Annotated in this window: 93 protein-coding genes and 6 pseudogenes (1 of these 99 running past the window's edge); 58 read left to right on the top strand and 41 right to left on the bottom strand. The window is 69.7% G+C overall.

What is annotated here, in order from left to right:
• The 3 genes and pseudogenes from ACIBK6_RS23570 to ACIBK6_RS23560 form a co-directional block, all read left to right on the top strand.
• Positions 1–1,743: recombinase family protein (locus ACIBK6_RS23570; protein ID WP_399053276.1), on the top strand; the 1,743-nt coding region annotated here is incomplete at its 5' end.
• Between the two features lie 860 nt (positions 1,744–2,603).
• A complete protein-coding gene (locus tag ACIBK6_RS23565) occupies positions 2,604–3,002 on the top strand; it encodes a hypothetical protein (RefSeq protein ID WP_399053275.1) in 399 nt (132 codons plus the stop codon).
• Between the two features lie 1,076 nt (positions 3,003–4,078).
• Positions 4,079–4,275 (top strand): annotated as a pseudogene (locus tag ACIBK6_RS23560) (transposase); the annotation flags it as partial.
• 324 nt (positions 4,276–4,599) lie between these two features.
• On the opposite strand, the gene phsA reads toward ACIBK6_RS23560, so the two are convergent.
• Together phsA and ACIBK6_RS23550 are read right to left on the bottom strand one after the other, a co-directional pair.
• On the bottom strand, positions 4,600–6,495 hold the full coding sequence (phsA, locus tag ACIBK6_RS23555) for an O-aminophenol oxidase PhsA (RefSeq protein WP_399053274.1): 1,896 nt from the start codon (positions 6,493–6,495) through the stop codon (positions 4,600–4,602).
• Positions 6,496–7,126: 631 nt separating this feature from the next.
• Positions 7,127–7,990: an NAD(P)H-binding protein gene (locus ACIBK6_RS23550; RefSeq protein WP_399053273.1), complete on the bottom strand. Its 864-nt coding sequence runs from the start codon at positions 7,988–7,990 to the stop codon at positions 7,127–7,129.
• A gap of 90 nt (positions 7,991–8,080) precedes the next feature.
• Here ACIBK6_RS23550 and ACIBK6_RS23545 point away from each other — a divergent pair, with 90 nt between their 5' ends.
• Both ACIBK6_RS23545 and ACIBK6_RS23540 read left to right on the top strand, forming a co-directional pair.
• On the top strand, positions 8,081–8,815 hold the full coding sequence (locus ACIBK6_RS23545; protein ID WP_399053272.1) for a TetR/AcrR family transcriptional regulator: 735 nt from the start codon (positions 8,081–8,083) through the stop codon (positions 8,813–8,815).
• A gap of 405 nt (positions 8,816–9,220) precedes the next feature.
• Positions 9,221–9,529 (top strand): hypothetical protein, encoded by a 309-nt coding sequence (locus tag ACIBK6_RS23540; protein ID WP_399053271.1) that lies wholly within the window; start codon positions 9,221–9,223, stop codon positions 9,527–9,529.
• Between the two features lie 727 nt (positions 9,530–10,256).
• Here the strand turns inward: ACIBK6_RS23540 and ACIBK6_RS23535 are convergent.
• Entirely contained in the window at positions 10,257–11,174 is a 918-nt protein-coding gene (locus tag ACIBK6_RS23535; RefSeq protein ID WP_399053270.1) for an NADP-dependent oxidoreductase, read from the bottom strand.
• A 364-nt stretch (positions 11,175–11,538) separates the two neighbouring features.
• Here ACIBK6_RS23535 and ACIBK6_RS23530 point away from each other — a divergent pair, with 364 nt between their 5' ends.
• Positions 11,539–13,329, top strand: coding sequence for a DUF4157 domain-containing protein (locus tag ACIBK6_RS23530; protein ID WP_399053269.1), 1,791 nt, complete (start codon positions 11,539–11,541; stop codon positions 13,327–13,329).
• 324 nt (positions 13,330–13,653) lie between these two features.
• Here the strand turns inward: ACIBK6_RS23530 and ACIBK6_RS23525 are convergent, their stop codons facing one another.
• Positions 13,654–14,988, bottom strand: coding sequence for a hydrolytic protein (locus ACIBK6_RS23525; protein WP_399053268.1), 1,335 nt, complete (start codon positions 14,986–14,988; stop codon positions 13,654–13,656).
• Positions 14,989–15,286: 298 nt separating this feature from the next.
• On the opposite strand from ACIBK6_RS23525, the gene ACIBK6_RS23520 reads away from it, so the two are divergent.
• The 17 genes from ACIBK6_RS23520 to ACIBK6_RS23440 all read left to right on the top strand — a co-directional run bounded on the left by ACIBK6_RS23520 (position 15,287) and on the right by ACIBK6_RS23440 (position 35,688).
• The gene (locus ACIBK6_RS23520; RefSeq protein ID WP_399053295.1) at positions 15,287–15,958 is read left to right on the top strand and encodes a response regulator transcription factor; all 672 of its coding nucleotides are present in this window, start codon (positions 15,287–15,289) and stop codon (positions 15,956–15,958) included.
• 144 nt (positions 15,959–16,102) lie between these two features.
• Positions 16,103–19,258, top strand: coding sequence for a hypothetical protein (locus ACIBK6_RS23515; RefSeq protein WP_399053267.1), 3,156 nt, complete (start codon positions 16,103–16,105; stop codon positions 19,256–19,258).
• Complete coding sequence (locus ACIBK6_RS23510; protein WP_399053266.1) at positions 19,255–19,959, top strand: DUF4255 domain-containing protein; 705 nt, start codon at positions 19,255–19,257, stop codon at positions 19,957–19,959. Before ACIBK6_RS23515 ends, ACIBK6_RS23510 begins: the two co-directional genes overlap by 4 nt.
• Positions 19,956–22,097, top strand: coding sequence for an ATP-binding protein (locus ACIBK6_RS23505; protein ID WP_399053265.1), 2,142 nt, complete (start codon positions 19,956–19,958; stop codon positions 22,095–22,097). The genes ACIBK6_RS23510 and ACIBK6_RS23505 overlap by 4 nt, the downstream gene beginning before the upstream one ends.
• A 260-nt stretch (positions 22,098–22,357) precedes the next feature.
• Entirely contained in the window at positions 22,358–23,917 is a 1,560-nt protein-coding gene (locus ACIBK6_RS23500) for a phage tail sheath family protein (protein WP_399053264.1), read from the top strand.
• A 64-nt stretch (positions 23,918–23,981) separates the two neighbouring features.
• Positions 23,982–24,422 carry a phage tail protein gene (locus ACIBK6_RS23495; RefSeq protein WP_399053263.1) on the top strand — a complete coding sequence of 147 codons (441 nt, stop codon included), beginning with the start codon at positions 23,982–23,984 and terminating at the stop codon, positions 24,420–24,422.
• Positions 24,419–24,907: a hypothetical protein gene (locus tag ACIBK6_RS23490; RefSeq protein WP_399053262.1), complete on the top strand. Its 489-nt coding sequence runs from the start codon at positions 24,419–24,421 to the stop codon at positions 24,905–24,907. Before ACIBK6_RS23495 ends, ACIBK6_RS23490 begins: the two co-directional genes overlap by 4 nt.
• On the top strand, positions 24,904–25,062 hold the full coding sequence (locus ACIBK6_RS23485) for a DUF6760 family protein (protein ID WP_388490958.1): 159 nt from the start codon (positions 24,904–24,906) through the stop codon (positions 25,060–25,062). Before ACIBK6_RS23490 ends, ACIBK6_RS23485 begins: the two co-directional genes overlap by 4 nt.
• 2,497 nt (positions 25,063–27,559) lie before the next feature.
• The gene (locus ACIBK6_RS23480; RefSeq protein ID WP_399053261.1) at positions 27,560–28,057 is read left to right on the top strand and encodes a hypothetical protein; all 498 of its coding nucleotides are present in this window, start codon (positions 27,560–27,562) and stop codon (positions 28,055–28,057) included.
• A 19-nt stretch (positions 28,058–28,076) separates the two neighbouring features.
• Positions 28,077–28,505, top strand: a complete 429-nt coding sequence (locus ACIBK6_RS23475; protein WP_399053260.1) for a phage tail protein — start codon at positions 28,077–28,079, stop codon at positions 28,503–28,505.
• 85 nt (positions 28,506–28,590) lie between these two features.
• Positions 28,591–29,313, top strand: a complete 723-nt coding sequence (locus ACIBK6_RS23470) for a LysM peptidoglycan-binding domain-containing protein (RefSeq protein ID WP_399053259.1) — start codon at positions 28,591–28,593, stop codon at positions 29,311–29,313.
• A complete protein-coding gene (locus ACIBK6_RS23465) occupies positions 29,310–31,139 on the top strand; it encodes a VgrG-related protein (RefSeq protein WP_399053258.1) in 1,830 nt (609 codons plus the stop codon). Before ACIBK6_RS23470 ends, ACIBK6_RS23465 begins: the two co-directional genes overlap by 4 nt.
• Before the next feature lie 78 nt (positions 31,140–31,217).
• Positions 31,218–31,535 carry a PAAR domain-containing protein gene (locus ACIBK6_RS23460; RefSeq protein ID WP_399053257.1) on the top strand — a complete coding sequence of 106 codons (318 nt, stop codon included), beginning with the start codon at positions 31,218–31,220 and terminating at the stop codon, positions 31,533–31,535.
• Positions 31,532–31,966, top strand: coding sequence for a GPW/gp25 family protein (locus ACIBK6_RS23455; protein WP_399053256.1), 435 nt, complete (start codon positions 31,532–31,534; stop codon positions 31,964–31,966). The genes ACIBK6_RS23460 and ACIBK6_RS23455 overlap by 4 nt, the downstream gene beginning before the upstream one ends.
• Complete coding sequence (locus ACIBK6_RS23450) at positions 31,966–33,930, top strand: putative baseplate assembly protein (RefSeq protein ID WP_399053255.1); 1,965 nt, start codon at positions 31,966–31,968, stop codon at positions 33,928–33,930. Before ACIBK6_RS23455 ends, ACIBK6_RS23450 begins: the two co-directional genes overlap by 1 nt.
• On the top strand, positions 33,927–34,490 hold the full coding sequence (locus ACIBK6_RS23445; RefSeq protein WP_399053254.1) for a phage tail protein: 564 nt from the start codon (positions 33,927–33,929) through the stop codon (positions 34,488–34,490). Before ACIBK6_RS23450 ends, ACIBK6_RS23445 begins: the two co-directional genes overlap by 4 nt.
• A 454-nt stretch (positions 34,491–34,944) precedes the next feature.
• The gene (locus tag ACIBK6_RS23440; RefSeq protein WP_399053253.1) at positions 34,945–35,688 is read left to right on the top strand and encodes an NADase-type glycan-binding domain-containing protein; all 744 of its coding nucleotides are present in this window, start codon (positions 34,945–34,947) and stop codon (positions 35,686–35,688) included.
• 77 nt (positions 35,689–35,765) lie between these two features.
• Here the strand turns inward: ACIBK6_RS23440 and ACIBK6_RS23435 are convergent, their stop codons facing one another.
• Positions 35,766–36,365: a TetR/AcrR family transcriptional regulator gene (locus ACIBK6_RS23435; RefSeq protein ID WP_399053252.1), complete on the bottom strand. Its 600-nt coding sequence runs from the start codon at positions 36,363–36,365 to the stop codon at positions 35,766–35,768.
• A gap of 241 nt (positions 36,366–36,606) precedes the next feature.
• Between ACIBK6_RS23435 and ACIBK6_RS23430 the strand changes: the two genes are divergently transcribed.
• Positions 36,607–37,014, top strand: coding sequence for a hypothetical protein (locus ACIBK6_RS23430; RefSeq protein ID WP_399053251.1), 408 nt, complete (start codon positions 36,607–36,609; stop codon positions 37,012–37,014).
• A 132-nt stretch (positions 37,015–37,146) separates the two neighbouring features.
• Here the strand turns inward: ACIBK6_RS23430 and ACIBK6_RS23425 are convergent, their stop codons facing one another.
• The 12 genes from ACIBK6_RS23425 to ACIBK6_RS23370 all read right to left on the bottom strand — a co-directional run bounded on the left by ACIBK6_RS23425 (position 37,147) and on the right by ACIBK6_RS23370 (position 49,398).
• Positions 37,147–37,689, bottom strand: a complete 543-nt coding sequence (locus ACIBK6_RS23425; RefSeq protein WP_399053250.1) for a hypothetical protein — start codon at positions 37,687–37,689, stop codon at positions 37,147–37,149.
• A gap of 179 nt (positions 37,690–37,868) precedes the next feature.
• A complete protein-coding gene (locus ACIBK6_RS23420) occupies positions 37,869–38,960 on the bottom strand; it encodes an aminotransferase class I/II-fold pyridoxal phosphate-dependent enzyme (protein ID WP_399053249.1) in 1,092 nt (363 codons plus the stop codon).
• A gap of 20 nt (positions 38,961–38,980) precedes the next feature.
• Positions 38,981–39,499 carry a flavin reductase family protein gene (locus ACIBK6_RS23415; RefSeq protein WP_399053248.1) on the bottom strand — a complete coding sequence of 173 codons (519 nt, stop codon included), beginning with the start codon at positions 39,497–39,499 and terminating at the stop codon, positions 38,981–38,983.
• Complete coding sequence (locus tag ACIBK6_RS23410) at positions 39,496–41,088, bottom strand: tryptophan halogenase family protein (RefSeq protein WP_399053247.1); 1,593 nt, start codon at positions 41,086–41,088, stop codon at positions 39,496–39,498. Before ACIBK6_RS23410 ends, ACIBK6_RS23415 begins: the two co-directional genes overlap by 4 nt.
• 82 nt (positions 41,089–41,170) lie before the next feature.
• The gene (locus tag ACIBK6_RS23405) at positions 41,171–42,577 is read right to left on the bottom strand and encodes an FAD-binding oxidoreductase (protein ID WP_399053246.1); all 1,407 of its coding nucleotides are present in this window, start codon (positions 42,575–42,577) and stop codon (positions 41,171–41,173) included.
• Complete coding sequence (locus ACIBK6_RS23400) at positions 42,577–43,272, bottom strand: hypothetical protein (protein ID WP_399053245.1); 696 nt, start codon at positions 43,270–43,272, stop codon at positions 42,577–42,579. Before ACIBK6_RS23400 ends, ACIBK6_RS23405 begins: the two co-directional genes overlap by 1 nt.
• A gap of 64 nt (positions 43,273–43,336) precedes the next feature.
• Positions 43,337–44,089 (bottom strand): SDR family oxidoreductase, encoded by a 753-nt coding sequence (locus tag ACIBK6_RS23395; RefSeq protein WP_399053244.1) that lies wholly within the window; start codon positions 44,087–44,089, stop codon positions 43,337–43,339.
• Positions 44,086–44,757, bottom strand: a complete 672-nt coding sequence (locus ACIBK6_RS23390; protein ID WP_399053243.1) for a DUF6875 domain-containing protein — start codon at positions 44,755–44,757, stop codon at positions 44,086–44,088. Before ACIBK6_RS23390 ends, ACIBK6_RS23395 begins: the two co-directional genes overlap by 4 nt.
• A 19-nt stretch (positions 44,758–44,776) precedes the next feature.
• Positions 44,777–45,970, bottom strand: a complete 1,194-nt coding sequence (locus ACIBK6_RS23385) for a cytochrome P450 (protein WP_399053242.1) — start codon at positions 45,968–45,970, stop codon at positions 44,777–44,779.
• Positions 45,971–45,975: 5 nt separating this feature from the next.
• Positions 45,976–46,437 (bottom strand): PPC domain-containing DNA-binding protein, encoded by a 462-nt coding sequence (locus ACIBK6_RS23380; protein WP_399053241.1) that lies wholly within the window; start codon positions 46,435–46,437, stop codon positions 45,976–45,978.
• A 44-nt stretch (positions 46,438–46,481) separates the two neighbouring features.
• Positions 46,482–48,296, bottom strand: a complete 1,815-nt coding sequence (asnB, locus tag ACIBK6_RS23375; RefSeq protein WP_399053240.1) for an asparagine synthase (glutamine-hydrolyzing) — start codon at positions 48,294–48,296, stop codon at positions 46,482–46,484.
• Positions 48,297–48,921: 625 nt separating this feature from the next.
• Entirely contained in the window at positions 48,922–49,398 is a 477-nt protein-coding gene (locus ACIBK6_RS23370) for a MarR family winged helix-turn-helix transcriptional regulator (RefSeq protein ID WP_399053239.1), read from the bottom strand.
• Positions 49,399–49,518: 120 nt separating this feature from the next.
• Between ACIBK6_RS23370 and ACIBK6_RS23365 the strand changes: the two genes are divergently transcribed.
• Both ACIBK6_RS23365 and ACIBK6_RS23360 read left to right on the top strand, forming a co-directional pair.
• Positions 49,519–50,058 (top strand): hypothetical protein, encoded by a 540-nt coding sequence (locus ACIBK6_RS23365; RefSeq protein ID WP_399053238.1) that lies wholly within the window; start codon positions 49,519–49,521, stop codon positions 50,056–50,058.
• Between the two features lie 53 nt (positions 50,059–50,111).
• The gene (locus tag ACIBK6_RS23360) at positions 50,112–51,554 is read left to right on the top strand and encodes a hypothetical protein (RefSeq protein ID WP_399053237.1); all 1,443 of its coding nucleotides are present in this window, start codon (positions 50,112–50,114) and stop codon (positions 51,552–51,554) included.
• Positions 51,555–51,651: 97 nt separating this feature from the next.
• Here ACIBK6_RS23360 and ACIBK6_RS23355 read toward each other — a convergent pair whose 3' ends face one another.
• From ACIBK6_RS23355 to ACIBK6_RS23330, 6 genes are all read right to left on the bottom strand, one after another.
• Positions 51,652–52,644 (bottom strand): carbohydrate kinase, encoded by a 993-nt coding sequence (locus ACIBK6_RS23355; RefSeq protein ID WP_399053236.1) that lies wholly within the window; start codon positions 52,642–52,644, stop codon positions 51,652–51,654.
• A complete protein-coding gene (locus ACIBK6_RS23350) occupies positions 52,641–53,630 on the bottom strand; it encodes a zinc-dependent alcohol dehydrogenase family protein (protein WP_399053235.1) in 990 nt (329 codons plus the stop codon). The genes ACIBK6_RS23355 and ACIBK6_RS23350 overlap by 4 nt, the downstream gene beginning before the upstream one ends.
• 16 nt (positions 53,631–53,646) lie before the next feature.
• Positions 53,647–54,483, bottom strand: coding sequence for a carbohydrate ABC transporter permease (locus ACIBK6_RS23345; RefSeq protein WP_399053234.1), 837 nt, complete (start codon positions 54,481–54,483; stop codon positions 53,647–53,649).
• Positions 54,480–55,445, bottom strand: coding sequence for a carbohydrate ABC transporter permease (locus ACIBK6_RS23340; protein ID WP_399053233.1), 966 nt, complete (start codon positions 55,443–55,445; stop codon positions 54,480–54,482). Before ACIBK6_RS23340 ends, ACIBK6_RS23345 begins: the two co-directional genes overlap by 4 nt.
• A gap of 1 nt (position 55,446) precedes the next feature.
• Positions 55,447–56,808 carry an ABC transporter substrate-binding protein gene (locus ACIBK6_RS23335; protein WP_399053232.1) on the bottom strand — a complete coding sequence of 454 codons (1,362 nt, stop codon included), beginning with the start codon at positions 56,806–56,808 and terminating at the stop codon, positions 55,447–55,449.
• Positions 56,809–56,890: 82 nt separating this feature from the next.
• Positions 56,891–57,652 carry a DeoR/GlpR family DNA-binding transcription regulator gene (locus tag ACIBK6_RS23330; protein WP_399053231.1) on the bottom strand — a complete coding sequence of 254 codons (762 nt, stop codon included), beginning with the start codon at positions 57,650–57,652 and terminating at the stop codon, positions 56,891–56,893.
• A 650-nt stretch (positions 57,653–58,302) separates the two neighbouring features.
• Between ACIBK6_RS23330 and ACIBK6_RS23325 the strand changes: the two genes are divergently transcribed.
• From ACIBK6_RS23325 to ACIBK6_RS23310, 4 genes are all read left to right on the top strand, one after another.
• Complete coding sequence (locus tag ACIBK6_RS23325) at positions 58,303–58,851, top strand: sigma-70 family RNA polymerase sigma factor (protein WP_399053230.1); 549 nt, start codon at positions 58,303–58,305, stop codon at positions 58,849–58,851.
• Between the two features lie 359 nt (positions 58,852–59,210).
• Entirely contained in the window at positions 59,211–59,876 is a 666-nt protein-coding gene (locus ACIBK6_RS23320) for a transglycosylase SLT domain-containing protein (RefSeq protein ID WP_399053229.1), read from the top strand.
• A gap of 506 nt (positions 59,877–60,382) precedes the next feature.
• Positions 60,383–60,703, top strand: a complete 321-nt coding sequence (locus ACIBK6_RS23315; RefSeq protein WP_399053228.1) for a helix-turn-helix domain-containing protein — start codon at positions 60,383–60,385, stop codon at positions 60,701–60,703.
• A 160-nt stretch (positions 60,704–60,863) separates the two neighbouring features.
• On the top strand, positions 60,864–62,900 hold the full coding sequence (locus ACIBK6_RS23310) for a hypothetical protein (protein ID WP_399053227.1): 2,037 nt from the start codon (positions 60,864–60,866) through the stop codon (positions 62,898–62,900).
• Between the two features lie 61 nt (positions 62,901–62,961).
• Here ACIBK6_RS23310 and ACIBK6_RS23305 read toward each other — a convergent pair whose 3' ends face one another.
• From ACIBK6_RS23305 to ACIBK6_RS23295, 3 genes are all read right to left on the bottom strand, one after another.
• Positions 62,962–63,627: a hypothetical protein gene (locus ACIBK6_RS23305; RefSeq protein WP_399053226.1), complete on the bottom strand. Its 666-nt coding sequence runs from the start codon at positions 63,625–63,627 to the stop codon at positions 62,962–62,964.
• A 231-nt stretch (positions 63,628–63,858) separates the two neighbouring features.
• Entirely contained in the window at positions 63,859–64,536 is a 678-nt protein-coding gene (locus ACIBK6_RS23300) for a hypothetical protein (RefSeq protein WP_399053225.1), read from the bottom strand.
• A gap of 110 nt (positions 64,537–64,646) precedes the next feature.
• The gene (locus tag ACIBK6_RS23295) at positions 64,647–66,218 is read right to left on the bottom strand and encodes a hypothetical protein (protein ID WP_399053224.1); all 1,572 of its coding nucleotides are present in this window, start codon (positions 66,216–66,218) and stop codon (positions 64,647–64,649) included.
• 472 nt (positions 66,219–66,690) lie between these two features.
• Between ACIBK6_RS23295 and ACIBK6_RS23290 the strand changes: the two genes are divergently transcribed.
• Complete coding sequence (locus ACIBK6_RS23290) at positions 66,691–66,819, top strand: hypothetical protein (protein ID WP_399053223.1); 129 nt, start codon at positions 66,691–66,693, stop codon at positions 66,817–66,819.
• A gap of 84 nt (positions 66,820–66,903) precedes the next feature.
• Here ACIBK6_RS23290 and ACIBK6_RS23285 read toward each other — a convergent pair whose 3' ends face one another.
• A complete protein-coding gene (locus tag ACIBK6_RS23285; RefSeq protein ID WP_399053222.1) occupies positions 66,904–69,249 on the bottom strand; it encodes an FtsX-like permease family protein in 2,346 nt (781 codons plus the stop codon).
• Positions 69,246–69,989 (bottom strand): ABC transporter ATP-binding protein, encoded by a 744-nt coding sequence (locus tag ACIBK6_RS23280; protein ID WP_399053221.1) that lies wholly within the window; start codon positions 69,987–69,989, stop codon positions 69,246–69,248. The genes ACIBK6_RS23285 and ACIBK6_RS23280 overlap by 4 nt, the downstream gene beginning before the upstream one ends.
• Before the next feature lie 128 nt (positions 69,990–70,117).
• Between ACIBK6_RS23280 and ACIBK6_RS23275 the strand changes: the two genes are divergently transcribed.
• The 4 genes from ACIBK6_RS23275 (at position 70,118) to ACIBK6_RS23260 (ending at position 73,407) form a co-directional block, all read left to right on the top strand.
• Entirely contained in the window at positions 70,118–70,987 is an 870-nt protein-coding gene (locus ACIBK6_RS23275) for a sensor histidine kinase (RefSeq protein ID WP_399053220.1), read from the top strand.
• Between the two features lie 86 nt (positions 70,988–71,073).
• Positions 71,074–71,799, top strand: a complete 726-nt coding sequence (locus ACIBK6_RS23270) for a response regulator (protein ID WP_399053294.1) — start codon at positions 71,074–71,076, stop codon at positions 71,797–71,799.
• A gap of 8 nt (positions 71,800–71,807) precedes the next feature.
• Positions 71,808–72,410, top strand: coding sequence for a phosphoribosylanthranilate isomerase (locus ACIBK6_RS23265; protein WP_399053219.1), 603 nt, complete (start codon positions 71,808–71,810; stop codon positions 72,408–72,410).
• Between the two features lie 163 nt (positions 72,411–72,573).
• Complete coding sequence (locus ACIBK6_RS23260; RefSeq protein WP_399053218.1) at positions 72,574–73,407, top strand: hypothetical protein; 834 nt, start codon at positions 72,574–72,576, stop codon at positions 73,405–73,407.
• A 128-nt stretch (positions 73,408–73,535) separates the two neighbouring features.
• On the opposite strand, the gene ACIBK6_RS23255 is transcribed toward ACIBK6_RS23260, so the two are convergent.
• The 3 genes from ACIBK6_RS23255 to ACIBK6_RS23245 form a co-directional block, all read right to left on the bottom strand.
• The gene (locus ACIBK6_RS23255; protein ID WP_399053217.1) at positions 73,536–75,488 is read right to left on the bottom strand and encodes a collagenase; all 1,953 of its coding nucleotides are present in this window, start codon (positions 75,486–75,488) and stop codon (positions 73,536–73,538) included.
• Positions 75,489–75,730: 242 nt separating this feature from the next.
• Positions 75,731–76,672 (bottom strand): LysR family transcriptional regulator, encoded by a 942-nt coding sequence (locus ACIBK6_RS23250; RefSeq protein ID WP_399053216.1) that lies wholly within the window; start codon positions 76,670–76,672, stop codon positions 75,731–75,733.
• A 488-nt stretch (positions 76,673–77,160) separates the two neighbouring features.
• Positions 77,161–78,051, bottom strand: a complete 891-nt coding sequence (locus ACIBK6_RS23245; RefSeq protein WP_399053215.1) for a patatin-like phospholipase family protein — start codon at positions 78,049–78,051, stop codon at positions 77,161–77,163.
• Between the two features lie 103 nt (positions 78,052–78,154).
• Here ACIBK6_RS23245 and ACIBK6_RS23240 point away from each other — a divergent pair, with 103 nt between their 5' ends.
• Together ACIBK6_RS23240 and ACIBK6_RS23235 are read left to right on the top strand one after the other, a co-directional pair.
• Positions 78,155–78,790 carry a TetR/AcrR family transcriptional regulator gene (locus tag ACIBK6_RS23240; protein ID WP_399053214.1) on the top strand — a complete coding sequence of 212 codons (636 nt, stop codon included), beginning with the start codon at positions 78,155–78,157 and terminating at the stop codon, positions 78,788–78,790.
• A gap of 140 nt (positions 78,791–78,930) precedes the next feature.
• Entirely contained in the window at positions 78,931–79,530 is a 600-nt protein-coding gene (locus tag ACIBK6_RS23235; protein ID WP_399053293.1) for a hypothetical protein, read from the top strand.
• Positions 79,531–79,847: 317 nt separating this feature from the next.
• Here the strand turns inward: ACIBK6_RS23235 and ACIBK6_RS23230 are convergent, their stop codons facing one another.
• Positions 79,848–80,507, bottom strand: coding sequence for a class I SAM-dependent methyltransferase (locus ACIBK6_RS23230; RefSeq protein WP_399053213.1), 660 nt, complete (start codon positions 80,505–80,507; stop codon positions 79,848–79,850).
• 164 nt (positions 80,508–80,671) lie between these two features.
• Positions 80,672–81,229 carry a GNAT family N-acetyltransferase gene (locus ACIBK6_RS23225; protein ID WP_399053292.1) on the bottom strand — a complete coding sequence of 186 codons (558 nt, stop codon included), beginning with the start codon at positions 81,227–81,229 and terminating at the stop codon, positions 80,672–80,674.
• A gap of 236 nt (positions 81,230–81,465) precedes the next feature.
• Between ACIBK6_RS23225 and ACIBK6_RS23220 the strand changes: the two genes are divergently transcribed.
• A complete protein-coding gene (locus ACIBK6_RS23220) occupies positions 81,466–82,470 on the top strand; it encodes a magnesium transporter CorA family protein (RefSeq protein ID WP_399053212.1) in 1,005 nt (334 codons plus the stop codon).
• A gap of 396 nt (positions 82,471–82,866) precedes the next feature.
• Here the strand turns inward: ACIBK6_RS23220 and ACIBK6_RS23215 are convergent, their stop codons facing one another.
• On the bottom strand, positions 82,867–83,331 hold the full coding sequence (locus ACIBK6_RS23215) for a hypothetical protein (protein ID WP_399053211.1): 465 nt from the start codon (positions 83,329–83,331) through the stop codon (positions 82,867–82,869).
• A 172-nt stretch (positions 83,332–83,503) separates the two neighbouring features.
• Between ACIBK6_RS23215 and ACIBK6_RS23210 the strand changes: the two genes are divergently transcribed.
• The 6 genes and pseudogenes from ACIBK6_RS23210 to ACIBK6_RS23185 form a co-directional block, all read left to right on the top strand.
• A complete protein-coding gene (locus tag ACIBK6_RS23210; RefSeq protein WP_399053210.1) occupies positions 83,504–84,094 on the top strand; it encodes a hypothetical protein in 591 nt (196 codons plus the stop codon).
• Between the two features lie 112 nt (positions 84,095–84,206).
• Positions 84,207–84,425 carry a hypothetical protein gene (locus ACIBK6_RS23205; protein ID WP_399053209.1) on the top strand — a complete coding sequence of 73 codons (219 nt, stop codon included), beginning with the start codon at positions 84,207–84,209 and terminating at the stop codon, positions 84,423–84,425.
• A 221-nt stretch (positions 84,426–84,646) separates the two neighbouring features.
• Positions 84,647–85,474: an aminoglycoside N(3)-acetyltransferase gene (locus ACIBK6_RS23200; RefSeq protein ID WP_399053208.1), complete on the top strand. Its 828-nt coding sequence runs from the start codon at positions 84,647–84,649 to the stop codon at positions 85,472–85,474.
• A 263-nt stretch (positions 85,475–85,737) separates the two neighbouring features.
• Positions 85,738–85,935, top strand: a complete 198-nt coding sequence (locus ACIBK6_RS23195) for a hypothetical protein (protein WP_399053207.1) — start codon at positions 85,738–85,740, stop codon at positions 85,933–85,935.
• Between the two features lie 116 nt (positions 85,936–86,051).
• Positions 86,052–87,278 (top strand): cytochrome P450, encoded by a 1,227-nt coding sequence (locus ACIBK6_RS23190; protein WP_399053206.1) that lies wholly within the window; start codon positions 86,052–86,054, stop codon positions 87,276–87,278.
• Positions 87,279–87,433: 155 nt separating this feature from the next.
• Positions 87,434–87,545 (top strand): annotated as a pseudogene (locus ACIBK6_RS23185) (IS5/IS1182 family transposase); the annotation flags it as partial.
• Between the two features lie 77 nt (positions 87,546–87,622).
• On the opposite strand, the gene ACIBK6_RS23180 reads toward ACIBK6_RS23185, so the two are convergent.
• Positions 87,623–88,129: a peptidoglycan-binding protein gene (locus ACIBK6_RS23180; RefSeq protein WP_399053205.1), complete on the bottom strand. Its 507-nt coding sequence runs from the start codon at positions 88,127–88,129 to the stop codon at positions 87,623–87,625.
• 225 nt (positions 88,130–88,354) lie between these two features.
• Here ACIBK6_RS23180 and ACIBK6_RS23175 point away from each other — a divergent pair, with 225 nt between their 5' ends.
• Entirely contained in the window at positions 88,355–89,317 is a 963-nt protein-coding gene (locus ACIBK6_RS23175; protein ID WP_399053204.1) for an ArsR/SmtB family transcription factor, read from the top strand.
• A gap of 103 nt (positions 89,318–89,420) precedes the next feature.
• Here ACIBK6_RS23175 and ACIBK6_RS23170 read toward each other — a convergent pair whose 3' ends face one another.
• Positions 89,421–89,921, bottom strand: a complete 501-nt coding sequence (locus tag ACIBK6_RS23170) for a DinB family protein (RefSeq protein WP_399053291.1) — start codon at positions 89,919–89,921, stop codon at positions 89,421–89,423.
• Between the two features lie 267 nt (positions 89,922–90,188).
• Here ACIBK6_RS23170 and ACIBK6_RS23165 point away from each other — a divergent pair, with 267 nt between their 5' ends.
• From ACIBK6_RS23165 to ACIBK6_RS23150, 4 genes and pseudogenes are all read left to right on the top strand, one after another.
• Positions 90,189–90,740: a YciI family protein gene (locus ACIBK6_RS23165; protein ID WP_399053203.1), complete on the top strand. Its 552-nt coding sequence runs from the start codon at positions 90,189–90,191 to the stop codon at positions 90,738–90,740.
• A 636-nt stretch (positions 90,741–91,376) separates the two neighbouring features.
• On the top strand, positions 91,377–92,006 hold the full coding sequence (locus ACIBK6_RS23160) for an RNA polymerase sigma factor (RefSeq protein WP_399053202.1): 630 nt from the start codon (positions 91,377–91,379) through the stop codon (positions 92,004–92,006).
• Positions 92,003–93,091 carry a CU044_5270 family protein gene (locus ACIBK6_RS23155; protein WP_399053201.1) on the top strand — a complete coding sequence of 363 codons (1,089 nt, stop codon included), beginning with the start codon at positions 92,003–92,005 and terminating at the stop codon, positions 93,089–93,091. The genes ACIBK6_RS23160 and ACIBK6_RS23155 overlap by 4 nt, the downstream gene beginning before the upstream one ends.
• A gap of 82 nt (positions 93,092–93,173) precedes the next feature.
• Positions 93,174–94,052 (top strand): annotated as a pseudogene (locus ACIBK6_RS23150) (IS701 family transposase); the annotation flags it as partial.
• Positions 94,053–94,303: 251 nt separating this feature from the next.
• Here ACIBK6_RS23150 and ACIBK6_RS23145 read toward each other — a convergent pair.
• Both ACIBK6_RS23145 and ACIBK6_RS23140 read right to left on the bottom strand, forming a co-directional pair.
• Positions 94,304–94,453: pseudogene (locus ACIBK6_RS23145) on the bottom strand (transposase family protein); the annotation flags it as partial.
• Between the two features lie 197 nt (positions 94,454–94,650).
• Positions 94,651–95,028 (bottom strand): DUF6294 family protein, encoded by a 378-nt coding sequence (locus tag ACIBK6_RS23140; RefSeq protein ID WP_399053200.1) that lies wholly within the window; start codon positions 95,026–95,028, stop codon positions 94,651–94,653.
• Between the two features lie 232 nt (positions 95,029–95,260).
• On the opposite strand from ACIBK6_RS23140, the gene ACIBK6_RS23135 reads away from it, so the two are divergent.
• Together ACIBK6_RS23135 and ACIBK6_RS23130 are read left to right on the top strand one after the other, a co-directional pair.
• Positions 95,261–95,464: a hypothetical protein gene (locus ACIBK6_RS23135; protein WP_399053199.1), complete on the top strand. Its 204-nt coding sequence runs from the start codon at positions 95,261–95,263 to the stop codon at positions 95,462–95,464.
• 132 nt (positions 95,465–95,596) lie between these two features.
• Positions 95,597–96,448: a slipin family protein gene (locus ACIBK6_RS23130; RefSeq protein WP_399053198.1), complete on the top strand. Its 852-nt coding sequence runs from the start codon at positions 95,597–95,599 to the stop codon at positions 96,446–96,448.
• A 91-nt stretch (positions 96,449–96,539) separates the two neighbouring features.
• Here ACIBK6_RS23130 and kdpC read toward each other — a convergent pair whose 3' ends face one another.
• The 3 genes and pseudogenes from kdpC to ACIBK6_RS23115 all read right to left on the bottom strand — a co-directional run.
• Positions 96,540–97,172, bottom strand: a complete 633-nt coding sequence (gene kdpC / locus ACIBK6_RS23125) for a potassium-transporting ATPase subunit KdpC (protein ID WP_399053197.1) — start codon at positions 97,170–97,172, stop codon at positions 96,540–96,542.
• Between the two features lie 22 nt (positions 97,173–97,194).
• Entirely contained in the window at positions 97,195–99,321 is a 2,127-nt protein-coding gene (gene kdpB, locus ACIBK6_RS23120; protein ID WP_399053196.1) for a potassium-transporting ATPase subunit KdpB, read from the bottom strand.
• Positions 99,321–99,653: pseudogene (locus tag ACIBK6_RS23115) on the bottom strand (potassium-transporting ATPase subunit KdpA); the annotation flags it as partial. The gene kdpB and the pseudogene ACIBK6_RS23115, both read right to left, overlap by 1 nt.
• A 52-nt stretch (positions 99,654–99,705) precedes the next feature.
• Here ACIBK6_RS23115 and ACIBK6_RS23110 point away from each other — a divergent pair.
• The 7 genes and pseudogenes from ACIBK6_RS23110 to asnB (ACIBK6_RS23080) form a co-directional block, all read left to right on the top strand.
• Positions 99,706–99,810, top strand: a pseudogene (locus ACIBK6_RS23110) (thioredoxin-disulfide reductase); the annotation flags it as partial.
• Positions 99,811–100,795: 985 nt separating this feature from the next.
• Positions 100,796–102,274 (top strand): sugar transferase, encoded by a 1,479-nt coding sequence (locus tag ACIBK6_RS23105; RefSeq protein WP_399053195.1) that lies wholly within the window; start codon positions 100,796–100,798, stop codon positions 102,272–102,274.
• A 73-nt stretch (positions 102,275–102,347) separates the two neighbouring features.
• On the top strand, positions 102,348–103,664 hold the full coding sequence (locus ACIBK6_RS23100) for a nucleotide sugar dehydrogenase (protein WP_399053194.1): 1,317 nt from the start codon (positions 102,348–102,350) through the stop codon (positions 103,662–103,664).
• The gene (locus ACIBK6_RS23095) at positions 103,654–104,934 is read left to right on the top strand and encodes a glycosyltransferase family 4 protein (protein WP_399053193.1); all 1,281 of its coding nucleotides are present in this window, start codon (positions 103,654–103,656) and stop codon (positions 104,932–104,934) included. Before ACIBK6_RS23100 ends, ACIBK6_RS23095 begins: the two co-directional genes overlap by 11 nt.
• Positions 104,931–106,295 carry a Wzz/FepE/Etk N-terminal domain-containing protein gene (locus ACIBK6_RS23090; RefSeq protein ID WP_399053192.1) on the top strand — a complete coding sequence of 455 codons (1,365 nt, stop codon included), beginning with the start codon at positions 104,931–104,933 and terminating at the stop codon, positions 106,293–106,295. Before ACIBK6_RS23095 ends, ACIBK6_RS23090 begins: the two co-directional genes overlap by 4 nt.
• A complete protein-coding gene (locus ACIBK6_RS23085; protein ID WP_399053190.1) occupies positions 106,292–107,821 on the top strand; it encodes a Wzz/FepE/Etk N-terminal domain-containing protein in 1,530 nt (509 codons plus the stop codon). Before ACIBK6_RS23090 ends, ACIBK6_RS23085 begins: the two co-directional genes overlap by 4 nt.
• Before the next feature lie 3 nt (positions 107,822–107,824).
• Positions 107,825–108,255, top strand: partial view of an asparagine synthase (glutamine-hydrolyzing) gene (gene asnB / locus ACIBK6_RS23080; RefSeq protein WP_399053189.1) — the 5' portion only. The gene runs 1,504 nt beyond the window's last position; the window shows 431 of its 1,935 coding nt (coding positions 1–431); the start codon lies at positions 107,825–107,827; its stop codon lies beyond the right edge, outside the window.

Raw genomic sequence — 108,255 nt, 5'->3', positions numbered from 1 at the left:
CCGTTGCTCGGGAACGGGCACGGCGGGTGCGGAGGGCGGTCCGGGGAAACGGGCTGGCCGCAAGGCCAGTACCGCGCCCCGGGCCGACCCTACCTCCTCGGGCTCAAGGGCGCGATGTCAGAGGCCGAACTGCACCTGCTCAAAGCCCGCCTGCAGGGCGGTGTCCTGTCGAAGGCCCGACGCGGGGAACTGGTCAGCCCACTGCCTATCGGCTTCGTCTACGACAGCGCGGACAAGGTCGTACTCGACCCGGACAGCGCCGTCGTGCAGAGCATCCGGCAGGTCTTCGACGCATTCGACGCGGTCGGCTCGGCCAGCGGTGTGGTCAAGGCGTTCAACCAGGAGGGACTGCTGCTGCCCCGGCGACTGGTGTCGGGCCCGGACCGGGGAACGATCGTATGGGGACCGATCGCACACTCCCGAGTGCTGCAGATCCTGCACAACCCCCGCTATGCCGGGGCGTTCTGCTTCGGCCGTCACCGTCGGCAGATGGGCGCCAGCGGCAAGATGGGGATGCGGCTCGTGCCCCACGGCGAGTGGATATCTCTGCTACCCGGGGCCCACCCCGGATACATCACCTTCGAGAAGTACGAAGCCAACCAGGCCAAACTCACCGCCAACGCCGCTGGCCACGGGCACGAACGCCGGGCCGGCCCGCCGCGCGAAGGACCCGCGCTGCTGCAGGGCCTGGTGGTCTGCGGGATCTGCGGGCACCGCATGAGTGTGCGCTACCACCAGCGCAAGGACACGCTCCAGCCCGAGTACCGCTGCCAGGCGGCGGGCATCGAGAACGGGGCCCCAGCCTGCCAGAACGTCCATGGCGCCGGCGTCGACGCCGCGGTCGGGGATCTCCTGGTGCGGGCCCTGACCCCGCTCGCCCTGGAGGCCGCGCTCGCCGTCGCCGATGAGCTGACCGCCCGGGCCGCCGACGCCGACCGGCTGCGGGCCGCCGCGGTGGAACACGCACGCTACCGAGCTGAATTGGCCCGACGCCGCTACCTCGCGGTCGACCCGGACAACCGCCTGGTGGCCGACACCCTGGAAGGCGACTGGAACACCGCACTACGCGAACTGGCCGATGCCACCGAGACGTACGACAAGGCCGCGGCCGCGGCAGCGATCGGTCCCGACGACGCCCAGCGCGCCAGGATCACCGCGCTGGCCAGTGACTTCCCGGCATTGTGGAATGATCCGGCCACCCCCATGAGGGAACGCAAGCGCCTGGTCAGGCTGTTGGTCACCGACGTCACCCTGATCCGGGCCCAGGACATCACCGCGCACGTCAGGCTCCGCGGCGGACAACAGCACACCCTGACGGTGCCCGTTCCCCTGCCCTTCTGGCAGACCCAGCAGACCCGGCCCGGCCTCGTCACCGCCGTCGACCAACTCCTCGAAGAACACACCGACGGTCAGATCGCCGAGATCCTCACCAGCCGGGGCCACGTCAGTGGCAGCGGGCGCCCCCTGAACCGCAGGATCATCCGGAACATCCGCCTCTCCTACGATCTCCGCAGCCATGCCCAGCGCCTTGCCGACCAGGGCATGATCACCGGCCGCGAGATCGCCCGCGAACTAGACGTCCACCCGCAGACCATCGCCACATGGCGGGACGCTGGACTACTTGACTGGTGTGTCGCCAACGACAAGGGCGACTACCTCTACCACCGGCCCGGCCCCGACTTTGTCCGTCCCGCCGCGCGACGGACATCACGATCCCGGCCCGCTCCGACCCCGCACCCGTGACATCGACCGAAAGAGGCGCAGTATGAAACCAACTGTGTCGCGATCGGCCAGCCCATCGCAAGCGCCCGGTCGTAGCGCGAGAACGCTTCCTTACTGGTCAGATAGTGAGCGCAGGAGTCGGCGCCTTGCCGCTGATCAACTGTCAAACCGGCTGCGTCCGCCCGGGTTTCGATCGAGGTGGCGACCCCGCGGGCGCCGACGGTGAGTACGGCCAGGGCCTGGACGGCGGCCCAGTCCTCGGCCGCCGGATCCCCGCTGTCATGGAAGGACCATGCGGCCGAGCAGAGACTCCAACGTGCACGATGTCGATGACGATGTGGACCTTCGTCCTGCGGCGGGCGGCCTCGTCCTGGATCAGCGCCAGTTGGTGTGGGGCACGGTCGACCAGCACGACCCACGGCCGGCGGTGTCCCGGGTCGCGGGATTCGGTCTGGTCGAAAGTGCGGGCAATGATGCTGGGCCAGGTATCGGCGACCGATCCGTCCAGCCATTTGCCCTTCGCTTTCGGTCCTGGCCTCAGCACCCGGCCCCCGCCTCGGCCGCCGGGCGGGGCGATCACATCGTGCGGACGGCGTAGCGCCGGTTCGCAGTCGTAGACGCAGGCCAGCATGGACGTCCGCTTGCGGGCGGACTCCTACTCCGCATGACTCAGCAGGTCCCTGCAGCAGAGCTACACCCATGCGGCCGTAGGGGAAAGGTGCCGGGGCGGGTGGCTGGCCATCATCAGACCAGTGAGTTGAGTGTTGGACTGAATGGGCGCAATTTGTGACGCGTTCTGCAGATCCTCGTTCTAGGGGCGACAGGTTTCCCGCATAGCGCGCCTGTCACCCCTCGCTGATCCACCGAATGGGAGCACAACCGTGATCAAGCAGGTTCTCGCCGGGGCGGCCTTCGCCACCGCCGCAACGATGGCCATCGCCGCGCCCGCCTCGGCGCAAACCACGGGACCCGAGGCTCGGAACATCCCCACCAACGCGCACGAGAGCATCCGCGCCGCCCGTGTCGCTCAGGGCACGACCACGAGCGGCACCGGCACCGGCGCCAGGGACTTCGGGACCCGCAACGGTGACACTGCCATCGCGGGCGATTCGGGCGGCATCCTCAACACCTACGGCGCCCCGCTCATCAACATCGACGCACGCTGCCTGGTCCCGCTGCCCGAAGGCGAGGGCATCGGCGGACACGCCCTCGGCGGCCCCAAGGCCTCGTGCAACGTCGCACCCGTCGACCAGTACCAGGCCCCGCAGAAGCTCCTCTGACCCTTCCACCGCTGACCTTGCCCACACCCCCCTGCCGCGCAGGCTGGCCGCACGCCGGGGGTTGTGGGCACCAGCATGGGGCGGGTGGGCACGTCACCGGGGCATGGCCGTGAGTGCGGCGAAGGAGAGGCGAGAAGCCTCGGCACAGGCATCCGCGGCCTGTAGCGTCCAGCGGGAGCAGCGCACCGTCGTCCCACCCAGCACACCGAACCGATCGTCATCGACGGCCAGTTGCGATCTCTCGGTTTCGTGTCGGCACGCGACCTGCACGTATACCGCCCAACGACAGTACAGGCGCCCCCATCTCTCATCTCATGACAGTGGGAGCACGTACGGCACGTCCCGGGAACCACCCACTGACCAGCGCGCCCGGCCAACACGGGGAAAACGCCCGACTGTCACACCATCCACTGACACGAAGCCAAGAGATCGCATCCAGCAGGCGCAGACCCAGCCCGTGCACGGCTGCCGCCTGGCGGCTCGCCGCCCCTACCGGCCGGAATATGTGAAAGCTGGCCGGGTCACACGGACACTGCCTAAGTCAGCCGAGTAGGCCATGGAGTGAAAGTGAATCCCCCAACCCACTCACGGTCTCCTGTGTCTCGGCAACGGGACCCTCACCGGGTTCGGGCGAGCCCAACAGCTCATCGAGCGCATTGGTCACACTCTTGTCCTGGTTGCTGTTGCTCGTGTTCGGGCTGGGCTTGGCTGGGGCGCTCGCGGCATTGACTGCGGGGGCGCCGAGGGCGAGGAGTGCAGCCGCGCTGACGGCGACCGTAGCGATTCGTCGCATGAACGTACCTTCCTTCTTTTAAATGTGTCCAGATCTGACTACCGCTGTCCAGCCATGGAGACACGGGCGGGTCGCAAGTATCACTCGATTGGGACTGACGAAATGGTCAATCTCGGTCGAGACCAGTAGCCCGACCCGTAAGCCACTCAGCCGCAGAACAAGACCAGAAGGCAGGCAGCAGACCTATCGGACACGGCCTGGCTAGGGCCTGTGTGAGGTTGTGATCAGTTGCTGGGCTCTGTCCTCTTCGTGGGGTGAATCCGGGTAGGACAGAGCATTGGTCGTGACGCGCAGGCAACTCACCGACGCTCGGCGGAAGTTCATCGTGCCCTGCCTGCCGATCGGCAGGTTCGGCCCGTACCCCGACCGGCTGCGGGGGCAGTTCCAGGGGTGATCTGACGGTTCCGGTCGAGTGCCCAGTGGCGGGAGATGCCCGGCGAGTTCGGTCCCCGGGCCACCGTCTACGGTCGCTTCCGAGTCCGGCTTCGACAGCGCCACGCAGGCACCGGACTTCCGCACCGGCGACCCAGCGATCCTCACGCCCGGCCCCACCACCGGCCCGGCAATGCCCGCCGTGGGCTGGCTCGCCGGAGGACAGAGCAATTCGCCCCATCCCTTTCAGGGCTTCCTTGCTGACCGCTGGTTCGAACGACAGATACTGCTTGCCATTCGGGTGGCGGCACCTCCTGGCGCGGAAGGTGAACGGCTCGGGTTACCGCCTCTGAGCAGCTCGGCCCGCGCACAGGGGCGCCCCGATGAATGGAACGGCGCGCCCCAGCGCACGGAGGAAACCGCCTCCCTTGCTCAGCCGGTGTGCCCCTCGTGGCCTCCGTGTCCGCCACTGTGCTCGAACGCCATTGCCTCCTTGGGCATGACGACGAACGGTCGCATCATCCCCATGTCCTCGTGCTCCAGCAGATGGCAGTGGTACATGAACCGCCCGTACGCCCCGACGAACCGGCCCATCACGCGCAGGACTTGACCTCCGGGCACCCGGAACACGTCCTTGTACCCGTGCTCGTTCGGCGCGAGGGGTATCTGCCGCTTCGGGTCGAACGCTACGGGACTGCGCGTACCGCCCACCGTCAGGTCGAACCCGGACACGTCGTACGGGTCGCGGCCGAGGATCTGGAAGTCGGCCAGGTGTATGTGCATCGGGTGCGTGACGGGCGGGTTCACCGCGAGGTTGAGGAAGCTCCATTGTTCGTAGGCACCTTCGGCGATCGTGAAGCCGAGGCCGTCGTTGAAGGTGCGTGCGATGCGGTGGTAGGTCTTGGTCGCGCCGTCCGCGCCGCGTACCTGGATGATGCCGTCGGCCGGGAGCCGCAGGTCCCCGGTGTCCTCGACCTCGGCCATCTCCCACAGCTCCGGGTGCCCGCCGCCGCCCTTCGTGCCGGGCGGGGTCAGCACGACCAGGCGATGGCCGTGCTGAACGTCGTGCGTGATCCTGCGGAACGAACCGGACAGGACGCTCGGCAGCTCGAAGCCGTTGCCCTCGCCCGGCTCCTCCGGGTCCTCGCACGGGCCGACGCGGAACTCCATGACCTGCGGATAGCGCACGCCCCCCGCCACGTCGGGGACGCCGGGTGCCGCGTTCGGCCCCTTGTTGACGAAGCGGACGGACCTGCCCGCGAGTGCCCGGAAGTCGATGAGGAGGTCCATCCGCTCGGCCGGGGCGATCGTGAGCGCGGGCAGGTCGTGGTCGAAGTCGACGGACACGGGGCTCGGCAGGAGTCCCCCGTCGCTGCCGATCTGGCGCAGCACTCCCGGGACCGGCCGGTTGTGCTCGTCGACAAGTACGAGGTCGTAGATGCGCGCGTTGGACGCGTTGACCAGGCGGAAGCGGTACCAGGCCGGGTCCACGTCGGCGTACGGCCAGATGCGACCGTTGACCGTCGTGTACGGGCCGGTGAAGGGCAGCGTCACCGGCTTGCCGGTCTCGGCGTTCTTCGGGTCGACGATGACCGTCTTGTGCAGCAAGCGACCGTTGAGCCGGCCGTCGTCGTCCGTGGCCAGGTTCCGGTCGGCCAGCAGGAGCGGTATCTCCCGCTCACCGGAAGGGAGTTGGAGTGCGTCCTCCTCGTCGTCCCTCAGCAGGTACGTGCCGTACAGACCCGTGTGGACGTTCCACCGGGTGATGTTCATCGCGTGGTCGTGGTACCACCACTGCACCGCCCGGTGGTCGTTCGGGTACTCCGAGAGCTGGGCATCGCCGTACCCCACAGCGTTGTCCGCCCAGCCGTCGTTGCCGCCGCCGGTGCGGGCGCCGTGCAGGTGCGTCACCGTCCAGGCCGGCAGCGCCGCGACGTCCTTGCTGGGCTCCGCGCCGCCGAATCCCGGCTCGGTGGACGGTGAGGGCGCGGCCTGTGGGACCTCGACGGAGGTGACGGGATACTCGCTGCCCTCCGGGACGCGGTTGGTCCACGCGATGCGCACCCTCTGGCCGCGCCGCACCTCGATGGTGGGTCCCGGAACGAAGCCCCCATAGCCCCACATCAGAGTGGGCGGCAGCTGTGGGTGCAGCCGCACCCACGTCGGCCGTACGGCGATCTCCGTCTCCTCGCATACGTCGCCGGCGGCGGGACGCAGCACCGGCGGGACGGGTAACGGCGCGACGTACGGCGTCAGTTCACCGTCCTTCGGAGTCGATGGTGCCTCGCCGGTCAGCCGGTCCGCGATGCGTTCGATGATGTCGGTCAAGATAGAACACCCCCGTGTTCTCGTCTCTCGCACCGCCGCGTGAGTCAACGCGTGCGGTGCCCCCGTCGGGCGGCCCGGTCAACGGCCGCCCTCACATCAAAAGACTCCCGGCACACCACAAAGGTTCCCTGAATCCCTTATTCCGTATTCCGGACGAAAAGCCAGCGGTGGGGTGCTGGTGGCCGACGGTTCCGGGACCGCACGGCAGGGACGGCGACCGCGCACGTAGGCAAGCAGTACCTGGGCTCGGTCGGGAAGATCGATCGAGGTGTGGTCGCAGTGACCGGACGGACGTGCGCCGCAGCACTACGGCGTCGGGGTGCCGGCGAGTGGAGGGATGGGCCGTACCGTTGTACAGCGAGCGCACTGCGGTCAGCGAGATCGCACAGGCCGCCGTCCCCCGGCTGGACCTGCCGGCCGACCGCGAGAAGCGAGACCACCAGGCGTGCGGCAGGGCAGTCGGGCCAGGGCGGCGGCACTGGGACTTCCAGGCGCCGCCCGGTACATGATGATCACTTGCTGCTCGGCGCCGCCGACGGTGAGCGCCTGCTCTCGCGGGGAGGGCTCCCCGGCGACCGGATGCGCGAGCGCTTGAGCTCGTCGGCGACCGAGCCGGTCTCCTGGAGATGGATCACTTGCTGGACAGATGCGTGCGCAGTACCGCGTCCAGGGTGATGGGTTCGCGACCGAGCAAGGTAGCCAATGTCGGGTCGACGGCGGCGAATTCGCCGGCGCGGCTGGCGGCGAAGATGCCCAGCAGATGATCCGCCGCCTCGGCGGGAACGCCGCTGCTCACCAGCTGCCTGCGGAAGTGGGCGTCCGGTGCGGTGACCCTCGTGATCGCGTGGCCGGTGACCTCGGCGGCGATGCGGGCGATGTCGTCGAAGCCGAGCGCGTGCGCCGCTGTGAGCGGCGGCGTGGGGCCGTCGAAGCGGCCTTCGTCGGCCAGGACGGCGGCGGCCGCGTCGGCGAGGTCGCGGTGCGCGGTCCAGCTGACGGGCCCGTCGGCAGGGAGTACGACCTGGCCGGAGTCCAGGGCGTGACCGAGGAACTGCACCGTACTGGCGGCGTAGAAGCCATTGCGCAGAGAGGTGAACGGCACGCCGGAGGCGCGCAGTGCTTCCTCGGTGGCGGCGTGGTCGCGGCACGCCTGGAAGCGCGACGAGGCACTGGCGCCCATGTGGCTGGTGTAGAGGATGCGCCGGGCTCCAGCCGCGACGGCCCCGTCGATCGCGGCACGGTGCTGCCGCACGGCCTCCTCGCCCATCTTGTCGACGGAAACGATGAGCACCTGGGAGGCGCCCCCGAAGGCGTGGGCGAGGCTGGCCGCGTCGGTGAAGCTGCCCTGCCGCACCCGCACCCCCCGGTCGGCGAGAGGCTGTGCCTTCTGCGGGTCGCGGACGCTGACGCCGATCCGGTCCGCCGGCACGCGCGTCAACAACCTCTCGACGATCTGGCGCCCGAGCTGTCCGGTGGCTCCGGTCACGATGATCATGATGCCCTCCAGCGATCCGTTTCCAATGGAATCACTTGAACCGTACCATTGATAATAACGTTGGAATCGCACACGCGCTATCGTTGATTCATGCCATCACGTCCACAGAGCGGGAGCAGCGCTTCCGACGCCGCGGCCATCGGTCGCGAACAGACCCGGCAGCGGGTCATCGAGGCCGCCATCGACTTGCTGACGCGCGGGGGTCGAGACGCCGTCACCACCCGCGCCGTCGCTGATGCGGCGGGTCTGCAGCCGCCGGCCATCTACCGGCTGTTCGGCGACAAGGACGGGCTGCTCGACGCGGTGGCCGAGCACGGCTTCGCCGCGTTTCTCGCCACCAAGCACATCGAACCCGACCCGCGGGACCTCATCGCGGACCTCAGATCCGGCTGGGACGTCGCGGTCGAGTTCGGTCTGACCAATCCCGCCCTGTACACACTCATGTACAGCGAGCCCACCCGTGCCACCTCGGCAGCCTTCAAGGCGGGCATGGAGATCCTGATGGGCCGCATCCGGCGCCTCGCGGCCGGCGGCTGGCTTCGCGTCGACGAGGAACTCGCGGCCCAGATCATCCATGCCACGGCCCGCGGCGCAGTGCTCACCTGGCTGTCCCTGCCGAAGCACCGGCGCAACCCGGCCCTGTTGACCACTCTGCGGGAGTCCATGGTCACCGCCGTAACCAACCAACAGCCAGCCGTACGGGACACCGGCCCGGCCGGCGCCGCTCGCGCCCTGCGCGCCGCACTGCCCGAACAGACACCCCTCAGCAGCGCGGAGCAGCATCTGCTGAGGGAGTGGCTGGACCGCCTCGCCGCCGACGGTTGAGAGACTTGCCGAACCACCGAACGCAGCTCCGGGAACCCTGAGGTGGCTGCACCCTCCAAGGGCGCTGCGAAGCCTGGCTCGCCGCACCCGATGGGTGACCACTCTCAATCGCCAAGGCTCCCCCCGGTCATCGCAGCAGCAGGCGATCGGCGCGGCGCACCATCACGCGGCATGCGGTTTCAGGCCATTTCCAGCGGCGTCCGCCGCCTTGCATGGAAGCCCCGGCCAGGTCGGGGCGGGTGGGGTCCACCGACGGGTGCAGCGCGAACAGGCCTGGCTACCGCAGCCGTTGCAGGCGATGTCAACCGGCTGCGGTATGCCCCAACTCTCGCTGTTGCCTAGGGTCGAGCCGTCGGCGTGCCGCCAGCACGGGCACGCCGCCTGACCGAAATCGGGGAGCAGACCATGAAGAAGTTGATCGCGATCGGGGCTGTCGCAACAGCCCTGTTCGGTTCGGTGGCGGCGGGGACCGCCTCCGCAAGCGTCCCAAGCATGTCGCCCGCGGTGTCGTGTACGACGTGGCACGACGCGGCGGGCCCCGGCAGGGCAGGGCGCTTCCACGCGAACTGCGCCGGCAAGAACGTCTATGTCCAGTCGACGATCAGGTGTTCCGACGGCAGCACCCAGACCAGTGCCTGGCGCTGGGAGTACGCGAAGGCGGAATGCCCCTACGGCAAGGCCTACCGATCCGGTTCCTACCGGACCAAGGCCTGACACCACAGGTCCTGCATCCGGAAGGAACCCACAACCTGCACCTTCCGCTCAGATGCCCCAGTCTCAACGGCGGTTGCCGCTGTTGGCCTGGATCACCTCCGCCAGCCGAGACCGGCACGCGGGACAGCAGGGGTGCGGCAGCCCCGCCGGGACACTCATCCTGGCGGGGCTGTCCGGCGTCTGTGCATGCTGTACGAGGGGGCAGTCCATGACGGCCCCCGTGGTCGTGCCGGTGGTCCTTGATCTGATCACCGCCCCCGAGCCCCAGCCCGAACAGCGGGCCGCCGCGGGTGAGATCGCACAGCCGGATGATGGTCGGCGAATCCACGCGAACCACGGCCCAGGACACCCCTGCTCGGTGTGCCGCAGTCCGCGCCTGGAGCACGGTGCTCGGTCCGGAGCAGTCGAAGAAGGTCACACGCGTGACGCCAGACTGGGCGGGATGGGAACAGGCCGCACGGGCTCAAGTGCGTCGCTTCACAACTCATCCAATCTGCAGGGAAGTTCACAGGCTGCTGCCCCAACCAGGTCAGGGCTGCTCATGCCCCGGACTCCGGTCCGGGCGATCGACTCGCCATCAACTCAACTGAGCGACCATTGCCCCGTCGGCCAACGCCCTCCAACTCCCCCGAGGCCGTAAGCCACGAGCACCCTCGGACCCAACACCCGCGAGCATTGACCGCCTGCGCGAAGTGCGGGTGCTCTCGCCACGGTCGGGCCGTCACGCTCAGGGCAGCAGCACGATCTTGCCCCGGGTGTGCCCCTTCTCCAGTCCCTCGAACGCTGCTCGTACCTCGTCCAGCGGGAACACCGCGGCGATGGGCACCTCCAACTCGCCCTCCGCGACCAGCGATGCCAGCTCCGCGACGACTTCGACGCTGCCCGCCGACGCGTTGCCCTCGGTCTTCACGCCGAACTCCTGAGCAGCGGCGAAGTCGATGACCGTGTCGATCCGCGCCGGGTCCACGCCCAAGTCAAGCGCCAGCTTCACATAGCCGTCGCCGTGGGTGTCGATGAACGCGTCGATGTGATCCGCTTCCTTGCGTAGCCGATCGGCCAGACCCGCGCCGTACGCGACCGGCTTGACCCCGTGGGATGCGAGCCAGGCATGGTTGGCCGGGCCCGCGATGCCGATCACCTCGGCCCCGGCGCGCCTGGCCAGCTGCACGGCCAGGGATCCCACGCCTCCGGCAGCCGCGGACACCACCACCGTGTCGCCCGGCGTGAGCGACACCGCGCGCACGGCCGCGTACGCCGTCGTCCCGGCGACGAAGAGCGCCCCGGCCACTTCCCAGGGGACGCCCGCGGGCTTGGGCGTCAACTCCCCGGCATCCGCGATCACGTACTCGGCGTGGCTGGCCCGCCGATTCGTGAAACCGACCACCTCGTCTCCGGGAGCGAATCCCTCCGCCCCCGCGCCGACCCGTACGACGATTCCCGCGAGGTCACTGCCCTGGCCGGACGGAAAGGTGGCGGGCCAGCGGTCATGCAGGAGCCCCTCGCGGATCTTCGCTTCGCCCGGGTTGATGCCGGCGGCCTTCACCTGGACCAGCACCTCCCCTTCGGCGGGCTCGGGAAGGGGCACGTCCATCACCCGCAGGACGCCGATTCCGCCGTACTCGTCGAACCGCACTGCCTTCGACATGGTCCGCTCCTCGTGTCCGTCACAGCTTGCTTGCCCCACGGACATCAGCGGCCGCTCCCGGTGTATGCCCCCCCCTGCTCGGGTGAGTGGGAGGGAGGCACCCCGGGGACGCACAGCACGGCGCCACCAGAGCGAGTACCCCGGGCAGTCTGCAAGCGGCGCAGGGTGGCGTCCGGCCGGAGCACCGTCGCGGCGGGCGAGTCTCTTGCGGCTGCTGGGAGCTGCTTCCCGCCGTGCAAGGAAGGTGAGGTGTCCCGCCAGGGCACCCTGGACTACCCCTTCCGACTCTGGCCCGGCCCCTACCCGCACCGGCACCATGAAGGGATCGGTTCACCGTCGACGGGATCACGCAGGGAGGCGCCCCGTGCGCGTCGTACAGCAGAAGCAGGGCCCAACTGCCAAAGCGCTGCGGCGGGAGCCGCGCGCCGAGCCGGCGGACCACGCGGCAGAGCGGCCTCCCGCCGGGCTTCTGTCCCCGGCCGCCTTGTTCGACCTCCAGCGCACCGCCGGGAACGCCGCCGCGGTGCGCGCGCTGCAACGACGGGCCCGGCCCCCGCAGAACACCGACGCCTCGGCAGGTGGGCCGGTGGAGCCCTCCACGGTCCCCAAGGTTCTCGGGACCTCCGGCAAGCCGCTCACCGGGGCCGTGCGCACGGACATGGAGACCCGCCTCGGCGCGGACTTCTCCGATGTACGGGTGCACACCGGTGCCGACGCCCAGCGTTCGGCGCAGGAGCTGGGGGCGCGCGCGTACACCTCGGGCAACCACGTGGTCATCGGCGACGGAGGCGGCGACCGGCACACCCTCGCCCACGAGTTGACCCATGTGATCCAGCAGCGTCAGGGGCCCGTCGCGGGCACCGACCACGGCAACGGGCTGCGGGTCAGCGACCCCTCGGACCGCTTCGAGCGGGCCGCCGAGGACAACGCCCGCCGCGTCCTGGCCCGGCCCCTCCCGGCCGCTGTCGACGCCTCTCACGAGGCACCCGGTCATGCGGCGCACCACAGGGCGTCGGCGCAGAGGGTGGCCGCGAACCCCGTTCAGCGCTTCGTCGTCGTCCACCCCGGCGACGCCAACTACCCGAACATGGGCACGCTCGACGCCCAGGGCCAACCCGGGCCCGCCGCACCGGACTTCTTCCCCAGCCAGGAAGAGCGGCCCCGCATCGTCCAGGACCCGCGCACCGGGCCCCGGCAGGCGGACAGCTTCGTGGCGGCCGACGGCAGCCTCAACGTCGTGTACAACGGCCAGGTACCGCTGCGCCTTGCCGAGAAGATGGACCTGGCGGTGGAGCACATCGCCGACGGCCGCCAGGCCAAGACGTTCTTCGCCACATCCGATCGCATCGACAAGGCCAACGCCCAACTGCACGGCAAGGTGCGGCTCGACCAAGGTCAGGGCTATCTGACACTGCAGCGGACCAAACGGTTCCTCAACATCAAGATCATGGACCAGAACTTGACGCTGTGGCAGGTCGAACCCGTGGTGCGCAACCCCGGGCACGGCCAGGCGCCGCAGCGCGGTCTGGATGTGCGGCTCTCGCAGCGCTGCAACGAGATCGCCACTGAGGTCACCTCACGACCCGCACCGCAGTTCACCGGTGAGGATCTGTACTTCGAAGCCATCTTCAAGGTCATCGGCGAGTTGGCGGGCTCAGCCGCGGTCAACGACCTCCGGACGCGGTACGCGGCCGCCAGGAACGCGGCCATCAGAGACCAGAGCATGCTGCCGGGCCTTGCGGCCGTCATCAGCGAAATGATCCAGGGGGTCATGGCGTTCCGCGACAACCCGGCACAACTGCCCCGGCTCCAGGCCGCGTACGAGAAGTTCAAGGTCAACGAGTTCACCGCGAAGGCCGGCGTCGGCGACATCTTCATGATCAAGGGGCTGCGCCCCGACTCCACATCCGGCGGCTTGGACTTCCACTTCGCCTCCGTCGTGGCCAAGAGCGGACGCGACCACGTCACGATGGAGAACTACGCGCGGCACGAGGAAGAGGACACCCTGAGCTCGGGCGACCCTCAGTGGTACTTCCAGATGTACGGGCCCGTGGAGAAGATGCAGACCTTCCACGAGCAGTGGGGCTGGGCGAACCGCTTCACCCCGCAGAGCGGGCAGAACCGTCTCGTCCTGACGATCCTGATGCAGGGCTGATCACGAGGACGAGGCCCGGTGCACGTGCACCGGGCCTCGTTCCGTGGGACGCACGCGCACGGCAACGGTGCCGGGAGGAGTTGCGGATCCGTCAGGTCTGCGGCGGCGGGCCGGAATCAGCGCGGCGAGGCCCGGAGGCTGTCGCGGGGAACCGGTGAGCACACGCATTGAGGGGAAGACTGCATCCGTTCTCTGGTTTCTGTGTTGCGTGGGCGCCTCCTCCTCACGAATTCCGGCCGCAACCCACCATCACGATCCGGCCAATGCCCCGGATCGCCGGTCCGGTTCGGGCGACCGCGACGACCGCTTCATACGGCAGGCCCCTCATCGTCTGACATCGCTCAGCACCCCACTCACGTTCAACACCTCATCGCACCCGGATGCCTGCTTCCCGGTGGCCGGTGTGCCCGGCTTCGCGCACGTCACTTTCGCGGTCACCGTGGCATTCTCGGAGATTTCGATAGGAGTCACCCAGTGGTAGTCCTGGTTGCGGAAGGTCTCCAGAGCGATCGTGGTGATCTTGCGGTCGCCGAAGGTGATGGTCAAAACGCCTTCGTCGCCCTGGAAGTTGGCCACGACGATGTCGGTGATCCCGAAGACCTTGCCGGCCGGGACCTGGTAGACCCCGGTCTTTGTCGCGCCGCCGTCCGTCTGGACGTCGATGGTCGCCGAGCTCTGCTGGCCGCCACCGGCCGTGCCCGGCTCCGGGCTCGATCCGCTACCGCCGCCCGATCCCGTCGCGCCGCTGCCCGAGGGCTTGCCCTGACTGCCGGTTCCCGTGCCGGGCGTGCCGCCCTGCTGGGCGCTCGGGTTCGGGCTCGGTTTGCTGACGGCGTCGTTGGCGGCCTGCTTGGCGGTGCTCTGCACGGCGGGCCGCACCAGCGCGAACCACGCGATCAAGAGCGCCAGGAGCGCGGCCAGCACGGCGAGCAACCACTTCGGGAAGACCGAGAGCTGGACGAACTCGCCGTCCATGGGCGGGTGTTGACCAGCGCCGACCTGTTCACCTGACGGCCGCCCCTTCCCCTCCTCGTCGGAGGCCGTCTCCTCGGCGTGTGCCACATCCACCTGGAACGGCCAGGTGACCGGCTTGCCGAACCAGATCACCTTGCCGGTCCGCACGCGCAGGCGTACCTCGGTGGACTCCCCCGGCTCCAGGCGGGGCCGGCTCGGCGTGAAGCCGAACCGGAGTTCTTCACCTGCTTGTCGGCCGGTGAAGGCGATGCCCGCGGCAGTGTTGCCCTGGTTGCGCACCGCGACCCGGTAGCGCGCGCCGAGCCAGCCGCGCCTGCGCCGCGGCTGGAGTTCCCGCTGCAACTCCCGGAACGCCTCGACGTGGACGGTTGTCTCCGGGACCCGGACCAACTCCGGGTGCTCCGCGGGCAGTACGCGCACGCCGAGCGGAATGTCCCCGGCTCGGACTTCGGGCGAGCGGGGCGGGGCGAGGCGCACGGTCACCGTTTCGGACGTGCCGGGGTACAGCGAGACCCGGGCCGGTTCGACGGTGCTCCACGCCGCGCAGTCACCGACGGTCTCCAGCGTGTAGGCCTCGACGATGTCGCCGTCGTTGCGAACGGTCAGGGTCGTGGTCGCCTCACCGCCGGGCGTCACCGTCACCGGCGGGATTTCAATTTCGGCAGATGCAGCAGATGCGGTCACGCGGTGAACCTAAATGCGATGGCGTCCGTTGCACGAGAGGCAGGAGGGCAATGGCCGGGCAGTCACGGTGCCCCCGTCACGCACCCGGCCCCTGCCCCCACTGTCCGCACCCCGGACCCGCACGGCACGGCACTCACCACCCGCACGACGCACACCACCACACGAAGATCCGCGCCGGCCCCGGTGCGGACGGCTTTTTCCCCCCCACACACGTCTGGACTGGATCTCTAGAAACGAGTACCCATCAATGGCATCACACGACGAGCACAGCACGGTCACCATCCCGGTGCGGTCCCCCATGTCGCCCGAGCTGAGGGCGATGGTGCCCTCCGCCCCCCACACCAAACCCCGTCGCGTCTCCGTGTCCATCTACGCGCAGGACCTGATCCTGCACACCGGCGTCGTCCAACAGCTGCGCCAGCGCCCCGAGGTGGAGCTGCTCGCGGACTCCGAGGCCGACCGCGCGCAGGCCTCACTCGTCGTGGTGGACACCGTGGACGACGACGCCGTCAAACTGCTGCACCGGCTGCGCCACAACACCGCCACCCGGACCGGGCTCGTCGTCGGCTCCTTCGGACTCACAACGCTGCAGACCGTCGTGGAGTCCGGGGTCGCGGCCATTCTGCGGCGGGCGGAGGCCGACCAGGACCGGCTCGTGCAGCTGATCAAGGCCCTCGCGAACAGGGAGGGCATGCTCCCCGGCGACCTGCTCGGCAGGCTCCTCGACCACCTGGGCGGCGTGCAGGGCTCCGTGCTCGACCCGCGCGGGTTCAGCCAGTCCACCCTCACAGCGCGAGAGGCGGACATGCTCCGGCTCGTCGCGGAGGGCCTCGACACCGCCGAGATCGCGCAGAAGACATCGTACTCGGAGCGCACGGTGAAAAACGTCCTGCACGAGGTCACCACCCGTCTGCAGTTACGCAACCGTGCCCACGCGGTCGGATACGCGATGCGGCACGGGCTCATATAGCGGCCCGGTGCCGGGCGGGGCCCTCGCTCCTGCCCTAAAGCGCAAGAGCTCTTCCCCCAGGACAGGCCCCTGCGGCCTGTCCTCGGGCCCGGCCCGGCCCTGAGGGTGGTGCGCGGAGACCCTTCCCAGACTGCGAGGTGGACCGTGATCGGCACCGCTGGCCCCACCGGGCGGCATCAGCTACGCAGAATCGGTGCCGCCCTTCTGCTGCTCGCGCCGCTGCTCGTGGTGAGCGCCGCCTCCGGGCAGGGCCTCGGCGGCCGGGCCGAGGCGGCGGACGCGGCGGCGCCGAGCGCCGGGCGGGTCGCGTACGCCGGTACGGAGCACCGCAGCCTCGGCGAGGTCAGTACGACCACGTCGAGCACGCCCGTGTTCGGCGCCGGGCCGGCCCACTTTGACCAACACCCCGCCGCGCACGGCGACATGACGGTCTTCACCAGCTTGCGCGACGACGTGAAGCCGCAGGTCTACCTGCGCGACGCGACCGGCGCCGTGCGCAAGCTGACGACCGGGCGCGACGCCGCGCATCCGCGCCTCACCCCGGACGGAACGTCGGTGGTGTTCGACTCGGCGGAGCCGGGCGGCCCCGCGGGACAGACGCAGCGGGACCTGTGGCTGGTGCGCACCGACGGCTCCGGGCTGCGCAGACTCACCGACTCCCCCGCCGACGAGGCCTCGCCCACCGTGTCGCCCGACGGCACCCGCATCGCGTACACGAGCGACTCCGATCCCGTGCGCGGCTCGCAGATCTACACGCGGGCACTGGACGGCGGCACAGCGACCCTCCTCACCGGCGCCCTGGCCGGGCAGGCGACCGAGCCGGTGTGGAACCCGGTGGACGACCCCGCCCACCGTGACCTCGTCGCCTACACGTTCACCGCGAGCGGGCAGCGGAACCCGAGCCTGCGCGTCACCGACGGCAAGGGCACCGACGGCTCACTCCTCGCTGGCGCGGCCGCCAACTGGCGTACCAGGAGCGCAAGTTGGCTGCCCGATGGCAACGGTCTGCTCTTCCTCAGTCCCGATCGAGCCTGTGGCTGCGAGGGCGACTGGGACCACGTCTACCGGACCCAGGCACACGCGACGGATCCGCCGACGCTGGTCCTCAGCGAGAACCGCGCGGTCGACTCACCTACCTGGCTCGGCCCCCTCAACGGCGGCAAGGTGATCGTCGCGCGCACCTCCGCGCCCGCGGTGCACGTCGCGACGCTCCAGGACGCGCGGCAGGACGGCTCGGACCCCCGCGATCTCGGGCTGGCCATCCTCAAGGAGGACCCGGCGGCCGACACGAACACCGACCCGGCCCTCGATCCGCTCTTCAACCCCGCTGCCGGGTACGACCCTTGGGACGAGCGGCAGAACTACACTCCGGACGGACGGCGGATCGTCCTGACGCGTTTCGAGGACGTGCAGAACAGCAGGATCGAGCGGATCTGGCTCGCCGACGCCGACGGATCGCACGCCGCGCCGATGCCGATCGCGGGGCGCGGCCCGAAGGACTGGGACACCGACCCGACCTTCTCCCCGGACGGCAGGTTCCTCGCTTTCACCAGGACGTCCCCCGGCGGGGCCGGCAGTGCCTCGGGGCCCGGCCGCGTCCTGATCGCCGACACGGCGACCGGGGCGATCGTCCACGAACTCACGCCTCCCGCAGGTCAGGCGGCAGGCGGCGACGCACAGCCCACCTGGTCCTCGGACGGCACCACGATCGCGTTCACCCGCAATGCGGTGATCAACGGGGGCGGCGGCAACAAGCACATCTGGACCGTGCCGGTGAACGCCCTCGACCAGCAGAAGGACTTCAGCGCAACGATCTGCCCCGGCTCCTGTGACGTGATCGACGACAGCCCGGCGTTCTCGCCGGACGGGCGCACCCTCGCGTTCAACCGCAAGGACGGCGGCGGCCGCGTCAACGAGCGCGACGGCCTCCTCGTCGCGTCCGTCACGGGCGGCGACTGCAAGGTCGTGGCCCCCGCGGGTCTCGGCGGCACCCCGGACGCCTGCCGTCAGCCGCTGCCCGACACCTCCGTGACCGGGCCGTTCCAGCCGCGCGACGTGGCCTGGTGCGCCGACGGCAAGACGCTGGTGTTCAGCTCCCGCAGGGGGCTGGCCCCGAACGAGCCGGAGGCCCTTCAGTCGCTGGACCTGATGACCGGGGGCGTCGGCTGGCTCACCAAGACGCTGCCCGGACGGCAGAAGGAGCCGAGCGTCCAGCAGTCCGTCGACCTGGCCGTGCACGCACCCGCCAGGCTGCCGTCTCTCACAGTCGGTTCGTCCACCTCGACCACCGTCACCGTCGTCAACAACGGCCCCGCGGCTTCTCCCGGCACGGTGTTCACCGCGGCGCCGCCCTCGGGCCTGCGCATCGACGGGCTCACCAGCCCGGCCGGGACGTGTCCCGCCGGTTCCCTCCAGTGCGACCTGGGTGTCATCGCACCCGGCGCGAGCGTGCCCGTCACCGTGCGGGTGACCGGCGTGAGCACCGGCGACCAGCACATCGGCTGGTCCGTCAACGGCGCCGTCCTCGACCCCAACCCGACGGACAACGCCTCGGAGACCGTCGTGCCCGTCACCCCCGTGACACAGCCTCCGACCACACCGCCGACGACACCGCCGACGACACCGCCCACACCTCCGGCGCCGCCCCCGCCCACTGCGGGCCCCGGCGTGACCGTCACCGCGCAACCGAACCCCGGCTACGTCGGCGGCCACGTCGTGGTCACCTACACGGTCCGCAACGGCCGCAACGCTCTTGCCACCGGGCTGCGCCTCGCGCTCGGACTGCCCCCGGACATCCCCCACGGAGCGCCGCCGGCCGGCTGCGACGCCTCCCTCCAGTGCGCCCTGCCCGATCTGCCCCAGGGCGCCTCGGCCGTCGTACGCGTCGTCCTCAGCCCGCAACACGCCGAGCGCACCCAGGTCACCGGGACCCTCACCACGACGGGCACGGACGCCAACCCGAACGACAACGTCGCCCGTACGCCGCTGCGCATCCTCCAGCCGCGCATCGTCGCCGTGCCTCCCATCGGCAAACCCGGATTCGTGACCTCGGTGCGCGGCAAGGACTTCCCGCCCGGCGCGCCCGTCGCCTTCACCTGGCAGCCGGGCATCACGGCGGCGGCCGCTCCGACGCTCCCCGGCCCGGACGGGACGTTCATCGGCCAGCTCCTGATCCTCACCAAGGACCAGACGGGACCCCGCCTCATCACCGCCGCAGGTCCGGGCTTCAGCCCCGTCACGACGAAGTTCCTCGTGGTGACGGGCAGCGTGCAGCCGCCCGACGAGGTGGAGCGCCGATGATCCACGAAGTCGACGAGGGGCTGCGGCTGCTGCTCGCCGAGGCGGGCCTGGAGGACGCGGGGGTGGACCTCGTCTTCGACGCCCCGACCCGGGACTGGTCCGCGCGCCGCAACGCCCCGACGGTCAGCGTGTTCCTGTACGGCATCCGGGAGGACGCCGCGCGGCGGCGCTCCGGCACGGCCGAGGAGTACGACACCGACGGCCTGGTCGTCGCATGGCGCACACCGCCACGCTGGTTCGAGCTGACCTACCTGGTCACGGCGTGGACCAACCGCCCACAGGACGAACACCGGCTGCTCTCCCAGGTGTTGCGGCGCCTGATCGCCCAGGAGATGCTGCCCAAACGGGTGCTCACCGGCTCCCTCGCCGAACTCGGCCTCACCGTCCCCCTGTTCGCGGGGGGCGGCCCCGACGGTCCGTCGGCCCACGACGTGTGGTCGGCGCTCGGCGGTGAGCTCAAGGCCTCGATCAGCCTGACGGTCATCGCGCCGCTGTCCGGTGACAGCACACCGGCGGGGCCGCCGGTCACCGAGGGCCTCATCGTCAAGTCCGTCGCCTCGTCCGCGGGCACCGACGACGACGTACCGGGGCGGCAGTTGCGCTACGCGGGCATCCGCGACCCGGGGCCCGACGGGTTCTCGTCGCCGCGCGAGCGCAGGCCCACGCCCGCGCGGCGCCGTCGCGGAGGGCGTCAGGAATGAGCCAGGCCGTTCATGTGCTGTCCGGCACGGAGCCCTTCGGGGCCGACGACCACCTCTGGACGCGGCTGCGGCTCGTCGAGCAGCGGGTGCGCGAGGCGGTGGCCGCGCGCCGCGCCGTCGACCCCGACCCGGACGACCCGTACCGGGGCCAGTACCTCACGCCCGAGGCGGTCCAGCGGATCCTCGACGAGTCCCCCGCGTCGGGCTCCGTCACCGGTGACTGGGTCGCGCCCCCGCCCGGGTCGGTCCTGCACGAACTGGCCGCCGCGTTCGGCCTGTCCCCGCTCGATGTGGAACTGCTGCTCGTCGCGGTGGCGCCCGACCTCGACGCGCGCTTCGAGCGGCTCTACGGCTACCTCAACGACGACCTCAGCCGGCGCAGGCCCACCGTCGGCCTGGCCCTTGAGCTGTGCGGTCGGCCGGCCGCGGGCGCGGGGCGCTTCCGTCTCACGCCGTCCGCGCCGCTCGTAGCGGGCGGTCTCATAGAGATCGCTGAGCCTCAACACCCCTACCTCTCCCGGGTGTTGAGGGTGCCGGATCGGGTGACGGCGCACCTGCTCGGGGACCAGGAACCGGACGTGCGGCTGCTCGGCGTGCTCCGCGCTCAGCGCGGTCGCACGACATGCCTCGCCGAGCCGTACGACGACGACAGTCATCGCGTGGCGGCCGCCGCCCGCACCGGCAGTGGCCTGGTCCACCTGCTGGACCGGGGCGGCGACGCCGGGCGTCTCGCGGTCGACTCGCTCCTGGCTGCGGGGCGCCGTCCGCTGGTCCTCGACGTCCCCGCCCTCGTCGCGGAGACCGCCAACGCGGCCGCGGCCCACGTCCCGGCCGGCCATCTGCCGCGCGTCGTGGCCACCGAGGCCAGGCTGAGCGCTGGCGGCATCGTCCTCGGGCCGCTCGAAGCCCTCGAACCAAAACTCCCCGAACGGGCCGCTCTGCTCAGGGAGTTGTGTGCGGCGGCCGACGGAATCCCGCTCATCACGTACGGCAGAAAGGGCTGGGACCCGCTGTGGGCGGCGGAGAGCCCCGTGCGCATCACCGTGGCTCCGCCGTCACCGGAGCAGGTCACCAGGCAGTGGCGGCGGGCACTGAGCCAGGCGGCCGAGACCATCGGGGCCGCGCACCCCGCGCCGGCCGACGAGCTCGTCGGCGCGCTCGCCGCCCACCGCCTCGACTCCGGCCAGGTGCGCCGGGCCGCGACCGTCGCCACCCGGGTCGCCGCCATCGCCGGGCGCCCCGTGACGGCGGCCGACCTGCGCGACGCCGTACGGGCCCAGAACGGCGCAGGTCTTGAGCGCCTGACCCGACGGATCGAGCCCGCGGTGGACTGGGACGATCTCGTACTCCCTGCGGCCACGCGACGGCAGCTCGGTGAGCTCGCGCTGCGCGCCCGGAACCGGGAGCTGGTGCTCGGGCAGTGGCGGATGCGGCCGGGCGGCGGGCGCGGCCATGGGGTCATCGCCCTGTTCGCCGGCGAGTCGGGCACGGGCAAGACCATGTCGGCCGAGGTCATCGCCGCCGACCTCGGCATGGAGCTGTACGTTGTCGACCTGTCGACCATCGTGGACAAGTACATCGGTGAGACCGAGAAGAACCTGGAACGCATCTTCGCCGAGGCCTCCGAGGCGAACGGGGTGCTGCTCTTCGACGAGGCGGACGCGATCTTCGGCAAGCGCTCGCAGGTCAAGGACGCGCACGACCGGCACGCCAACATGGGGTCGGCATATCTGCTCCAGCGCATGGAGTCCTTCGACGGCATCGCCGTGCTCACCACCAATCTACGCGCCAACCTTGACGAGGCGTTCACACGGCGCCTGGACGTGGTCGCGGAGTTCCCGATGCCCGATGTGCGACAGCGCCGCGCCCTGTGGGACCAGTGCCTCGGCACCGAGCTGCCGCGCGACGAGGAGCTCGACCTCGACTTCTGCGCGGAGCGCTTCGAGCTGGCCGGCGGGTCGATCCGCGCCTGCACGGTCACTGCCGCGTATCTCGCGGCCGATGCGGGCCGACCGCTCGGCATGGCGCAGGTCGTGACGGCCGTCCTGCAGGAGTACCGCAAGCTCGGACGGCTCGTCCTGGAGACCGAGTTCGGGCCCTGGCTTGACGAGGCCCACCGGGAGCCGACCCGTTCCTAGAGCCGTCGGCTCTGCCCCGTGCCGACGCGCAGCTGCACCTCGGGGACAGTTGCGGCTGCCCCGTCAGGCCGTGCGAGGCCGCAGTGCGCCGGGCCGCGGGGGTGAGATCACGCACGACGCCGTCGGAGCGGCTGAAGGACGTACCCGGAAAAGGCAGTGACTCTGCCCCCGACCTGGGACTCCGAGGCCTGTCGCGCGGCGGCGCCGCCTCCCAGACTCGGAAGTGACGGAAGTGACCGCCGACGTATTAGGGAGCGAGCATGCCTTCGTACCTCACCCCGGGCGTGTACGTGGAAGAGGTGCAGTCCGGTGCGAGGCCGATCGAAGGAGTCGGCACCGCGGTCGCTGCCTTCGTCGGCTTCGCGGAGACCGGACCGTTCCATCAGCCGACCCTGGTGACCAACTGGGACCAGTACGTGCAGACGTTCGGCGGCTTCACTCCGGACACCTATCTCGCCCACTCGGTCTACGGCTACTTCGCCAACGGCGGCGGCACCGCCTATGTCGTCCGCGTCGGCGGGTCCGCCGACGGCTCCTCCCCCAACCGCGGCCCGGCGGCCGTCGAGGCGGCGCCCGAACCCGTCGCGCTCGCCGGCTTCCTCTTCGCCGCGCTGCCCGGGGCCGGTTCCGGCCTGTCCCTGGAGATCACCGACCCCGACGGGGAGAACCCGCCCGAGGACCGCTTCAGACTGCTGGTGCACCAGGGCGGCAAGGTCGCCGAGAGCTACGATCTCTCCAGCCGCAAGAACGTCAAGGGCTACGTCCTCACGCAACTGCGGGAGTCGAAGCTCATCACCGTCACCGAGCAGCGGGGCGCGACGCAGAACCGCCCGCAGAGCCAGACCGTCGCGCTCCCCTCCGTCCCGGCCCCGCCGCCCGCCACGACCTCCTCGTCCCACGGCATCGCCCGCCTCGACCCCACCGAGTACGTCGGTGACGCGACGGCCCGCACCGGGTTCTCCGGGCTCGAAGCCATCGACGAGATCACGATGGTCATCGTTCCGGACCTGATGAGCGCCCATCAGCGGGGCGACATCGACGCCGAGGGCCTCAGGACCGTGCAGCTCGCGGTGATCTCGCACTGCGAGCAGATGGGTGACCGGGTCGCCGTCCTGGACACCCCACCCGACCTCAACGCCCAGCAGGTACGCACCTGGCGCAACGACGAGGCCGGGTACGACTCCCGCTATGCCGCCCTGTACTACCCGTGGATCAGCGTGTTCGACCCCGCGACCGGCCGGAACACCACGGTGCCGCCGAGCGGTCACGTGGCCGGCGTGTGGGCGCGCAGCGACGCCGAGCGCGGCGTGCACAAGGCACCCGCCAACGAGGTCATCCGCGGCGCGGTCGACCTCGACCTCCGGATCAGCAAGGGCGAGCAGGACCTCCTCAACCCGATCGGCGTCAACTGCATCCGGGCCTTCCCCGGGCGCGGCATCCGGATCTGGGGTGCGCGCACCCTCTCCTCGGACCCGGCCTGGCGCTACCTGAATGTCCGCCGACTCTTCAACTACATCGAGGAGTCCATCCTGTTGGGCACCCAGTGGGTCGTCTTCGAGCCCAACGACGACCGTCTCTGGGCGAGCATCCGGCGCAATATCGGCGCGTTCCTCACCGAGGAGTGGCGGCGTGGCTCGCTCTTCGGCCAGAACGCGGACGAAGCCTTCTACGTCAAGTGCGACCGGCAGAACAACCCGCAGGAGTCGATCGACCTCGGCCAGGTCATCTGCGAGATCGGGGTCGCCCCCGTCAAGCCCGCCGAGTTCGTGATCTTCCGCCTCTCGCAGTTCTCCGACAGCACCAGTCTCGTCGACGAGTGAACCGCGGATCCCGGCAGCCCCGAACCCGACCGGCCGTACCCCGGATGAAAGGTGATCCACAGCAATGGCAAATGGTGACGCCCTCACTACTCACGTCTTCGGCCTGCAACTCGGCGGAATTCTGGTCGAGTTGATCCAGGAGGTCAGCGGAGTCTCCGTCGAGGAAGACGTCGTGGAGATCAAGCAGAACACCGACCGGGGCGAGAACATCATCCGCAAGCAGCCCGGGGCGAGGAAGGCCGGTGAGATCACGATCACCCGGGGACTCGACAAGAGCAGCGAGTTCACCAAGTGGATCAAGGAGACCTTGAACAAGGGCGCGATCAACTCCGCGCGCCAGAACATCACCATCGAGTACAAGGACACCGAGAAGCAGACCGTCCGCCGTGTCAACCTCAAGAACGGCTGGGTGAGCAAGTGGGAGGGCCCCTCCCTCAAGGCCGGTGAGTCCTCGGCGGCCACCGAGACCGTGACGATCCAGTTCGAGGAGATCGAGGTCGAATGAGGCGTCGCACCGTTTCGTCGGGCAGCCTGGAAGAGTTCCTGGACTCCTCGGACGCCGCGCAGGAGCCGACGCAGGCTCCCGCATCGCCGTCGCGCTCCGCATCGCGTCGCCAGAACCCCGGCACGGAATTCGAGTTCGAGCTGCCGCGCGGCTACGTCGACGAGGACGGAAACGTGCATCGGCACGGCTCGATGCGCCTCGCCACCGCGCGTGACGAGCTCCGCCCGCAGATCGACTTGCGGGTCAAGGAGAACCCGGCCTATCTGAGTGTGGTGCTGCTGAGCCAGGTCGTCACCCGGCTCGGGGACATCAAGGACGTGCACGCCGGGATAGTGGAGCAGATGTACGCCACGGACGTCGCGTTCCTCCAGGACTTCTACCGGCGCATCAACAGCGAGGGCCACACGCACGCCGCGGTGACCTGCCCGCTGTGCAGTGGTTCGTTCGAGGTGGACTTCTCGGGTGGGCGCCTGGGGGAATCGTGACGTACGCGCTCCCCCGCCTGCGGGAGGAACTCGCGTACGTGGCCTATCACTTCCACTGGCAGCGTGAGGACATCCTCGACCTCACCCACGCCGAGCGTCAGCAGTGGGTACGAGAGATTGCGCGGATCAACACCCGTGCGAACGAAGGCGGTTGATCGGATGGGGTTCTGGGACAGGTTCCGTCGCGCCACGGACCGGCCGGTCCAGGGGTCCGCCGCGGGCCGGCCTCATCGGACATCTGCCCAGGACCCTGGGCCGTCCTCCGAGCCCGGCCCGTCCCGGTCTCATCAGCCCGGCGACTGGGACGGCGGCTGGCGACAGGTCGCCCCGCCGACGGTCACGGTCGCGCGCTCGGCGCGCGGCGTCAGCGACGGACTGCGGTTCCGCTCGCAACTCGCCGTGTGGCAGAACCCCTCCTTCGGCACGGACCTCGGGCACGCGGTCGTACCGGACGCCCCCGTCGGCCTGATCCACGGGGTCACCCGCCCGTCGACCGCCCGCGGCACGGCGACCGACGGCGGGCCGCTGCTCTTGCGCGCGGTGCAGCGGCAGACCCGGCCCGACGCCGAACCCGAGCCTTCCGGCAGCCCGGACGCCGGTGGTTCTGCGGCCACGCACGTACGCCGTTCCGCCCGAGCCACCAAACCCGGGAGCACCGGGAACCCCGGGAACACGGCGACAGCGGGACGAGGCACCAGCGCGAGCCCGTCACACCTGCGGCGAGACATCGGCACAGATGCCGCACTCGCGGGCGGTGAAGGCACCACGGGTGGCGTGCGCTCGCTCCGGAGCGACATGCCCAGCGGTGCGGACACACCTGCCGTACGTCCGCAGCCCGGCACCGACGCCCTCGTACTCCCCCGACGGCAGCTCCGTACGGCCCTCTCACCCTCCGTGCGACAAGGCGCAGTTCGACATGACGGCGCCGCGCCCGCGCCTCCCGTCGAGGCCGCCGGTGCACCCTCGCCCTCGGCACCCGGAGGCGAGAGCGGGCCGACCCGGCCGCGACCGGCTGGTCCCGATCTGACCCTCGCGCTGCGCCCGGCCATGCAGTTGCGCAGGGTGCCGGCCTTCCCGCCGCAGGCTCCCGCGACGACGTCTGGCGGAGGTGCGGGAGGTGTCACGGCACACCTCGGCGACGGCGCGGGCGCGGCACCACCTTCGAGCGGCCCCGCCCAGTCACCCCGGACCACGGGGCCAGCGCCCGGTACGGCTCCCGCGACGGCGGACATCCAGCTCAGCCCAGCGCCCTCTCCCGTTCCTCCGCCCACCCCGCACGCGCGACCCGTACTGGGTGAGCCGGCGCCTGAACTACCCAGCGGGGACGGTCCGTTGACCCCCTCCGAGTCCAGCCCGACCACCGTCACCCCCGACGCCGACTCAACGGCGCCGCCCCCACCCATGCCCCTCGCGCAACACCTCACCGACCCCGCACCCACAACACCCACGTTGGGCAACCCATCCGGTGCGCCCACTCGCCCAACGCCGGACATCCAGCGCAGCCCGGCGCCCGAAGCCGCCCCTGCCCCTGCCCCTGCCCCTGAGCAGGACATGCCCGCGCGGCCCCCACTCAGTGCATCAAGGCATGAACTGCCCAACCATGCCGCTCCGTTGCGCTTCCCCGCACCCGCTCCCTGCCCCCCAGACATCCAGCGCAGCACCGCGCCCTCCCCCTCCCCAAGACCGGACGCCCCCGTACGGCGGCCCCCACTGGGTGAACCGCTGCATGACCTGCCCGCCAGCGCCAGACCATTGATCTCCTCCGAGTCCGGCCCGACCGTCACCCCCGACGCCGGGTCAACACCCCCACCGGCGCCGCTACCCCTCGCACAACACCAGGCCGTTCCCGATCCGGCCAGACCTTCATCGGCGACTCCGGCCCCCACAACAGGTCAGGCGCCCGCACCCGCGACCGACGCGCCCCCGCTGCCGCGCCCCGACACCCCTTCCAACGTGACTCACCCCCGGCCTCGCAGCGGTATCGGCACGCCGCTCCACTCTTTGCCACCGACGGCCACCGCTCCTGGTGCTCCCCTCCTGGGCAGGCGTCCCGGTCCTACGCAGCGAACCGTCACATCCGACGGCCCCGACTCGCCCGCGAGGCCCGCGAGTTCACCCGAGCGGCAGGCCGGGCATGCGGCGCTGCCCGTACGCGACGCAGCCGGCCCCGCCTCCGTGCAGCACGCGGCAGTAACGGGCGGCGCGGGCGCGGCGCGCGTCGGCAAAGCCGCGGGCGGCAGCACCCCCTTGGCCAGGGCACGTGCGACAGGCGGCTCCTTGTACGGCGCCGTGCGAGCCGCCGCACGGCCGGTGCTTCGGCGGTCGCGCGCGCTGCTGCCCGAGCGGTCGCTGAGCGTGAACACCGTGACCAGTTCGGGTTTTTCGGCGACTTCGCCCACGCCTTCTCCCGCCGCCACCCGTCCTGTCGCCGCCGCACGATGGAGCCGTGAACCAGTACCCGCGGGGCGGCAAGCGCCCGCCCGTCGGCAACCCCCGCTCCCGACGGGCCCGCCCCGCTCGCCGAAGGCGCCCCGACGCCAGGGCGAGCCCCCGCGCCAGGGTGAGGTTCGGACTTCGCACGGCGCGCCCCCGGAGGCGCAACCCGCGCTCCCGGCGGTGCAGTCCGCTGTCGCGGCGCAGGACCCTGCACCCTTGGCACAGGACGCCGCCCGTTCTCGCGCCTCGGGCACCGTCCCCTGGGTGGGTGCGCAGCGCCGGACTCCGGTCGTCCGTCCCGCACCGCCCGCGACGACGGAATCCGTGCAGCGTCTGCCGGTCGCGACGGCGCCACCGACAGCGGTCCCGCTGTCCCCGGATGCCACAGCCCCCAACGCGCCCGGCGCTTCTGACGCGCCGCTCAAAGCGGCCGCTCGCACCACTCCGGCGGCGGGGGCCGCGATCCAACGCGCCCCCGAGGACACCGAACCCACCGGTGTTTCCCCGCCCCCCGAAGCCCGCTCGCGCATCCCCGTACCGGTCAAGAAGACCTTGTCGTCCGCGGAGAAGAGCACCACGCCACCGCAACGCGGCGACGGGATCGACGTGGAGGATCTCGCCCGGCGGCTCATCGACCCGGTGGCCAGATTGTTGCGCGCGGACGTGCGCCGTGGACGAGAACGTGCCGGACGGCTGTACGACGGCCGCCGCTGAGGAGTTGGGACCCCATTAGATGACCACCGACGACATCTTCGCGACAACGCCGTTCTTCAGGCTCGCCATCGGCGGCAACGACCTCGGTACCTTCCAGACCTGCTCGGGGCTCGGCGCCCAGGTCGAGGTCGAGACGTATGCCGAGGGCGGCAACAACAGCTTCGACTGGCAACTGCCGGGCCGGCTCACCTGGTCGAACATCACGTTCACGCGCCCCGTCACCAAGGAGACCATCAAGATCGCGCGCTGGTTCGAGCAGATCGTCAAACAGGTGCAGCCCAAGGACGGCGAGATCGTCGCGCTCAAGCCGGATCGCACGCCCATCATCAGCTGGCAGGTCCTCGGCATCGTGCCGGTCCGCTGGCAGGGCCCGTCATTCGATCCTGCCGACTCGCAGGCCGCCGTCGAGACCCTGGAGATCGCACACGAGGGACTGAAGGTCTCCTGATACTTCATCAATTACTGGGCGAATCAAAGGACTTGGGTGACTTTTGCCCCTGTCGCGGTGACCGCAGACGGAAGGAGGAACCGGCATGTCCCCCGCAGTCCGTACGAGCCGTGCCCGCGCCAAGCTCACCATCATGGAGCCGCCCGCGAAGGTCGGCGCCAAGCCCGGCAGCGTCCTTGCGCTGGTCGAGCTCCAGTTCAACCCGTCGTCCCTGTCGCTGAGCAAGAACACCGAGTGGCGGCGCACTCCCTCCCGGATGGCGGGGCAGTCCGCGCTGCCCGAGTTCGTCGGCAGCGGGCCGCGTTCGCTGAGCCTGGAGGTGTTCCTCGACGGGACGGCGAAGCACGACAACTCGGTGGAGCGGGCCGTGGAGAAGCTGATGAAGGCGTGCGTGCCGACGCGGAAAAGCCTCGCGCGGAAGAAGCCCGCGAGTCCCTGGGTGCGCTTCAACTGGGGTTCCACCAAGAGCACAGCGTTCAACGGCGTGATGTCCCAACTCTCGGTCACCTACACGCTGTTCGACGCCGATGGAAAGCCCCTACGTGCGAAGTGCAGTCTCTCCATCGAGGAGGCGAGCGTCGACCCGCCGGGCCAGAACCCCACCTCGGGGGCGCGCGAGGCGCGCAGCACCCACCGGATCGTGCCGGGTGACAGTCTGCCGCTGCTCGCCTGGCGGGAGTACGGGGACGCCACGGCCTGGCGGGTGATCGCGGAGGCCAACGGCATCGACGATCCGATGGTGCTCGTGCCCGGCACCGAACTGCTCGTGCCGGCCGCGCAGAGTGCCGTACGGGAGGAGACTTCATGACCACGCCCGAGGCCCAGGGCGGCCGGTCCTTCGCCGCCGACCCGATCGTGGAGGCTCCCGCGGAGCTGCCGGCCGAGTGGATCACACAGTTGGTGAGCTGCGTGGTCGACGAGAACGTAGGGCTGCCCGACGCGACGGTCCTCACCTACCGCGACCCGGACCACGAGCTGCTCAAGGCGACGGGCATCACCATCGGCACCGCGCTGCGCATCTCGGTCGTCACCGTGCAGGGACAGGCGCGGGAGCTGCTGTTCACCGGGGAGGTGACAGCCCTCGAACTGGACAGTGACACCACGGGGTCGTTCACCGTGGTGCGCGCCTACTCCAAGGCACACCGGCTGCAGCGCGGCCGCAAGGTGGTGGCCTACCGCAACATGACGGCCGCGGCCATCGTGCGCAAGGTCGCGGCCGGGGCCGGGCTCGCCTGCGGGCGCGTCGAGGCCGCCCCGATCACGTACCAGCAGTTGTCCCAGGCCAACGTCTCGGACTGGGACTTCCTGCAGTTCCTGGCCGGTGAGAGCGGCGCGCAGGTGCGCGTCGACGACAAGGGGCTGCTCCAGTTCACGAAGCCGAGGCCCGCCGCGTCGGCGCCCGGCCCTACGACGTCGGCCACGCAGAGCCCGCTGGTCCTTGAGCACCCGCGCAACCTCCTGGCCCTGCGGGCGGTCCTGACCGGAGCCGACGGCGCGGGGAACGTCGAGGTGCGGGGCTGGGACGTCAACACGAAGACCCCGCTGGTGACCCGGCAGCCGTCCGTGATCAGTCGGACGGTGACTCCGGGGATGAAGCCGTCGGTGGTGAGCAGCGCGTTCGGCGGCTCCTCCCGGCTGACCGTCACCGACATGCCGTACCGCACCCAGGCGGAGACCGAGGCGGTCGCCGCATCCGTTGCGGCTTCGGTGAGTTCGGGGTTCGCGGAGCTGGAGGCCGTCGTCGAGGGCAACCCCATGCTGCGGGCCGGGGTGCCCGTGGCCCTGGGCAACGTCGGCCCCGCGTTCTCCGGGCGCTACACGGCCACCGCCGCCCACCACGTCTTGGAGCCGCACGGGGGCTACCGGACGACGGTGCTCGTCAGCACCTCCCCCGACCGCTCCCTCGCGGGCCTGACCACCGGCGCCAACGCGCCCTCCCGGGGGCCGCGCATGCCGGGTCTCGCGATCGGCGTGGTGTCCAACATCCGCGAGCCGGGCGGCGGCGGGCGCGGCTGGGTACGCCTCAAGTTCCCGTGGCTCGACGCGGACTACGAGACGGACTGGGTACGCACCGTGCAGTGGGGCGGCCAGGGCGGTGGCGGCGTGTTCAGCCCCGAGGTCAACGACGAGGTGCTCGTCGGCTTCGAGCAGGGGCTCCTCGACAGTCCGTACGTCATCGGCGGCCTCTACAACGGCGTGGACAAGCCGTCGCCGCACCGGGGGCCGCTGGTCGACCGATCGCGCGGCACGGTCAACCGGCGTTCCCTGGTGTCCCGTTCGGGCAACCGCGTCGAGCTGCTCGACACCCCGGGCAGGGGACCGTCCGGGGTGCGGCTCGCCAGCGGCGACGACCGGCTCGAAGTCCGGCTCGACGAGCGCCGCAACCGCATCTCCCTGACCGTGTACGGCGCGGGCGGCTCGCGACCGATGAGCTCCGTGACCCTGTCCCCCTCCGGGATCACCCTCGACGCGGGCACGGGCAAGGTGACTGTGAAGGGCGCCTCGGTCGACATCAACGCCACGACCGACGTCACCGTGGACGGCACCTCGGTGAACGTCAACGGCAAGACCGCGGTCAACGTGGACGGCGGCCTGCTCGCCGTCCTGAAGGCAGCACTCATCCGCATCAACTGACCTATCCACGACGGTTATTGACGCTCCATCATTTTCTGTCCTGCGAACGGCCATCAGCATCGGCAAGGAGAAAACACCATGCCCCCCGCAGCCCGCACGGGCGACGCCACCAACCACGGCGGCATCATCGCCACCCCGCCCCCGGGGGCGCTCGCGGTCGCCACCGTGCTCATCGGGGGCCGCCCGGCCGCCGTCACCGGCAGCCTCCACGAGTGCGTCGTCCCCCCGCACCTGGCGCTGGGTCCGGCAAACCTGGTTCTGCCCAATCCGGCCGGGCTCCTGTCCGGCGAAGTGCTCATCGGCGGGCTGCCCGCCGCACGCATGCGGGACCAGACGACCTGCGGAGCACAGATCGTGAGCGGCGCGTTCGACGTCCTCATCGGGGGGCCGATGTGAGCGAGAAGTTCATCGGGCGCGGCTGGGGATTTCCGCTGCGCGTGGGCACCACCGGCGGCATCGGCATGGTCGAGCGGGACCGGGAGATCGAGGAGGCCATCCGGCTCGTCCTCGGCACCGCGCCGGGCGAGCGGCCGATGCGGCCCGAGTTCGGGTGCGGCATCCACGACTACGTCTTCGCCCCGGGCGACGGCTCCACCGCCGGGCTCATCGCCCAGGAGGTGCACGTGGCCCTGGAGCGCTGGGAGCCGCGCATCGAAGTGAGCGACGTGGCCATCGCGTTCGACGCCGTGGACGACGGCGTCCTCTACATCGACGTGCGGTACACGGTGCGGTCCACCAACGACCGCCGCAATCTGGTCTTCCCCTTCTACACGATCCCGTCCCAGGAGGGCGCCGAGGACGGCACCTCGTACGGGGAGGCGAGCTGATGGCCCTGCCCTCACCGAATCTGGACGACCGCCGCTTCCAGCAGCTCGTCGACGAGGCCAAACGGTACGTGCAGCAGCGCGCGCCCGAATGGACCGACCACAACGTCTCGGACCCGGGCGTGACGCTGATCGAGACGTTCGCGTACATGGTCGACCAGCTTCTGTACCGTCTCAACCGGGTGCCGGAGAAGAACTATTCGGCGTTCCTCGACCTGCTCGGCATCCGGCTGTTCCCGCCGGTGGCCGCCACCGCCGAGGTCGACTTCTGGCTGTCGGCGCCGCAGCCCGAGACGGTGACACTGCGGGCCGGCGCCGAGGTCGCGACGGCGCGCAGCGAGACCGAGGAAGGGGTTGTGTTCGCCACCATCGCGGAACTGCCCATTGTGCCGAGCGAGTTGACCCGTCTGGTGACGGCGCCGGTCGGCGGGGAGCAGGCGGACCGTACGACGGCGCTGGCCGAGGGCCGTGACATCCGCTGTTTCCAGGCCGTCCCCGCGCCCGGTGACGCGATGCTGTTCGGACTGCCTGCGGTGGTGCCCCGGTGCATCGTCTCGGTGCACCTCGACAGCCGCGTCGAGGGCGTCGGCGTGGACCCGCGGCAGCCGCCGCTGGTGTGGGAGGCGTGGGACGGCGCGCGCTGGCTGCCCTGTGAGACCGGATCGGACACGACCGGCGGGCTCAACCGGCCGGGCGAGGTGATCGTGTACGTCCCTGCGGGGCACACCGCGTCGGTGGTCGCGGGCACCCGCGGGGGCTGGCTGCGCTGTCGGGTCACGGAGCCGGAACCCGGGCAGCCGTTCTACTCCGAATCGCCGACGGTCCGCGAGGCCGAGGTGTTCACCGTCGGCGGCACCGCGCCCGTGGAACACGCGGAGACCGTCACCGATGTGCCCCTCGGGACCTGCGAGGGGGTCGCGGGCCAGCAGTTCTCCGTGGCCCGGCCGCCGATCCTGCTGGACGGGGAGCCGCCAGTCGTCGAGGTGTCCTCTCATCAGGGCTGGCAGAGGTGGCGGGCCGTCGAGCACTTCGGCAACTCCTCGCCGGACGACCATCACGTGGTGATCGACGCGACCTCGGGCACCTTCGCGTTCCCGCCCGCCGTGCGCGAGCCCGACGGATCGCTGCGCACGTACGGCGCGGTGCCCGAGAAGGGCGCGCACGTGCGGGTGCTCCGTTACCGGACGGGCGGTGGGTCGGGCGGGAACGTCGCGCGCGGCGCGATCTCCGTGCTGCGCAGTTCCGTTCCGTACATCGCCCGGGTGGAGAACCGGGAGGCGGCGCGCGGCGGCGTCGACGGCGAGAGTGTCGACAACGCGAAGCTGCGGGCGCCGAACGCGCTGCGCATGCAGGAGCGGGCCGTCACCGCCGAGGACTACGAGATCGTGGCCCGGCAGGCCGCACCGTCGGTACGCCGGGTGCGCTGTGTGCCCGCCACCGCCTCCGAGGGCGGTGCGGTGCGGGTACTCGTGGTGCCTGACGCGGTCGCGGACGAGGGCGACCGGCTGCGCTTCGAGCAACTGATCCCGTCCGAGCAGGTGTTGCGGGCCATCGCGGCAGCGCTGGACGAGCGGCGCCTGGTCGGAACACGGCTCGTCGTGGAGCCGCCCGCCTACCAGGGCGTGACGGTCGTCGCCCGGCTCGTGGTGCCCGCCGGTCAGGCGGACCGGGTGCGCGAGGCCGCGCTCGCGGCACTGTTCAGCTACCTCAACCCGCTGGGCGGCGGGGCCGGCGGGGAGGGCTGGGCATTCGGCAGGCCCGTGCAGTACGGGGAGGTCTTCGGCGTGCTGCAGCGGGTCGCCGGGCGCGGTCTGGTGGAGGAGGTCAAGCTGTTCCCCGCCGACCCGATCACCGGACGCCGCGGCGCCCCGACGGAGCGGGTTGACGTCGGGGCCAACGCGCTCGTGTTCTCCTACCAGCACCAAGTCGTCGTCAACGAGGCCGACTTGGACGGTGCCGACCGATGACCAGGGCCGCGATTCCGGGGCTTGCGAGCCGCCATCCGATGGGTGGTCTGCTGCCCGCGCTGTATGCGGACGACGATCTGGCGCAGCGGTTCACCGCCGGGCTCGACACGGTCCTCGCCCCCGTCCTGTCCACGCTCGACAACCTTCCCGCCTACCTCGATCCGCGTCTCACGCCGTCGGACTTCGTCGAGTGGCTGTCGTCCTGGGTGGGCATCGACGTCGCCCCGGGATGGCCCCGGGAGCTGCGCCGCGACGTCGTCGTGCGCGCCATGGAACTGCACCGCAGGCGCGGCACCCGGCGCGGGCTCGTCGAACGTCTCCGGCTGTGCCTCGGCGTGGAGGCGGAGGTCATCGACGGCGGTGGCGCGACCTGGTCGGTGACCGCCGGTTCGGAGTTACCCGCAAGGGCCGTCGAGGAGGTCGTGGTCCGCGTGCGGCCGGGGCGGACCGGCACCGTGGACGAGGCCAAGGTGCTCGACATCGTCCGGGCGTCCTGCCCCGCCCACGTCGCCTGCCGGGTCGAGGTCCTGCCCGAATCACCCGCGCACGAGGGGAGTTGACGCCATGCGCTCTTGTCCGGCGTGCGGATCCTCAAACGGGGAGTCGGACGACTTCTGCGGCAACTGCGGCTCGTATCTGGGGTGGTCCCAGGAGAGCGGCGAGCCGGGGCCGGGCACAGGGGCATCAAGGAGTACCGCCGGTGCGTCCCCCACGGCGAACCCGCCTGCCACGGGGGGTGATTCGGTGACGCTCGCGGGAAGCGACGCGGCTGCACCGGGCAGCACGCAGGAGACCAACGGCACACAGGGCACCGCTCCGACCGCCGAGCCTCGTTCCGCCGGTTCAGCCGCCCCTGCCACTCCCCCTCGCGCCGCATCCGGCGCCCCCACCCAGTCCGTCGCGTCACCGGCGCAGCCGACGTCCGCAGCTCCCACGAGCCCTGCATCTTCGGTTCCGCCGCGGTCGCGCTCCGCCGATTCGGCCCCCATCACCGCCGTCCAGCCCGCGAAACCCGTGGCGGCGAGGCCCGTCGTGCGGCCCGCCGAGGTGCGCGAGACGGATGGTCCGCCGTGCCCGGCGTGCGGCACGCCGAACCAGCCCGGCCGCAAGTTCTGCCGGCGCTGCGCGGCGCCGCTCGATGCGCCGGAGCCGGTGGCTCCGCTGCCGTGGTGGCGCACCCGCTGGCCGTTCCGTCGCCGGGTGCGCGGCGGCTCGGGGCGGGTGTTCCGCGCGCTCGTGACGCTGGCCGTCCTGGCCGCCCTCGCCGTCGGGGCCTTGTTCCTGCTGCCCGCGGGGCGTTCCTTGTTCGAGGACACCCGGGACAAGCTCAGCGGAGCGACGGCCATCAGCCCGTCCAAGGTCACCGCGAGCGCCGAGATCCCCGGCCACCCGGCGGGAAGCGCCACGGACGGCCTCAACAACAGGTACTGGGGCGCCCCCGCGGTCGGCGACTCGCTGACGTTCACGTTCCGGGCGCCGTTCCGCCTCGTGGACCTCGTCGTGACCAGTGGAGCGTCGACGGATCCTCAGGTGTACCGCAGCGAGGCGCGGCCCATCGCTCTCGACCTCGTCACGACCACGTCGAAGGGGCAGGTGGCCCACAAGGCGATCACCCTCAACGACAGGCCCGGGCCGCAGACGATCCCGACGGGCATCAGCGACGTCGTCACCGTCCAACTCGTCGTACGCTCGGCGGCGGGGACGGGCCAGGGGCGCCATATCGCCCTGGGGGAGGTCGAGTTCTTCAAGCGCGGCTGACCAGACGTTCCGCCGAGGGCGAGATGGTGACCGGTGCCGCCGGCCCACTGACGTGGTCTTAGGTTCTCACCGAGACCTCACGACCTGCGTATCGGCGAGAAGCCCTGTCCGGTGCTCGGATCGACGAGGGAAGCGAGATCCGCGAAAGCGTCGGCAAGAAGGGTCGGATAGTCGCGGGTGTCACCCGCCAGCCATTCGAGCCTCGCCCGGGTGAGGACAGCGATACCGCACATCGCGGCCAGCGGCGCGATGTGCGGTGGCACGTCCCGATGTTCGAGCGCGGTGGTGATCGCGTCGGTCACGTGCGCGATCTTCGCGAGTTCCCGCTCTTTCAGCTCAGGTGTCGCCGAGATGACCCGGTGTCGACGCTCGCTGAGCTCTCGGTCGTGTTCGGTGAACATCGGCGCGATGGACAGGAAGGCGTCGAGCAGCGTCGGGAGGGGCGCCAGTCCCGCGGGGGCGTTCGCCACGGCATCGGCCACTGCTCTTGTCATGGCGGCTTCCCCGTCGAAGAGCACCTCGCGCTTGTCCGGGAAATGCCGGAAGTAGGTCCGCTCCGTCACGTCGGCGAGGGCGGCTACGTCCGCGGCCGTAGTCCGGTCGAATCCCCGCTCGGAGTACAGCTCCAGCGCCGCTCGTTGAAGACGGACGCGCACGTCCTTTCTGCTTCCGGCCATGTGGCCAATATACCCCCACTATCGACAGTCACTGACTTTAGAGTGTATCGTCAGTGACTGACGATCCTGGTCCGATCCGCTTGGCGGTCTCCTGCGCGTATTCGTCAGTGGCGGTTCCGGCATGACCGGCCCTGCCGTCATCGGCGAGCTCATCGCGGCCGACCACACCGTCACCGGGTTGACAGCGATCTGTCATCGCGAACTCGTATCACCATCACCACCAGAGTGAGGACGCACAGCCATGAAGTTAGCCTTCCGCACCGCACTGGCCGCCGCAGCAGCGGCCGCAGCCCTCGCGGTAGCCGTCCCCTCGGCCGCCAACGCTCAGGTTGCCCAGCCGGCGAGGGTGCCTTGTTTTGACACGCTCGCCACCCGCGTGCCGGCAAACCCGAGCCAGATCAGCGCGGCCGCGTACAACCAGGCCCGGAGCATCCTGGCACACGCCGGCAGCCAGACCGCGGCCAAGTCCCATCCCGTCCACGGGGTTAGTTCCGTACCGGTCCGGTACGGAACCAGCCTCCTGGCCTGCTCGCGGGACGAGTTCCGGCACGACGACCGGAATGCTCCGCGCAAGCAATCGGGCATGACGCCCTACCACTACATCGCCATCCACGACGCAGCGCGGACGATGGGCATCACCCGCTGGTGACATCGCCGACGGTGCACCGGCCGTGCCGTGGCCGGTGCACCGTCGGCCCCCTGACGACGTGCACAGGTGAACGCCGCACTGGACACAGCACCCCGAGAACGACGGCCGAACCTCCGGCACCTGTCGGTCGAGTCACTCCTCGAAGTACGCGTCGAGCACCGCTTCGAGTTGCTCGGTCCATTCCTTGAGGCCGGCCCGGTCGGAGGCCTCGACGTCGTGCGAGAACCGTCGGTACGCCGGCGTGTACACGACGATCTCGAAACGGCGCGACCACCGCGGCGTGCGGTGCTCGACCGCGCTGAGCTCGTCCCACCGGAAGTCGGCCTCTTCGTTGGCCAACCGCAGCCGGACTCCCCGGCGGTCCGCGACGATCGACCCCTGCCGGTCGGACACCTCGAAAACAGGCCCGCCGCCTTCCGCCTCGGATTCACCTTCGGAATCCTCTGCGTCCCCGTCAGCCCGATCCACCCCGCCAGCGGCGGCCTCCTCCCCGGCCGCCGCCTGGGGCCCGCCGCCCTCGTCCGCTTCGGCTACGACGTCATCCTCAAGGGCCTCGCCGGGCGGATGCTCCTGCCCCGGCGAGGCCGCACGCGCCGGCACAAGTCCGGGAACGTACGCGGGATCCGTCGCGGCACCGCCCAGGGGCATGTACTGGTGTTCTGATCGCTGCTCCACGTGCGCAGTATGGCCGAGCAGCCTGTGAACGCGCTCCCCCACCCACGGCTCCCCCGCCCAGGAGTTGTCGTCAAAGGGGCACGCCGCGAGGGGCAACGCCGCCCGGCTGCCCGTTACTTGATCCGCCCAGGCGGGGCGTCCCCTGCCCCCAGCACGCGGCGACACCGCGTGGAAGCCCCTCACCCGCCCGGGGGCCCGAAGTCCCGGGCCGCGGTGAGCACCCGCCGGTGCGCTTCGTCACCACCCACCGAGATCCGTACGCCTTCCCCCGGGCAGGCCCGGACCCGGACCCCGGCCCCCAGGGCTGCGGCGGCGAAGCGCTCGGCCGCCGCGCCGAGCGGGAGCCACACGAAATTGCCGTACGACCGCAGGGGCGCGAGTCCTTCGGCGCGCAGCCCTTCGCACAGTCGCGTTCGGGCGCTTCGCACCAACTCCAGCCGGGAGGCGAACTGTTGGGGGTGGTCGTGGGAGATCTGCGCGGCCTGCTCGGCGAGGCGGGTGACCGAGAACGGCAGCAGTGTCCGGCGGCCCAGGGCCGCGAGATCGGGGGCCGCGAAGGCGTAGCCGGCGCGCAGCCCCGCGAGGCCGTACGCCTTGGAGAACGTACGCAGCAGCACGGTCCGGGGCCTCGCGTGCACCAGGTCGAGGTCGCTGGTGTCCTCTTCCTCGTCGAACTCCAGGTATGCCTGGTCGAGAACGGTCACGACGTGGGGCGGGAGTGCGGCAAGGAACTCGCGCAGCTCGGTCTGCGGGATACGGCGGCCGGTGGGGTTGTGCGGGGAGCACAGGATGACCATGCGGGTGCGGGCGTCGGCCTTCGCCGCGAACGCGGGCAGGTCGTGCTCGCCGGCTGCGGTCAGCGGGACCGGGGTGCCCCGGGCGCCTGCCAGCGCGACGAGCAGCGGGTAGGCGTCGAAGCCGGGCCAGGGGTAGAGGACTTCGTCGCCGGGGCCGCACAGTGCGAGCAGGAACTGCTGCAGGACCGCGCCGCTGCCGGGGCCGACGACGACCTGCTCGGGGCCTGTGGCGAAGTGCCGGGACACGGCGTGGTGCAGGGTGCGTGCGGTGGGGTCCGGGTAGCGGTTGACGCGGTCGGCGTTGTGGCGCAGCGACTCCGCCACCGCCGGGAGCGGCGGCAGTGCGAGTTCGTTGTTGGCGAGGTCGATGACGCCGTCCGGGTGCTGGGCGGTCGGGTCGGTGGAGCGGTAGGCGGGTAGCCGGGTGAGTTCCGCGCCGCGGGCGGAGGGGTGTGGGGCACGACTCGTTGTCATGGGTGTCCTTGTCGAGTGGATCACTGGTGCGGCCATGCGGCGAAGCGGCGCAGGCCGTACAGGAGCGGCGTGCCGTCGCTCCGGCTGATGACGCCGACCTGGCCCAGGACGACGGTGTGGTCGCCGACGTCAAGGAGACCGGCGACGCGGCAGTCGGCCACGGCGATCGAATCGTCCGTGAGGTGGGGCAGGCCCGCGGGCGAGCGTCGCCAGTACACGCGCGCGAACCGGTCGGGATCGGGGCCGGCGAAGAGCTCGGCGGTGTGCTGCCCGTCGGCGTGCAGGAGGTTGACGGCGAAGCTGCCGCAGGTGTTCACCGCCGCCAGGGTGGCGCTGCCGCGGCGCAGGCAGACCAGGAGTGTGGGCGGTTCCAGGGTGACGCTGGTGAGCGAGGAGCACGTCATGCCGCGCGGTGCTCCCTCGGCGTCCACGCTGGTGACGACGGCGACGCCGGTGGGAAAGGAGCTCATCAGGTCGCGGAAGCGACGCTGGTTCGCCGCTGCGGTGATGTCCCGCCGCTGTGCGGTGGTGCCGCTCATGAGACACCGTGCAACTGGCGCAGCAGCTGGTGGGCGGAGGGCAGCGACTCCACCCAGTCGCGCTGCTTGTGTTTGATGTCGGCGAACAGCTGCTCCGCCCGCACGGAGGATTCGGGCTTGTGGGCCAGCGAGGGCAGCGGGTGGCGCGGGAGCATGCCGAGTCCGGCGAAGATGCAGTAGTAGCTGCCGTTGGTCCAGAAGTTGCGGAACTCGGCCTCGAAGTTCCCGTAGTAGGTGCCCTCGTCGCTGATCGGCAGGTTCACCGGCAGTCCGGCCCGGTAGGTCTCGACCTTGTCCTTGATGCCGTCGGCGAGTTTCAGCTCCTTGTTGGCTCGCCAGAACGGTGTGTCCGTGCGCGGCGAGAAGTAGTAGTGGGCCTGGAGGAAGTCCCTGGTGTCGTCGAACATCTCCTGGATCTCGCGGTTGAACCGGTCGACGAGCACCGGGTCGAAGGCGCGGTCGGGGAAGTGTTTGGCGAGCATGTGGATGGCCGCGTAGATGAAGTAGATGCCGCTGGACTCCAGGGGCTCGACGAAGCAGGACGCCAGGCCGACGCTGACGCAGTTGCGCACCCAGGCCCTGCGGTTGCGGCCGACGCGGAAGCGGATGTGGTTGAACGGGGTCCGCTCCGGGTCGAGGCCCCACAGCCGGGCGAAGTCGGCGGTGGCCTGGGCGCGGTCGGCGAAGCGGCTGGAGAACACGTAGCCGCTGCCGAACCGGCCGAGCATGGGGATCTTCCAGGTCCAGCCGGCGGGCATGGCGATGGAGGAGGTGTAGGGCTCGACGCCGTGCTTCTCGTCGTCGTGGGGTATGGCGGTGGCCACCGCGCTGTCGCACAGCAGGTGGTCGCTCATGTCCAGGAACGGCTCGCCCATGGCCTGGTTGATGAGCAGTCCGCGGAAGCCGGAACAGTCCACGAACAGATCGCCGTCCAGGCGCCTTCCCGACTTGGTGCACAACGCGGTGATGAACCCGCGCTCGTCGGTGAGGACTTCGGTCATCTCGTCCTCGACGTGTTCGACGGCCTGTTTGGTGACCGCGAAGGTGCGCAGGAACTTGGCGACGAGCTGGGCGTCGAAGTGCCAGGCGTAGGTGGTGGCGCGGCGCATGTCGAGCCAGCGGGGCGCCTTGTTGGCGTCCATGATCGCCGTGTCGGTGAAACAGGCCTGGTCGTACGGCTCGGTGGTCTCGCCGCGCAGCGCTTTGGCTGCCCAGTAGTGGGACAGCGGAATGTGGTCGCTGGAGGGCAGCAGGCCGAAGGGGTGGTGGAAGGTGTCCGGGTGCCCGTCGACGGTGCGTGGTCGGGGGCTGCCGTCGCCGGGGGTGCGCCAGTTGATGAACTTGACGGCCATTTTGTAGCTGGCATTGCACTCGCGCATCCACTCCTCCTCGGCGATCCCGAGGTAGTCGAAGAAGGCGCGCTGGAGGTTGGGGATGGTGGCTTCGCCGACACCGATGCGTGGGATGCCCGGTGCTTCGAGAACCGTGATCTCCACGGTGTTCTGCAGGGCCTTGCCGAGGTAGGCCGCGGTCATCCAGCCGGCGGTTCCGCCGCCGAGTATGACGACCTTCCTGATGCGGTTGTCCATGGTGCGGTGTCCTCACTCAAGGGATTCGGTGGGGTGTTGATGTGGGGCGCGGCCTGGCCGTGCGCCCGCCGCTCCAGTTCGATCAGGCCGTGAGCAGGCCGCGGGCGCGGAGGTCGGCGACGACCGCGTCGGGCAGTCCCGCGGCATCGGCCTGGGCCGGGGTGAGCGAGCCGGGGATGCTCTGCTCGAACGCGAAGAGTCCCCGGGGGTCGTAGTGGCGCTTGACCTCCACGAGCCGGGGAAGTTGGTCCCCGTAGTAGGCGTGCAGCCAATCGGTCAGGTCGCGGTCGGGGCTGTTGACATAGGCCCCGCCGGTCATGAAGGGGAGCATCTCCTCCCGGATCCCGGAGAGCCACTCCAGGTGCTCCCGGTCGGCGGCAGGGTCGCTCCAGTGGCCGAGGTACTCCACACACAGCGAGGCGCTCCGGTGCGCGAAGGCCGAGTGGCCGGGCGGGACGTCGGCCAGGACCGCGCCGCCCAGACCGTAGAACCCGGTCTTGACGCCGGGCGGGGCCTTGTCGTGCCGGCGCTCCAGGGTCCGCAGCGCCGCCGGGTCCAGCGGGTCGGCGGCGAGCGCGGGGGTGAACTTGGCGCGGACGGAGGGGACTTGTTCGGTCCAGGTGCCGATGCTGTCCCCGTACGGGAGGGTACGCAGGGACATCGTGCGGGGCGGGCAGGAGGTGGTCAACGGGCCGAGCAGAGTGGTGAGTTCATCGGCCGTGCCTTCGAACAGTCCGGTGGTCAGGGCCTTGTCGGCGGAGGAAGGGAACAGGTTGAAACGGGCGTTCACCCGCGGGTCCGCGTGCCGGATCCAGTGCTGCCAGGCATCCAGGGCGGCGATGCCGCGGTCCGCGTTCCACTCCAGGGAGAACAGCGTCACGTCGGCGATCGGGCTCAGGGCGAAGGTGTACGAGGTGACGATCCCGAAGTTCCCACCGCCCCCTCCGCGCGAGGCCCACAGCAGGTCCGCATGGTGGTGCTCGTCGACGTCGAGGACGTGGCCGTCCGCGTCGATGACCGTGAGCCCGACCAGGTGGTCGATGAGCAGACCGCGCGAGCGCACCAGCATGCCGATGCCGCCGCCGAGCACGTGGCCGCCGATGCGGATGTCGGGGCAGACGCCCGCGGGGATGGTGCCGCCGTGGGACCACAGCGCCGCGTATGCCTCGCCGAGCAGGACACCGGGGCCGAGGACGGCCCGGGTGCGGTCACTGTTGACGGCCAGGGAGGCCAGCCGCGACACGTCGATGACGAAGCCGTCGTCCAGACCACTGAAGCCTTCGCTGTTGTGACCGCCGGAGCGGATCCGGAAGGGGATGCCGTGGTCGCGGACATACACCAGGGCCGCTGCCGTCTCCTGTTCGCAGCTCGGGTAGACGATGGCCCGGGGCCGGTAGTCGAAGCGGTCGTTCCAGAGGCGGCGCGCCGTGTCGTAGCGCGCGTCGTCGGGCGTCACCACCGCGCCGATGATGTCCGGGTAGCGGGCCATCACGCGGAACCTTCGTGGCCGCGGGCGAAGAACCGGATCGGCATCTTCGTGGCCTTGACCGCTTCGTCCACGGGCGGGCGCCAGGCCGCGAAGGTGTGGGTGACACCGGTGCCCCGGCTTTCGAGATAGCAGATGACGTTCAGCGGCCAGCCCGCATTGCGGAAGAGGTATTCGTCCATGCGGCTGGGGTTCTCACTGAGGAGCTCCCTGCGCTCGTGCGGGGGCCCCACCCGGTGCCAGTCCGGATGCATATGGACCGAACCGAGCATCTCAAGCCCCTCTGCCTCGAACTTCCGCACCACTTGCAGGAGTTGACGCGAGTCGCACCAGAATCCCCGTTCGCCGTCGTCGTACTGCTTGCCGAAGCGGGGCACGATGTTCTGCCGGAACTCCTCCAGCGGTACGTCGTCGACCGCGCGGACATTGGCCGCGAAGGCGATCCGGCGCACCACGAGTGCGTCGTCCTCCAGGGTTCCGCCGAGCAGACCGAAGCTGTTGGGGCGGTGCAGGCGGGAGCCGCCGGCGGCCACCGAGGCGAGGCCCCGACGGTACTGGTCGACGGCGTCCTCGATGAATTCGGTGAAGACGTCGGCGTCCGCGACCACCGCTTCGACCGCCTCGAAGGGGCCCCCGGCCGGTTGTTCGCGGGTATCGGTGTGTGCTGTGTCTGCGTGCGCCGTACCGGTTTCGGGCATGGCGACGCTCCTCTCCGTATGCGGGTCTGTGCTTGCGGGTGTGTGAAGTGCGGCGGACCGGGGGTCAGACGATCCCGCCGTTCGCGCGGACGACCTGCCCGTTGATCCAGCCGCCGGACGGTCCGACGAGGAAGGCCACCACGTCGGCGATGTCCTCCGGGCGCCCGATCCGGCCGAGCGGGACCTGCCGGGCCAGCGCCTCGACGTCCTCGGCCGTTCTGCCGCGCAGGAAGAGTTCCGTGCCGGTCGGTCCGGGGGCGACGGCGTTGACGGTGATCCCGCTCCCGGCCAGTTCCTTGGCGAGCTGGCGGGTCAGCACCTCGACGGCGGTCTTGCTCGCGTTGTAGAGGGCCTGTCCCGGCACGCCCAGGGCGGCAGCCGAGCTGGAGAAGGTGATGACGCGTCCGCCGGGCCGCACGTCCCGGGCGGCGGCGCGCAGCAGGTGGCACGCACCCACGAGGTTGACGTCCACGACCCGGCGGATGCCCTCGTCGGCCATGTCGGCCAGGGGGCCGCGCACCCGGGCATGGGCGCCCGCGCAGCCGACGACCACATCCACGCCGCCGTACGCCTTCTCAGCGGCGGCGAACAGCGCGTCGACGGCCTCGGGTCGGCTGATGTCGCCGCGTACCGCCACGGCGCGGGCCGAAGTGCTCTTCTCGGTCTCGCGCACCAACTCCTCGGCGGCGCCGTCGTCGTGGACATACCCGAGGACGAGGTCGGCTCCGCTCTCCGCGAGACGCCGGGCCACCGCCGCGCCGATGCCGCGGGTGCCGCCAGCAATGATCACGGACTTGCGCGGGGGCAGGGTCGTCATCGTCCCGCCTCCCGGATCTCGCCGAGCGCGGCCCGGCCCCGCTCGGACCACCGTGAGTCCTCGGCGCCCGCGAAGCGCTGCTCGTAGGATTCGAGGAACGTGATGCGATCGGGCACGGGGTCGTCGGTGCGGTTAAGGAAGGGCAGATCGGAGTCGACCATGTGCCGGATGGCGAGCAGTGGGACCGGGCTGCGCAGCGGCCGGAAGCCGGGGTTGTGCAGGCCGCCCTGTTCGCTGCGCGGATGGAACTTGCCGATCATGAGGCCGGAGTCGACGAAACCGGCCTTGAGCCTGCGGTGGGTCCCGTCCACCACGACCGGCGCGTCCTCGGCGCTGACGTCGGGCAGGATCACCAGGATCGCCTTCTCCAAGGCGCCGGGACCCGATGTCGGTTCCGTCTCCAGGAAGATGGTCCGGTATGCCGCGATGGTGGTGTCGATGTCGGCCTGGGCGCGGTCGCGTGTGTGCACGACGGTGAAGCCGATCCGGTTCATCGCCAGGGCACGCGGCATGAAGGGACACACCGAGCCGGTGCGGCCGAGGTCGCTGTGTGGCCGGCACAGGAATTCCTCGCACCAGGCGGCGATGCGGCCGATGACGGGCAGGTCGCTGGTCAGGCGCGCCAGGTCGTCCGATTGGTAGAGCGGGTTCGGTGCTGCGGTGTTCATAGGGCCCCCGTCGTGAAGGTCACCAGGTGATGGGCAGGGCGGCCAGGGCATGGGTGACCATGCCGGGCTGCCATGGCACCTCGTGCGCGGGCACGGCCAGGCGCAGGCCCGGGACACCGCGCACGAGGGCGTCGAAGGCCTCCTGCAACTGGATGCGCGCGAGATGCGCGCCGATGCAGTAGTGCGGCCCCTTGCCGAAGGCCAGATGCCCCTTGGGCATCGGCCGGTGGATGTCGAACCGGTCCGGGTCGGTGAACTGCGCGTCGTCGCGGTGCGCCGAGGAGATCAGCGGCATCACGCCCTGCCCCGTGCGCACACAACCCGAGGGCAGTTCGACGTCCTCTACCGCCACGCGCAGGAAACCCACGTCGGCGGGGAAGTCGTGGCGCAGGATCTCCTCGACTGCCGCGGGGACGAGGGCAGGGTCGGCCACGAGATCCTCGTACTGGTCGCGGTGGCGCAGCAGCGTGAACGCCCCGCGGCCGATGGTGGTCATGGTGGTCTCGTGTCCGGCGAGCAGCAGGGAGCGGACGGTGTCGATGAGTTCCGCCTCGCTGAGCCGGTCGCCGCCGTCCCGTGCCTCGATCATGTCGTCGAGCAGGTCCGTGCCGGGCTCGCGGCGGTGGCGTGCGACGAGGTCGGCGACGTAGGCGTAGAACTCCTCGCGCTCACCGGAGCGTTCGGCCGCCCGCTCGGGTCCGATGGTCATGGCGGTCTCGGCCCAGCGACGGAACTGTGCGAGGTCGGCGTCGGCGACGCCGAGGATCTCCGCGATCACCCGGATCGGCAGCGGCTGCGCCAATGCCACCATCAGATCGCCGGGCGGGCCGGCCGCCACCATGGTGCCGACGAGCTCCCGCACGACGGTGCGGATGCGCGGGCGCCAGCGTTCACTGCTGCGCACGGAGAACGCACGGTTGAGGATCTGGCGCAGCCGGGTGTGGCGGGGCGGGTCGAGGTTGATCAGGGTGTCGCGGTCCTCGGACATGTCGGCGTCGGGCTGCAGCCGGGGCGAGCCGGCCCGGTTGAGGTCACGGCTGAAGCGGGGGTCGGCGAGCACGGCCTCGACATCGGCGTGGCGCACCGCGACGGCCACGACGTCGCCGCTGGGCAGCTCGGCCTCACCCAGCGGGTCGTGGGCCCGCCGCCACGCACAGCTGCGCGGTACGGCGCCCAGCGGCTCATCGGGGAACGGAAAGGCTTCGGGTGCCATGGCGCTCAGTCCTCGAAGGTCAGCAGAGGGACGTCCCACAGCTCGGGGTGCACCGGGCGGCGCATCTCGGGTGTGAGGACTTCGACGACGAGCATTTCGGTGAGGTACTGGACCTGCGCCGAAATCAGGTGGCTGGAGTACGCCAGGGCCGCCTGCTGCTTCAGGCCGACGGTGACGTGGACGTGCGGCACGATCGCGTCCTTGTCGGGGTCGTAGGAGAAGGTGCCGCAGCCCATGGCCTCGACCTTCTCCAGGTGGACAGGCAGGCGCACCGGCGCTTCGGGCGTCTCCACCCGCTGGCAGGTTCCCGCGATCTCGGTCTCGGTGAACGCGGCGAGAAACATCGGCACATAACCCTGGCGGACGTCGTTGTCCGCGCAGAAGCGGGCCAGGGTCGCCAGGAAGTCCTCACCATGGTCGAAGTTGACGCCGAATGTCCTGCCGGTCTTCAACTCGTGGGTACGCATGGGGTCACTCCCATCGGAGAGATGTTGGGAACGCACGGACGGCGTCACAGGTCGACGCGCACATCCTGGTACCGCAGCCAGGAGTTCAGGTCCAGGACCATTTCCAGGCTGATGCGGGTCAGAGTGGTCGAGGTCCCGTCGGGCGGTGTCGCGAGCAGGGCCTTGACGGCCTGCTGGTCGAGCAGCGGCAGTACCGGCGCGGTGCTGTCAGCCACGAGATCGGCGAGTGCGGCCCGCAGGGCGAGGCCGTAGGCGGGGTCCTGGGTGGCCGGGTAGGGGCTCTTGCGCCGGTCGAGCACCGACTGGGGCAGCACGTCGCGGACCGCGGCACGCAGCAGACTCTTCTCCCGCCCGTCGAACGTCTTCATCGACCAGGGGGTGTTGAAGAGGTACTCCACGAGACGGTGGTCGCAGAACGGCACCCGTACTTCCAGTCCGTGCGCCATGCTCAGGCGGTCCTTGCGGTCGAGCAGCATGGTCACGAACCGGGTCAGGTGCAGGTAGGAGACCTCCCTCATCCGCCGCTCCCCCGCGTCGGCTCCCGGCACGTGCGGTACCTCGGCCAGCGCCTCGTGGTACCGGTCGCTCTCGTAGGAGACGACGTCGAGTTGTCGGCGCAGCGCCGGGTCGAAGAGATCGTCGGGGCGCTGCCGCCCCATCATGACGACCAGCCAGGGAAACGTCGCCGCGTTCACCGCCTCGGGCAGGTGGAACCAGGCGTAGCCGCCGAACACCTCGTCGGCCGCCTCCCCGGACAGGGCGACGGTCGAGTGCTCCCGGATGGCTTGGAACAGCAGGTGGAGCGAGGTGTTCATGTCCCCGCTGAACTGCGGGTACTCCCAGGCGTGCACCACGTTGTCGCGCAGGGCCGGCTCGGCGAGTCCGGCGGTGCCCAGGACGATGTCGGTGTGGGTGGGGCGCAGATGCCGTACGACGTCCTGGACGTACGGCCCGTCGGCCGAACCGCGCATTCCGTCGTCCTCGAAGTGGTCCGCGTGGCCGTCGAAGTCGACGGCGAACGACCGGAGATCGCCGTGCCGGACCGCCAGCGCGGTGATGGCGCTGGAGTCGAGACCGCCCGACAGCAGACTGCACACCGGTACGTCCGCCACCAGCTGTCGCTCGACGATGTCCTCCAGCAACCCGCGTACCGTCGCGATGGTCGTGTCGAGGTCGTCGGTGTGATCCCGGGCCGCCAGGGTCCAGTAGCGCCGCTTCATCAGGCCGCGGCGCCCGAAGCGCACCAGTTGCCCGGGGCGGACCTCGTACAGGCCTTTGTACAGGGACCGTTCCGGGGTCTGGACGATGGTGAGGATCTCTCGCAGGCCGTCGGCGTCCACCGACCTCGGGGTCTCCGGGTGCGCCAGGACGGCCTTCGGCTCCGAGCCGAACACCAGCCCTCCGTCGGGGAGTTGGCAGTAGAAGAGCGGTTTGACGCCCATCCGGTCGCGTACCAGCAGGAGCTCCTCGGTACGCGTGTCCCAGAGCGCGAAGGCGTACATGCCGTTGAGCCGTTCGGCGACCCGGTCGCCCCACTCCAGATAGCCGCGCAGGACGACCTCGGTGTCGCTGCGCGTACGGAAGCGGTGGCCCTTCAGCTCCAACTGGGCTCGAACCTCACGGAAGTTGTATACCTCGCCGCTGTACGTCAACACGGCCCCCTCGGCCTCCATGGGCTGCCGGCCGCCTTCGATGTCGATCACGGCGAGGCGCCGGTGGCCCAGGCCGGCGTGGGGACCCAGCCATATGCCCCTGGCGTCGGGGCCGCGTGGAGTGAGGGTCTCGGTCATGGCGGACACGATGGTCCGCTCCTTGTCCAGATCTCGGTCGAAGTCGATCCAGCCTGTTATGCCGCACATACGGCTGTCCATTCGTCAGGTCCCGCGAAGCGCTCCGCCCGCTTCGGCGGAGTATTTCCTGTGCATTTCCTTTGCCTGAGGTGTCCAGGGTTGCGGAGTGCGATATTCCGACGAGGAGGCCCATCCGTGGGCATAGACAGATCCGCTCGGATGCCCTTGCATCCGACCCCCGTCGAACCGACTTCGACCCTATCAAGCAGCTCGCGAACGGAATCCGGAACGCGGACACTTCCGGCCCCCCGCTACGGGCACCGAAACAAACGAAATTCAAGCGCCCGACGGCGGGATTCGGGCATGCACAGCCGCCAGCAGGGCCGTAACCCTGCCTCGATCCCTCAAGAACCGGGCATGAGCCACGCAAAATCGGGCATCCGCCTGCGCACCGCGCATGCCTCGCACCGATTCGCGCTTGGCTCAAGAATTCCCCATGCGCGATGCCTTCCGGGATCAGAGAGAACATCGGGACTTCTGAATTTGTCACGCGCGACAATCGTGTACATCTTGTGCACACCGCTGTCGCTCGACGAATTTTCGATGACGCAAAGGGAAATGAAGCGAGAATATGGCCCATCTTTCACTGCCGACACCACGGCCGCGACCTGGCATGCCACCGCGTAGACCGCCGTCACCTCTTCCGAGCCGTCCGGGGGGTCGGGCCGGGGGCCGGGTCGGGGAATCGGCGGGGCGCTTGTTCGGCCACGAGGAGTTGGTGCAGGCGGGCGAGGGCGGCGGTGAGGGTGGCCCGCTCGTCGTCGTCCGCTGCGGCGAGGGCCTGGGTGAGGGTCTTGTCGGCACGGCCGACGCGGCGCTTGCTGCCTGCGGTGCGGACGTCGTCGGTGAGGTCGACCAGGGTCTTGCGGCCGTCGTGGGGGTCGGCCGAGGTGGTGGCCCAGCCGCGTTCGGCGAAGGACCGGACGCTGGTGGAGACGCGACTCTGGGCCAGGCCGGTGCGCTGGGCGATGTCCTTGATGGCGCTGCGTCCATTGAGGAAGAGGTCCTGCAGGACGAGGAACTCGCCGGGGGCCAGGCCGAGTTCATTGGCGCCCATGTCTTCGAGGGCGATCTCGGCGAGCCGGCGGCCGAGCTGGTACAGGTCACTCATCTCCATCCCTCCAAGATACATCTCCATCTATGCATCTCTCTCAATGCATCTTGACAGATGCATTCTACTCGATGCATCTTTGGAGATGTAGATGAGCGGTCACTCTTCCTGGAGGACACCATGAGCGTCAGCGACTACCTGCTCTACACCGGCCTGTTCGTCGCGATCCTCGCTACCCAGCTCGGCACCCGCCGCCCGGACGCCAAGCGGCTGCTGCTGCCGGTCGCGATCGTCGCGGGCGTCGGCTTCAAGTACCTGCGAGACATCCCCTCCGTGAGCACGGCCCGCCTGATCGAAGCGGCCGGGCTCACGGTGGGGCTGCTGTTCGGGCTGGCCTCGATCGCACTGATCACAGTCCGCAGGGACCCGACCGACTCCCGCCTGGTGACCGTGGCCGGCTGGCCGTACGCCGCGCTCTGGACCCTCGCCATGGTCCTGCGCCTCGGCTTCGCCTACGGCTCCACCCACTGGTTCACCCACGCCCTGGCGACGTTCTCGATCCGGCATCACGTCCCCGCGGCCACCTATGGCACCGCGTTCGTCCTCATGGTGCTCGCCATGATCACCGTGCGGACTGTGGGAGTTCTGGTCCGTGCCCGCGCCCAGCGTGCCACCGTGAACCTCGGTTCACTGCGCATCGCCCGCCGTCTCGCCCGCTGAATATCATCCCGGCCGAATCGTCATCCCGGCTCGGGCCGGGGAAGGAGCCCTCCATGCGTTCCGTGTTCGCTTCGCGAGCCGCTGCCGTCGCAGCCGTCGTTGCCCTTTCCATAGGGACGGCCTCGGCCGCCGCCTGCCCCGGAGGCGGGGTGCCGCTACCGCCGCACAACCCGTACGCGGGCCCGGACGGCACCGCGACCATGCACGCCGACACCGGCTCCTCGGACACCACCCGCCTGCCCGGCCCCGGCGCCGGCCCGCTCACCTCGCACCTGGCCGCACTCGGCGCCGCCTGCCCGACCGTGCTCGACGGCTCCGACGGCCACCCCGTCGCCCTGTGCACAACGCATGCCGGGCAGATCCCCACGGTGCACCTCCTGGACCCGGACACCGGTGACTCGATCGCCCAACTCCCGCTCACCAAAGGCTCGTTGCTCGGCGGGGTGTACGCGTATCTCGACAACCACGACCGCCTGGTGGTCATCGACGGCAACCGCACCCTGCTGCGCATCGCCCACCGCAAGCACGCGGACCGTACCTGGCAGCTGTACGTGGACCACTCGCTCTCCCTGGCAGGAGCGGTACCGGCGACGGACGCGGTGGTGGGCCTGTCCCCGGACTGGCACGGCCGGGTGTGGTTCGCCACCGCAGGCGGCGTGGTCGGCACCGCCGACGACCGCACCGCGACCGTGAAGACCCTCGCCCTGCCCGCCGGTGAGCACATCGCCAACAGCATCTCCACCGCCCCCGAGGGCACCCTCATCTCCACCACGCACGCGACGTATCTGCTCACCTCTACAGCCGACGGCACCCCGCACATCCGCTGGCGGCAGACCTACGACCGCGGCCCTGGCCGTAAGCCGGGGCAGCTGAGCTGGGGCACCGGCTCCACCCCGACCTTCTTCGGCCCGCACACCGGCACCGACTACGTCACCCTCGTCGACAACGCCGCCCCCACCGTGAACCTCCTCGTCTACCGCACCCGCGACGGCCAACAGGTGTGCAAGATCCCGGTGTTGAAAGCGGGCGGCAGCGGCAGCGAGAACTCCCCCATCGGCGCGGGCCGTTCGGTGTACGTGGCCAGTACGTACGGCTACCCCTACCCCGCGCTACCGCCGGACGCAGGTCCCAGCGTGCCGCCGTCGGCGCCCTTCACCGGCGGCATGAGCCGCGTCGACATCCGGCCCAACGGCAAGGGCTGCGACCTGAAGTGGGACACCACCGTCCGCTCCGCCGCCGTACCCCGCCTCTCCCTCGCCGACCACCGCATCCACACCGTGCTGCGCGAACCGGCCACCCCGGGCTCCACCACCCCTTCACCCCAAGACCGGTTCACCTACGCCCAGATCGACCCCGACTCCGGCAAGGTCACCCGCACCCTGCCCCTGGGAGCGGGCCCGGCCTACGACACCCTCCAGCAAGTCGGCACCATCGCACCCGGAGGCATCGTCTACGAAGGCACCATCACCGGCATCCTGCGCATCACACATAACTGACCAGCGCCCCGGCGCCCGTCGATGGTCCCCTCTCGGACCTTGTCCGGCCGCTATGAGGAGTTCATCGCGATGTACGAAACAAGCATTCCCGGTCTTCTCATGCGGCCCCGCCCCGCTCCAGCTCCGCGAGCGTCGGCGGGTCGGCGCCCTGGCGGGTGCACGTGAGCGCCGCCACCCGGGCGGCGAAGGAGAGCGCCGAGGCGAGGTGTTCCCCGAGGCGGGAGGTGAGCGTTGCGGCGTGCAGGGCGCGGCGAGCGCTCTCGGCGTCCGCCACTCCCCCGCCTCCCGAGGCCAGGAGCCCCGTACGCAGCAGGCCGCTGAGCAGTCCCGACATGAAGGCGTCACCGGCTCCCACCGTGTCGACGACTCGGTCGACCGGCCTCGACGGAAGACGGCACTCGCCCTTCCGCCAGCAGATCCACGCGCCTTCTTCTCCCAGCGTGACGACGACCAGCGACGGTCCCATGCACGCCCAACGGGCGGCCGCGCGGAAGGGGTCTCCATCCGGGTGAAGCCAGCGCAGGTCCTCCGCGCTGGCCTTGACCACGTCGCTCAGCATGACCATCCGCTCGACGCCGGGGCGTTCCCGCTCGGGGTCGGACAGGAGCGCGGGCCGCGGATTCGGGTCGTATGACACGGTCGCCGTGCCGCGGAGCTTCTCGACGGCGGCGACGACAAGGCTCGCTCCGGGGGCCAGGGAGGTCGAGAGGGAGCCCGTATGGAGGTGGGAGGGGAGACCCAGGAGCGCCGGATCGAGGGCTTGGGGAGCCGGGTCCCAACTGATGTCGAAGCCGTACGTCGCCGAGCCCTCGGCATCCAGCCGGGCGACCGCGCTGGACGTCGGGGCATCGGTCACGGAGCCCTCGGTCAACTCCACGCCTGCGCGGCGCAGATGCTCGCCGATCTCCGCTCCCGGCCCGTCCCGTCCGATACGGGTCGCGAGCCGCGCCCGGTGGCCGAGCCGGGCGAGCCCCAGGGCCACGTTGGCAGGACTGCCGCCCGGGCTGGTTCTTCGGGTGCCGGCGGGCGTCACGATGACGTCGGTGAGGGCTTCGCCGATCACCAGGAGCGGGGATGCGCCGACCGTCACGGCGCGACCAGGATCTTGCGGCCCTGCCCGGCCCCGAACCGCTGGAGCGCCGTCGCATAGTCCGTCAGGGGCAGCCGGTCACTGATGAAGACCTCGGGATCGAGCACGCCCGCCGCGAAGAGGCCGACCGCACGCTCGTAGCTGTGCAGCACGGCCATGGAGCCGGTGATGGTGATCTCCTGGTTGTAGATGCGGTACGGCTCGATCGTGGCCCGCGCCGCGTAGTCGGCGACGCCGAACTGGAGGTACGTCCCTCCCCTGGCCACCCTTCCTATGGCGTCCTGGATGGCCCGTTCGCTGCCGGTGGCGTCGATGACGACGTCCCAGCCGCGCGGCCGGTCGATCTCGTCGGCCGAGGCGACGGCGTGGGTGCAGCCCAACTCCCGTGCGGTGGCCAGCCGTTGCGGGTTGATGTCGAGCACGTCGACGGATACGGCGCCGGTGCGCTTGGCGAGTTCCAGCATCATCAGCCCCATCGTGCCGGACCCGTAGATCAGGACATGGGCAGCCATGGGGGTACGGAGCACGTCGTAGCCGCGCACCGCGCACGACAGGGGTTCGATGAGGGGCGCGTCCTCGCTCCGTATGTGGTCGGGCAGCCGTACGCAGTTCGCGGCGGGCGCGACGGCGTACTCGGCCGCCGCGCCGGAGGTGGTGACGCCGATCGCGGCGTACCGCTCGCACAGGTTGTTGCGCCCGAGGCGGCAGTAGTGGCACTCGTTGCAGTAGAGGGAGGGGTCGACCGCCACCCGGTCGCCGATGCGCAGCTCGTTCACCCGGGCGCCGGCCGCGACGACCTCCCCCGCGAATTCATGGCCGGGCACGATGGGCAGGCTGGGCGCGAACTCGCCCTGCAGGATGTGGAGATCGGTGCCGCACAGGCCGCACGCGGCTACCTGCACCACCACCTCTCCGGGGCCGGGCGCCGGATCGTCGACGGTCTCGATCGAGACGATTCCGGGGGCGCTGATGACGGCGGCTTTCACTTGGCTGCTCCCAGGTTCACTTGACTGCTCCGAGGGACAGGCCCTGGACCAGTTTGTCCTGGGCGGCGAATCCGGCGACGAGCACCGGCAGCGAGATGCAGACGGCGGCGGCGCACACCTTGGCCAGGAACAGGCCCTGGCTGGTGACGAAGCCGGTGAGGAAGACGGGTGCGGTGCCGGCCACGACGCCGGTCAGGACCCGGGCGAACAGGAGCTCGTTCCAGCTGAAGATGAAGGAGATCAGGGCGGTGGCGGCGATGCCCGGTGCGGCCACGGGGGCCACGATGCGCAGCAGGACGGTCGGCAGGCCCGCGCCGTCGATGGAGGCCGCCTCCAGGATCTCGACCGGGACCTCGGCGAGGAAGGACCGCATCATCCACACCGCGATCGGCAGGTTCATGGAGGTGTAGAGGATGACGAGGAGCCAGATGTTGTCGAGCATTCCGGCGTTCTTGGCGATCAGGTAGACGGGCAGGAGTCCGGCGACGGCGGGCAGCATCTTGGTGGAGAGGAAGAAGAACATCACGTCGGTCCACTTGCGCACCGGCTTGATGGACAGGGCGTAGGCGGCCGGAATGGCGAGCGCGAGCACCAGCAGCGTCGAAGTGACGCTCGCGGTGAGGGAGTTGATGAGGGGCGGCCAGGGACTCGTGCCCGTACCGGCGCCGAAGAACTCCCGGTAGCCCTGGAAGGTGAGGGCGGCGCCGACGCTCGGCGGGTTGGTCGCGGCGTCCGGCTCGCTGTGCAGGGAGGTGAGCACCATCCAGGCGAACGGCAGGAAGAAGAGCAGGCCGCTGGCCCAGGCGGCGATGCCCCAGATGCCGCGGCGCAGGGACGTACGGAAGACGGTCACCGTGTTTCCTCCCGGAACAGGGACGACACCGTGCGCAGGGCGAAGGTGGCGATGAGCATCGTGCAGGCGACGACGAGGACGCCTTCCGCGGACGCCTGGCCGTAGTCGTGTGCCTGGTAGAAGGTCTCGTACACGGTGTAGGGCAGGTTGGCGGTGTCCAGGCCGCCGGAGGTGAGGGTGAAGACGGCGTCGAAGTTCTGGACGACGTAGATGCTGCCGAGCAGGGCGGCGAGTTCCAGGTAGCGGCGCAGGTGGGGGAAGGTGAGGTGGCGGAAGACCTGCCAGGTGCTCGCCCCGTCGACGCGGGCGGCCTCCACGATGTCCGGGGGCCTGCTCTGGAGTCCGGCGAGCAGGATGAGCATCATGAACGGGGTCCACTGCCAGATGAGCGACACCTCCACGGCGGTGAGGGGTAGCGCGGACATCCAGTCGGGCTGGGGCGCATCGGCACTGCCGAACAGGCTCCACAGCCAGGTCAGGGTGCCGTTGATGGCGCCGTACGAGGCGTTGTACAGGGCGTGCTTCCACAGCAGGGCGGAGGCCACGGGGACGACGAGGAACGGGGCGATGAGCAGGGTGCGCACGGCGCCCCGGCCCCAGAACCGGCGATCGAGGAGCAGGGCGAGGCCCAGGCCGATGAGGAGGCTGACGAGCACCACGGCAGCGGTCAGTACGACGGTGGTGACCAGCGCCGAGCGCAGGGTGGGGTCGGTGAGCGCGGTCCGGTAGTTGGCGATGCCGCCGAAGCCCTTGGCGTCGGGTTCGAGCGCGTTCCAGCGCATGAACGAGATGAACAGCGTTCCCAGGAACGGCAGTTGGGTCACGACGATGAGGAAGACCAGCGCGGGGAGCAACGGGGCGCGGCGGGCCCAGACACCACGGCCGCGTACGGAACCACCGGCCGTCGCCCGCGCGCCCTCGGCGGAGCGGGTACGGCGGCGTGCGGTCACGGGGGCGGCCATGTCACCGGCCCCGGTGCTTGTCGGCGACCGCCTCGGCGCGCGCCTGGCCGGCCTTGAGGGCGTCGGCGACGCTGGTCCTCCCGGCGATCGCGGCGCTGATCTGCTGGGAGACCTGTGTGCCGAGGTCGGTGAACTCGGGGATGCCGACGAACTGGATGCCGGGGGCGGGCCGGGGCTGGCTGCCCGGGTCGGCCGGGTCGGCGGTGGTCAGCGCGTCCTTGGTGGCGGTGGCGAACGTCTGTGCCGCGGCGACGTACTTGGGGTTGGTGTAGGTCGAGGCCCGTTTGCCCGCAGGCACCTTGGACCAGCCGAGCTGTTCGCCGACGAGGTTCTCGTAACTCTTGCCTGAGGCCCAGGAGACGAACTTCCAGGCGTCGTCCTGGTTCTTGCTCGCCTTCTGCACGCCCCACGCCCAGGTGTAGAGCCATCCCGAGCTCTTGGTCTGCTCGACGGGGGCGGGTGCGTAGCCGACCTTGCCCGCGGCGGGCGAGCCGCTCGCCTCCAGGGCTCCGGCCGCCGAGGTGGCGTCGTACCACATGGCGACCTTTCCCTGGGTCATGTCGTTCAGGCACTCGGTGAACCCGGCCTGGGGAGCCCCGGCCTCGCCGTGCGCACGCACCAGGTTCACGTAGAAGGTGACCGCCTTGGTGAACTCGGGGCTGTCGACCTTCGCCGTCCAGTCCTTGTCGAACCAGGTGCCGCCCATGGTGTTGACGACAGTGGTGACCGGCGCCATCACCTCGCCCCAGCCCGGCTGTCCGCGCAGGCAGATGCCTTTCATCCCGGGCTGCGCTCCGTCGGCCTTGGCCGCGAGGGCGGCGACCTGCTCCCACGTCGGGTGGGCGGGCATGGTCAGGCGTTTCGCCGCGAAGACGTCCTTGCGGTACATGAGGAAGGAGGACTCGCCGTAGAAGGGCTCGGCGTATGTCCGGCCCGATGTGCTCAGGGACTCCTGGATGGCGGGCAGGATGTCGCCCTGGTCGAAGGCGCTGTCGGCCTTGGCCCGGTCGGTCAGCGGGGCGAGCCAGCCGTTCTTGGCGTAGATCGGTGTCTCGTAGTTGCTGATGGTGGCGATGTCGTACTGCCCGGCCTGGCTCGCGAAGTCCTGGCTGATCTTGTCGCGTACGTCGTTCTCGGGGAGCACCGTGAAGTTGACAGTGATGCCGGTGGACTTGGTGAAGTTGTCGGCGGTCAGTTTCTGGAGGTCCGCCATCTGCGGGTTGTTGACCATCAGCACGTTGATGGAGTGGGCGCCCGAACCCCCGCCCGCCCCGCCGGCGCCGGAGCACGCGGCGAGGAGCGCACCGCAGAGGGCCGCGGTGCCGGCGCGGGCGGTGTGCCTGCTTGTCCTCACGTGGATCATTCCTTCCTGAAACCTCTGGGCATGCCGAGCACAGCTCTGGGCGGCTCTCCTTCTCCGGTACGCCCGAACGCGGCGCCCCGTGTCAGACCCGGATGACCTGCGGGCCGAGCAGCGAGTAGCGGTGGGCTTCGGCGGTGGACAGACCGGTGTCGGTGATGATCGTTTCGAAGTCGGAGATCTCGGCGAACCGGCAGAAGCTGCTGGCGCCGAACTTGCCGTGGTGCCCCATGAAGACGCGGCGGCGGGAGACCTCCAGGGCCTTCGCCTTGACATCGGCGACGGCCGGGTCGGGCGTGGTGAGGCCGAACTCCCGTGAGATGCCGTTGGATCCGAGGTAGGCGAGGTCGATGACGAAGCCCGACAGCATCGAGCAGGCCCAGGCACCGACGGTGGCCAGGGTGCGGGCGCGGACCCGGCCGCCGAGCAGCAGCACCGTGGTGTTCGCCGACTCGGCGACGGCGACGGCCGTCGACAGCGAGGCGGTGATCACGGTCAGCGGGCGGTCGGTGGGCAGGAGCGAGGCGAGGATCTGGGGCGTGTAGCCCTCGTCGACGAACACGGTTTCCGCTCCGCCGAGCCACTTCACGCCCTCGGCGGCGATGCGGCGCTTGTTCTCCACGTGCAGGGTCACCCGCTGGGCGAGGTTGGTCTCGAATCCCGCGCTCTCCACCGGATAGGCGCCGCCGTGCGTGCGCCGCACGAGGCCGCGGCGCTCCAGCTCGCTGAGGTCCCGCCGAATGGTCTCCGGTGCCACCCCGAAGTCCGCCGCCACCACCGCGACCTCCACCCGGCCCTCCTGCCGCGCCAGGGTCAGCAGCCTGTGGTGCCGCTCTTCCGAACGCATCCCAACTACCTGCCCCTCTATGCCCGTTCGGGCATCCCGGGCCCGAATGAACCCGCCAGAGTTTTATACCGCCGCGGCGGTCACGTGGACCGGCCCGTTCCAGGCCACAGCTCGCCCGGATCTGCCCGTTTCCCCGGCAGTCCAATCGCAGGCCACCCGGCGGAAATCGGCGTTCGGGTGCCGCGCGGCTGCCCGTCGGCGGCACATCAGGCACCGAACCGGGCGGTTCGGGGGTGGCTGGATGAACCGGTTCCGGGCCCGGTCCGTAAGCCAAGCGCCGGTATCCACCGGCCGGAACTCCCTCAGGAGATGCCATGCCCGGCGCCGGCCGCCCCTGAGGTGCTCGCCGATCGCCGGTGCTGTCGCCTCCGGGCCCGGTTCGGGCAGCGGTCGAGAGCCAGCCGGGTACGAAACGGGCCTCCGCCGCGACCGTTCGGACACCGGAACCGGGCCCGCGGGCAGCGGTCGAGCACGTCGGGAGCACGTCGGCCATCAGGGAAACGGTCGGAGTCGGTCGTGATGTGTGTGTGAACGGGCCCTTCCGGTCTGCCCGTTTGGGCTTACAACATCTCCCATCGCTCCACGCGGCAGGTGGGCCCTGTCTGTTTCCGAGCGATATCCGACTGCTGGAGAGTCCGGAGGCAACGATCATGCCCGAGTTGGCGACCCGCTCCGACGCCCGTTGCATCGAACCCGACGAGGAGTTCCTGCGGGCCCTGTACGAGCGGCACGGGTCCGTGCTGCTCCGCTTCGCCACCCGGCTCCTCGGCGGCGACTGGCATCGCGCCGAGGACGTCCTCCAGGAGGCGGCGATCCGCGCCTGGCAGCACGCCGCCCAACTCGGCCCCACCGCTGATGCGTTGCGCCCCTGGCTCTTCCACGTCGTGCGCAATCTGGTCATCGACGGATACCGGGGGCGGCAGGCCCGCCCGCCGGAGGACCAGGTGCCCGACGTCACCCATCTGCCGGTGGCCGACGGGGTCGACCACGCGCTCACGAAGCGGGTGGTGGTGGACGCGATGCGCGACCTCGCGCCGCTCCAGCGCGAGGTCCTGCTGCACGTCTACTACCTCGGTCGCAGTGTCAACCAGACGGCACGCGCCCTCGGCGTACCGCCCGGAACGGTCAAATCCCGTACGCACTACGCCATGCGCGCTCTGCGGAGCGGCCTCAACAGCCGTGGCCTGACAGCTGCTTGATGCCGACTTCCTCCGGGCCCTCCGCGAAATCCAGTACCAGCCCGACGTCATCGAGGGATGCCTCACCGCAACCGGACCCACCCTGACGACATCACGCACACAGAGTCAGTAACTCCCGCTAACGCGGGGCCGGTGGAGACGTTAGGGCTGCGTTGGCGTGCACTGGAACGATGGCGCACACCCCCTCGGAGCCTCCCGGCCGCCGACACCCGGCCGGTACTCCGTCCGCCCGGCACCGCGAGCCCACAAGCTCGCAAGAGGACCCGATGCACGCCAACGAGCAAGCCCAGACCTCTGAGCGCAACGGCCCCCGCCACTCACGCGCTCAAACCCCGCGCAGCAGCGTCCGGGGGTTCGCGGTGGCATCCGCCACCGCGGTCACCGCCGTGGGCGCCGTCGTCGGCGTCGCCACCGGCAGCCTCGGCGCCGCTTCGAACGACAACGTCGAGGCGACCGCAGCCGACTCGACGCTCCTCGCCGACATACCCGCAGGACAGCAGGCCCAGGTCCAGACCGTGTCCCTGACGCGGCAGGCGGACGCGCAGGCCGCCCAGGCCGGTGCCGCGGCGAAGAAGTCCGCCGAAGAAGCCGCGCGTGTCCGAGCCGCGCAGGATGCCAAGGCCAAGAAGGACGCCGCCGACAAGGACAAGGCCGACAAGGAAGCCAAGACCCGCGACCTGGAGACCCAGGCCGCCAGCCGCTCGGTGAGCCGGAGCACTTTCCAGGTCCAGAGCTCCTACTCGATCTCGGAGATCCAGGCGATCGCCCGTCAGATCGTGCCCTCCGGCCAGTTCCAGTGTTTCAGCAACATCGTGAACAACGAGTCGAGCTGGAACTACCGGGCCAGCAACGGCACTGCCTACGGCCTCGTCCAGGCGCTGCCCGGCTCCAAGATGAGCACCACGGGCGCCGACTGGCAGACCAACCCGGCCACGCAGATCAAATGGGGCCTCACGTACATGAACGAACGCTACGGCAGCCCTTGCGGCGCCTGGTCGTTCTGGCAGGCCCACGACTCGTACTAGCTGGGTGACGGGGCTGGGGCGTCTGGTCGGGGCGACTGTCAGTGCCGGGTGCAAGGATCAACGGGTGCTTGGCGTACGGGACTTGCTCCTGTGGGCGGTGCAACCGTGCGAAGCCCTCCCGGTACAGCGCCTCGGCCAATCCCTCCTTCCCGCCGAACATCGTGTAGAGGACGTTGGCCGAGGCGCCGATCTCACCGGCGATCGGCCGGATCGTCAGCGCGGTGATCCTCTCCGGGACCAACAGACCGATCGCACAGTCGAGGACCGCCCACGCGCAGCCTCCTGCCCTGCGCGCAGGGTGTCTTGGTAAAGCGTTCTCATGGAAACACCACAGCTCACGGGTAACACGGTTACCAGCAAGGCGAATTGACGTTCCGTCCAGAACCCAGAACCCAGAAGGCGCGTGACTACTGTCACCGCTCCTCGTCGCTCGTGCTGGGCGCGGTCGTACGAGAGATGGCGTTACCGACTTCGGCTCGCCAGGGTGAACTTCCTTGAAGTCCCGGATGGAAGCGGTCGAGCTGTTCGAGCAGAAGATCAAGCCGATGGAGGTCGCACGTCGCCTGCGGGTGAGCCGCACGTCGGCCTACCTCTGGCACCAGCCGTGGCGGGACGGCGGCGCGCGGGCTCTGGCCTCCCGGGGGCCGAGCGGCTCGCGGTGCCGTCTGTCTCCGCGCCGCCTGGTGCCTCCCGGCCGATCCCCATGGAACCTTCACGGGCTGGTGCACAACCATGGCCAAACCATGGAGATGGTCACAGTCAAGTTGGGCTCCTTGTTTGGTTTGTCGCGATGTATCCGGTTGCCTGTCATGTGCGGGTCGGCATAGGAATGTGCGGCGACATCGAACGCATGTCGCAATCATCTACGAGTCGCTGCCGGTGGGCGCGAGCGGCGCGAGAGGACCAACACCCGTGTCTGGGAAGAACTTAAGAAGGATCCAGCTCTGCCCCGAGGGACCCGGAGGGCAGAGCCAGAAGGGAACCGTCTTGCCTGGTACGTCCAGAAGAAAGCTCATCCTTCGCCGGATAACCGTCGGCACCGCGGCGCTGCTGCTCCTGGGATCCGGGGTGGCGACCGCGACCGCGGCCGACGGTGGCGGCGGCTTCGTCCGCAACCTGAATCCGAACGCCGCACCGTCGACCCGGCCGGCCGCCGGGCCCGCGATGAAAGCCGTCGCCGCAGCGTCCCGGCCGGTGTCGGGCAAGAACCCCTCGGCCGGGCCGGGCAAGAAGGACACCTCCGGTGTCTGGCAGGTCACCACCCCCAGGGTCAAGCTGAGCAACACCGTGACCAACGCCGACGGCAGCACGGCCAACCTCACCTTCGAGGTCTGGACCGCCGACTCCTCGGGGAACGCCAAGACCCAGGTGAAGATCAGCGACAATCAGTACGGCGTCCTGGTGTCCGACTTCGTCAAGTCCGGTTCCACCGCCTCTGTGACCGTGGGGGCCGGAAGGCTGAAGCCTAACGTCGACTACGTCTTCCACACCTCCGCCTACGCCAAGGACAGCGGCCTGTACGAGACGTCGTGGTCGCCGTGGGCGCGGTTCCGCGTCACGATGCCCGTCGACCTGACCCTGCCCAACCCCAATGGCTCCGCGCAGAACCCGGACCAGTCCGCCCAGCCGTACACGAACTCGATGGCGCCGGCCTCCCCGTGGAAGACCGCGGCCGGCCCGAGCCGTGACCGCTCCGCCGCCCCCGGGATGTTCGGAACCCGCTGCACCGCCTCCTCGGACGGAGTGAAGGTGTGCGGCAAGGCCGAGCCCTACGACGGCCGTAACTTCACCCTCCACCGCGGCACCGGCACGCAGGCGACGGCCGCCGCGCAGTCGTCCCTGGTCAGCGGCTGCGACCCGGCCAACCCGCGGGCGGGGCTGTGGACCACGCGCTTCGAGGAGTGCTCGTCGTTCACCATGGCGTGGGAGGCTTCCCTCAACGACGTCCCCGTGGGCACCGTGAAGGCGCTGGTGGTCAACGAGCGTCAACTCGACCCGAAGTCCGGGAACATCACCGAGCGGATCAACGTCACCGACGTGGACGTTCCGGCAACCATCCCCGCGTTCACCCTGGACGCCCCGAAGATCGACTGCGAGCCCTCCGGCAACTGCGGCGTCCAGAACGTCAGCGGCTGGACGGGCGTGGCCGCATGGGTGCCCGGTGACCACCACAGCGTGACCGCGGACGCCTCCTACCTCTGGGGGCCGGACCTGACCGGACCGTCCTCCACCAAGCCGCAGGTGATGAAGCTCGGCGTCGCGGTCGCACTGCAGGGCAACCCGAAGATCCCGGGCAAGACGGTGCAGACGACCCCCGCGGTCTTCATGGACGTCGCGGGCGGCGACCTGGAGAACGGCGGAGCCTCCGACCAGATCCGCTGCGACAACACCAAGATCGTCAACAAGGTGCCGACGATCGGCTGCGTGTTCCACAACTACGTGTCGACCTACACCTTCAACGCGGCGAAGTACCCGCAGGCCTCGTCTCACGCCTGGCTGATCCAGCACAAGCTGGCCAACCACCCCGGCAGTAAGGCCGACAGCAAGCCGCTGTACTTCCTGCCCGACGGTGACATCAGCGGCAACCGGACGGTGATCTGCCCCACCGGATGGGCGGCGGCCAACGGCGACATCAGCGCCCTCAACGGCACGACGGACAAGGAGCTGAACTGCGACGAGTTCGCGTTCAACGCCACCTACAACAGCGGCGGGATGCCCTCGCTCGCGGGTGGCCTGAACCCGGTCAGCAGCGGGGACGCCTGTGTGCAGACCCTTGCGAGCAAGCAGGACGGCACCGTGCACCTGTTCAACATCGACGGCCTCGTGCCGACGTGGAAGGAGGTCTGCGGACGGTCCGCGATCTCCGGGAACGACAACAGCGGTTCGATGGCCGGGTTCGGAGCCTTCAACGCGAACCAGCGACTGCTGGACCGGGACCCGTACTGGCTGAACACGAACATGCGCGCGACGTGCTCCGCCGACAGCACGACCGTGAAGTGCACCATGACCGCGAACAACCAGTAGCACCACCTTACTCATAGGGGGCGCCGCGCCGAGTGGGCGCGGCGTCCCCGCTGCTACCGGTTCACACCGGCGAGGGCAGGTGCACCGCGGGCAGCAGCCCCAACTCGATCTCCCGACGCGGCAGCGACAGCCCGAGATGCTCGCCCACCGCCGCGAACAGCCGCTTCGCCAACTCCTCGTCCTCGTCCTCAGGGTCCTCGCAGCCGGGGAAGGTGTCCCGCACTGCCCCGGCCCGGTGCATGGCCGCGTCCAGTGCGGCGAACGTCCCGAGCCGGTCCCTGGGCGGGACCGCGGTCTCCAGCAGGCTGTCACCGGGCTCGCCGGAACTCACTTCGCCGGCTGCGTCGACGCAGCACACCCACGGGTGCTCGTGCAGGAAGCGGTCCAGGCAGACGAGTTCGTCGCCCTGCTCCACCAAGGTGTCCTGGCCCAGCCGGTCGAGGAAGACGAGGTGCCAGGTGGACCGCTCGACCTCCAGGACGTACGTCCACTCGCCGCTGCGGCCGAACATCGCCACGCTGTCGCCCAGGTTCACGCTCAGCCTGTCGAAGTCCTTGAACAGTGCGGGCCGTTCGGCCATGCCGCGGTCGGCGCCGAGGCGCACCACGAAGTCCACCGGTTCCACGCCCCGCACTGCCGTGAGGCTGATGTCCGAGAGCATCCCGTCCTTGGCGATCGCACCGCTGTACCAATGCTCGCCGATCCACGCCAAGCTGTTGTCCGTCACCCTGGCAACCCCTCTCCTAGACCTTCGCGCACACGTTAGTGACTTCGGCTGGTCAAGGTGACGTTGGACCACCGGGAGTCAGGCCGGTGCCGGCTATGAAGCCGTCGAGGGCGTCGGGCCGGTACTGGAGGCGTTTGAGCCGGTTGCGGACGAGTGCCTCGAGACTGCGGGGTGCGGCATCCCTGACGTAGACCGTAGGGGCAGCCGTTGTGGAACATGACGGAGCGTCACTTACCTGGCATCGTCGCCTATGTGTGACGAGCTTCTGGACACTCCAGCCGGGCACCGCAGTCCTGGCAAACGGCCGAGTACTTGATGGACTCCAACGCTGCCTGCCCCATCCCCACCTCCAACAGCGCGAGGTTGAACGACAATTCGAGGCGGAGGTGGCTGGCGCCACAGGGCGGTGGTGGCGCTGGTTGCCTTCAAGACCAGCTCGTGCGGCTGGTCGTCCGCCGCGGGCCACAGCTGGATCAGGTACGTCTCCACGGGCATGCCTTCGCTGCGCGCCTCCCCCTCGTCGCGGTTGGTACCAGCGACCAGCAGGGCGTACCGGCCGGCAGGAAGGTCGGCTCCCAGCGGCAACTCGGCCGGTGGGGAGGCATCTTCTCCGAGTAGCGAAGCCGGTCCTCCCGGCCAGTCAAGGGTGATGACCCCTGCGTCCTGCCAACTGCTCAGGTCCGTGGGCGGCTGGGCCGGCCATGTTTCGGCGGTGATGTGCACGGCATCGGACGAGACGCCCGTTGCGACCACGGCGACCGTGCCCTCCTCGAACGGCCGGGACTCGGCCGGGACGCCGAGCAGACCGTTGGGGGGCAGGTCCAGGCAGCCGGGTGGTGCTCCGGCGGTGGCCAGCGTGAATCGGTTGTATTCCACGATGAGGAGGCCGGTGATGCTCGTGGTGGGCACTGCGGGATGGGGCATGTGAGAGTGCCATTCGGATGCGGGCGGTGAGGAACCCGCTGCCCGGGGCGGCCAGTTGGCGCGCTGCGGGCAGCGGGCTCGTCAGTGGGACGGGCTTACTGGACCCACACCCGGAAGGGGTCGTTGTCCAGTACCCGGTTGGTCTTGTAGAAGCCGCCGAGGAACGACCCCTGATGGGAGTTGTCCGTTGCCGGGAGCATGCAGGACGACCAGCCGGTCGGGCCGGTCACGCCGGTGGGCACGGCCCAGGCAGCGTCCATCTCACACCAGTCGTCGCCGTTCGGTGTCTTCTGGATCGGTGGTGCGAACGTACGCGCTGTTCCTTGCGGGGTCGCCGACGCGGCGCCTTCGTATGTGGAGCGCATCGGGTACTCGTCACAGCTCTTGTTCGCCGGCCTCACCCAAGTGGGCGCGGACGGGCAGGCGCGGTCACCGTTACTGCGTTTCTTGGCCGAATCGGTCAGCCGGTGCAGGGGGTCGCCGGAGGGGTACTTGCCGGGCAACCCGGAGTTCTGCGCCGCCTCCACGTGCCAGCCGACCGTGGGATACAGGCCGTTCTTGTAGATCACCCACGTCGGTACGTACACCGGCACCGCGCATCCCGCACCGAGCAGCGCGCTCGGCGTCAGGCTCGGGGTGTAGTCACCCATGTCGTTGCCGTCGGTGGAGAAGGCGTTGTCGCAGCGCACCTGCGGTGGTGGCGGGACGGTGACGGTGTCCGACGGCTCGAAACCGAGAGCGGTGACGTAGTAGTTCCAGGTGGGAGCCTGGTGGGTGATCGCGCCGACCTCGTCGTGGGTCGGCTCCCAGTACGATTCACCGTCGTTGTTCTGATCGCGTTTGTAGTCGCCCGGCTTGAGCCCGGAGTCGGAGACCGGCTTGCAGTCCCCCGAACACGTGGCCCAGCCGTGAATCTGCTGAAGCCCCCAGAAGTCAAGTGTTCCGGCCCGCTCGGCGAAATACTTCGTGATACGGATCTGGTCCGCGAAGTCATCGATGTCGCCGGTCATGTAGACAAAGGAAGTCTCGAGGTGTTTGGCAGTTCCGACCACGATCGGGTCGCCGTTGGCGATCTCGATGTAGACGACCGTGACATCGCGGATCTGGCATTCGTCGGCGCGTGTGTACCACCAGCCGTTGAAGGCATGGTCGTAACACCATGACGGCAGCTGGACGTAGTCCTTGGGTGTGACGTCTTTCGCCGCGGTCCCGGTCGATTTCGCGCCCGCCAGGGACGCGGTGCGCTGTGCGTCGGTGCCTTCCGGCGCGGACCGCGCTTTGTTGATCGCCGCGTCCCGGGCGGCCCGGCTGGCGGCGGAACCGGGCGCGTTCACCTTCGTACAGGTGACGATCGTCTTGCCTGCCAGCCCGCCCGGTGCATCCGGTGGCAGAGGCTTGGCCTTCTTGCCCTTGGCCTTCAGCGACGCCGGCGAGCAGTCATCGGAGGCGATCGCCTGACCGCCAAGCTGCTGCGGCGGTGCCTTGGCAGCCGGGGCCGCAGCTGGCGGGGCCGGGGCCATCGGGTTCAACGGCGGCGCGGCCGCGGTCGCCAACGCCGCGCCAGAGGAACCGATCAGCGCCAAGGCGCCCAGCGTGGCGAGCAGCCCCAGCTTGAGCCGGTGCCGCCTGCCCGGTTTCGCCCGGGTATTTCGTGCCTGCTGTCTCACGTTCTTCCCTTCGACGGAAGGTGGAACGAGATCCGCTCGTGCTCAGAGGGCAATGGGGCCTGCACATGATCCTTCCGGAGCATCCCCCGACAGCATTCCCCCCAGCCGCGTATCTCCCCTTGCGGACAACAAGCCTGCGCACGCCTCACAGGAACCATCAAGGGGGTTCACAGAAATGGCCGAATAGGCTCACCTCCCCCTGAATACCCGCCTCCGAACTCCTGGTTCACACCCCTTGCGGACCGGCGTGGGGCGGAGACCAGGAAGACGTGCAACAGCTGAGCGTTTCCTGCGCTCTTGGGCAATGAACCTCGGGCTGCTGTCGCTCGTCGCTGCGCGGCCTCTTCATGCGGTTCCATGCGGTACAGGGCCGGGATCCCAGGTAGAGTCGGCCGCGCCCCGAAGTCGCCGCCCAGGGCTGGGACTTGTTCCGAATCCCCCGGTTGATCGAAGCGGCGGCCGGATGCTGGTCATGCCAGAACAGGAACAAGAGGCCACGCTGGGCCGGATCCGCGCATTCCTCGCGAGCAGACCGGAGACCGACCACGGCGAGTTCACCCTGCGGGTGCTGACCGGCGTGCTGCGCGTCCGGCGGCTGTGAAGCGCCACGTCGACAACGATCGATGACCGCGGGCGCCCGCCAGGGCGGCTGAAGCCCTGGCAGACGCCCGACGCCGCGCGGCCGTCACTCGTTGTGCAGGACCCGGGCGATGGTCTGCCGGGCCGCCGCGCGCGCCGGTACCACCGCGCCCAGTGCGGCGATCGCCACCCCGGCCAGCGCAAGGAGCGCCATCGATCCTGGGTGCCACACGTCCAGCATCCGGTCGGGGAAGGTGAGGTGGGCGCTGTGCTCGGTCATCGGGATCACCACACGGTACGCCGCGACTCCCAGCGGCAGCCCCAGGAGTCCACCGACCAGACCAAGCCCTGCCATGGAGACCACCAGCATCACCGTGACCTGCCGTGGCGTCATGCCGATCGACTTCAGCATCCCCAGGTCGCGCCGCCGCTCCCGGCTGCTGAGTACGACTGTGTTGAACACCCCCATCGCGGCGACCGCCGACAGCATCAGGGTCAGCACGGAAGCGGAACCGATCACCGTCATGGCCCCGGCGTTCACCGAGGTCTTCGCGTCCGGGTGGAGCCCGGGGTCGGCGGCCCGGACGGCCTTCGCATAGGCGTCGGCATCGGCCCCGGAGGTCAGCCGCACCCAGTACTGGTTGGCCTGCGCGCCCGGTGTGAGAGCGGTCACCGTCGTCCAGTCCGCGCGCATGTAGTCCGCCGGCCCCGACATGACCTCCCCGACGAGGGTGACGCGTTCCTGCCGTCCGTTCGCCGCGCCCAGCACGAAGGAGTCACCCAGCCGCAGTCCGTGCTTGGACAGGAACCCGCCGGAGGCCACCACTTCGCCGGGCGCCCGCATCCAGCGGCCCCTGGCCAGGTCGTCCTGGAGGGCCGACCGGCCCCCGCGATCGCCTTCGATCACCACGTCCTGGTTCTGCCCGGGCATCCGCACCTTGACGTAGCCCATGGCGGACACGTCCGCCGCGTACGGGAGTCCGCGCAGCAGCGCCTGGGCCGCGGCGTCGCCGTGCTGCGGGACGGTCTGCCCCATCCTGGCTTGCCCTCGCCACACGACCACCTGCGTCCGGTCGACGCCCTCGACCGCGTCACCGTAGGACACCATGGTGGCCGACAGGCCGGTGGCGAACGTCACCGTCGCCACACCGAGCAGCACCGCGGAGACGGTGAGCAGCGCCCGCCCGGGCCGTGCGAAGGGCAGGCCGAGGCCGAGGGTCACCGGGCGCGGCAGCCGCACCCCGCTGAGCCACCGCTGCACCGCCGGCCCCCGTCCGCCGCTGGGCGCGCTGCCCGCGCTGATCGCACGTGCCGCGGACATCCGGTGGGCGCGCAGCGCCGGGATCAGCGCGGCCAGCAGCACCACCGCGGGCATGCCGAGTGCTGTGGTCGCGTACACCCAGGAGGCGACGGTCGGTGTGACGTTCATGGTGCCGAGGTCCGCGCCCTGGAAGACCTGGTGCAGCAGCGGCCGAGCCACCGCCGCGCCGAGTGCCGTGCCGGCCGCCGCGCCTGCCGCCGCGGGGACGCAGACCATCACCAGGTAGACCGCGACGACCTGATTGGGCGTGAATCCCAGGGACTTGAGCACCCCGATGTGCCGGAAGCCGGACACCACGGCACCGCTCACCACGTTGGCCACGATCAGGACCGCCACCAGCAGGCCGAGGACGCCGAAGGCCATCAGGAACGGCACGAAGGCGTTGGGCTTGGACGCGATCTGCGCCTTCAGCGTCAGATACGACTGTCCGGAGACCAGCGATCCGGACGGCAGGCCGGCGGTCACCGCGGCGGTGCCCGCAGCGATCTGACGGGCCGTCATAGAATCGTCGAACCGGTAGAGCATCTGGTACGTCGCGGGGTGCAGGGCCGCGATCTGCTGCGGGGAGACCCATGCCTGCCCGGTTCCGCTCACGCTGGACGCGAGGCCGACGACGGTCAGCGGCGGCAGCCCGGGCAGCTGGATCCGCTTGCCGATCGGCGAGTGCGGACCCTCGCCCATCCCCGGTGCGTCCACCGACGCCAGGACCATCTGGCCGGGGCCGGTGACCCAGTGCCCGACGAAGAGGTCGAGGCGGTCGACCGGGCCACCGGGGTCCGGCCGCCCCACCACGGTCAGCGGGCCGGCCGCCATCCCGGGCATCTCGGCGGCCGCGTTCTGCGGGATGTCGACCACGGCCTGCGGGAACGGCCCGGCCACGGCCTGTACGCCCGGACGGTGCGCGGTCCGCGCGAGATCCGTGCCGGAGACCTTCGCCGCGTCGAAGGTGGCGACGACGTGCGCTCCCTGCGCCTGGCCGAAGAGCCGGTCGAACGGTCCGGACGCGACGTCCAGCAGACCGAGAGCGACCACGAGGGCCATGCTGGAGACGAGGACCACGACCCCGATCACGGTGGTCTGCAGCCGGCGGCGGCGCACGGCCGCGCGCGAAGCCCGCCACACCGCGCTCATGCCGACCGCTCCAGGGTCTGCTCGCCGGTGATCCGGCCGTCCGCCATGGTCACCAGGCGGCTGGCGCAGCGCGTGGCCAGCCGCTGATCGTGCGTCACCATCAGCAGTGTCTGGCCCAGTTCGTTGAGGTCGATGAGCAGGTCCATCACCTGCTCGCCCGCGTGGCTGTCCAGCGCGCCGGTCGGCTCGTCCGCAAGGAGCAGCGCGGGACGGTTCACCAGCGCGCGGGCCACCGCCACCCGCTGGCGCTCGCCGCCGCTCAGCGCGGCGGGGTAGACGTTCCTGCGGTCGGCGACGCCGAGTTCGTCCAGCAACTCCAGCGCCCGGCGCCGGGCCTGCCGGGCCGGTGTTCCGGTGAGCTGGGCGGCCAGGGCGACATTGTCGATCGCGGGCAGGTCGTCGATGAGGTTGAAGAACTGGAAGATCATGCCGATCCGGCGGCGCCGGAAGAGCGCGAGCCCGGTCTCGTTGATCCGTCCCAGGTCCTCGCCGTGCACGCGCACCGAACCGGCGCTCGGCCGGTCGAGGCCGGCGATCATGTTGAGCAGGGTGGACTTGCCGCAGCCGGACGGGCCCATGACCGCCACCGCCTCCCCGGCGCCGATCTCCAGCGACACCCCGTTCAGGGCGACGGTGTCGCCGTACTCCTTGCCCAGGCCGCTCACCCGGACGACTTCTTGGTCGCGCACGGCGGACGGGCCCGCCCCGGGGGTCGTGCCGCTGACGTTTTCGGTGGTCATGTCAGGCACGGTAGGCGGCGCGGACCGTCCGGGCGTCAGCCCCCGGAGGTAACCCGCGCCGGCAGTCATCCTGGGGATGTACGGGGTGGACCCGGAGGGGGACGCCAGTACGCCCGCCGCCTGGCACGATGGACGACGTGTGGACATCGGGGACGGGCCAACTGCTGATCGCCCTCACGACGGTGAGCCTGGCGGTGGCCGGGGTGACCGCCGTGCTGCTGGCGCGCGCTCGCCACCGCTGTCGCCGGGTGCTGGAGGACCGGGGCTGGCTGCTGGAGCGCGAGCGGGAGGCCGCCGCCCGCACGGCGGTGGCGGCCGAACGGGCCCGCATCGCCCGCGAGTTGCACGACATCGTCAGCCACAAGGTCAGCCTGATGGTCGTCCAGGCGAGCGCCGCTCGCGAGGTGCTGGTCACCCTGCCGGGCGAGGCGGAGACCGCGCTGCGGGCCGTCGAGGGTGCCGGACGCGACGCGATGACCGAACTGCGCCACCTGCTGGGCCTGTTGGCGCCGTCGCCCGACGGCGACGACGACCGGGCCGGGCAGTACGGCGAGGGAGACGTCTCCGAGCTCGCACCTCAGCCGAGCCTGAGCCAACTGGGCACCCTCGTCGACCGGATCGCCTTCGCCGGCCTCCCGGTCGAGGTGCGGATCTCCGGCGAGCCGCGCCCGCTGCCGCCAGGCATCGACGTCACCGCCTACCGGATCGTCCAGGAGGCGCTGACCAACGCGCTCAAGTACGGCGACGGTGGCCCGGCGTCCGTGACGGTGCGCCATGCCGACCACAGTCTCCGGGTCGAGGTGCTCAACAGCGGACCGAGCGTGCTGTCCGCCGACCGCGCGGGCACGAGCTCCCGCAAGCGCCGGGACGACGGGGCGGGGCGCGGCCTGATAGGTCTGCGCGAGCGCGTCGCCGTCTACGGCGGCCACTTCGACGCCCGGCGCCGCATCGGCGGCGGCTACCGCGTCCGTGCCCGCATCCCCCTGGAGCGCCCGTGACCGAATCCGCCCCCGGCCGCCGCGCCCCGAACCGGGTTCCGGACGCGCAGGACGCGGGCCGGGAAACCGGCGCCCCGCGCGTCCTCATCGCCGACGACGAGGAGCTCATCCGAACCGGCTTCCGCCTCATCCTCACCTCGCGCGGCATCGAGGTCGTCGGCGAGGCCGCGGACGGTGTGCAGGCCGTATCGGAGGCCGAACGGCTGCGCCCGGACGTCGTCCTGATGGACATCCGGATGCCCAATCTAGACGGCCTGGAAGCCGCCAAGCGCGTCCTGCGGCTGCTCCCGGGCTGCCGGGTGCTCATGCTCACCACGTTCGACCTCGACCAGTACGTCTATGCGGCGCTCGCCGCCGGTGCGAGCGGCTTCCTGCTCAAGGACGCCACCGCCGCCCACCTCGCCGCGGCCGTACGACTGGTGGACACCGGCGATGCCCTGCTCGCCCCTTCGATCACCCGCCGTCTGGTCGAGCGCTACGCGACCGCACGCGAGGCCGACCGGGCCGTCCCGAACCGCCGTCCCGTCACTGCGGCAGCCACCCCCGCGCTCCACCGCGACCTGGCTCCGCTGACCCCGCGTGAAGTCGAGGTGCTGGCCCTGATGGGCCGGGGCCTCTCGAACACCGAGCTCGCCGGAGCCCTCACCCTCAGCGAGTCCACCGTGAAGACCCACGTCGCCCGGATCTTCGCCAAACTCACCCTCCGCGACCGCGCCCAGGCCGTCGTCCTCGCCTACGAGACGGGCTTGGTCGCCCCCGGCGGTCCTGCCACTGCGAGGGGCTGGAGAGCAGGCGCTGCCGCATTTGATTGACTCGGGGCATGAGTGATCTCTTCGTCAAGATCTGCGGTCTGCGGACCGAGCAGGACGTCGACACCTGTATCGAGGCCGGAGCGGATGCGGTCGGCTTCGTTTTCGCGTCCAGTGCGCGCACGGTCGACGCCGACACCGCGCGGCGGCTCGCCGAGCGGGTGCCGGCGCGCGTCCTCACCGTCGGGGTCTTTCGTGGGCAGTCGCTGCACGAGGTACGGCGGCTCACGGAAGAGAGCGGCATTCGTGCCGTCCAGCTGCACGGGGACGAGGGGCCGGAGTACTACGAGGCGCTGCGGGCCGAGGGCCGTAACCTGATCCGAGCCACGTCCGTCACCGAAATCCCCGCCCTGCTCGGCGAGTTCGGTGAGGACATGCTGCTTCTCGACGCGCCCGACCCCGGCTCGGGCAAGCCGTGGAACTGGGCCTCCCCCGACTTCGCAGCCCCCACCGGCCGCTGGCTCCTCGCGGGCGGACTGCACCCGGGCAACGTCCGCGCGGCCGCCGACGTCACCAGTGCTTGGGGAGTGGACGTCTCCAGCGGCGTGGAGAGCGAACGCGGCGTGAAATCAGCCGAGTTGATCAGGTCGTTCATCACGGCGGCCCGCCACTAGCACCCGCACCGCACCGCAGGCGCGCCCCAGGGCTGTACCGGGTCCTCATCAACCGGCGCGCTTATCGTGTGGCTGCGCACGGCTGGCGGTACGTGCGGTCCCCGCATACCTTTCCGGGGGCGCGTCGGGCATCGAGGGGGCGGATTGCCGGGTGGATCACGCGATGACTGAGCGGGCGGTGCTGGACGCGCTGACGGCGGTGCCGGCCGGGGTGCCGCCCGTCAGCCACGGCTGGACCGAGTCGCTCTGGGAACTCTACGAAGCGTACGAGAAGAGCCGGTCAGGACGCGGGCCGGCGCCGCAGCTCACTGCCGAGCAGACCGATCGCTTCGCCGCCCAGTGGGGCCGCCAGGAGCACTCCGCCGAGGCACTCGGATTGCTGGGAGAGTTGTGCGTACGGGCCGGGCGGGCAGGGCTCGCGGCTCCCGCCGAGGCGGCCGGTCTCGCGGTTCGGCTCGCGCGGGCCGGCCTGGCCGCGCACGAGGCGGTCACCCTGCTGTACGCGCTCGGGGCCCCGCACGGCGAGCAGGCGCTGCTCGCTCTGGTCAGGGACAGGGAGATCGGCGAAGCGGACCGGCTCTGGGCCCGCGAGCGCCTGTTCGCTCTGCGCCGGGGCGGATACCGCGCGCGGGGCGAGCAGGCGCCGCCCGACTGGCTCGAAGTCCGGCTGCTTGTACGGGAGTTGATGCCCATGGCGGACCGGGTCACCCGGGAGCGGATGGCAGAGGCGGAGCACGAGTGCGCGTTGCTCTGCTTCGACGGCGGCGAGGGCTTCGGGGCGCTCTGGACCACGCGGATGGCGGCCTGGCTGGCGGATGAGATCTTCGGCGCCCTGGGCCGCGGCCCCGACCCGGCTGCGCTGACCCCCTGGGCCATGGACCTCGCCGAGCAGTACGTCACACGCGGCATGGCCGCCGAATCGGCACGCGGCTTCCTGCGGCGGACCGAGGACGCGACCCCGTACGGCCACGAAGTGGTCCGCCGCCTGAGCCCATGAGACCGCGTCCCGTCCAGCGTCATCCACAACGAGAAGGGGATGTGTCGACCATCGAGGTCATCAAGGAGGGCTCCTGGACAGGCCGGTCACATCCGCCTGTCCAGGAGCCTCGCCCCATACCGGAGGTCTCAGTGCCGTGAGGCGCCGTATCCTCCCTGGGCGTTGCAGCCGCCGGCCGCGCACGCGTCGAGCCAGGTGTTGAAGTCATCGTCGTAGCGGTTGCCGATGTCGGAGTTGTAGACGGCGTAGCCGCCGGCGTAGTCGCCGACCCGGAACTTGGCGAGCATGCTCTGGATGTCCGCCGGGTGTTTCTCGAACATGTACCGCACCGCCAGGTAGCCCCAGGGGTACGTGCGGGTCACATCGCTGTTGGCGTACGTGCTCTGCCACAGCGTGCTCAGCGCATAGGTGTGCTTGCCTGCTTCGGTGACCGCCTCGGTGTCGGTGACACCGCGATAGCTGTAGGACACGTACTCGGCCAGGCCCTCGATCCACCAGACGTCCGGCACGGTGGTCTCTTGGCCGAAGTCGCCCTTCATGTCGTAGCGGCCGTCGAGATAGTGCGTGTACTCGTGGTTCAGGTTCCAGATCCGGGCCGTGAAACCGTCGTCGGAACTCTTCTGGTACATGATGGAACGGACCTGGTTGGCGGGGTTGGTCGGGTCCCCGGTCAGGGTGATGCCGCCATTGTTGGTGTCGACGCCGAATATCGTCCCCGCATACGTCCGGTAGTCGGTGGGACTGGCGAAGACCACGAGCTGAATGGAGTCCTCGTACTGGCCTGGGACCGGGCCGTTGTCGTTCACGAGGCTGTGGAAGTACCCGTCCTGCTTCTGGAGGCCGGCGCAGGCGGCGTCGAGGTCCTCGGGAGTCAGCGCCTGCGCCCGGATGGTGAGCGTCCCGTCGCAGGTGTGGCTGATCGGCAGGGCTGCCGCGGTGAGTTTGTCGGCCAGGTTGCAGGTGTCGAAGTACGAGCAGTTGGCCTTGTCGTAGGAGTCGGCCATGTTGGCCACACCGACCCATAGCGGGGCGGTCCGCCCGGTGATCGACGAGGCGTCCAGCAGCCCCTTCATCAGCGGCCGCACCTTGTCCTGGAGCTCGGAGTGCTGTAGGAAGCGGGCCATTTCGATGCCGGCGTTGGAGGTCAGGAACGAGTTGTCGGTGCCCAGCAGGTCAAGGTGGTTCCGGGCAAAGGCGTCGACAGTGTCGATGATGCTCGGATCGGCCGTGACCGCCTGGACGAAGGCGGTGTTCTGATGCCCTCGGAACAGCGGGGTGAAGACGTTGTTGACCGCGTTCACCATGGCGGGGAACGCGTCGTAGGAGCTGTTGTAGCTGTCCAGGACCTGCTTGTACGTACTGAGGTACCGCCCCTGCTCGTTGGCGCTGTCGGTGAGGGTGATCGCCTCGCCGACGACGGCGCCGTTCGCGCCGCTGACGTCCATGAAGTGCTGGTTGGCGACGAACGCGTCCAGGGCGCCTTCGATGGCGGTCGCCAGGTCCTGGCCGTAGGTGCCGACGTCGCCCGGGTCGTTGTACTGGACGTAGTAGCCGGCGCGGAGGAAGAGGATGAGCTGCTGCGCGCCGGTCGAAGCGTCGCCGGGATAGGTCGCCGAGGCGCTCTGCAGAGCGTTGGCCATGGTGACCATCTGGGCCTCTTGGAACACGTCGTGCGCGTTCGTGCCGGTGGCGGTGAAGAGCGTATTGACGCAGTCGGTGGTCGATGCCTTCACGAAATCGACCAGCTCCGATCCGCTCCGGCTGCCGAAGTCGGCCGGTGTACAGGATGCCGCAGCGGCATGGTGCGCAGTCTCTTTCGCCTTCGCCTTCACCTTCGCCTTCTGCGGGCGCAGTTGGGCGGGGGCAAGCGGCTTGCCCTGCACATCGGCGTCGTCCGATGCGGTGGTGGTCGGGCCTGTCGGTGGCAGCGGTCGCACCGCCTTGTGGGATCGGGCGGCGGCGGTGGTGTGGGCGGGCGAACCGGGGGCCGCAAGAGTCGGGGTGGTCAGTAGACCGACGGTGGTGGCGAACGCCGCCATGCCGACGGTCAGGACTCTACGTGGGGGGTATCTATGGCGCATTGCTGCTCCCTTGTGAATTCATGCGCCGTGTGGGGGTTGGCCGGCGCCTGAAGACTGTGGCATTCCGTTTGACGGCAAGGCCATGGGCTGAGGGACAGCATCATCGGCGGGCACGCCACAACATCCGCCCCGGCTTTGCCGGTTCCCCGGGCCGCGCGGCGGACGCGCCGGTCCGGTGCCGCGCCTCGCAGCGCCCGGAGCTCAACTCGGTGCGAGCCGAACCCTGGTGGACCAACCGTCGTTCAGGTCCGTGACGCCCAGGCGTGGAAGTGCGGCGACTGGGCGATGAGATCGCGGTAGGACTCGGTGGCGGAACCGAAGAGCGTCTCCACGACCTCATCGGTCAGGCCCTCGCGTCGCCAGACGAGCAGATACCGGCACCACAGCGGTGTGCCGCTCAGCGGTTTGACAAGAACCCCGGGGATCGGCCGGATGGTCGCCTGGACGATGGAGATGCCGAGCCCATCGGCGATCATGTGCTGCAACTGAAGCTGGTCGCCGAGGAATTGGTGGATCGCCGCCGGGGTGAATCCGGCAGATTCGCAAGCCGCGTAGAACACGCCGGGCCAGCCGGCCCCGTCGTCAGGGGTGAGGAACCAGGCGTCGTCGGCCAGGTCGGTGAGCGCGACCTCCGTGTGGTGCTTCACCCGGTGGTGGGCAGGGACGGCGACGAACGACGGCTCGATGACGATCGCCCGATGCGCCACCGCATCGGAATGCCGCAACTCCAGGCCGGGATAGTCCACGGCGATCGCGGCGTCCAACTCGCCCTTCTCCAAAAGCTCCACGATCTCGGAGGAGGCATAGACGCTGCTGACGGTCAGCGCCAGCTCCGGCAGACGACTGCGTATCCGGACGACCGTCCCGGAAAGGACCGGTGAGTTGGTGGCGGCCAGACGGAGGGCCTGACGCACTCCGGCGGCACGGCCCGCCCGTCCCCGTCCGATGGCATCGGCGCGGTCCAGGACATCGCGCGCCTGGGCCAGAACCTCAGCACCGTACCGGGTCGGTTCCACGCCCGACACTTTGCGCTCGAACAGCGGCTCGCCGAAGTAGCGCTCAATCCGCTGGAGTTGCGCGCTCATCGCCTGCTGCGAGTACCCGAGAACCCTCGCGGCCCGGCCAAGGCTCCCCGCGTCAGTGATCGCGCACAGGGCCCGCAGGTGCCGAAGTTCCAGGTCCATTCGCACTCCTCCGCGTCATGTGCTGCCCGAACGGCCAGGCTGAATGGCCATCAGTACAATGTCACACACGTCTGGCCTCGATCTTTCACGAGGGTCCGCCGGTGTGCGGCCACCGACTGCCCCGAGCGTCCTGCCCCCCGCCGCGGTACGGCGCACAGCGGGCGCATGCGAACCGCCCACCAGGGCCCGGCAGGACGGGCCGACGCCCGCGTGGGGTGTATCCAGGAGGGGCCGACGCCCGCGGTGGGTTGCATTCACCACATCGGCACTGCATCCATCCTCACTGGACCGATAGGGACCTGCGCCTGCCACTGACTACGCGCGGCACGCGGTGATCTGTGGACGCGGTGTGCGTGCAGGGCGGGGCAGGGGTTGGCGCCTGGACCACCCAATGGCCCTGCCAGACCGACTCCGACGGCACCCCCGCCGCCAACGAGACCTTCTCCCTCCACCCTCAGATCCGCTGGCGCACCCGGCAGGCTCCCTCCTCACTCCGGGTGCCCGGCTCCATGCGTGCGCCCCGTGTACCACATGGCTTCCAGCGCCCCCGCGAGGCCGATTCCCTGGGTCCGTCCGGCCAGTGCGGCGGGACGCCGTCGTTGTGGGTCGTAGATGTTCGGGCCGATCGCGGCGACGCCGGCTTCGTCCGGTACGACGAGGTGGACCTGGGCGTGCTCGCGCAGCACGGCGGCGTCCTCGGCGGCTCCGGGGATCTGCCCGTAGCCGTTCGGCAGCGGGGCGATGACGATGATCCGGTCGTGGCCGCCGGCCAGCAGTGCGTTGGCGGAGGACACCATGCCCCCGTCGATCCACGGCCGCCCGTCGATGCGCTCCAGCGGCCACACCCCGGGGACCGCGCCGCTCGCGGACACCGCGTCCACGAGCGGAATCCCCGACTCCTGGTCGAAGGCGCGGAGTTGCCCGGTGTCGGCGTCGATGGCGGTGACCTTCAGCGCGGCGGGCCAGCCGGCCGTCGACAGCCGTGATCGCACCACCTCGCGGCGCAGCGCGAGCGGCACCGGCTCGGGGTCGGCCTTGGCGATCGCGCCGAACGCCGCGCCGACCCGGTGCCGGTCGCAACCGCCCACGGCGAACGCCTCGTACCAGGCCGCCACGGTCGCCCGCGACGCCGCGACGACCGGTTCGGTGTCGTCCGGCCGGAGCTGGGCCGCGTACATCTCCTCGACGTCCTGGCCCCCGGCGAACGCGGCGCCGACGAAGGCCCCCGCCGAGGTGCCGATCACCGTGTCGGCCCCGCGCAGATCCACCCCTGCCTCCAACAACCCGGCCAGGACGCCGACTTCCCAGCCGCTCCCCGTCACTCCCCCGCCTCCCAGCACGAGGGCACGGGAAGGGGAACCTCCGTTCCGGTTCGCCATGGCGATCTCCTCTCCGCGCACATCCGCATCGACGTCGAAACTGGGTCCTAAATGGTACTCCGTACCATACGGGTCTGCGTTCGATGGCGCATACACTGGCCGCATGACACAGCACCGCCCACTTCGAGAACGCAAGCGGCAGCGAGCCGAACAGGCCATCGTCGACGCCGCGTTCACGCTTTTCGCCGAGCGCGGCTTCGCCGAGGTGACGGTGGCCGAGATCGCCGAGCGGGCCGAAGTGGGCCGCACGACGTTCTTCCGCTACTTCGGCGACAAGCAAGAGGTTCTCTTCGCGAACGAGCGACACATCCTCGACCGACTCGAACGGCTCACCCGTGACTACGACGGTGCCCCCGAGGCGACGCGTACCCTCGCGCAAGCCCTGGACCAGGCCGGGGAGTGGATCCGCGCCGTGTGCGCGGACGTGACGGCGGACCCGGAGCGCTACCTGCTCCATACGCGGCTGATCGCCGACAACCCCGAGCTCCACGACCGCGGCGAACGCAAGCTCCTTCACCTCACGCGCGCCATGGCACAGACCCTGCGGGTGCAAGGTGTCGCCGAACCCGAGGCTCTCCTCGCCGCCCACCTGGCCTTCGCGTGCTACCGCACCGCGAGGGACCTGGCCGCCGACGATCCCGCCGCGCTGCCCGACGCAGTCGACACCGCCTTCGGCCTCCTCGGAGAGATGATCGTCACGAAGACGAAGACGGTGCGGCGGCCGGTGTCGTCGGTGTAGTTGAACAGACCCCTGATGTGGTTGAGCAGCATGCCGGGCCGGACTACGGGCGGCAGGGGACCGAGCCCGCCCTCCTCGTGCCGTATGAACCGAAATTGGATGACGTCACCCCAGGTCAGGGAGGTTACTGTTCGAGAGTGATGACGCCCGAGGGAATGAAGCTGGGGCTGGAGGCCGCGCGCCTGCTCGCCGCCGCCGACTGCTGTGAGATTGAGCCCGGACTGACCGATGCCGAATTCCGCCGTATTGAAGAGGAGTACGGCTTCGAGTTCGCCGACGACCATCGGGCATTTCTGGCTGCGGGGCTTCCGGTGAGGCAGCCGCCCGAGGAGGGGGCCACGTGGGAGAACCCTTGGCCCGACTGGCGGCACGGCGACCCGGTGAAGCTTCGGGAACACCTTGAATGGCCGGTCGAAGGCGTCCTTCGGGCAGTTCAGGGCGGCTACTGGCACCCGATGTGGGGGCAGCAGCCTGCGGATGCGAATGACGCGCTCTACGAAGCCACATTGATGCTGGACCAAGTACCGAAGCTCGTTCCCGTGTACGCGCACCGGTTCCTGCCCGCCGGCCATGGCTCCCACGGGCACCCGGTGATGTCCATCTGGGGCACCGACATCATCTATTACGGCGCCGACTTGGCCGATTACATCAACCACGAATTCGACGACTTCAGCGCGCACACCCCTGACGACTGGAACCCCAGGGCAACCGTGGCCTTCTGGCAGGACTTCCTGGCGTAGCCGCCTCTCCCCATCGGTTGCAGCCCGCGCGCTGACGGTGCGGGCAGTTGCGGGGCCCGGTGGGTTCCAACGGGTCCCGGGTGCCGGGTCGTTGACGAGGTGCGGGCCGGACTGTGGACAGTTCACCGACCGGTCCGGCTCTAATCCGGCCAGACCAGGCGGAACGGCTGAGAGGCCCCGGCCACGACGGCGGGATCGAAGTCCAGGGAGCCATCGCCGCGTCCGGCTCCACGGAGGAGCCTCATGCCCCGGACCCGGAACGCATCGCCCCAACGAGCGACCGCGCGCGTGCCAGCCGCTTGAAGTCATGCCTGAACTCACGATCGTTCACGTTTCCGAGCCAGAAAGGTGGCGGCAGTCCGCTTGGCGCCTTCGTCAGGCGCCTGCACGAGTTGGGCGGTGATGGCGAGTCCGGCCCCGTCCATCAGAGCGGCGATCCGATCCGGTGGCAGCAGATGGGACTCGTAGGACACCGGATGGCCGCCATACGCCTGCGTCGGACGCAGACGCTCGTCGTCTCCCACGTGGCCGGCCACCATCAAAAGGCCGTCGGGGGCGAGCGTGCGATGAAATTCGGCGAACACGACCGGCAGCAACTCCGGCGGCGTGTGATGGGTCGAGTAGTAGGCCAGGATGCCACCGAGTTCGTTGTCCCGGATCTCCAGTGCGGTCATCGACCCCACGGTGAAGCTCAGGCTCGGATACGCCTGCTGAGCCACCGCGATCATTTTCGGAGACAGGTCGATGCCGAATGCGGGCACGCCCAGCTCTGCCAGATACGCCGTGACTTTGCCGGGCCCGCATCCCAGGTCGGCGACCGGCCCGCGGTCGGCCGCCCGCACGGCTTCGGCGAACGCGGCCAGCATCGCGCGTGACAACGGATCCAGCTCTGCGGGGTTCTTGACGAGTTCCGCATAGTCGGCGGCGACGGTGTCGTACGACTCCCGGACCGCGGCAAGGTAGGAGGGCTCAGCCACGCGGGCGACTCTAGAGGAGGGCTCTGACAGCCAGGCGGTGTGTCTCAGGATCGGCGGTGCATCAGGATCCATCCCAGCCGAGACCCTGGGCCTGCCGTGGTGATCAAGGTGGCCCCGCCGACGCCACCGGCCGTTGCGTGCGTCACATAGGTCCAAGTACCCACTCAAAGTTCGCTCACCGAATGCAGCTGGGCGAACTCGTCAGCGAGGATGCCCATCACGACGAGATCGTGGTGCCGACCGGCGAAGAACACGTGATCGCGGAGGCGACCCTCTTCGACGAATCCGAGCCGACGATGAAGAGCCAGGGATGCCTCGTTGTGCGCGAAGATCCGCGCTTCACACTTGTGATAGCGCCTCTCGGCGAACATGAAGCGCAGCAGCATCACCACCGCTTCCGCCGCGTAGCCCTTGCGCCGGTGCTCGGCACCCATCGTGACGCCGTACTCAAACCAGCCCGCGCGTGGATCAGCGTGGTGCGAGCCGACAGCACCGACTATTTCCCCTGTATCGGCGGCCTCGATCGCCAATCCGAAGCAGTCGCCATCGGACTTGGCAACGGCCTGCTCCCGCGCCCAGGCACGGTAGCCCTCGGCGGAACGGGGTGGGTGCAGCAGGTCTCCCAACCGCTCCTCGTCCGCCCCGAAACGCATGAACGCGGTCCAGTCGTCGGGTTCGATACCGCGCAGGCGTACCCGCTTGCCTGTCCAAAACGATGCCATTCTGTATTGGATCAAGTAGCGGCCTCTCGTGTCCATGCCTTGGGCATCCCAGAGCCTGGGGCTGAGGCGGGCGGCCGAGGTAGGCGGTGGGGCTTCAGGAGCGCGCCAGGCCCGCGCCATCCTGCCCGCTGGACGGGGCGACAGCTCTCCGACCGGCACCCGACGGCCGCCCGGCCGACAAATGACTTCCCGTACGGGGTCCGGTCGCCGCCCACGCCTCCCGCCCACAGGTCCCGATGGACCAGCGCTTAGGGTGGGGCGCCATGGCGACTCGAACACGGCTTTACCGCAACGGCACACTGGTGTTGGAAGACTTCCCCGTGGAAGACATATCCGAATATGTCACAGAACCGGATGTGGCGGTGTGGCTCGATCTCTGCGCACCCGGCCCTGCCGACTTTGCCATGATCAGCGAAGAGTTCGGACTCCACGAACTGGCCGTGGAAGACGCCCGCCATGAGCACCAGCGTCCCAAGCTCGACCGCTACCGCACCCATGCCTTCCTCAGCGCCTACGCCGTCGGCACGGACCCCGCCAGCGGTCAGCTGACCGCCAGTGAACTGTCGGTTTTCATCACCCAGACCGCGCTCATCACCATCCGCCCCGACGACCTCTTCGACATCGAGGAGGTCGTCGAACGCTGGGACAACAACTCGGACCTGGCCAAGTACGGTGTCGGCTATCTCCTGCACGGGCTGCTCGACCACATAGTCGACGGGCACTTCGCCGCCGTTCAGGATCTTGACGACCGTATCGAAACCGTCGAGGACCTCCTCTTCGAGGAGGGCCGCCAGCAGATCGACACCGTCCAGCGCAGCTCGTACGAGCTGCGCAAAAGCCTGTCCAGGCTCCGGCGCGTCGTCCTGCCCATGCGTGAAGTCGTCAACAGTCTTCTGCGCCGGGACCTGCACATCGTGTCCGAGCCGCTGCTGCCCTACTACCAGGACGTCTACGACCATGTCCTGCGGGCCGGCGAATGGACCGAGTCCTTGCGCGACATGATCAGTTCGATCATGGAGACCAACCTGACCGTGCAGGGCAACCGCATGAACCTCATCATGAAGAAGGTCACCAGCTGGGCCTCCATCATCGCGGTGCCAACCGCCGTCACCGGTTTCTACGGCCAGAACGTGCCCTACCCCGGCTTCAGCACCCAGGCAGGCTTCATCACGTCGACCGCCGCCATCGTCATTCTGTCCGTCGTCCTGTACGCCGCCTTCAAACGCAAGGACTGGATCTGACGAACTTCGAGGCCGGAAGCGAGGATGTCCCGCTGCTGGGCCTCCGTCGCGGAGGAGCCGGCGAACCGGCACCGGCTCCTCGGGGCCGGACCGTACGCATCCGGGCCGTCGGCACCATTCCGCAAGCCATCCGGCTCGCCCCCACCGCCCAGTCCTGGGAGGTCACGCCAGACCCGCGATGTGGCCAGCCCAGTCCTGCTCGAAATCCCGGGCGCGTGACCGCCGTCCGTATCGCTGCTTCGTGTTCATGAGATAGGCGCAGGGCGGGGTGGGGAGGGAGATGATGCAGAGCGCGTTGAGTGCTGGGTGGCTGACTGGGGGCCACGTTTTTGGCGAAGACCCGGTAGCCGTTGGCATCGGCTCGCGCGGGTAGGAGGGGCTCCAACTCACCCCCGGTCAGCGGTAGTCGTCTGGGTGGCCCTGCATCCAGAGGTTGATTTTGTCCCGGGTACCGATCATCAGCGTCTGATGCTTCTTCAGACTGCCGAAAGCGTGGTCGCCGCCAAATTCCGTATCGAGCTTCGCGATCAGCGCGATCGGCTCGGGGAAGTGTCCGGGGCCCTTCGGGTCTGCCTTCATCGCACGGTCCATGCGGTGGAGTTCGTCGTAGACCCGGCCGAGGAAGTAGGCGCAGTTGCCCGGCGTGCACGAGTCGTTCAGCGTGGCCTGGAGCCCGGCGAAGGCGTCGCGGACCTTCTCGGCGGGCAGCGCACTGGACAGCGGCCCATGAGCGGGTGCAGTGGGCGTCGCGCTCGCGGCCCTCTGGGACAACGGCGACGCCGAAGACGAGGCGGAGGCGTCGGCGGCTGGAACATTGGCCGACCCTGCGCCGCAGGAGACGGTGATTGCCGCCAGGCCCACGAGTATTGCCGCACCGCGCACTCTGGAAAGGAACATCGACTACCCCCGTGATCAGTCAGGCAGCCGACCATACAGACACCATCGTGACCCAGGTCGGCTGGGTACTCGCTGCTATAACTTCTGCTTCGTAAACGGACATTGACCACACCGGTGCCGTGGCAGAGTCCATCTCATGCAGATATCAAGGTTCAGATATGTTGCGGCGGGCCTCTTCCTGGGCGCTGCCCTGACCCTGACCGGCTGCGGCCAGCAGCACACCGGCTCGACGGTGACCGGCTCCGCCCACTCCCCCTCCCCCACGGGCTCCTCCGTCGGCCCCGGGCGGGGCAACGTGGAGCCCGACTCCCACGACGGAGCTCCGCACTACCGCGAGAACAACGGCTTCAAGATCCCCAAGGAAATGTCCCCCGCCAGCGGGAAGATCGCCCGGAGCGAGGCTGATCGCATCGAACCGGTCCTCAAACGCCTCTGGGACAACAAAGTATGGGACCCGAAGAGCGTGCGGGCGGCGTTGCTCCAGCTCGGCTACCGCAACGAAGGCCCCGACAGCGAACAGGGCCGTGGAACACTCATCGTGCGGGACATGGGAGTGCGGCTCGGGCTCACCGACACTCACCCTGTCAGGCCCGAGGGCGCCATCATCGCACTGCGGGTCCGAGACGATGCCTGCGTCACCGCGTTCACGCAGCCGACCAATTACCTGGTCAAGGTCAACGGCCGATTTCTGGAGAGCGACTGCTTCGAGCCTCGCGGCGGCCACTGAGCGCCGGGACTCCTGAAGTTGCCCCGATTGCTCGACAGTCGGCTCCGGGTGAGTCCGCGCCGGTTTGTCACGGTGCTGCGGACGGGGCCTGGTAAGTGGCAACCACCGTTTCGTGGAAACGGAGTTCGCTTGTGCAGATACCCCACATCTGCTGTACGGCATCACCCTGGGCATCCTCGACCGGAAGATGTTCACCATGATGGTGTGCATGGCGATCGTCACCACCGGCATGGCCGACCACTCACTCCCCCGCCGTACCACAACCACCGCTGACTCCGGCGACGTTCCTCCCGCCCCCGTCGGCGCCCAGCCCGTCCCCGTCGGCGCATGACTTCGCCCTAGCCGCTGCGGCCTCTCTCTCCCCCCCCCCCACACACACAATCCGTGTCCGTGGCCCGGCCTCTTCACTGCGGACAGTGCTGCGGGCCAGGCACCACTGCTCGTGTGTCAAATACTGGTGTGGCAAAACCCTTGCAGGGTTCGGACGAGCCCTCCCCCACTCACCAAGAAGCCATCCCGACCCAGCCGTCTCGACGACCGCAAAGGACTCCGATGCCGACCACGTCCCGCATACCGCTCGACCATTCCCGACTCAGGGAAGAATTCGGCCGCCTCGGGGTGAGGGAGGGCTCCACCGTCATCGTCCACTCCTCCTTGGCCTCGTTCGGCCCCATCAGCGGCGGCGCCAACACCGTGGTCGACGCGCTGCTCGACTGCCTCACTGCCTCGGGAACCCTCGCCGTACCGACGTTCACCCCTGAGATCAGCGACCCCCATCCCCAGGCGGCCGACCCCACCAATCCAAGCATCACAGCCGCGCGCGACCAGATCCCCCTGTTCCACGACACCTTCCCCACCACCATGGGCGCCATCCCCACAGCCATTCTCGCCCGCCCCGCCCGGCTCCGCAGCGCCCACCCGCAGGCCTCCGTCGCGGCCATCGGCCCCCACGCACAACAGATCACCCAACACCAGCCCCTTGCCTACGCCGTCGGCACCGGCTCGCCCTTCGACACCCTCCACGGCCTCGACGCCGACATCCTCCTCCTCGGTGTCGGCCACAACCGCAACTCGTTCCTCCATTACGCCGAAACCCTCGTGCCCCACCACCGCCGCAAACTGCGCCGCTTCCCCTACCGAATCAACCAGCAGCGCGTATGGGTCGAGGCGGAAGACGTCGGTGACGACAACGGCACCTACTTCCCTCAGGTCGGTGACGCGTTCAACGCGACTGCCGAGGCCCGCACCCGAACCATCGGCCACGCCACCTGCCACTTCATGAACAGCCGCGCCCTCACCCGATACGCCACCAAGCACCTCGCCGAACTCCTCCTCCGCACCCCCGCAGCGGACGCAGGGGGGCAGAGGACCCGTTCCTGAGCGCCACCCCCGCACCTGCGATCGATGACCCACTGGCCGGGAAGTCCTCCGGCGCCCTCAGCCGTCGATCACGGCCAGAAGCGCCTGGTCTCCGTAGCCGATGGTGCTGACTCTGCCGCCGCAGGGGGAAGTGCCCGGATCTGCCGACGGGGCCCATTGACCGCGGCCTGCGGCCGGTCCCCACCGGCGGTGTCCCACGATGTGCCCGCGCAAGCGGGCCGGGTGGCGGCGCTGCCCGACGAGCTCGGCCTTCGTCAGGCCCGGTGGACGTCTCGGACAACCCAGTCGCCGAGATACGGGGCATCACGTACCGCGCGTTCCGGTCGGTGCTGCGTCGGAACGCCGAGTACATCACCGAGCGGAGCGTGCCCGAGCGTCTCGCCGTCCTCGGGATCCCGGTGCTGGTGATCTCCGGCGCTGCCGACCCCGTTGGGGGCCGTCGTCGGCCCATCAGTCGTTGAACTCACCTGCCACGTCCAGATGTTGCCGACAGCATGGTCGGTGTCAGAGCCGTGACAGTCGTATGACAGGTCCGTCGGCGATTGTCGCCGGAACAACCGCTACGAAAGGAAAGCCGATGAGTCGAACGGTTCCCATCCCGCAGGGCCTCCCCATGGAGCGCGATGCCGGCCCCTTCGACCCGCCCCGCCAGATCACCCGGCTGCGCGAGGCCCGCCCCGTCAGTCCCATGGCCTTCCCTGACGGCCACGAGGGCTGGCTCGTCACCGGCTACGACGCGGTCCGCCAGCTCGTGGCCGACACCCGGTTCAGCTCCCGCCAGGACATCGGCGTTCTCCACGTGCCGTACGAGATCCCCGGCATGCCCGTCATCACCGAACCGTCCCCGCAGGTACCGGGCCTGTTCATCGCCATGGACCCGCCGGACCACACCCGGCTGCGGCGCAAGCTCATCGGCGCCTTCACCGTCAAACGCATGAAACAGCTCGAAGAGCACATCATCGACATCTCCGAGCGGCAACTGGACGAGATGGCGCGCCTCACCCCGCCGGTCGACCTGGTCAAGGAGTTCGCGCTGCCGGTGCCCTCGCTGGTGATCTGTGAACTGCTCGGTGTCCCCTACCAGGACCGGGAGGACTTCCAGGTCAACTCCGCCAAGTTCATGGTCAAGGACCAGCCGCTCGACGAGAAGATGGCCGCGTACGGCGCACTGACCACCTACCTCGCCGAACTGGTCACGAGCAAACGTGCTGCGCCCGGCGAGGACATCCTGTCCGACCTGGCCCGCCAGGACGACCTCACCATCGAGGAGCTGACGGGCATCGCCTTCCTGCTGCTGCTCGCGGGCCACGAGACCACCGCCAACATGCTGGCACTGGGCACCTTCGCGCTCCTGGAGCACCCCGAGCAGATGGCCGAACTGCGCGCCAACCCGGAGCTGTTGGCCGATGCCGTCGAGGAACTCATGCGCTACCTGTCCGTTGCCGACATCTTCTATCGCTACGCGACGGAGGACATCGAACTCGGCGGTGAAACAATCGGCAAGGGATCGACCGTCGTTGTCTCGCTGCTGGCCGCCAACCGCGACCCCCAGCGCTTCGACAACCCCGACACCCTGGACGTCCACCGCACGGCCCGCGGTCAGCTGTCCTTCGGCCACGGCGTCCACCAATGCCTCGGCCAGCAACTGGCCCGCATCGAGATGCGGGCAGGTTTCGACGGACTGCTGCGTCGCTTCCCGACCCTCAAGCTCGCCACCCCCGTCGGCGAGGTGAAACTCAGGACCGACATGAACATCTACGGCGTCCACGAACTGCCGGTCACCTGGACGGAAATGGCCCGGTAGAACCGTCGGCCGAGCGCGTCACCGATGTGTGAACGCGCGTTTAGGGCCAACATCAACGGTTGACCCTAAAGGGGCCGACCGTTGCGATGTCTCGCCGTCTCACCGTGCTGTCGGCAGGATGTCAGCTCCGTAGGCGAAGATCCACGCTCACGCCAATTGGACGATCCCTCAGCGGACTGCCCATCAAATTCCGTCTCGCCTGCGACGGCCGTGGCCGCCCGCTCGGCTTCGTCGTCACCGGTGGCAACGTCAACGACCGTACCCAGGCCGGCTTTTGTTGCCGCCGGTCTGGCCGAGCAGCCAAACATCCGCCCGACCAAACCCGCACGACACTGCGATCCAGTTCAGCAGCCAGTGGCGTTGAAATCCGCGAACGCGGCCTTGGTGTTCGTTCCGGCGATCCCGTCGACGGTAAGGCTGTAGCCGAAGCTGTTCAGATAGCGCTGCAGCGCCTTGATCGTGTTGGTTCCGACGATTCCGTCGACGGTACCGGCGCCGAGGTTCAAGTCGTTGAACATCCTCTGCGCTGCCTGCCAGCTGTTGGTGCCCAACTGCCCATCGATCGTACCGGGGTTGTAACCCGCGTCGCGCAGCCAGCACTGCCAGTTCTTGGCCTGGGTTGTGTTCAGGCCCAGGTTGTTCACTGCGAGGATGGAGACGTCCTGGGTGCTTACCGCGGGTTTGGCGGCCGGCTGGGTCGCCGCGAAGCTCGCACTTGCACCCGCCAGGCTCCCGGCTGCAATCCCGACGATGGCAGTAGCGCTGACGAGCGCCCTTGTTAAAGCAGATCGCATTGCTTCCTCTTTCTTGTCGATGTGCAGGGGTCCGACGCGGCCGCCATCACCGGCCATCCGCTCCGATCCAGCGTCGTCGTCATCGTGAAGTCGCCTGGTTCAGAGCAGCGACAGGCGACGGCCCGTTGATCAAACCGTGTGACATCAAGGCGTGTTGAGCGGCGCCGGAACTGTTGGACCCTGGACGGTGATTGGCTGGCGCGTAACAGACTCCCCGTTCCGGCAGAGGGCTGCGATGCTTTCAGCACAGGCTGAAGTGTTCCGGCATCGGCGGGGACTGACGTGTTGCGAGTCCACTGCACGACGGAGGATCTGCTCAGGGTGACGGTCGCCGACCGGCCGGCGCCGCTGGTCGAACTCGGCTTGGCCTTCGAGATGCTGCAGCGCCGCGATGCGCACCCGGTATTCAGCGCGTGGCGACGGCGCGTGGCCCACACCCTGCCGCGGTCGGCACGGCCCCTCCTGCAACTGGTCTCCCCGCTGGGCGCCGGGCCGCTGTTCCTGGACCCGCCCAGCCACGACCTCGAAGAAGGCATCGACCAGATCCTGTCAACACCCAGCGCCCAGGCCCGTACAGAGCTGCGCCGGATGTGCTCGATCGACCGCCCGCTGACCCCCTGGGTGCGTCATCTCGCCGACCGTGACCGGGACGCCTGGCAGATCCTCGGGCAGGCAGTCCGCACCGCCCACGCCGACCTCATCGCCGAGGCCTGGCCCCGTATCCGGGCTGGCTTCCACGCCGAAACGGCCTGGCGGTCCCGCATCCTCGCCCAGCAGGGGCTGCACGCTGCCCTGACAGGTCTAGCACCGAACATACGCTGGCGCGGTACGACCCTGGAGGCGGCCTTCCCGCGCGACCTCGACCTCACCCTGCGCGGACACGGCATCGTCCTGCAACCCTCCCTGTTCTGGTCCGACCACCTCCTGGCAGCGCCCCATCCCGACGGGCGGCTCCTGCTGATCTATCCGGCCGTCACCCCCCTGCCGCTCCGCGACCCCTCCGCATCCGACGACGCGCTCACCGCGATAGTCGGCACCACCCGGGCGCAGGCCCTGCGCCTGCTCGTGCACCAGCACACCACCACCGGCCTCGCCCGCGAACTCGCCGTCAGCCCGGCAGCCGCCTCCATGCAGGCCAAGACCCTCCGCGAGGCCGGCCTGATCGTCTCCCGGCGAGACGGCAAAGCTGTGTGGCACTGGTGCACACCCCTGGGCCTGGACCTCCTCGTCCACGGCAGCACATGAGCGGGGCCCAACCGGCGTCTCGTCCGCACCGGAAGAGTTCAGGACCGTGTTGCCGTCGAAAGCGCTGAGCGGCCGCGTGGTCCTGTCCGCCTGTCGCGTCGGCTCATCGGCCGACGGACCCGTCGATCTGCTCACGGAGAATGTCGGCATGGCCAGCGTGCCGGGCAGTCTCCTCAATCATGTGCACCAAGACCCATCGCATCGACGGCGGAGGCGTCTCGCGGAGCGAACGAACACCTGGTCGGTCCAAGTCCTCGCAGGCCTCGATGATCTCGTTGCTCCGGCCGATCGCCTGATGGTAGGCAGCCAGCAAGCTCTCGGCCGTCTCGTCGTCAGCAGGTTGAGACTCGTCGTCCCGGAGCGCGACGTCAGCACCAGCGTAGGACCAGGCAAACCAGTTGAACTCAACCGCGGTCAGATGCTTGATCAGGCTGAGAATACTGGTCCCTGACGACACGCCGGCGGTCCGGACTGCCTTGTCGGACACACCCGACGCCTTGGCCGCGACTGCGTCTCTCAGATAGTTGAGGAAGGAAAGCAGCGTCGTCTTCTCACCTGCGTTCAGACTCGGCGGACGCAGATCATCACGCACCTCGGTATTCATCACGCAGCGACACTACTCATCGACCGCCCCCGAACGAAGAGGCGGCCTTGAGTGCGGCAAGCGGGGCATCCCTCCCCCACGGCGGCCCGGTCGATCGCATAGGAGACGTGCCGCGCCATCCGCACGACTCCAGCCCTCACACACCGCTGCGAGCAGACGGCCACCCGCTACGCGCAGTTGGTACGCGTGCTACTGGATGAGGGTGCCGAGCAGCCATCGCAGTAAATCCGCTCGACCTGGTTACCTGCTTGGGTAGATCCTCGGGGCATGGAGTTCATCTGCTACCACCGCGACCGGCCCGCTTCCGTAGCGCTGCGCGACGAGCTACTGGAAGACCACTGGTCCTACATGGACGGGTACGCGAAGGAGATGATCGCCCGGGGCCCGACCCTCGCAGGCGACGGCGACACACCCACCGGAAGCGTGCACATCGTCGACCTGCCCGATCCCGCCGCCGCCCGCACGTTCGCCTTCGAGGAGCCCAACTACCAGGCCGGCGTCTACCGGGACGTACTGCTGCGACGATGGCGCAACACACTGGGGCGCACCATGTGGGACTTCCCCGGCGGCCGGACCGGCGGCAACCGGTACCTGGTGCTCGGCCTCGGTACGGGGCAGGCCGCGGACCTCGCGGTGCCGCCCAACCGGGACGATCTGATCGCCTACGGGCCGCTGCTGTCCGACAACGGCGCCACCTGGCTGGGCACGGCGGTGCTGATCCAGGCGTCGGACCCGGACACGGCACGCGCCATCCTGACCCCGGACGGGTACGCCGACATCGAGGTGCACAACTGGCAGTTCGGCGGACGGCCGTCATGACCCGAGGACGCCCAAGCCGACGTCACCGCCGACAAAGCCATTGGGGATCGCTCAGCTTCCTCGTGTTTCACCCGAGCCCACGGATGCCCCGCACGCCCAACATTGGATCTTCCACGCCCTGACCGGCCCCCCGGCACATCCACACACCCGAACATCGCGCCCCCCGGCGCTCAACTCCGGCAATTCCAAGGCCTTCCCCAGTATCCGGCCTCCCCTCCGACGGCAGTCGAACTCTCAGCGCACTGACACGGCAGCTGTAGATGATGTTCCGGTCACTCCACGAGTTGTGCGGTGATGTTGTTCCATCGCTGGTGGGCTTCGTGGGCTCGGAACTGGCGGCGGTGTCGCCGGGCAGCCCAGTGCAGCAGGTGTTCCGGGCCGCGAGCGGGGGTGGGCAGGCCGTGACCCGCAGTCCTGTTGATTGACGGGCTCGGACATGCCAAGAGCCACGATGTCGGCTGGACGAGCCCTCATTTCCCGCCCTCGGGGCGACGTCCACAGGACGTCCGGCATGCTCATGGGGATGCGCGCGACAAGACCGCTTGGTAAGGACACGCTGGCGAGGTCCTTTCGGCCGGGATCCCACACGTGACGCAGGTCACTGGAACGCCCGACAGTGAGCGGACAACTCTGAGCGTGAACCATTCGATATACGACCGCATACGCGACGGCGACCCCGGGGCGTTCCGGGAGCTCTTCGACGAGCACGCGCAGCTGGTCTACCGGCATGCCGTGCGTGTCACGGGCGACTGGGCGTTGGCGGAGGACGTCGTCTCGCTGACGTTCCTGGAGGCGTGGCGGCTGCGTGAGCGCCTGCGCGACGAGGGTGAGAGCCCCAGACCCTGGCTGATGGGCATCGCCGTGAACGTCCTGCGCAATGTTTCGCGCGCGGCCCGTCGGCATAGAGCGGCGATGGCTCGCGTCCCGGTGCGCACTACCGTGCCGGACTTCACGGACGAGTTGGTGGGCCGCATGGCCGACGCGGAGCAGCTCGCGGCGGCCCAGCGGGCCCTGGGCAAACTCCGCCGCTGCGAACGCGAGGTGGTCACCCTGTGCGTCTGGTCCGGGCTGACCTACCCAGAGGCAGCCGAGGCCCTGGGCGTACCGGTGGGCACCGTGCGGTCCCGGCTGTCCCGGGCGCGGACCCGGCTGCGCAACCTCGCCGAACGTGAACTGTGGAAGGGCGCCGAAGCAGCAGCCCAAGATCTTGCAGGGCTCTGCGAAGACCCCCGTACAGCCCGGCCGAAGAAGGAGCGGAACCGATGACGCGCATGCCCTGGGGGCGGCACGAGCCGCTCCATGCCTCCGAGTTCGACCTGTTGATTCCGGCGCCGGGCGACCCGCAGATGCCGCAGGACCGGCATACCGCGCTCGCCGGGCACCTGGAGAGTGAAATCCGGCGCGCTTCCGCGCCTGCCGCCATGCGGCGCGCCAGCCTGCGGCGCACGGCCCTGATCGGCGTCCCGGTGGCCGCTGTGCTGGCTGCCGGTGTGATCGTGCCCGGGTCCCTGCAGCTGGGCGGGGCGTCCGGCGACGGGATACGGGCCGGCGGCCACCGGGACGCCGGCCCGCGGGAGAAGCCCCAGTGGATGCCGCTCATACCCGGCACCACTGAGAACCTCTCCGCGACCGTCGACCGCATCGTGCTGGCTGCGGCGGCACAGCCCTCCCTCACACCACGGCAGGACCAGTTCATCTACATCAAGAGCAAGGTCTCCTTCCAACGGGGCGACAGCAACCCCGCCACGGGGAAGATGGACGTCTGGATCACCCCCCTGCACACCCGCCAGATCTGGATGTCCCCTGACGGGAAGAAGGGATTCCTGTACGAACCAGGCGGCGCCCTCAGCGACGTGGACCCCAACGGCACGGACCTCGACGACGGGCCCCACACCTCCGGCGACAAGCGCCACTCCTACAACAGCATGAAGTCCCTCCCCACCGACCCCGACGCCCTGCTGAAGCGGCTCTACCAGGGCGGGAAGCGGGGCAACCACGACGACGACTGGATGGCGTTCAAGGAGATCAACAGTCTCCTGTCCGAGCAGATCGCGCCCTCCGCCACCAGTGCCGCCCTCTACAAGGTCGCGGCCCAGATCCCCGGGGTCGAACTCGTCCCGAAGGCCACCGACGCGGACGGCCGCCAGGGCATCGCCATCGCCTTCACCCAGGGGTCCACCCGACACGAGTGGATCTTCGACAAGGACACCTACACCTACCTGGGCCAGCGCCAAGTCCTGGTGAAGGAGGAGGACGGCCTGAAGCCGGGCACCGTGGTGGGCCAGACAACCGTGGTCGAACGGGCCGTCACGGACGCGAAGAAGGAACTCCCGGACGGCGAACGCCTATGACAACGAGCAGCGAAGACCGGCGAACCTCGCGTAATCGGGAGGTGCGTATTCCTCAGCCTTTGAGGATGCGAAGTCCTCTGCCGATGCTGTCGGTGCCGCCCGCCAATACTCCGGTGCCCTCGGCGGGATGGGTCTGTGCCAGGTCGCCGTGCACCTGTCCCTGGCCACCTCCCAGGGGCATGCCCTGCTCGACCGCGAGTTGTACCTTCCCGCGGCCTGGGCCGCCGATGACGAGCGCCGCGAACTGGCCGGCGTTCCCGACGGGACGGCCTTCGCCACCAAACTCGAACTGGCTGGCCTGATGCCGGCCCGGCTGCGTGAACTCGGCTGCCGGGCCCGCTGGGTGGCCGCGGACGAGGTCTACGGCGGACGCGGGCTGCGGCGCCGTCTGCGCGAGCTCGGCTACGACTACGCCGTCGGTGTGCGGAGCAGCCACACCGTCACCATCGACGACGGAAGTCGTGTCGCGGTCGCCGCCCTGGTGAAGAAGGTGCCAAGGACAGCCTGGCAGCGTCTGCGCACCGGGTCGGGCACCAAGGGCGACCGGCACTACGACTGGGTCTACCTCAGAGTAAGGGGCGACGATGCCCCCACCAGCGCCTATCCGGACCAAGGTGAGTCGGCGATCCTCATCCGTCGCCACCGCTACACCGGCGAACTCTCCTACTACCACTGCCACTCCAACCGTCCCGTCACCCTGGCGATGCTGGTGCACGTGGTCTGCAGCAGGTGGCGGATCGAGGAGGACTTCGAGACTGCGAAGGCCGCGGCCTTCGGCCTCGACCAGTGCCAGGTGACCCGCTGGAACTCCTGGATGCGCTGGAGCCTGATCAGCATCAACGCGTACACGCTCACGGCTTTGGCGGCAGCCGTCACCCGCGCCGCAGGCCACAGCCACGACACTGCGATGATCCCCGTCACCGTGCGTGGGTGCCGGCCATGGAGACGAACACCGGGTTGAGGTCGACACCGCAGGCGACGTGTTCTGCCTGCGCTTGCCCGAGACGAACTCCCAGCGGCCGGGCCCGCTTGCGGGCGACGGACCTGGGTCTCCGCCCCGTCCAGCCGCAGCTCGACCCTCTCGGCCTCGGCATAGGCGAAGACGTCCTCTAACGTCTTGAGCCGCAGCCCGGGCCGGTCGGGAACGGCGAAGCCCCGGGCCGCGAGCAGGGGACGGACCTGGCGGATCGCAGCCGACACGGTGGAGCGGGCCACGTCGAAGAACTCGGCCAGGACAACGTGCGGCAGCCCGTGCCGCAGATGGACCAGGGTGACCAGCAGCCGCTCGCCGCAGACCAGCTTCGGCTTGCGTCCGGCCCCGACGGCCCGCCGCCGGAGTCCGCCGCGCTCGGCATGCAGCACGGACTCCCGGGCGGCCTCCCACGGATGAGCGAGCTCTTCGAGCAACAGGCCGAAATGTGCACGGGAGACACCGGACAGGGCAGGATGGGAGCAGGTCGCACGGGCCCAGGTCAGCTTCACAACTCGCCCAGCCCGTGCGGCCTTTCTCAGGTCACGGCCCGACCCGGCTCGCTCGTATTTCCCTCAAGCTCGTTGGCTCAGCATGAGGCCCACTGGGTTACTGCGGTGGTGGCGGCGTAGACGCTGGGTTCGAAGGTGCCGTTGGCTGTCCAGTCGACCTGTTTGCTCGCCCACATCGTGGGGCTGTCGTAGGTGCCGGTGGTGAACAGGGTCTGGCCCGGGGAGTTCTTCAGCTGGAAGCGTGCGTGCCAGATGTCGCCGCTGAAGGTGTGGTCGCTCCAGGTGCGTGCGCTGAAGGTGAGCTTGCCGTCCGCGTACAGGCGGAGCCAGCCGCCGGTCTGGTGGCAGTCGCCGACCTTCAGGTCTGGCCAAGTCCACCATTGTAGGCGGTCGTGTTGGTGGCTCCGGGCCGGATTTCGCCCGCCGCCGCGAGGTGCGTCGACTCCAGCGCCCACTGTCCCGCGACAAGCGGAACGATCCGCCAATTTCCTGTCACCCGACCCGTCGGACAGGATCGAGCTCAATTCCTCCCGAGGTCGTCAGCGTCAACCCCATGTGGCCACGAAGCATCCGCTCCCCCGAAGACCATGCCGGCCCCAAGGCATCGCCTCAGTCGACCTGGGAGGCGGCTGTCGGCCGTCATCGGGGCTCGGATCGCACCTGAACTGAAAGGTGTGGGCTCGTCTCGTGCTGCGGGATTCCTACGGCGGCCGGGTGGAACTCGACCCGCGTGCCCTGGTCGGCAGCCCGCTGTTGCGTCAACTGCTGGAATCAGGCGTCCGCCACTCCCACGAACGCGGCACGCTCCGCTCCCGGGACGCGGTAATGGAACTGCTCTCGCAACACGGCGAGGGCAACACCGCAGAGGTCCCCATACTGACGCGTTACTGACCGATCGTCAGTCTGCTCCAGCGGACCGCTCGGGCCAACCTTGACTCTCTCCTGACGCACAGCGCGCATCCGCTGACGCCCCACCGCTGTCCTCATCGGTATCGGATTCGCTTCACAGGGGGGTCAGTTGCCATGAACGGCACAGTCGTCACAACCGTCATCGTCGTCGCCTTCGTCCTGCTGGTGCTGCGCAGCGGGACGCGGGTCGTCAATCAGGTGGACCGCGGGGTGGTGTTCCGCCTCGGCAAGGCGCTGCCGCAGTTCCGCCACCCCGGAGTCACTTTCCTCATCCCGTTCGCGGACCGGATGAAGAAGGTGAACGTGCAGGTGGTGACACTGCCCGTGCCTACGCAGGAGGGCATCACCCGGGACAACGTGTCAGTGAAGGTCGACGCGGTCGTCTACTTCAAGGTCACCGACCCGGTGCGGGCCACGATCGAGGTGCAGGACTACGTCTTCGCGGTGGGCCAGGTCGCCCAGTCCTCGCTGCGTTCGATCATCGGCAAGAGCGACCTCGACGACCTGCTCTCCGACCGCGAACGGCTCCACGAAGGGCTGGCGTTGATGATCGACAGCCCGGCGGCCGGCTGGGGCGTGCACATCGACCGGGTCGAGATCAAGGACGTACAGCTGCCCGAGTCGCTGAAGCGATCGATGTCCCGGCAGGCCGAGGCGGAGCGCGAGCGGCGGGCGCGCGTGATCACGGCGGACGGCGAGTTCCAGGCGGCCCAGCAACTCGCCAACGCCTCGCGGATCATGGCCGATACGCCGGAGGCGATGCAGCTGCGCCTGCTGCAGACGGTCGTCGAGGTGGCGGCCGAGAAGAACTCCACACTCGTCATGCCGTTCCCTGTTGAGCTGCTGCGCTACTTCGACCGTGCGGCCCGGCAGTTCGCGACACCGGACGGGCCGGCCCCCGCCGCCGAGGCAGCCGCGGGTGCCTCGGGGCGTGGCCTGCCCCTGGAACAACAGGGCATGGATTAGCCCGGCCGCCCGCCGGAGCCATGGGCACGGGTAGCGGCGGCGTCGAGGACGGTGCGGCCCGGCGGGATGACCGCCGGGCCGCGGACATGCGTCAACGGGCGAGGGCGGCCAGATCGCGGTTCAGCTCGACGACGTTGACACGCTCCTCCCCCAGGAAGCCGAGAATCCGGGCCTGGTCGTGGTCGGTGACCAGTTTGCTCACCCGCTCCTGGGACAGCCCTCGGGCCCTGGCAACCCGCGCGACCTGCTCGTAGGCGTACGTCGGTGAGATGTGCGGATCGAGGCCGGAAGCGCTGGCGGTCACCGCGTCCACGGGCACCTGGTCGGGGCGTACCCCGTCGAAGGCGGCGACCGACTTCCGGCGCTCCTCGATGGCCTTGACCAAGTCGTCGCTGTTGGGGCCGAGGTTGGAGGCGCCGGACGCCTTGGGGTCGTAGCTCCCGGCGGAGGGCCGGGGCTGGAACCACTTGGGGTCCGGCTGCGCCTCTTCCTTGGGATCGTCCAGGTTCTTCTTCGGCAGGTTGAAGTTCTGGCCGAGGAGGCTGGAGCCGACGACCCTTCCGTTGTGCTGCACCTGCGAGCCGTTGGCCTGGTGGGAGAAGGAGGCTTGGGCGACGCCGGTGACGGCGAGCGGGTAGACGAGTCCGCAGACCACCGTCATGACGAGCAGGATGCGCAGCGCGGACAGGTGCTGACGGACTGCGCCCGCAAGGGACTTGAGCATGGATGACACCTGCTTCCGTCGGTCAGCGCAGTCCGGGGATGAACTGGACGACCAGGTCGATGAGTTTGATGCCCAGGAAGGGCAGGAGGAGCCCGCCGAGCCCGTACACCCAGATGTTGCGGCTGAGCAGCGACGCCGCGGAGGCCGGTCGGTAGCGCACGCCGCGCAGGGCCAGCGGGATCAGGGCCACGATGATCAGCGCGTTGAAGATGATCGCCGAGGCGATGGCCGATGTCGGGCTGTACAGCTTCATGATGTTCAGCCGGTCGAGCCCCGGGTAGGCCACCGCGAACATCGCCGGGATGATCGCGAAGTACTTCGCGACGTCGTTGGCGATCGAGAAGGTGGTCAACGCGCCCCGGGTGATGAGGAGTTGCTTGCCGATCTCGACGATCTCGATCAGCTTGGTCGGGTTCGAGTCGAGATCCACCATGTTCCCGGCCTCCTTGGCGGCCGAGGTCCCGGTGTTCATCGCCACACCGACGTCCGCCTGTGCGAGCGCGGGGGCGTCGTTGGTGCCGTCACCGGTCATCGCGACCAGCTTGCCGCCCGCCTGCTCCTTCTTGATCAGCGCCATCTTGTCCTCGGGAGTGGCCTCGGCGAGGAAGTCGTCGACACCGGCCTCCCGGGCGATGGCGGCGGCGGTCACCGGGTTGTCGCCGGTGATCATGACGGTGCGGATGCCAGTGCGGCGCAGCTCGTCGAACCGCTCGCGGATGCCGTCCTTGACGACGTCCTTGAGGTGGATGACGCCGAGGACCCGGGCGGTCGCGGTGCCCGCGTTGCGCGTCACCTCGCCGACGACCAAGGGGGTTCCGCCGCTCGCCGCGATGGAGTCGACGAGTGAGCCGACCTCGTCCGTCGGATGGCCGCCGTTGTCACGCACCCACTTCATGACGGCTGTGGCGGCCCCCTTGCGCAGCCAGCGGCCGTCCTCAAGACCGCCGAGGTCGACGCCGCTCATCCTGGTCTGCGCGGTGAAGGGCACGAACTCGGCACCGTCGAGCTCCCTTTCGGCCCGGCCGCGCAGCCCGTACCGCTCCTTGGCGAGCGCGACGATGGAGCGGCCCTCGGGAGTCTCGTCGGACAGCGAGGAGAGCTGGGCGGCGTCGGCGAGCGAGGTGATCTCGACGCCGTCGACCGGCAGGAACTCGGCGGCCTGCCGGTTGCCCAGGGTGATGGTGCCGGTCTTGTCGAGCAGCAGGGTGTTGACGTCACCGGCCGCCTCAACTGCCCTGCCGGACATGGCCAGTACGTTGCGCTGCACGAGCCGGTCCATGCCGGCGATGCCGATCGCGGAGAGCAGTGCGCCGATGGTGGTCGGGATGAGCGCCACCACCAGGGCGACCAGCACGACGATCGACTGCTCGGCGTGCGCGAACATGGCCAGCGGCTGGAGGGTGACGACCGCGAGGAGAAAGACGATCATCAGTGAGGCCAGCAGGATGTTGAGGGCGATCTCGTTCGGGGTCTTCTGTCGCGAGGCCCCTTCGACCAGGGCGATCATCCGGTCGATGAAGGTCTCACCGGGTTTGGAGGTGATCTTGACGACGACCCGGTCCGAGAGCACCTTCGTGCCTCCGGTGACCGCGCTGCGGTCGCCGCCCGACTCGCGGATGACCGGCGGGGACTCCCCGGTGATTGCCGATTCGTCGACGGACGCGATGCCTTCGACTACATCACCGTCGCCGGGGATGATCTGCCCGGCCTCGACCACCACGTGATCGCCGAGCGTCAACTGGGCTGCGGGGCAGGGCTGTTCGATGACGTCGACGGTGCCGGGACACCACCTCTCCAGCCGTCGCGCCACCGTTTCGGTCCGCGTACGCCGCAGAGTCTCTGCCTGTGCCTTGCCCCGGCCCTCCGCGACGGCCTCCGCCAGGTTCGCGAAGACGGCGGTGAGCCAGAGCCAGGCCGTGATGACCCAGGCGAACACGGACGGGTCCCTCACGGCGGAGGCGGTGGTGAGGACCGCGCCGACGCCGACCACGAACATCACCGGGTTCCTGGCCAGCATCCGGGGGTCGAGCTTGCGGAGCGCGTCCGGTATCGAGACGAGCAGCTGTTTGGGTTCCAGGAGACCGCCGGATATCCGGTGCGGCTGGGTCTTGGCCTCGGGGGCCGGAGGCCTGTCGGTGGTGAGGGACATCAGTGCAGACCTTCCGCGAGCGGGCCGAGGGAGAGCGCGGGGAAGTACGTGGGGCCGACGACGATCAGGATCACGCCGGTCAGCAGGCCGACGAACTGCGGCCGGTGCGTCGGCAGGGTGCCCGAATGGACGGGTACGGACTGCTGCTTGGCCAACGAGCCGGCCAGCGCGAGGACGAAGACCATGGGAAGGAAGCGGCCGAAGAGCATCGCGAGGCCGAGTGCGGTGTTGTACCACTCGGTGTTGACGCTGATCCCGGCGAACGCCGACCCGTTGTTGTTCGCCGCCGACGTGAACGCGTACAGCACTTCGGAGTAGCCGTGCGCCCCCGAGCGTCGCGGGCCGGGCGGCCGACGCCGATGAGGGGGGCCGATGCTGGGCCGGCTTTCGGACCGCAACGTGTCCTGGTGCGCCACCTGCGACGGGTTCTTCTTCCGAGGCCGCGACATCGTCGTGGTCGGCGGCGTTGACACCGCGATGGAGGACAGCGAGCTCTTTCACGGGGCAGTTCGACCTCGACGGCGCGGGCTACCTCGCAGCCCTCGCGACGCGCGGTAACCACCACACACGAGCGGAGGCCGCGTCCTCCCAAGCGACACGCCGGTACTCGGCTCCCGCATCCTCGGAACCCGTGAACGCATCGGCCGCCACCACGGTCGCCGGTGCGAGTCGTCCTGCTCGAACGCCGCAGCGCCCCGTGATCGAGTAGGCCACCTGTACCAGCGGGCCCGCTGCGCGCAGCCCGCTTCATCAGCAGTCCGCCGAAGGCGCCGCAACCCGGCAGCCGAGGTTGGGCGCAGCCCACCAGAGATCCCTGCGGGATAAACCCCGATTTCAGGCCCTGTTTTTCGTGCCTTCCAGCCAGGCTCTACGAGTCGATGAGCGTCAACTGAGCGTCACAAATATTGATCAGCCTTGCCCCCGCACTTCGAAGGCCCGCCGCAGCTCGCCGATCACTACCGCGCAGAAGCCGCGCCCTGGAGCCGGGCGAGCTGCCGGAGCTCGCGGAGGCGCCAAGGCACCTGTAAGCGGTCACCGATGTCTCAAAGCTGAACACACATCACGCACATCCCCTCCACATATTGGCTCCGAGGGTCTAGATTGTGCGTGCTTCAGCCGCTCGGGCACGAGGCGACCAATGATGATCTATAGGTTCGGCGCTACGGACAGCCAGCAGTCGCGTCCCCGGCGCCAAACGCGGGGGTGATCAATTCTTGGAGCCCGAGAGGGGCCTTGGGTGCGGGGAGCACTCGGGGTTTCGATGGATTCCCGCGCACCTCGAGGGCCTGGCAGGACATGCAAGTCCGCTGCCACCAGGGTGGGTTGTTCAAGTAGCACTGAAATAGCCGGGATGTCATGCGCGGGGGGGGCGGGGGCCTCCTGAGGGGTGAACAGTGCGGGGGGGCGGGGGCCTCCCGGGGGGAGGAACAGTGTTGGGCGAACACGTCGAACCACCGGTGACCTGGGGGGTCCTGTGCGGCATGGGGAATTAGTCAGCCCGTTTCCGTCGGCGCGAAGACGTCTGGCGAACGGGGCAATCAGCCAGCCTGCGATCGACTGGGAGCAGCGGTACCGCCGTACGGTGATCACCAGCGATTCCCTTGCCACCGCCTTCGTGGTGGCGGCGATCGGCATCTTCTTCGGGGCCCGGGACGCGGCCAACTGGCATGAGAAGTGGGGAATTCTCGCATTCGGCACCGAGCTGCTGGTGCTGGGAGCACTTGCGGTGAGCCGGGCGTGGGCTCCGGCCGTGCTCGGCCAGGGCGCCGAGGAATTCCGCCGGCTCGGACGCTCACTGTTCGCGACGGCCGTCGTACTGGCGCTCGGCGGGATCGCCCTCACCTCGCGCAACATCAAGCTCTGGATCTTCGTCGCGATCCCCGCAATCGCGTTCATCACCATGACCATGCGGTATCTGCTGCGCCTCTGGCTGCACAAACAGCGGAAGGAAGGACGGTGCCTGCGACCGGTGCTCGCTGCCGGGAGCCCGGCCACCGTGCGCGACCTGATCACCCGAACCCGCAAGTTCCCGCACCTCGGCTGGCGGGTGGATGCGGTGTGCACGACGGACGGTCTCGGGCTCGACGGTGACCAACTGGACGGAGTGTCGGTCGTCGGCCGACTGGCGGACGTCGCGGGCCACGTCCGCCGCGACGGCTACCGTGTCGTCGCGGTCACACCGGACCCGCACTGGTCACCGGACCGGCTGCAGCGGCTGGCTTGGAACCTCGAAGGCAGCGACGCCGAGATGATCGTGGCCCCCGTGCTGATGGAGGTGGCCGGCCCGCGGCTGCACGTCGATGCGGTGCTCGGGATCCCGCTGCTGCGGGTCAGCATGCCGACCTTCACCGGGGGCCGCCGGGCGGTCAAAGAGGTCGTCGACCGGATGGGCGCGGCGGTCCTGCTGATGCTGTTCGCGCCGCTGATGGTGCTTGTCGGGCTGCTCGTGCTGGTGGACAGCCGGGGTGGGGCGTTGTATCGCCAGCGCAGGGTCGGCAAGGACGGCCGCGAGTTCACCATTCTCAAGTTCCGCACCATGGTCGCCGGGGCCGACAGGGCACGTGCCGAGCTGGCCGACCGCAACGAGGGCGCCGGCCTGCTGTTCAAGCTCCGCCAAGATCCGCGGCTGACCCGGGTGGGAGCGGTGCTGCGCCGGTACTCGATCGACGAGCTCCCGCAGCTTTTCAACGTGCTCACCGGCTCGATGTCGCTCGTCGGCCCGCGGCCTCCGCTGCCGGAGGAGTCCGCTGCGTACGGCCCGGACATCCGGCGGCGGCTGCTTGTCAAGCCCGGGCTCACCGGCCTGTGGCAGATCAGCGGACGCAGCGACCTGCCGTGGGAGGAGGCGGTCCGCCTTGACCTGCGGTACGTGGAGGACTGGTCGCTCGCCCTGGACACAGTGATCTTGTGGAAGACGCTGCGTGCGGTGCTCTATGGGCACGGGGCCTACTGATGCACGGGGGGCGTCGTCCGACAGGCGCGCGGACCGCAGGCCGGGAGGGCCTGCCTGGGGGGAGGGACGGATCATGAGAGTCAGCGTTTTCGGGCTCGGCTACGTGGGCTGCGTGTCGGCCGCGTGCCTGGCCAGCCTGGGTCACGAGGTCATCGGGGTGGACGTGAACCAGGCGAAGGTCGGCCTGGTCAACGACGGCAAGGCCCCGGTGGTCGAGGAGCGGATCGGCGAGCTCATCGCCGAGGCCGTGCGGACCGGAGCGCTGCGCGCCACCGGCGACGTACACGAGGCGATCATGGGCAGCGAGGTGTCGCTGGTCTGCGTGGGCACACCGTCGGAGCCCAACGGCAGCCTGTGCACCACGTACCTGGAGCGGGTCACCGAGCAGATCGGCGCCGCGGTGGCCGAGCGAGGTGGGCGGCAGACGATCGTGTTCCGCAGCACCATGCTCCCGGGCACCTGCCTGAACCTGCTGGTACCGATCCTGGAGAAGCACGTCGGCGGCACGGCCGGGGTGGACTTCGGGGTCGCGGTCAACCCGGAGTTCCTGCGCGAGGGCACGAGCGTGCGGGACTTCTTCGACCCGCCCAAGACCGTCATCGGCGAGCTCGACCCGGCAAGCGGCGACGTGGTGGCGGCGCTGTACGACGGCTTGCCCGGCGAGGTGTTCCGGGTGCCGGTCCCGACGGCCGAGGCGATCAAATATGCCGACAACGCGTTCCACGGCCTCAAGATCGGCTTCGCGAACGAGCTGGGCGCGGTGTGCCAGGCGCTCGGGGTGGACTCGCACCAGGTGATCGACGTGTTCCTGGCCGACCGCAAGCTGAACATCAGCCCCGCCTATCTGCGGCCCGGCTTCGCGTTCGGTGGCTCCTGCCTGCCCAAGGACCTGCGCAGCCTGGTCCACGCGGCGCAGCGGGCCGACGTCTCGGTGCCCATCCTCGCCCACGTGCTGCCCTCCAACTCCGACCATCTGCAGCGCGCGGTGGAGCTGGTCGAGCGCACCGGCAAGCGCCGGGCGGGCCTGTTCGGGTTGTCCTTCAAACCCGGCACCGACGACCTCCGCGAGAGCCCGCTCGTCGAGCTGGCGGAGAGGCTCATCGGCAAGGGTTACGACCTGCGGATCTACGACGCCAACGTGAACTTGTCCCGACTGCTCGGTGCGAACCGCGAGTACATCGAGACCCGGCTGCCGCACATCGCGCAGTTGCTCGTGGACTCCGTCGGCGAGGTGCTCGAGCACGCCGAGGTGTGCCTGGTCGGGACCAGGGATCCTGCTGTGCTGTCGGCGCTCCCCCATGGCAACGGCACGGTGCTCATCGACCTCGTCCGCATTCCCGACGCCGAGGCGCGCCGGGCCGAGCCGGGGTACGTGGGCCTTGTCTGGTGACACATCGTTTGATGACACGGCCAGCGGCGACCGGCCGGGCCGGCGCGCGCTGATCCTGGTGGAGAACCTGTCGGTGCCGTTCGACCGGCGGGTGTGGCAGGAGTGCACGACGCTGCGCGACGCGGGCTGGAAGGTGCACGTCATCTGTCCCCGGGGGCGTACGCGGGACACGGAGCCGGAGGCAGAGATCGACGGGGTGCGGATCCACCGCTACCCGTTGCGCGCGGCCACCGGAGGGCCGGCCGGCTACCTGCGCGAGTACGGATCGGCGTTGTGGCATACGGCCCGGCTGGCCCGCAAGGTCGGACCGGTCGACGTGGTCCACGCCTGCAACCCGCCCGACCTGCTGTTCCTGCCGGCACTGTGGCTGAAGCGGCGCGGCGCGCGGTTCGTCTTCGACCAGCACGACCTGGTACCCGAGCTGTACCTCTCCCGGTTCGACCGCGGCGAAGATCTGCTCTACCGCGCCGTGTGCGCGCTGGAACGGCTGACCTACCGGGCCGCGGACGTCGTGCTCGCCACGAACGAGAGCTACCGGGACGTCGCGATGCGCCGTGGCGGTCGGCGGTCGGCGGACGTTTTCGTGGTGCGCAGCGCGCCCCAGACCGACCGGTTCCAACCGGTGCCGCCCGAGCCGGAGTTGAAGCGCGGCAAGCCTCATCTGCTGTGCTACCTCGGCGTCATGGGCCCTCAGGACGGTGTCGACTACGCCTTGCGGGCCCTTGCGAAGATGCGCGACGAGCTCGGGCGGACCGACTGGCATGCGGTGTTCATCGGCGCCGGCGACGCCTTCGACGCGATGGTGGAGCTGTCCCGGCGGCTCGGGCTCTGTGAGCAGGTGCAGTTCACCGGGCGCATTCCGGACGCCGATCTGGTGCGCTACCTGTCCACCGCGGACGTGTGCCTTTCCCCCGACCCGCGCAATCCGCTCAACGACGTGTCGACCATGAACAAGGTCCTGGAGTACATGGCGATGGGCCGACCGATCGTCTCGTTCGACCTCCGGGAGGCGCGAGTCTCCGCCGGTGACGCCGCCGTCTACGCGCCCGCCAACGACGAGGCTCAATTCGCCGAGCTCATCGCGCAGCTGCTTGACGATCCGGAGACGCGGGCCCGGATGGGCAAGATCGGCCAGGAGCGGATCAGCGGGCAGCTTTCCTGGCGGAACTCGCAAGCGTCGCTGCTCGCCGCCTACGCCGCTGCCTGCCGTGACCAGACTCCGGTGTCGGCGGGCGACCCGGTCCGCACGGGGAGAAGGCCGCGCCGTTGAGCGATGACACGATACGTCTGGTCACGATCGGGCGGATTCTCCGTCGGCGCTGGCGGCTTCTCGCCATCCTCGCCGTGGTGGGCGCGCTCGTCGGCTACGGCACCTCGGTGCTGTTTCCGCCGCTCTACACGGCGTCGGCATCGGTACTGCTGCCGGGGCAGTGGGAGGAGCGCGCGCTGCTGACTCAGGCGGAGATCGCGTCCAGTTCGGCGGTGGTCGACCGCGCGGCTGCCGCACTCCGCTGGACGGGCGTCAGCGGCGAGCTGCTGGATCGAGTGAGCGCCAAGGCCGCCGACGGGAACATCATCACGATCTCGGGTACGGCCGACACCCCGGAGCGCGCGCAGCGGCTCTCCGACCAGGTGGCCCAGCAATTCGTCACATTCGCCGCGCGGATCACAGGGGACAGCACCGACCCCGACACGGCTACGGGGCCCGAGGCACTGCGGCAGAAGGTGGCGGAGACCAACCGCCGCATCACCGACCTGGCCAATGCGGCCGGTCCGGGGCAGACCGTGGAGAGCGTGCAGGCCCGCACCGAACTTGAGAAGCTGCGCACCGCGTTGCAGGAGGCCATGAAGAAACTGGACCAGGCCAACCCGGCGGCCAACAAGGCCGGCCTGGTCGTCATGGGGCCGGCAGCCCGGCCTACCGGCGAGGCACCGCCGACGAGGACGCAGCTCATCGTCGCCGGGGCGCTGCTGTTCCTCCTGCTCGCGGTCATCGGACATCTCGCCGCAGCACGGGTGAATCGCCGACTGCGTACTGAACCGGAGATCGCCGCGGCACTGGGCTCGGCGCTGCTCGGCACCGTCGACGTACCTGCTGAACGGCCCGCGCACCGGCCAGAAGGCCGTGGCCCGCGGGCCTGGGCCCGCCGGCTCCTTGGCGTCGACACCCGGTGGGACATACCGACCCCTCGGATGTCCGGTGACGAGGCCGGCAGACGGATCCGCTACCGGCGGGTGTGCGCTCGCCTCCGGGACCAACTGCCGGCCCCCCGGCGGCTGCTGGTCGTCGTACCGGACGGCGACGAGATCGCCCGCCGGGCCGCCGGGGAGCTCGTCGCCGAGGCCAAGAGCGGTCCCCTGTTACGGGTGGTGGGAGTTTCGGTGTCCCAGCCGATGGTGCCGGACCGCGACACCGAGTCCGGTGCCCTGGTCGTGCTCAGCGCGGGCAGCTGGACCGCGGAGGAGCTCGCCGGCATCGCCGAGGCGTGTGCGGACGCAGGGCATGAGGTCGTCGGCATCGTCGTCGCCGGCCCGGTCCTGGCCCGTCCGACGCGGACTGCCGGCCGTCCTCCGGACAACGCCACTCCGGCGCTCGCGGTTCGCAGCCACGCGAGCGGAGGTTCTTTGTGACGACGAGCACGACTTCGGAGTCGTCGGCCGCCGCTCCGCTCCTTGACCTGCAGGCACTGGTGGTGGCGGTGCGCAGGCGCCGCCGCCTCTGGTGCTCCATGGCGCTCCTTGGGCTGCTGATCGGCGCGGCGGTGGCGGTCCTGCTGCCACCGCCGCCGAGCGCGGTGACCAAGGTGCTGGTCGCGCATCAGGCGGACCAGCCGAACGACCCCGGAACGCTGATCCGCACCGACGTCGCGCTGCTGGGGACCACACGGATCGCCAGTAAGGCCCTGCAGTCCCTCAACTCCCCCGAAAAACCAGAGGACTTCATACGGGAATACGGGGGTATCGGCGTGACCAACAACCTGCTGCAGATCAATGTGACGGGTGGCAGCGACGCGGAAGCGGTCGCCCGGGCCAAGGCGCTGGCCGATGCGTTCGTCGCGGACCATGTGGGACGGATGCAGGAGACCGCGAACGCCGAGGCCAAGGCCCTGCTCGACCAGCGTGACCGCATGCGGGACGAACTCGCCCAGGTCAACAAGGAGATCGGGAACCGATCGCCGGGGAGCGACCCGAAAGCGTCGGCGAGCATCGAGTCGCTCTTCGCCCACCGGGCCGAGCTCAACTCGCGGATCGCCGATTTCGACCAGCGCGCCGCGGAGGCGCGCACCGGCACGCCCAAGCTCATCGCCGGCACGCAGATCGTGGACGCCCCGCACGCGGTGCAGCACTCCCTGCCCAGGGCCGCTGTCACCGACGCCGCGATCGGGCTCGTCCTCGGGCTCGTCCTCGGGCTCGCGGTGGCCGCGGTCGGCACGGTGGTGGCGGACCGCCCCGTGCTGCGCCGGGAGATCGCGGCGAACCTGGGCGCCTCGGTCATCGCGGAGCTGCGCCGCATGCCCCGTCGGCCGGCCGGGCTGTGGCAGCGCCGACGGACTGGGGCGGCGCGCGAACGGCTCACCGCGACCCTGGCCCGCACCGTGCGCGGCTCCGCGGAACCGGTGTCGCTGCTGGAACTGGGCTGTGCGCGCACCACGAACGTGATCGCCCTGGACCTCGCCGAGGCACTGGCACCGGACGGGCCAGTGGTGATCATCGATGGTCTGCCCGGCCTGCAGCTCGCCAACCGCCGTCAGACGCCGGGAGGCCCGACCGTGGTCAGCGGCAAGCGTGCGGCGGAGGTGTCGCACGAGGAGTACCGGTTCGGTGTCGGCTCAGTCGCGCCCGGCGCGGCGTGGACCGACCTCCAGTACCTCGGTAGCCAGACCGTGCTCGTCGTGCGTGCCGGGCACAGCAGCGCCGCATGGCTGCACACCGTGGCGCGGCAGCTCGCGGACCTGAGCATTCCGGTGTTCGGTGTGGTGCTGATCGACCCCGATCCGCGTGACCGGACCGACGGCACGCTGTGGGACGGGCTGCACACCGCGCTGCGCGGCCACAACGAGCGGCTGTCCCGGCAGACCGGGACGGGCCGGCTGCGGACGGAGCGGCTGCCGATGTGGGCCGCACGGGTCCCGGACAGCGACCAGGAGGCGCGGTAGAACATGTGTGGCATCGCAGGCACTTACCGATGGCCGGACGGGAAGGTCGTGACCGACCGGCTCACCGATACCCTCGCCCACCGCGGTCCGGACGGGGCGGGCCGGTACGGCCACCCCGCCGGTGACGGCGAAGTGCACCTAGGGCACCGCCGGCTGGCCATCGTCGACCTGTCCGAGACCGGCGCCCAGCCGATGGTCTCGGGCGGCCTCGCCCTCACGTACAACGGCGAGCTGTACAACGCGCCCGAGCTGCGTGCCGAGCTGGCAGCCGCCGGGGTGCGCTTCCGCGGTACCTCCGACACCGAGGTGCTCCTTGAGGCGTGGCGGCGCTGGGGCACCGACTGCCTGCCCCGGCTGCGCGGCATGTTCGCGTTCGGGATCTTCGACGAGCGAACCGGTGAACTGGTACTCGCCCGCGACCAGTTGGGCATCAA

This window comes from Streptomyces sp. NPDC050485 (genome assembly GCF_044458185.1).
GTDB lineage: Bacteria > Actinomycetota > Actinomycetes > Streptomycetales > Streptomycetaceae > Streptomyces.
Note: the sequence above shows the minus strand (reverse complement) of the source record. Positions and strands in the feature narration are given on the sequence as shown.

Coding starts and splice junctions, on each gene's coding strand:
- ACIBK6_RS23550 (WP_399053273.1), bottom strand. CDS start 7,990: ATGATCATCGTGACCGGAGCCACCGGACAGCTCGGGCGCCAGATCGTC.
- ACIBK6_RS23545 (WP_399053272.1), top strand. CDS start 8,081: ATGCCATCACGTCCACAGAGCGGGAGCAGCGCTTCCGACGCCGCGGCC.
- ACIBK6_RS23540 (WP_399053271.1), top strand. CDS start 9,221: ATGAAGAAGTTGATCGCGATCGGGGCTGTCGCAACAGCCCTGTTCGGT.
- ACIBK6_RS23535 (WP_399053270.1), bottom strand. CDS start 11,174: ATGTCGAAGGCAGTGCGGTTCGACGAGTACGGCGGAATCGGCGTCCTG.
- ACIBK6_RS23520 (WP_399053295.1), top strand. CDS start 15,287: ATGTCGCCCGAGCTGAGGGCGATGGTGCCCTCCGCCCCCCACACCAAA.
- ACIBK6_RS23510 (WP_399053266.1), top strand. CDS start 19,255: ATGATCCACGAAGTCGACGAGGGGCTGCGGCTGCTGCTCGCCGAGGCG.
- ACIBK6_RS23505 (WP_399053265.1), top strand. CDS start 19,956: ATGAGCCAGGCCGTTCATGTGCTGTCCGGCACGGAGCCCTTCGGGGCC.
- ACIBK6_RS23500 (WP_399053264.1), top strand. CDS start 22,358: ATGCCTTCGTACCTCACCCCGGGCGTGTACGTGGAAGAGGTGCAGTCC.
- ACIBK6_RS23495 (WP_399053263.1), top strand. CDS start 23,982: ATGGCAAATGGTGACGCCCTCACTACTCACGTCTTCGGCCTGCAACTC.
- ACIBK6_RS23490 (WP_399053262.1), top strand. CDS start 24,419: ATGAGGCGTCGCACCGTTTCGTCGGGCAGCCTGGAAGAGTTCCTGGAC.
- ACIBK6_RS23475 (WP_399053260.1), top strand. CDS start 28,077: ATGACCACCGACGACATCTTCGCGACAACGCCGTTCTTCAGGCTCGCC.
- ACIBK6_RS23470 (WP_399053259.1), top strand. CDS start 28,591: ATGTCCCCCGCAGTCCGTACGAGCCGTGCCCGCGCCAAGCTCACCATC.
- ACIBK6_RS23465 (WP_399053258.1), top strand. CDS start 29,310: ATGACCACGCCCGAGGCCCAGGGCGGCCGGTCCTTCGCCGCCGACCCG.
- ACIBK6_RS23460 (WP_399053257.1), top strand. CDS start 31,218: ATGCCCCCCGCAGCCCGCACGGGCGACGCCACCAACCACGGCGGCATC.
- ACIBK6_RS23450 (WP_399053255.1), top strand. CDS start 31,966: ATGGCCCTGCCCTCACCGAATCTGGACGACCGCCGCTTCCAGCAGCTC.
- ACIBK6_RS23445 (WP_399053254.1), top strand. CDS start 33,927: ATGACCAGGGCCGCGATTCCGGGGCTTGCGAGCCGCCATCCGATGGGT.
- ACIBK6_RS23435 (WP_399053252.1), bottom strand. CDS start 36,365: ATGGCCGGAAGCAGAAAGGACGTGCGCGTCCGTCTTCAACGAGCGGCG.
- ACIBK6_RS23430 (WP_399053251.1), top strand. CDS start 36,607: ATGAAGTTAGCCTTCCGCACCGCACTGGCCGCCGCAGCAGCGGCCGCA.
- ACIBK6_RS23420 (WP_399053249.1), bottom strand. CDS start 38,960: ATGACAACGAGTCGTGCCCCACACCCCTCCGCCCGCGGCGCGGAACTC.
- ACIBK6_RS23415 (WP_399053248.1), bottom strand. CDS start 39,499: ATGAGCGGCACCACCGCACAGCGGCGGGACATCACCGCAGCGGCGAAC.
- ACIBK6_RS23410 (WP_399053247.1), bottom strand. CDS start 41,088: ATGGACAACCGCATCAGGAAGGTCGTCATACTCGGCGGCGGAACCGCC.
- ACIBK6_RS23405 (WP_399053246.1), bottom strand. CDS start 42,577: ATGGCCCGCTACCCGGACATCATCGGCGCGGTGGTGACGCCCGACGAC.
- ACIBK6_RS23400 (WP_399053245.1), bottom strand. CDS start 43,272: ATGCCCGAAACCGGTACGGCGCACGCAGACACAGCACACACCGATACC.
- ACIBK6_RS23395 (WP_399053244.1), bottom strand. CDS start 44,089: ATGACGACCCTGCCCCCGCGCAAGTCCGTGATCATTGCTGGCGGCACC.
- ACIBK6_RS23390 (WP_399053243.1), bottom strand. CDS start 44,757: ATGAACACCGCAGCACCGAACCCGCTCTACCAATCGGACGACCTGGCG.
- ACIBK6_RS23385 (WP_399053242.1), bottom strand. CDS start 45,970: ATGGCACCCGAAGCCTTTCCGTTCCCCGATGAGCCGCTGGGCGCCGTA.
- ACIBK6_RS23380 (WP_399053241.1), bottom strand. CDS start 46,437: ATGCGTACCCACGAGTTGAAGACCGGCAGGACATTCGGCGTCAACTTC.
- asnB (WP_399053240.1), bottom strand. CDS start 48,296: ATGTGCGGCATAACAGGCTGGATCGACTTCGACCGAGATCTGGACAAG.
- ACIBK6_RS23370 (WP_399053239.1), bottom strand. CDS start 49,398: ATGAGTGACCTGTACCAGCTCGGCCGCCGGCTCGCCGAGATCGCCCTC.
- ACIBK6_RS23365 (WP_399053238.1), top strand. CDS start 49,519: ATGAGCGTCAGCGACTACCTGCTCTACACCGGCCTGTTCGTCGCGATC.
- ACIBK6_RS23360 (WP_399053237.1), top strand. CDS start 50,112: ATGCGTTCCGTGTTCGCTTCGCGAGCCGCTGCCGTCGCAGCCGTCGTT.
- ACIBK6_RS23340 (WP_399053233.1), bottom strand. CDS start 55,445: ATGGCCGCCCCCGTGACCGCACGCCGCCGTACCCGCTCCGCCGAGGGC.
- ACIBK6_RS23335 (WP_399053232.1), bottom strand. CDS start 56,808: ATGATCCACGTGAGGACAAGCAGGCACACCGCCCGCGCCGGCACCGCG.
- ACIBK6_RS23330 (WP_399053231.1), bottom strand. CDS start 57,652: ATGCGTTCGGAAGAGCGGCACCACAGGCTGCTGACCCTGGCGCGGCAG.
- ACIBK6_RS23325 (WP_399053230.1), top strand. CDS start 58,303: ATGCCCGAGTTGGCGACCCGCTCCGACGCCCGTTGCATCGAACCCGAC.
- ACIBK6_RS23315 (WP_399053228.1), top strand. CDS start 60,383: ATGGAAGCGGTCGAGCTGTTCGAGCAGAAGATCAAGCCGATGGAGGTC.
- ACIBK6_RS23290 (WP_399053223.1), top strand. CDS start 66,691: ATGCCAGAACAGGAACAAGAGGCCACGCTGGGCCGGATCCGCGCATTC.
- ACIBK6_RS23285 (WP_399053222.1), bottom strand. CDS start 69,249: ATGAGCGCGGTGTGGCGGGCTTCGCGCGCGGCCGTGCGCCGCCGCCGG.
- ACIBK6_RS23280 (WP_399053221.1), bottom strand. CDS start 69,989: ATGACCACCGAAAACGTCAGCGGCACGACCCCCGGGGCGGGCCCGTCC.
- ACIBK6_RS23275 (WP_399053220.1), top strand. CDS start 70,118: ATGGACGACGTGTGGACATCGGGGACGGGCCAACTGCTGATCGCCCTC.
- ACIBK6_RS23265 (WP_399053219.1), top strand. CDS start 71,808: ATGAGTGATCTCTTCGTCAAGATCTGCGGTCTGCGGACCGAGCAGGAC.
- ACIBK6_RS23260 (WP_399053218.1), top strand. CDS start 72,574: ATGACTGAGCGGGCGGTGCTGGACGCGCTGACGGCGGTGCCGGCCGGG.
- ACIBK6_RS23255 (WP_399053217.1), bottom strand. CDS start 75,488: ATGCGCCATAGATACCCCCCACGTAGAGTCCTGACCGTCGGCATGGCG.
- ACIBK6_RS23250 (WP_399053216.1), bottom strand. CDS start 76,672: ATGGACCTGGAACTTCGGCACCTGCGGGCCCTGTGCGCGATCACTGAC.
- ACIBK6_RS23245 (WP_399053215.1), bottom strand. CDS start 78,051: ATGGCGAACCGGAACGGAGGTTCCCCTTCCCGTGCCCTCGTGCTGGGA.
- ACIBK6_RS23240 (WP_399053214.1), top strand. CDS start 78,155: ATGACACAGCACCGCCCACTTCGAGAACGCAAGCGGCAGCGAGCCGAA.
- ACIBK6_RS23235 (WP_399053293.1), top strand. CDS start 78,931: ATGACGCCCGAGGGAATGAAGCTGGGGCTGGAGGCCGCGCGCCTGCTC.
- ACIBK6_RS23225 (WP_399053292.1), bottom strand. CDS start 81,229: ATGGCATCGTTTTGGACAGGCAAGCGGGTACGCCTGCGCGGTATCGAA.
- ACIBK6_RS23220 (WP_399053212.1), top strand. CDS start 81,466: ATGGACCAGCGCTTAGGGTGGGGCGCCATGGCGACTCGAACACGGCTT.
- ACIBK6_RS23210 (WP_399053210.1), top strand. CDS start 83,504: ATGCAGATATCAAGGTTCAGATATGTTGCGGCGGGCCTCTTCCTGGGC.
- ACIBK6_RS23200 (WP_399053208.1), top strand. CDS start 84,647: ATGCCGACCACGTCCCGCATACCGCTCGACCATTCCCGACTCAGGGAA.
- ACIBK6_RS23190 (WP_399053206.1), top strand. CDS start 86,052: ATGAGTCGAACGGTTCCCATCCCGCAGGGCCTCCCCATGGAGCGCGAT.
- ACIBK6_RS23180 (WP_399053205.1), bottom strand. CDS start 88,129: ATGGCCGGTGATGGCGGCCGCGTCGGACCCCTGCACATCGACAAGAAA.
- ACIBK6_RS23170 (WP_399053291.1), bottom strand. CDS start 89,921: ATGAATACCGAGGTGCGTGATGATCTGCGTCCGCCGAGTCTGAACGCA.
- ACIBK6_RS23165 (WP_399053203.1), top strand. CDS start 90,189: ATGGAGTTCATCTGCTACCACCGCGACCGGCCCGCTTCCGTAGCGCTG.
- ACIBK6_RS23155 (WP_399053201.1), top strand. CDS start 92,003: ATGACGCGCATGCCCTGGGGGCGGCACGAGCCGCTCCATGCCTCCGAG.
- ACIBK6_RS23130 (WP_399053198.1), top strand. CDS start 95,597: ATGAACGGCACAGTCGTCACAACCGTCATCGTCGTCGCCTTCGTCCTG.
- kdpC (WP_399053197.1), bottom strand. CDS start 97,172: ATGCTCAAGTCCCTTGCGGGCGCAGTCCGTCAGCACCTGTCCGCGCTG.
- kdpB (WP_399053196.1), bottom strand. CDS start 99,321: ATGTCCCTCACCACCGACAGGCCTCCGGCCCCCGAGGCCAAGACCCAG.
- ACIBK6_RS23100 (WP_399053194.1), top strand. CDS start 102,348: ATGAGAGTCAGCGTTTTCGGGCTCGGCTACGTGGGCTGCGTGTCGGCC.